Genomic DNA, 111015 nt, shown 5'->3' on the forward strand with positions numbered 1-111015 from the left:
CCGCCCGAACGCCCCCCCCCGCCGCCTGATCGCGCCCCGAGCCCCCCGGCGGGCGCCGCCCGCCCCCCCCCCCCCCCCCCCCCGGGACGGTGCGCCCCTGACGGGGCGCGGTCGGGTCAGGACGGGCCGTGGCCCGAGGCGGAGGAGCCGCCGTGCTGCCCGGAGGACTGCTGACCGGGGTCGGTGGCCGGCGACGGGGTGTACGGCCGGCCGTGACCCGGCTGCCCGGGCTGCCCCGGCTGGCCCCACGGCTGCGCCGGCCGGCCGTCGTAGGGGGCGGGCTGGCCGTACGGGCCCGGGGCGCCGTACTGACCGGGGGCGGCGGGCGGGCCCGGGGTGCCGCCCTGGCCGACGCCGAAGTCCGGCGCCTGCTGGTTGGCCCACTGCGCGGCGCCGGCGAAGGCGCCGGGCAGCGCCGGCTTGGTGCGCATCTCCGGCAGCAGCCGCAGGAACGCGAACACCGCCACCGCGACGGTGACCAGGAAGCCGAGCAGCGCGAAGACCGAGAAGCCGGCGTCGAAGGTCTGGATCCAGGCGATCAGGGTGAGCAGCGCGGCCAGCCCGGCCAGGCCCACGGTGATCCAGCTGCGCGGGAAGCCCAGGTCCAGCGGCACGACCGCCGGCAGCAGCGCCCACACGGCGGCCAGGAGCAGCAGCACGAAGCTGAAGGTCACCAGGCCACTGACCTCGAAGCCGGAGAAGCTGTAGCTGATCTCCGGGACGTCGAAGCCGGGGACGTCGAAGCCGAAGTCGTCGCTGCTGGAGAAGGTCGCCCACGGCAGCAGCGCGAGGACCAGGTAGACCAGCGCGCCGGCGGCGACGACGTAGTCGGCCGTCCTCAGGCGCTTGAGGTCGAAGCTCGGACCGGCCGGGCGCGGGGCCTGGCCGTACGGCGAGGGGGCGCCGGGTGGCGGCTGCTGGCCGTACGGCTGCCCGTAGGGCTGCGGCGCGCCGTGGGGCGGCTGCTGGCCGTAGGGCGGCTGCTGCCCGTACGGGGCCTGCTGGCCGTAGGAAGGCTGCCCCTGGGGAGCGCCGTAGGGGGGCGGCTGCCCGTACCCCGGCTGCTCGTACCCCGGCTGGCCGTACCCCGGCTGGCCGCCCGGTCCCGGCTGCCCGGGCATCCCGGGCTGCTGAGGCGGCTGACTGGACGTCATCGTTCGACTCTCCCTCGTCACATCGGTACGGCGTCGCGGATGCTCTCCCCCCCCGTCGACGGGCTGCAACCTCGCCACGCTCGCCCCTCACCACCAAGGGCGAGATCGTGACCGCCTCGCAGCCCGTCCCCGGGAAGCGGAACTGCCCCGGCTCCTGGGGGAGCCGGGGCAGTTCACGCGGGTGGCGCTCAGGCGCCGACGATCTCCCGCATGAGGCGGGCGGTCTCCGACGGCGTCTTGCCGACCTTGACCCCGGCGGCCTCGAGGGCCTCCTTCTTGGCCTGCGCGGTGCCGGCCGAGCCGGACACGATGGCGCCGGCGTGGCCCATCGTCTTGCCCTCGGGCGCGGTGAACCCGGCGACGTAGCCGACGACCGGCTTGGTCACGTTGGCCGCGATGAAGTCGGCCGCGCGCTCCTCGGCGTCGCCCCCGATCTCACCGATCATGACGATGGCCTCGGTCTCCGGGTCGTCCTGGAAGGCCTGCAGGCAGTCGATGTGCGTGGTGCCGATGACCGGGTCACCGCCGATGCCGACGCAGGTGGAGAAGCCGATGTCCCGGAGCTCGTACATCATCTGGTAGGTCAGCGTGCCGGACTTGCTGACCAGGCCGATCTTGCCCTGCTTGGTGATGTTGGCCGGGATGATGCCGGCGTTGGAGCGCCCGGGGCTGATCAGGCCGGGGCAGTTCGGGCCGATGATCCGGGTGGCGCCGCCCTGGGCGTGGGCCCAGAAGTAGGTCGAGTCGTGCACCGGGATGCCCTCGGTGATGACGACGGCGAGCCCGATCTGGGCGTCGACGGCCTCGATGACCGCGCCCTTGGCGCCGGCCGGCGGCACGAAGATGACGCTGACGTCGGCGCCGGTCTCCTTCATGGCCTCGGACACGCTGCCGAACACCGGCACGCTGGCGCCCTCGAAGTCGACGCGCTCGCCGGCCTTCTTCGGGTTCACGCCGCCGACGATCGCGGTGCCGGAGGCGAGCATGCGCTGGGTGTGCTTGCGCCCCTCCGAGCCGGTCATGCCCTGGACGATGACCTTGCTGTTCTCGTTGAGGAAGATCGACATCTCTTCAGGTCCTGTCGGGAGTGGGCGGTCAGGCGGCGGCGAGCTCGGCGGCCCGGCGCGCGGCGCCGTCCATCGTGTCCACCAGGGTCACCAGCGGGTGGTTCGCCTCGGCGAGGATGCGCCGGCCCTCCTCGACGTTGTTGCCGTCGAGCCGGACGACGAGCGGCTTGGTGGCCTCGTCGCCGAGGATGCCCAGCGCGTGCACGATGCCGTTGGCGACCGCGTCGCAGGCGGTGATGCCGCCGAAGACGTTGACGAAGACGCTCTTCACGGCCGGGTCGGACAGGATGATGTGCAGCCCGTTGGCCATCACCTCGGCCGAGGCGCCGCCGCCGATGTCGAGGAAGTTGGCCGGCTTGACCCCGCCGACCTCCTCGCCCGCGTAGGCGACGACGTCGAGGGTGCTCATGACGAGCCCGGCGCCGTTGCCGATGATCCCGACCTCGCCGTCGAGCTTGACGTAGTTGAGGTCCTTCTCCTTGGCCGCGGCCTCCAGCGGGTCGGCCGAGGCGGTGTCCTCGAGCTCGGCGTGCTGGGGGTGCCGGAAGGAGGCGTTCTCGTCGAGGGTGACCTTCGCGTCGAGCGCGAGGACGGTGCCGTCGGGCGCCTTGGCCAGGGGGTTGACCTCGACCAGGGTGGCGTCCTCCTGGGCGAAGGTCTCCCACAGCTGGACGGCGATGGCGATCACCTGGTCGCGCACCTCGGGGGCGAACCCGGCGGCGTCGACGATCTCGGCGGCCTTCTGCGCGTCGACGCCGGTCGTGGCGTCGACGGGGACGCGGGCGAGGGCCTCGGGCCGCTCGACGGCGAGCTGCTCGATCTCCATGCCGCCCTCGACGCTGGCCATGGCCAGGAAGGTGCGGTTGGCGCGGTCGAGCAGGTAGGAGAAGTAGTACTCCTCGGCGATGTCGCTGGCCTGGGCGACCATCACGCGGTGGGTGATGTGGCCCTTGATGTCCAGCCCGAGGATGTCCTGGGCCCGCGCCCTGGCCTCGTCGGCGTCGTTCGCCAGCTTGACGCCGCCGGCCTTGCCGCGGCCGCCGGTCTTGACCTGCGCCTTGACGACGACGGTCTGCCCGATCTCGCGGGCGATCGCCTCGGCCTGGTCGGGTGTCTCGGCCACGCCGCCGGGCAGCACGGGCACGCCGTGCGAGGCCAGCAGGTCACGCGCCTGGTACTCGAAGAGATCCACGAACAGGCACCGTAAACCTCGCCCGTCCCGGCCGCCGCACCGGCACCGGGCCCCGTGCGCGGGGTCACAGACCCCCGGAGAGCCGCCGCAACGCGGCCACGACGTCGTCCGGCGGGGTGCCGTCGGGGAAGCGGCGCACGCCGGCGGGCAGGTCGCCTCCGCCGTCCCCGTCGCCGTCCCCGAGGACGAAGGCGGTGACGTCGTCGACGCCGGCGGCGGACAGCCGGTCGAGCAGCTCGCCGAGCAGCCCCGGCGGCGCCCCGGCCACGCCGACGGCGTCGGCGTCCTCCTGCACGACGGTGGCGGCGAGCCGCCCGGCCGAGGTCACCTCGCCGGTCAGCACGACCTCGGCGCCGGTGTCGCGCAGCGCGCGGGCGAGGGCGACCGCGCGCGGGTCGTCCTGCCCCTGGGGCCCGGCGACGACGACGCGCAGCCGCTCGCCCGCCGTCACCGGGCGGTGGTGCGGCGCAGCCGCCAGGCGAGCACGGTGAGCAGCGCGTAGCCCAGGCCGGCGGCGAGCAGCCCGGCGCCGGGGACGGTCCACTCCAGCTCGTCGGAGGCGAGGGCGTCGCGCAGCCCGCCGAGCCCGGCGGCGAGCACGGTCACCGCGACGGCGAGGAAGCCGCCGACGGCGGCCAGCCGCGGCCGCAGCGAGGGCGCCAGCACCGAGGCGAGCAGGACGGCGCCGGCCAGCAGCAGCCCGCCGAGCAGCGCCAGCCCGGGCCGCTCGAGCAGCGCCTGCGGGCCCTGCTGCTCGACGACGACCTCCAGGCCGGTGGACGGGTCGTCGACCAGTCGGTCGGGGACGTCGGCGGCCGGCAGCGCCAGGCACAGCACGGTGAGGACGCCGAGCAGCACCGCCGCGCCGGCCAGCGCGCCGCGGGCGGGGTCCAGCGCGCCGCGGTCCTCCATGACCGTGCGGCTCCACGCGGTCGCGGCGCACCCGCCGGCCAGGACGGTCAGCGCGAGCCCGGCGACCTCCAGCCACCAGCCGGCCCCGGTCTGCACGGAGCTGGTGAGCACCCGCTCCCCGGCCAGCACCTCGACGCCGGGACGGACGGTGGAGGCGCTGCCGCGGTAGACCTCGATGAGCAGGGAGCCCAGCGCCAGCACGCCGCCGACGCCGGCGTAGGCCAGCCCGAAGCGCGGCACCCGGCCGGCGGCGAGCCCCGCGCCCACCGCGACGGCGGTCAGCGGGACGACGAGGCCGACCAGCGCGCCGCCGAGCCCGCCGGCCAGCGACAGCTCCCGGCCGCCGACGACGAGGTAGGTGGGGAACAGCGCGGCGACCCCGGCCAGGCCGGCGAGCACCAGCAGGACACCCGCGGCGCGGGCAGTGCCGGGCCGGTGGCCGACGACCAGCCCGTCGTCCGGGACGGGAGGGGCGGCCGGGGTGCGGGCCGGGCGCCGGTCCGCGGCCGGGCGGGCGCCGGTGCGCCGCGCCCCGGCGCCCGCGGACCCGGTGCGGCGGGCGGCACCCGCGGCCCCGGGCCGCCGGGCGCCGTCCCGGGTCCGGTCGTCGCGGGCAGCACTCTCACGGCCGGCCACGGGTCCCCCTTCGTCGAGATGTGTCGCGTTCCGGTCTCGATCTCGTCGAGATCTCCGCATCGCCTGTGTGACGGTCACCACACCAGGGCATTACCGTCGCGTGAACCGAGCACCACTGCGGTGCTCCGCCGCTGACGGGCCCGGGTCCCTGGACGCCGCCGGCGGCAGTCGAACGGGAAGGACGTCCATGCGCGCGACCGGCGACCCCGGGTGCCGTCCAGAGTGGCACACCGGAGAGCCCTCCCCGGGTACGCCACGGGACGCTCTGCGGGCGCTGGTCTCGCCCACCACCGTCGCCGGCGGGCTCACCGAACTGGCCTGGGTCGGGGCGCACGCCCTGCTCTACCCGCTCGGCGCGCGGACCGAGGCCCTGCTGCTGGACCCGCGCCGCCGCCCGGGCGTCCAGCCGGCCGCCGTCCGCGCGCTGTTCGCCGCCGACCCGCTCGCCGCCCGCGTCCCGGTGCTGCTGGTGCACGGGCTCATCGACAACCGGTCGATCTTCACCGTCATGCGCCGCCGACTGCGGCGGCGCGGGTTCACGCAGGTCTGCACCTGGAACTACAGCCCGCTGCTGGGCGACGTCGCCGAGGGCGCGCGCGACCTGGGGGAGCACGTCGAGCGGATCTGCGCCCGCACCGGCCACGACCGGGTGCACCTGGTGGGACACAGCCTCGGCGGCCTCATCGCCCGGCACTACGTGCAGCGCCAGGGCGGGGGCCGGCGGGTCGAGTCGCTGGTGACCCTCGGCACGCCGCACGGCGGCTCGGTGCTGGCCCACCTGCTGCCGACACCGATGGTGCGCCAGCTGCGGCCCGGGTCGCCGGTGCTCCAGGAGCTCGCCGAGCCGGCGCCGGACTGGTCGACCCCGATGACCGCCGTCTACAGCAACCTCGACCAGATCGTCGTCCCCACCGTCGCCGGCCGGTGCGACCACCCAGACCTGCGGGCGCGCAACGTCCTCGTCCGCGGCGTGGGGCACATGTCGCTGCCGTTCCACCGCGGCGTCGTCGACGAGGTGGCCGCGACGCTGGCCGGGCTGCGCCCGGCCGCCCCAGCGCCGCTCGCCGCCGCCGCCTGAGCGGCACCCCACCCCGGGTGGACATGGCGACACGCAGCGTCGCGTCCCACGGTCGGCCCTGACGGAACGTTACGGTCCGATCACGGCGCCGGTACCCACCGGCGGGCGCCTCGCAGGCGCCTCCACCGCCGTCGCTCCCCCGACGGACTGCCCCACGCAGGAGTCCCGGGAGCGTGGACGAAGGGTGTCCCGTGACCTCGCTCCTCGAGCCCGCGGCGACCGGCCGCCGGGCGACCGGGCCCGACGCGACCGGCCGCATCTCGTCCGGCCCGCTGGGGACCCCGGCCGTGCCGCCGGTCCCGCGGCCCGCGGTGCCGAGCACCGTCCTCCCCGCCCGGGTGATCGCCCCCGTCGCCGCCCCGGCCGAGGACGTCGCGGTCGAGGACGTCGAGGTCGAGGACGCCACCGAGGCCGCCTCCGGGGCGGCCGGCACCGAGCCCGCGGACACCGGGCCCGCCGCGCGGCGCACGGTCCGCCGCCCACCCGGCCGCCGCGGCCCGCTGTGGCTGGGCGCGCTCGTCGCCGGTGCGCTCGTCGCCGCCGTCCCCGCCCTCACCGGCGCCACCCCGGCCCCGGCCGCCTCGGTGAGCGCCGCCGACTACGGCCTCGGCGCCGCCGACATCGGCCTGACCGGGGACATGGAGGACGCCGGCGTCCGGCAGGGGATCACCCAGGCCGAGGCCGCCGTCCGGCTGTCCGAGCTGGCCGCCTCCCGCGCCGCCCGCGAGCCGCGGACCGTCGCGCCGACGACCGGCCGGATGACCACCTGCTTCTGCCAGCGCTGGGGCTCCATGCACTGGGGCATCGACCTGGCCAACTCCCTCGGCACGCCGATCCACTCGGTCACCGACGGGGTCGTGCTCCGCGCCGGCCGTGCCTCCGGGTACGGCAACGCCGTCTACATCCAGGACGCCGACGGCAACGTGCACATCTACGGGCACATGCGCTACTACGACGTCTCGGCCGGCGACATCGTGCACGCCGGTGACGAGATCGCGAAGATCGGCAACGAGGGCCAGTCCACCGGCCCGCACCTGCACTACGAGATCCACCGCGGCGGCATGACCGGCCGGCCGATCGACCCCGAGGAGTGGCTCGCCGACCACGGCGTCACCCTCTGACCCCGGCGCACCGCCCCTGGAGCGTTCCTCGTGCTCCCGGGGTGCTGCAGGACCCGGGGAGGTCGCAGCCGTCCCCAGGAGCGGACCTCCTGCTTACAGCTTGACCAGCGGGGCGTAGCGCAGGACGAGGCGCTTGGTGCCGCCGGAGCCGAAGTCGACCGTGGCCTGTGCCTTGTCGCCGGCGCCGTTGACCTCGACCACCGTGCCCAGGCCGAACGCGTCGTGGCTGACCCGGTCGCCGACCTCGACCGAGATCACCGGCCGGTTGCCGCGGCCGCCGCGCAGCCCGCCCGTCGACAGCCCGGTCGCCGCCACCCGCTGCTGCGCCGACGAGCCGGTGCTCGGCGCCGGCGTCGGGTCGGTGCGCGCCCAGTGCACGGTGTCCGAGGGCAGCTCGTCGAGGAACCGCGACGGCGGGTTGTAGGCCGGCTGCCCCCAGCTGGTGCGCACCGTGGCGCGGGAGAGGAACAGCCGCTGCCGGGCGCGGGTGATGCCGACGTAGGCCAGCCGCCGCTCCTCCTCCAGCTCCCGCGGGTCGCCGAGCGCCCGCAGGTGCGGGAACACGCCGTCCTCGAGGCCGGTGAGGAACACGACCGGGAACTCCAGGCCCTTGGCGGTGTGCAGCGTCATCAGCGTGACGACGCCGGCCTCGTCGCCGGAGACCGGGATCTGGTCGGCGTCGGCCACCAGCGAGACCTGCTCGAGGAAGTCGGTGACGGTGCCGCCGGGGTTGGCCGCCTCGAACTCGGCGGCCACCGAGATGAGCTCGTTGAGGTTGTCGACGCGGCCCTCGTCCTGCGGGTCGGTGCTGGCCTCGAGCTCGGCCAGGTAGCCGGTGCGGTCGAGGATGCTCTCCAGCAGCGCGGCCGGGCCCGAGCCGGTCTCGACCAGCTGCTCGAACTCCTCGAGCAGCGCGACGAACTCCTGGATCGCCTTGAGCGACCGCGGCGCCAGCGTGGTGATCTCCGGGCAGCGGCGCAGCGCCGACGGGAACGCGATCCGCTCGCGGTCGGCGAACTGCTCGATGCAGGACTCGGCCTTGTCGCCGATGCCGCGCTTGGGCGTGTTGATCACCCGGCGGAGGCTGACGACGTCGGCCGGGTTGGCGACCACCCGCAGGTAGGCCAGCGCGTCGCGGACCTCCTTGCGCTCGTAGAAGCGCACCCCGCCGACGACCTTGTAGGGCATGCCGACGCGGATGAACACCTCCTCGAACACACGGGAGGCGTTGTTGGTCCGGTAGAAGACGGCGATGTCCGCGGGCCGGACCGTGCCGGCGTCGACCAGCGCGTCGATCTGCTCGGCGACCCAGGCGGCCTCGTCGTGCTCGTTCTCGGCGACGTAGCCCTCGATCAGCTCGCCGTCGCCGGCGTCGGTCCACAGGTTCTTGGGACGGCGGCCGGTGTTCTTCGCGATGACGGTGTTGGCCGCCTTGAGGATCCGCTGCGTGGAGCGGTAGTTCTGCTCGAGCAGGATCGTCGTCGCGTCCGGGTAGTCGCGCTCGAACTCGTCGATGTTGCGGATCGTGGCGCCGCGGAAGGCGTAGATCGACTGGTCGGCGTCGCCGACGACGCACAGCTCGGCCGGCGGCACCGGCCCCTCGCCGGTGCCGACCAGCTCGCGGACCAGCACGTACTGCGCGTGGTTGGTGTCCTGGTACTCGTCGACCAGCACGTGCCGGAACCGGCGCCGGTAGTGCTCGGCGACGTCGGGGAAGGCCTGCAGCAGGTTGACCGTCGTCATGATCAGGTCGTCGAAGTCCATGGCGTGCGCCTCGCGGAGCCGCCGCTGGTAGAGCGTGTAGGCCTCCTTGAGCACCTTCTCCGGTGCCGTCTGGGGGCTGAACGCCTCCTCGTCGACCAGTTCGTTCTTCAGGTTCGAGACCTGGGCGGCGAGGCTGCGGCCGGGGTAGCGCTTGGCGTCGAGGTCGAGGTCGCGGGCGACCATCGTCATCAGGCGCACCGAGTCGCCCTGGTCGTAGATCGTGAACGACGACTTCAGGCCGAGCTTCGCCGACTCGGCGCGCAGGATCCGCACGCACATCGAGTGGAACGTGGACACCCACATCGCCCGGGCGCGGGGCCCGACCAGCTGCGCGACGCGCTCCTTCATCTCGCCGGCGGCCTTGTTGGTGAAGGTGATCGCGAGGACCTCGCCCGGCTGCACCCCGCGGGCGCCGAGCAGGTAGGCGACGCGGTGGGTGAGCACCCGGGTCTTGCCCGACCCGGCACCGGCCACGATGAGCAGCGGGCCGCCCTCGTGGACGACGGCCTGACGCTGGGGACCGTTGAGTCCGGCCAGCATGCGGTCCAGTTCCCGGCCGGCCGAGCCGGGAGCGGAACGCTGGAGCGCGGCGGTTCCGGGGAGGGCCTGCTGCACGCTGCTCATAGCCACACCACTGTAGTTCGGACCGGCGACGGACCCGCCCGCGCCGGACCGCCCCTCGTGGCCGCCGGGCGTGCTGTGGCACACTCGGCGACGTGCTGCTCGCCACCGTCAGCTTTTACTACGGGCACCGGGTTCCGGTGTCCGTCGCCGCCGGCTGAGCAGCCGCCGCAACGAACGCCCCGGGCCCGAGGAGCCCGGGGCGTTTCTCGTTCCCCGGGGTCCGACGGCCCCTCCCCGCCCCGGAGGAACCCGATGACCGCCACCCTGCCGCCCACCGACGCCGACACCCGCATCACCGAGCTGCGCGGCGAGATCGACGCCTGCGACGCCGAGCTGATCGCGCTGGTGCAGCGCCGGCTCGCCGTCTCGCAGCAGATCGGCGAGCTGCGCCGCTCCACCGGCGGCACCCGGCTCTCGCTGTCCCGGGAGCAGCAGGTGATCGACCGCTTCCGCACCGCGCTCGGTCCCGACGGCGCCGCGCTCGGGATGCTGCTGCTGCGCCAGGGCCGCGGCCACCTGTAGCCGGGGGCCCCTCGAGCCCCGTGCGAGGGGCCGCCGTGTCACGTCCCGGGCGGCTGCGTCGTCTCCATGGACACCCCACCGGAGAGGACGCCGCCGTGACCGAGACCCGCACCGCCCGCATCCCGCTCGACCCGCCGCGCACGCTGTTCACCCGCGTCGTCGACCGGTACTCGCGCCGCACCTACGGCGCGACGCTCGACCCCGCCGCCGCGATGGCCCACCACCCGCGGCTGCTGTTCACCGAGCTCCGCCACGAGCAGTCCCTCGCGAGGTGGGACCGGCTCGACCCGACGCTCAAGTCGCTCGCCGTCATGTCGGCGGCGGTGACCGTCGGCTGCTCGTGGTGCGTCGACTTCGGCTGGTGGATCGGGACCGCGCACGAGGGGGTGGACCCGGCGAAGCTGCGCGCCGTCCCTGCCTGGCGGGACAGCGACGTGCTCACCGACCTCGAGAAGCGGGTCGTGGAGTACGCCGAGGCGATGAGCACCATGCCCCCGGGCGTCACCGACGAGATGGTGGCCGCGCTGCGGCGCGATCTCGACGACGCCGCCCTGGTCGAGCTGACCATGATGGTCGCCGTGGAGAACAGCCGGTCGCGCGTCAACAGCGCCCTCGGCCTGACCAGCCAGGGCTTCCGGGACCGCTGCGAGCTCCCGGCCCCCGCGTGACCGGCCCGCTGCCGGCGTTCGACGCGCACCGGCGGCTGCTGTTCACCGTCGCCTACCAGATGCTGGGCAGCGTCGCCGACGCCGAGGACGTCGTCCAGGACGCCTGGCTGCGCTGGTCGGCCGCCGACCGCGACGACGTCGCCGACCCGCGCGCCTACCTGGTCCGGGTCACCACCCGGCTGGCGCTGGACCGGCTGGACTCCGCCCGGGCGCGCCGGGAGACCTACGTCGGCCCGTGGCTGCCCGAGCCGCTGCTCACCGACGCGACCGCGGACCCGGCCGACGAGGCGGTGCTCGGGGAGGAGGTGTCGCTGGCGCTCCTCGTCGTCCTGGAGAGCCTGTCCCCCGCCGAGCGGGCGGTGTTCGTCCTGCGCGAGGTGTTCGGGCTGCCCGCCGCGGAGGTGGCCGCCGTCCTCGGCCGCTCGGAGGCCGCGGTCCGGCAGATCGGGCACCGCGCGCGGGAGCACGTGGCCGCCCGCCGTCCGCGGTTCGACGCCGACCGGGCGACCCACCGCGAGGTCACCGAGCGGTTCCTCGCCGCGTGCGCCGGCGGCGACGTCGACGCGCTGCTGGCCGCGCTGGCCCCGGACGCGGTGCTGCTGACCGACGCCGGCGGCCGGGCCAAGGCGGCGCTGCGGCCGATCACCGGCGCGGACAAGGTCGCCCGCTTCCTCGCCGCCGTCATCCCCGGAGGGGTCTCGCAGCCGGGGCTGCGGATGGTGCTGACCGAGGTCAACGGCCGGCCCGGGGTGGCGGCTTGGACCGACGGGGAGCCCCTCGTCGCCGTGTCGCTGGTCGTCACCGACGGGCTGGTCCAGCAGGTCCTCGTGGTGCTCAACCCGGACAAGCTGGCGGGCCTGCGGGTGGGCGCGCCCCCTGCATAGGCTCGCGCGGTGACCGCCGTCCCGCCCCGGAAGCCCGCCGAGCACGTCGAGCGCGTCCTGTGCGTGCTCGCCCACCCCGACGACGTCGACTTCGGCAGCGCGGGCACCGTGGCGACCTGGACCGCGGCCGGCACCGAGGTCGTCTACTGCATCGTCACCGACGGCGACGCGGGCGGGTTCGACGAGACCCCGCGCGACCGGATGGGCCTGCTGCGGCGGGAGGAGCAGCGCGCCGCGGCCGCCGCCGTCGGCGTCACCGACGTGCGCTTCCTCGGCTACCCGGACGGCCGGCTGGAGCTGACCCTCGACCTGCGCCGGGACATCAGCCGGGTGATCCGGCAGGTGCGCCCGCAGCGGGTGCTCACCAGCTCCCCGGAGCGCTGGTACGAGCGGGTCGGCGCCAGCCACCCCGACCACATGACCGTCGGCGAGTCGACGCTGCGCGCCGTCTACCCCGACGCCCGCAACCCGTTCGCCTTCCCGGAGCTGCTGGCCGACGAGGGCCTGGAGGCGTGGACGGTGGAGGAGGTGTGGCTGGGCGCCAGCCCGCGCGCCGACCACGCCGTCGACGTGACCGACGTCGTCGAGCTCAAGTTCGCCGCGCTGAAGAGCCACGTGACGCAGGTCAGCCACCTCGACGACCTGGAGTCCTTCGTCACGGGGTGGATGGCGCAGACCGCCCGCCGCTTCGGCCTGCCCGACGGCCGGCTGGCCGAGGCCTTCCACGTCGTCCACACCGCCTGACCGCGGCGGACGTGACGACGGGGCCGACCCGCGAGGGTCGGCCCCGTCATCCGGGTGTCAGGCGTCGTGGCGGTGCCCCAGTCCGCCGCCGCCCTCCTCGGCGAACGTGCCCTCGGGTCCGGCCGGGGCCGGCAGCACGAGGGGGCGACCCGGGACCTTCTTGCCCGGCACGCCGTTCACGGACTCCGTGGAGTAGGCGAACGTCAGCATCGCGAAGGCGATGAGATCGCTGTTCACGTCCAGTGCGTGCAGCTCGAGGTTCTCGATGGTGTCGCAGGCCTCGTGGTAGCACGGGTCGAACTGCTCACCCGCGGTGCCGCCCCAGATCGCCTCCTGCTCCTCCGTCTTGATCTCCTCCGCGCCCGTGAACAGACCGCTCGACGGGATGCCGGCGAGGATGAACGCCTCGTAGTCGCTCCGGCCGGAGAACTCGGTGTCGTCGTACGGCTCCCCGATGAGGGTGTAGTACGACTCGTACACGTCCTCGATGGCCTCCGAGCCGGGAGGAACGGTCACCGGCGCCTCGAACGTCGACTGGTCGGCGTCGTACACCATGAAGATGTAGTTCGGCGAGCCGACCATGTCGTAGTTCATGTACAGCGCGATCCGGTCCCGCTCCGCCTGGGACAGCCCCTCGACGTAGTCGGCCGAGCCGACCAGGCCCTGCTCCTCGGCCGCCCACCACGCGAAGCGCAGCGTGTTCTCCGGGTTGAGGTCGGCCATGAGCAGCGCCGTCTCCAGCAGCGCGGCCGAGCCGGAGCCGTTGTCGTTGATGCCCGGGCCCTCGATGACGCTGTCGAGGTGCGCGCCGGCCATGACGACGTTGTCGGGGTTCTTGCCCGGCAGCTCGGCGATCACGTTGTAGTCGGTGCGGGTCTCGGCGGGCAGCACGGTGACGTGCGCGGTCGAGCCCGGCTGGGCCAGCGCGACGCCGTCGGCGAAGCTGGCGCCGACGACGGGGATGCCGTGCGTCACCGGCCCGGGCGCCCCGGGGATCGGTTCGTCCACGCTCGTGGCGTCGGCGACGACGAGTCCCTCGCGGTCCGGCGTGTTGCCCTGGTTGAAGATGATGACCGCCTCGGCCCCGGCCTGCTCCGCGTAGTAGGCCTTGGTCCCGAAGAAGCACGTGCCGCGCTGGACGAGCGCGATGTCGGCGGGCCCAGAGAAGTCGAGCCCGGCGAAGTCCGCGGCCTCGCAACCACTGGTGCTGGCCCGGTCCCCCGTGAGGTTGATGTCGACCGGGATGACCTGGCCGGTCACCTCCCCGGAGCCGCTGCCCGTGAAGACGCCGGTCTCGTACTCGGCCTCGACAGGGGTGAGCTGTTCCAACTCGGCGGGGAAGTTGAACGTGATCTCGACCGGGTCGAGCGTGACCTCGTACCCGGCGTCCCGCAGGAGACCGGCCACGTACTCGACGCTGCCCGCGTAGCCCGTGGTGCCGGCTGCCCGGGTACCGGGGTACACGGGGTCGTCGCTCTTGTCGGCGATGTCCTGGAGCTCCTGCAGGTGGTCCATGACGCCGTCGAGCGTCACGCACTCGAGGAGCTTGTCGTAGGTGTTGTTGCTGCGGTTGTCGCACGCAGCACCACCGCCACCGCCCGGTGCCGCGACCGCGGTGGTCGCGGGCAGCGCGAGCGCCACCAGCAACCCGCCGGCGCCCGCCGCGACGACCCTCGTCCGTCGACCTGCCATCCCGTCTCCCCTCGTCGGGCCCGCCGGGCGTCAGCGACCGACGGACACGTCCCGGTTCCTGATCCGGTGAGGATGGCCTCGGGGAGTCGGGAGGTACAGGGGTCGCCGGCGACCACCGCGGGCGCGCGTCCGTGCCGGCAGCGGCGCCGACGAGCCTGGGAAACGGCTGAGAGCCTGCTGAGAGGCCCGGTTCCGGGACGACGCGGTCGGTGGAACTCAGGACACGCCCGACCTGGGGGTATCACCCCCCGTGATCTCGAGGGGACGGACAGCTGCCTCAGAGCAGGCGGTTGGTGGCCGCCCAGCGGGTCAGCTCGTTGCGGTTGGACAGCTGCAGCTTGCGCAGCACGTTGGACGCGTGGGACTCCACCGTCTTCACCGAGATGAACAGCCGCGAGCCGATCTCCCGGTAGGTGTAGCCGCGCGCCAGCAGCTGCATGACCTCGCGCTCGCGGGCGCTGAGCAGGTCCAGCCCGGGGTCGGTCGCCGGGTCCTCGGCGGGTGCCGCCGACGGGGCGCTTGCGGCGAAGGCGTCGAGGACGAACCCGGCCAGACGGGGGCTGAACACGACGTCGCCCTCGGCCACCCGCTGCACCGCCGACACCAGGTCCGGCCCGGAGATGGTCTTGGTGACGTAGCCGCGGGCGCCGGCGCGGATGACCGCGATGACGTCCTCGGCGGCGTCGGAGACCGACAGCGCCAGCCAGCGCACGTCGGGCAGCTCGGCGCGCAGCGTCTCGAGCACGGTGCGGCCCCCGCCGCCGGGCATGTGGACGTCGAGCAGCACGACGTCGGGGACGGTGGCCCGGATGCCGGCGACGGCGGAGTCGACGTCGGCCGCCTCGCCGACCACGGTGACGGCGCCGCCGAGCTCGGCGCGCACGCCGGCGCGGACCATGGCGTGGTCGTCGACGACGAAGACGCGGGGGACGCTCACGCGGCCGCCTCGCGGGGCAGCACGAGCTCGACCTCGGTGCCCTCGCCCGGCGCCGAGCGCACCGTCGCCGTCCCGCCCAGGCGGGTGAGCCGGCCGGACACCGAGTCGCGCAGCCCGCGACGGTCGGACGGGACGGCGGACGGGTCGAACCCGGCGCCGCGGTCGCGGACGAACACCGACACCGACTGGGCGCCCACCTCGGTGTAGAGGTCCGCGGAGGTCACGCCGGCGTGCTTGGCGGCGTTGAGCAGCGCCTCGCGGGTGGCCGCGCCCAGCGCCGCGAGCGCGTCGTCGACCGGGGCGTCGCCGACGACCACCGGGTCCACGGTGAGCGCGTGGTCGCCCTCCACCTCGGCGACCATCTCCGTGACCAGCGCGGCCCAGGTGCCGCCGCCGACGGACGACGCCGGCTCGTACAGCCAGCTGCGCAGCTCGCGCTCCTGGCTGCGGGCCAGCCGGGCGACCGCCTGCTGGTCACCGGAGTTCCGCTGGATCAGCGCGAGGGTCTGCAGCACCGAGTCGTGCAGGTGCGCGGCGACCGCGGCCCGCTCCTCCGAGCGGATGCGGGCGGTGCGCTCGGTCTCGCGAGAGTCCAGCAGCCGCCGCCAGAACGGCGCGGTGGCCAGCACGACGCCGACCATGATGACCAGGGTGGCGACGAAGCCGTTGCGCGCCGCGGCCAGCTGTCCCGTCGTCGCGAGCAGCAGGACCAGGCCGATCGCGGCGAGCGCCGCGCCGCCGGCGAGCACCCAGCGGACGCCGGGCCGGGTCAGCGTGAGGTCGGTGTCCAGCTGCCGCCAGATGACGGCGAGCCCGCCGCCGACCAGCAGCAGCGGGGCGATGAGGTCGTTGTTCCCCCAGGTCGCGAGGTTGGTGACCAGCACCAGCGCGCCGAGGCCGAAGAAGGCCAGGCCCACGGTCTGCCGCCGGCTGGGCCGGGCCGCCGTGTCGGGGGCGACCTCGCCCAGCGGCACGAAGAACCACAGCAGCGCGTAGGCGATGACGCCGATGCCGGTCACCGCCAGCGCGACGAACGCGGCGCGGACGACCAGCGGGTCGGTGCGCAGGTGCGCCGCCGTCCCCGCCGCGACGCCGGCGAGCATCCGGCCCTGCCGCGGGCGCACCAGCGGCGGCCGGGTCTCGGCCGGGCGGGTCGCCACGGCGGTGGCGCCCGCGGGAGCCGGCGGCGTCTCCGGGGGCTGGGGGGTCTCGGTGGGCACGTCGACGGGGCCGGCCGGCGGGGCGCCGGCCGGCAGCCCGCCCGTGCTGGGCGCCGTCCTCGTCACGGCACCGATCGTCGCACCGCGCGCCCCTCCCCCGGTACCGGGAGACCCCCGGACGGGCAGGACCAGGGTCGGATGGGGGCCTTCCCCGATGTCGCGGCGGGCGCCCGCTCGGCACGCTCTGTGCCATGACCGCCGCCTCCCCTCCTCCCGCCCCACCCTTCGACCCCCCGCCCGCACCACGCCCCACGCTCCGGCGCAGCCGCACCGACAAGGTGCTCGGCGGCGTTGCGGGCGGCCTCGCTGAGTACAGCGGCGTCGACGCGCTGCTGTGGCGGGTCGGCTTCGTCGCCCTGACCCTCGCCGGCGGCACCGGCGTCCTCGTCTACGGGCTGCTCTGGCTGCTCATGCCGCGCGGCCCGCGCCGGGCCGTCGACGGCGCGCCCGCCGAGCCGCCGGCGCCCCGCTCCCCGGTCGCCGGGATGACGATCGCGGGGCTGCTCATCGTCGTCGGCCTGATGGTCCTGGTGACCCGCTACACCGACCTCGACCTCGGCCCCCGCGGGTTCCTCGCCGGCGCGCTGCTCGTCGTCGGCCTGGGGCTGGTCGTCTCGGCGCTGACCCGCGGCCGCACGCCGCGCGGCGGGCTGATCGCGCTGGGCTCGGTGCTCACCCTGGCGCTGCTGTTCACCTCGTCCGTCCCCACCTGGGACGCCGACGACCGCTTCGGGCCCGGCGGCGGCGTGGGTGACCGCGACTACCAACCGACGACCGTCGAGGACGTGCGTCCCGTCTACCGGCTGGGCGCCGGCGACATGGACGTCGACCTCTCCCGGATCGACGTCGACGACATCGACGAGCCGGTCGAGGTGCGCATCGAGCACGGCGTCGGCGACCTCGACGTCACCGTCCCCGACGACGCCGACGTGCGCGTCGACGTCGAGAACGGCATCGGCAACGCCGAGCTGTTCGACCAGGACGGCGAGGACGGCTACTTCCGCGCACCGGGCGGCGACAGCCGGCCCGAGTTCGTCCTGACCATCGACCACGGGGTCGGCGACCTGGAGGTGTCCCGTGCCTGACTACAGCGAGTTCCCCACCACCCCCACCGGCTGGCAGGAGCGCGCGCTGGCCGCCGACTGGCAGCACACCAGCGCCCTCCCCGTCGAGGCCCCCGCCCCGAAGCGGCGGGTGGACCTGGTCGCGCTGGTCCCGGGCGTCGCGTTCGTCGTCCTGGCGCTGGTCTTCCTCGCCGGGGTGACCGTGCCGCTGGACTTCCTCGCCGACGGCGGGCTGCTGTGGCTGCTGCTGGTCGGCGTGGGTGTCGCGCTGATGGTGAGCGAGCTGCGGAGGGCGCGCCGCAGGCGCGGCTGACGACACGGGGGTGGTCGTGACGGAGGGCCCGGAGCCGATCGGCTCCGGGCGCCGGCCCCCCCCCCGCCGGCCCCCCCCCCGGGGGGGCGCCCGGCCCGCCCCCCCCCCCCCCCCCCCCGCCCCCCCCCTCCGTCGTGCCGGGCGGGGGCTGGGTCAGGTCCAGGTCACCCGGGCCGACGCCGCCCCGGCCCTCTCGAAGTACTCGACCCGGACCTGGTGCGTGCCGGCGGTCAGCGAGACCGTGGCCGAGCCCGTCCCGCCGCTCGCCCAGCGGTCGACCCGCAGGACGCCGTCGACGTACACCCGGATCCCGTCGTCACCGGTGGCGGTGAAGGTGTGCGCACCGGCGGTGAAGGTGAAGGAGCCGGTCCAGCGCGCGGAGAAGTTGTTCTGCCCCGCTCCGGGTGGCCCGCCGGTCCCCCAGCTGCGGTTGAGGGGCGCCGCCTCGCAGCCGGTCGACACGGGGGCGCCGGACAGGTTCCGGTTGGAGAAGTACTCGGCCCGGTACTGCTCCGCCGGGCACGCGGCCCGGTAGGTCGCCGTGTAGGTGGTGGCCGCCCCCACGGTGACCTGGTGGGTCTGCGCACCGCCGTCGGACCAGGCGCTGAACTCCTGGGTCACCCCGCCCGACGTCTGCGGGGACGGGGCCGACAGGCTCGTGGTCGCCCCCACGATGAGCGTCGAGGTGAACGGGGTGGCCGCCGTCCGGGAGCCCAGCGTGGCCTGCAGGCCGGTGGGCTGGGTGGCCACCGTGACCTGCGCCGTCCGCGGCTGCAGGTCCCGCGTCACCGTGGCGGTGCGCCCCGCCGCGTCGCGAGCGGTCAGGCGCAGTTGCAGGTGGGCGGGGTACTCGTGGTCCGGCGCGGCGATGGAGGCGCCGCTGACCCCCGTCCAGGTCTGCAGTGGGTGGTCGTGGCAGGCGTCGGGACAGTGCTTGAGGACCATCTCCCAGCCGAGCGCGCCGGCCGGGAGGGGCTGACCGGCAGCGTCGGTCGCCGAGCCCGAGAAGGAGATCGTCTCGCCGACCTGCCACGTCGTCCCCGCGGCGGGGGTGGTGATCTGCGGGACGGGGTCGCCGGTCACCGGACCGGCGGCCCAGTCCAGCTTCGCGACGGCGGCACCGCCGGTCTCGAACCACTCCACCTGCACCTGGTGGGAACCGGCGGTCAACTGCCTGCTCGCGGTGAAGGTGGTGGCCGCCTGGTCCCGCCACTCGTCGATCACCACCGCCCCGTCGACCGACACCCGGATCCCGTCGTCGCTGACGGCGGTGAAGGTGGTGTCCCCGGCGGTGAAGTCGAAGGTGCCGGTCCAACGGGCGGAGAAGTTGTCCGGCCCGACGCCCGCCGGGGCGCCCGCCCCCCAGTCGTGCGACAGGGGCGGCGCCTCGCAGGCGGTGACCGCGGGCGTGCCGGTCAGCGTCTTGTTCGGGAAGTACTCCGCGAGGTACTGGCCCTGCGGGCACGTGGTCGGCCCGCTGCTGCCGTAGGTGATCCGCCGGATGGTCCCGCCGTTGAGGTCCGCGTAGACCAGCTCGCCCTGGGGCGACAGCTCGAGGTCCACCGGGCCGGCGGCGTCCGTGACGAAGGGGCGCACCTTCAGCCGGTCCGGCAGCCCGTCGGTGCCCTTGGTCATCACCCAGATGCAGTTGCGTGAGTAGTCGGAGAAGAACAGCGCGCCGTCGAACTCGGCCGGGTACGGGCCGCCCGAGTAGAACTGGAAGGAGATGCCCGAGGTCGACGAGCCGCGGGTCACGTTGCAGTTGTCGTTGGCGCTGATCGGCTGGCCGTGCCGGTATGGGAAGTAGGGCGCCGTGACGGCCGCGGCGCCCTGTGCGTACAGGTCCTCGCACACCTTCAGGTCCAGCCCGTCGTAGGCGGCCTGCCGGTCGTTGCCCTCGTAGCAGGGCCAGCCGAAGTTGCTGACGCCGCCGGTCGGTGCCGCGAGGCGGTCGATCTCCTCGAAGGTCCCCCACCCGACGTCGCCGATCCACAGCTCGTCGGTGCCGGGGCGCTGCGTCATGCGGAAGGGGTTGCGCAGGCCGTACGCCACGATCCGCCGGGCGTTCGCGTCGGCCGAGGAGGCGTTGGGGTTGTCCGGCAGCGCGGCACCGCTGTCCGGGGAGACGCGGATGACGGTGCCGTCGAGGGAGACCGGGTCCCCGGCCGTGCGCAGGTCCTGCGAGCGCAGCGCACCGCCCTGCGCCGTCGGCGGGGTCATGGCGCCGCCGACGCCGCCCGGCGGGTCACCGCAGGGGTTGACCGGGCTGCCGTCCTGGCCGTAGTCGGCGAAGTCGAAGCTGGCGCCGTCGCCGGCGGAGGCGTACAGCGCGCCGTCCCGGCCGAAGACCAGATCGCCGGTGCTGTGGCTGGGGTACTGCTGGCACCAGTCGTGCACCAGGTCCTGCTTGGTCGTCGTCGTGCCGGTGAGCGTCAGCTTGACCAGCTTGCCGCTGACCACGCAGCCGTCACTGGTGGCGCCGGGCGGGTTGGGGCAGGGGTCGCTGTCGGCGCCGGCCGTCCCCCAGCGAGGAGCAGTGCCGCCGACCGGCCCGTCGAAGGTGTACAGGGCGTAGAGGTACGGCCGGGCCGGGAAGCCGGGGTCGACCGCCAGGCCGAGGAGCCCGCGGTCCCAGAAGTTGTGCACCTCGGTGCGCAGGTCGGCGACCTGGGTGGCCGTCGTGTCGCCGAGCCCGTCGTACATCTGGATCGTGCCGCGCTTCTCGGCGACGAAGACCCGGCCGTCCGGCGCGAACCGCACCGCCGTCGGGTTGACCAGACCGCTGAAGGCGGTGGTGTCAGTGAAGCCGGCCTGTGGCGCCGCGGCGGCCGGCGCGGTCGACGTCACGACGACCGCGAGACAGGCCGACACGACGAGCAGGAGCGCGGCGGCCCCCACTGCGGCGGCGTGGACGGTGCGTCGCAGGTACCCAGCCGAGCCGGCCATGACCACTCCCCGTGTCCGCCCGGCCTGCCGTGGCCGAGGGGGCCGGACGCTAGGCTCGCCCGGCCGATGGGCAGAGTGACGGTGTCACGGGGCCGGATGGGTGAGACACGTCATCCAGCGCGGCGTGACGGACGGTGACCCTGCTCAGTGGGACGCGGGAGCGTCACTCCCACTCGATCGTGCCCGGGGGCTTGCTCGTGACGTCGAGGACGACGCGGTTGACCTCGGGCACCTCGTTGGTGATGCGGGTGGAGATCCGGGCGAGCACGTCGTAGGGCAGCCGGGTCCAGTCGGCGGTCATGGCGTCCTCGCTGGACACCGGGCGCAGCACCACGGGGTGGCCGTAGGTGCGCCCGTCGCCCTGGACGCCGACCGAGCGGACGTCGGCCAGCAGGACCACCGGGCACTGCCAGATCTCGGAGTCGAGCTTCGCCGCGCTGAGCTCCTCGCGGGCGATCGCGTCGGCCCGCCGGAGCACGTCGAGCCGCTCGCGGGTGACCTCCCCGACGATGCGGATGCCCAGCCCCGGCCCGGGGAACGGCTGGCGCTGCACGAGCCGGTCGGGCAGGCCGAGCTGCCGGCCCACCTCGCGCACCTCGTCCTTGAACAGCGTGCGCAGCGGCTCGACGAGGGTGAACTGCAGGTCCTCGGGCAGCCCTCCGACGTTGTGGTGGCTCTTGATGTTGGCCGTGCCGGTGCCGCCGCCGGACTCGACGACGTCGGGGTACAGCGTCCCCTGCACCAGGAAGTCGACGGTCTCGCCGTGCGCCTGGGCGTCGGCGACGACGTCGGTGGCCGCCTGCTCGAACACCCGGATGAACTCGCGGCCGATGGTCTTCCGCTTCTCCTCCGGGTCGCTGACCCCGGCCAGGGCGGACAGGAACTGCCCGCTCGCGTCGACCACCCGCAGGTCGGCCCCGGTGACCTCGGCGAAGTCGCGCTCGATCTGCTCGGTCTCGCCCTGCCGCATGAGCCCGTGGTCGACGTACACGCAGGTGAGCCGGTCCCCGATGGCCCGCTGCACGAGCGCGGCGGCCACCGCGGAGTCGACGCCGCCCGACAGCGCGCACAGCGCCCGCCGGTCGCCGATCCGCTCCCGGATCCGCTCGACCTGCTCGTCGACGACGTTGCGCATCGTCCAGGTGGGCTCGAGGCCGGCGATGTCGAACAGGAAGTGCTCGAGCACCGTCTGGCCGTGCGCGGTGTGCCGCACCTCGGGGTGGAACTGCACCCCGGCCAGCCGCCGGTCGACGTCCTCGAACGCCGCGACCGGCGCGCCGGTGGAGGTGGCGGTGACGGTGAACCCGGGCGGCGGGACGCTGACGGCGTCGCCGTGGCTCATCCACACCGACTGCTCCACCGGCAGGTCGCCGAACAGCCGGCCCTGCGTGGTGACCGTCAGCGGGGTGCCGCCGTACTCGCGGTCGCCGGTGTGCGCGACCGTGCCCCCGAGCGTCTGGGCCATCGCCTGGAAGCCGTAGCAGATGCCGAAGGCGGGCACGCCGCCCTCGAACAGCGCCGGGTCGACCTGCGGCGCGCCGTCGGCGTAGACGCTGGAGGGACCGCCGGAGAGCACGATGGCCGCCGGCTTCCGCGCCAGGACCTCCTCCGCGGGCACGGAGGACGGGACGATCTCGGAGTAGACGCCGGCCTCGCGGATGCGCCGGGCGATGAGCTGGGCGTACTGCGCGCCGAAGTCGACGACCAGGACGGTGGGGAAGTCCATCAGTCGGGTCGACCGCCGATCACCAGGTCCACGCGCTGGAACTCCTTGAGGTCGCGGTAACCGGTCTTGGCCATCGTGCGGCGCAGTGCGCCGAACAGGTTGGTGCGACCGTCGGCGGTCTCGGCCGGCCCGAGCAGCAGCTGCTCCAGCGAGCCGGCCGCCGGGACCGGCGCCGAGGTGCCGCCGCGGGGCAGCCGCGGGTGGGCGGCCACCGAGTCCCACCAGACCCCGCCGCCGGGGGCCTCCCGCGCCGCGCGCAGCGGCTCGCCGACCTGCACGGCGTCGGCGCCGCAGGCCAGCGCCCGCGCGATCGCGCCGCTGGTCTCGATCCGGCCGTTGGCGATGACGTGCACGTACCGGCCGCCGGTCTCGTCGAGGTAGTCGCGGCGGGCGGCCGCGGCGTCGGCGATCGCGCTGGCCAGCGGCACCCGGATGCCCATCACGGCGTCGCCGGTGGAGAAGCTGTCCGCGCCGACGCCGACGATCACCCCGGCCGCGCCGGTGCGCATGAGGTGCAGCGCCGTCGTGTAGTTCGCCGCGCCGCCGACGATCACCGGGACGTCGAGGTCGGCGATGAACGACTTGAGGTTGAGCGCCGCGCCCTGGGTGGTCACGTGCTCGGCGGAGACGATCGTGCCCTGGATGACCAGCAGGTCGACCCCGGCGGCGAGCACCGCGGGCGCGAGCTGCTCGGTGTGCTGCGGCGAGACGCGCACCGCCGTCGTCACCCCGGCATCGCGCATCTCCTTGATCCGGGCGGTGATCAGGTCCGGCTTGACCGGCTCGGCGTAGACCTGCTGCAGGAGCGACACCGGCGGGGGCGCCTCGGCGGCGGCGTCGCGCAGCTGCCGGTAGACCGGCAGCGGGTCGTCGTAGCGGGTCCACAGGCCCTCGGCGTTGAGCACGCCGAGGCCGCCGGCCCGGCCGACGGCGATCGCCGTCGCCGGGCTGACGACGGCGTCGCTGGGGCTGGTGACCAGCGGGATGTCGAACCGGAAGGCGTCGATCTGCCAGGCCGTGGAGACGTCGTCGACGTCGCGGGTGCGGCGGGACGGGACGATCGAGACCTCGTCCAGGTCGTAGCCGCGGCGGGCGAAGCGGTTGAGGCCGATCTCGACGGTGTCGCGGGCGGGCATCGTCACCGCCCCCGGTAGTTCGGCGCCTCGACGGTCATCTGGATGTCGTGGGGGTGGCTCTCCACGAGACCGGCCGAGGTGATGCGGGTCAGCTGCCCGCGGTCCTGCAGGTCGGCGACGGTGCCCGCGCCGGCGTAGCCCATCGACGCGCGCAGGCCGCCGACGAGCTGGTGGGCCACGGTCGCCAGCAGGCCGCGGTAGGGCACCTGGCCCTCGATGCCCTCGGGGACGAGCTTGTCGTCGGAGAGGACGTCGTCGGCGAAGTAGCGGTCGCGGCTGTAGGACTGGTTGCCGCGCTTCTGCATGGCGCCGAGCGACCCCATGCCGCGGTAGGTCTTGAACTGCTTGCCGTTCATGAACACCAGCTCGCCCGGGGCCTCCTCGACCCCGGCGAACAGCCCGCCGATCATGACGGTGTCGGCGCCGGCGACCAGCGCCTTGGCGATGTCGCCGGAGTACTGCAGGCCGCCGTCGGCGATGACCGGGACGCCGGCCGGCTTGCAGGCCAGGCTCGCCTCGTAGATGGCGGTGATCTGCGGGACGCCGACGCCGGCGACCACGCGGGTGGTGCAGATCGAGCCCGGGCCGACGCCGACCTTGACCGCGTCCGCGCCGGCGTCGACCAGCGCCTGGGCGCCGCCGCGGGTGGCGACGTTCCCGCCGACCACCTGCACGCCGCCGTCGCCGCCGAAGTCCTTCCGGACCCGGGCGACCATGTCGAGGACGGCGCGCTGGTGGCCGTGCGCGGTGTCGACGACGACCACGTCGACCCCGGCGTCGACCAGCAGACCGACCCGCTCGTAGGCGTCCTCGCCCACGCCCACCGCCGCGGCGACGACGAGCCGGCCGTCGGCGTCCTTGGTGGCGTTCGGGTACTGGTCGCGCTTGACGAAGTCCTTGACGGTGATCAGCCCGCGCAGCCGGCCGGACCCGTCGACGATCGGCAGCTTCTCGATCTTGTGCTGGGACAACAGCCGCAGCGCGGTGTCGGGGTCGACGCCGACCGGGGCGGTGACCAGCGGCATCTTGGTCATGACGTCGCGCACGAGCCGGTTCTGGTCGGTCTCGAAGCGCATGTCGCGGTTGGTGACGATGCCGACGAGCACGCCCTCGTCGTCGACGACGGGCGCGCCGGAGATGCGGTAGCGGGCCGACAGGGCGTCGACCTCGGCGAGGGTGTTGTCCGGCGAGCAGGTGACCGGGTTGGTGACCATGCCGGCCTCGGAGCGCTTGACCAGGTCGACCTGGCCGGCCTGCTCCTCGGCGGCGAGGTTGCGGTGCAGCACGCCGACGCCGCCGACCCGCGCCATGGCGATCGCCATGCGGGCCTCGGTGACGGTGTCCATGGCGCTGGAGACCAGCGGCACGGCCAGCCGGATGCCCCGGGTGAGGCGGCTGCTGGTGTCGACCTCGGCGGGGACGACGTCGGACTCACCGGGGATGAGCAGGACGTCGTCGTAGGTCAGGCCGAGCGGGGCGAACTTCGCCGGCAGCTCGGCGCGGTGCCCGTCAGGTGCGTGGTCGTCGGGCTGCATGGTGCCGCCACCCTCTCCGTCGGCTCATGCCCCCGGCCGGGCGCGCGGGAACCCCTCCGATCGTAGGCCGGGCGCCGCGGCGCCCGGGACGCCGCCGGGTGCACGGCGTGGGAACCGTGGGCGCGGGCGGCTACCGTGGTTCCCCGGACGGGCGAGCCCGCGCGTCCGGGCCGGGACGCCCGCGCCGCCAGCACGAGGGAGGAGGCACCCGTGAGTCCCTTCGACGACGCCCCGGGGCCCGACTTCGACTCGCCGTCGGACCCGCCACCGCTGTCGATGGAGGAACGAGCCGGCGTCCTCGACGACCTGGCCGAGCTCGAGGTGTTCCGCACCCTGCTCGAGCCGACGGGGATCAAGGGCATCGTCGTCGACTGCCCGGACTGCGACGAGGAGCACCACGTCGACTGGGCGCTGATGCAGGCCAACCTGCGCCAGCTGCTCGAGGAGGGGCAGACCGGCCGGCACGAGCCGCCGTTCGACCCCGACCCCGACGACTACGTCAGCTGGGACTACGCCAGCGGCTACGCCGACGGGGTGGCCGCGATGGCCGAGCGCGAGGAGCCCGGCTCCGGCCGCACCGGCCGCCACGCCCGCGACGACTGAACGGGAACGCGCCGAGGGCCCCTCCGACGATCGGAGGGGCCCTCGGCGTGCGTCGGTCGGGTCAGGACATCATGCCGCGGCGGAAGCCGGTGGCCACGGCCTCGGCGCGGTCCTTCGCGCCGAGCTTGCGGAACAGCCGGCGGGCGTGGGTCTTGATGGTGTCCTCGGACAGGTAGAGCTCCCGGCCGATCTGGGCGTTGCTCTTGCCCTGGCTCATCCCGGTGAGCACCTGCATCTCGCGCATCGACAGCGTGACCGCGGGCGCGGCCTCGCGGACGGGGGTGCTCACCACCCGCGGGCCGGCGCCGTTGAGCGGCGTCGCCCAGGCGGGCACCGGGGCGCCGACGGAGTTCAGCGGCACCGGGGCGGGCGCCGGCTGCGGCGGGCGGCCGTCGGCGCGCAGGCCCACGCGGGACAGGCCGAGGCCCATCTCCAGGGCGCTGGCGTCCCAGCGGAGGTAGCCGCGGGCCCCGACGGCGACCGCGGCGCGCACCGTCTCGGCGTCGTCGGGCGCGCCGAGCACGAGCACCGGGACGGTGGGGTGGGTGCGGATGACCTGGGTGGCGACGGTGAGGCCGGTGTCCACCGCGCGCTGCGTGCCGACCAGCAGCACGTCGGGCTGGCGGGTGGCCAGGCGCTGGACGAGGGCGGCGGCGTCCCCGACGACCTCGACCCGGCCCACGAAGGGCAGGGCCACCAGGCGGGCGGCGACGTCGTCGCGGACACGGCGGCGCTCGTCGTACACCCACACGGTCGTGGCCCCGTGGCCCGGACCGCGCATCCTGTCGTCGATCACGTGGTTCTCCTCGTCTCCCCCGGCCGTGGAGGGCACCCGGGTCCCCACGACCCGGAACGGCTACGGCCTGGAACGACCATGACCGGCGGTGACGAGGCGCAACACCCGTGATCACCCTGCGGGGGGAGACGCGGACCGGGAAAATGTCCGATCCCCCTGTGTTTGACCGCGGGACCCCTCGGGCACCGGCTCCCGTGCGACCGGACCGCCCCCTCCGGCTCGCACCGAGCCGAGGAGGACCGACATGGCCGACATCCGCCGTCTCCCGACGCCCGTTGCCGAGGTGTGGGACTGGCAGCTGCACGGCGCGTGCCGTGGTGAGAGCACCGCGCTGTTCTTCCACCCCGACGGCGAGCGCGGTCCCGCGCGGGCCCGTCGCCAGGCCGCGGCCAAGGCCGTGTGCGCGAAGTGCCCCGTCGTCGAGGCCTGCCTGAAGCACGCCCTGAGCGTCCGTGAGCCCTACGGCGTCTGGGGCGGCATGAGCGAGGAGGAGCGGGCCCGGCTGATCGCCGCGGAGCCCGCCGCCGTCGCCGCCGGGGTCTAGAGGAAGACCCCCACCTCCCCACGACTCGCAGGCTCGCGGCGGGACCCGACAGGGCCGCACCCGGCACTCGCGAACGAGAGGGCCGGTCCAGCACCCGCTGGACCGGCCCTCTCGTCGTCTGCGCTCAGCCCGTGCGCTCGGCGGCCATCAGCTCGTCGTGCACCCAGGTGCTCCCCCGGTCGTGCGACGTCTCCGCCGACCAGGTGAACGAGTCCGGGCGGACGTCGGTGAACCGCCAGCGCAGCCACGGGTCCTCCTCGTCGCTGAGCAGGACCACCCCGCCGTCCTCCGTGGGCCGGCCCACGAAGCGCCGGACGCGCCCGTTGACGGGTTCCATCCAGATCGAGCGCCAGGTGCCCGGCGCGTGCGGGTCGGGGAAGCGGACCGTCGTCCCGTGGAACGCCCGCGGCGGGACGCCGGCGCCGGACTCTCCCCGGCCGGGGACGATCCACACGTCCTGCACCGCACGGCCGCCGAGCACGCGCCCGACGTGCAGCTCGCCGACCGCCGTCGACCAGGTGCCGTCCGGCTCGAGGCCCCGCCAGCGCAGCCGCCAGGCGCCCTCCAGCCGCCCGAAGAGCCCCAGGTCGTCGGGTCCCTCCGGCGAGGGGTCGTGCAGGGCGTCCGGGAGCATCGGGTCCTCCTCCGCCGGTCGGTCGCGGGCACGACGGTGCCGCGCCGGCCCGCCGCACGTCCAGGGGGCGGACAGCGAGAGGGCCGGTCCAGCGTCTGCTGGACCGGCCCTCTCGTCGTGCGGTGGCCGTCCTGGCTCACCGCCGCGCGTCCTGGCTCACCGTCGGCGGTGGACCAGGACGCAGCACGATCAGCCCGGCTGATCGTGCGCGGCGGCGCCGTTCAGTGGCTGTGGCCGTGGCCGTGCGAGTGGCCGTGGGTGTGGTGCCCGGCCCCCGCGTGCTCGTCCTCCTCCGGCGCCTCGACGACGGCGGAGTCGGTGGTGAGCACCATCGCGGCGATCGACGCGGCGTTGCCCAGCGCGGCCTTGGTGACCTTGACCGGGTCGATGACGCCCTGGGCGGCCAGGTCGCCGTACTCGCCGGTGGCGGCGTTGAAGCCCTGGCCCACGCCGAGGTCGCGGACCTTGCTCACCACGACGCGGCCCTCGAAGCCGGCGTTGTCGGCGATGCGGGCCAGCGGGGCCTCCAGCGCGCGCCGCACGGCGCGGGCGCCGGTCAGCTCGTCGCCGGTGAGGTCCAGCGCGTCGATCGCGGCGGCGGCGTGCACGAGCGCCGAGCCACCGCCGGGGACGACGCCCTCCTCGACCGCGGCCTTGGTGGCGGCGATGGCGTCCTCGATGCGGTGCTTGCGCTCCTTGAGCTCGACCTCGGTGGCCGCGCCGACCCGGATGACGCCGATGCCGCCGGCCAGCTTGGCCAGCCGCTCCTGCAGCTTCTCGCGGTCCCAGTCGGAGTCGGTGGCCTCGATCTCGCGGCGGATCTGGGCGACCCGGTCGGAGATCGCGCCGGCCGTGCCGCCGCCGTCGACGATCGTCGTCGTGTCCTTGCTGACGGTCACGCGGCGGGCGGTGCCGAGCACCTCGAGGCCGACCTGGTCGAGCTTGAGACCGACGTCCTCGCTGACCACCTGGCCGCCGGTGACGACGGCGAGGTCGGTCATGAACGCCTTGCGGCGGTCGCCGAAGTAGGGCGACTTGACCGCGACGACCTTGATCGTCTTGCGGATGGAGTTGACGACGAGGGTGGACAGCGCCTCACCCTCGACGTCCTCGGCGACGATCAGCAGCGGGCGGGCGCCGTTGCCGAGGACCTTCTCCAGCAGCGGCAGCAGGTCGGCCAGCGCGCCGACCTTGCCCTGGACCAGCAGCACGAGGACGTCGTCGAGGACGGCCTCCATCGCCTCCTGGTCGGTGACGAAGTAGGGCGAGAGGTAGCCCTTGTCGAACTGCACGCCCTCGGTGACGTCGAGGTCGGTGGAGAGGGTGTTGCTCTCCTCGACGGTGATGACGCCGTCCTTGCCGACCTTCTCCATCGCCTCGCCGATCAGGCGGCCGACCTCGGCGTCCTGCGCCGAGATGGTCGCGACGCCGGCGATGGCGTCCTGCTCCTCGACCGGGGTGGCGACCTCGTCGAGGGCGGCCGACACGGCGTCGACGGCGGCGCGCATGCCGCGGCCGAGGCCCATCGGGTTGGCGCCGGCGGCGACGTTGCGCATGCCCTCCTTGACCAGGGCCTGCGCCAGCACGGTCGCGGTGGTGGTGCCGTCACCGGCGACGTCGTTGGTCTTGGTCGCGACGTTCTTGGCCAGCTGGGCGCCGAGGTTCTCGTACGGGTCCTCGAGCTCGACCTCGCGGGCGATGGTGACGCCGTCGTTGGTGATGGTCGGGGCGCCGAACTTCTTGTCGAGGACGACGTTGCGCCCGCGCGGGCCGAGGGTCACCTTGACGGCGTCGGCGAGCTTGTCCACGCCGCGCTCGAGCGCGCGGCGGGCGTCCTCGTTGAACTTGATGATCTTGGCCATGGGGCCCTTCCGATCAGGGTTGCTACGGGGTGAGACGGCGACCGCCCCGGGACCCGGTCATACGGGTCGCCGGGGCGGTCGCTTCAGGCTGAGCGGGGAGGTGTCGTCACTTCTCCACGACGGCGAGCAGGTCGCGGGCGGAGAGCACCAGGTACTCCTCGCCGGCGTACTTGACCTCGGTGCCGCCGTACTTCGAGTAGATGACGACGTCGCCGACGTTGACGTCGAGCGGGACGCGGTTGCCGTTGTCGTCGATGCGGCCGGGGCCCACGGCGATGACCGTGCCCTCCTGCGGCTTCTCCTTGGCGGTGTCCGGGATGACCAGGCCGGAGGCGGTGGTGGTCTCGGCCTCGTTGGCCTGGACGACGACGCGGTCCTCGAGCGGCTTGATGTTGACCTTGGTAGCGGTCGTCACGAGGTGACGCCCCCTTCGGGATCGGACGGCGGGTGGTCTCTCATGCTGTGGCACGGGGGCCGGGCCTGCCGTCGCGGGGGTCAGGCGCCTGCCCGTGTCGATTGGCACTCTACCCATGAGAGTGCCAGCCCCTCAACCGGGTCGCCGGGTCGGGCGACGCCGCCCTGCGGGAGGCTGGACGCCGTGCCCGACGACGCCGGCCCGGTCGCCCTCCTGCGCACTCCGGAGGGGACCGCGGCGACCGCGCGGGCGGCGGCGCTGCTGGCCGAGGGCGCCGACGTGCTCGCCGGCGTGGCCCGGCTGCGCGCCGAGGTCGGCCCGGAGCTGGCCGGCCCGGCGTGGGAGCTGGCCCGGCTGCGGGCGCGGGCGCGGCCGGTGTTCGGCGCCGACGCCGACCGGCTGTTCCTCACCGCCGACACCCTCGAGCAGGCCGGCCGTCCCGAGCTGGCCGCCCGCCGCGCCGACCGGCTGCTCGCCGACGGCACCGACTCCGCCGCCGACCTCGGCTGCGCGGCCGGGACCGACACGGTCGCGCTGGCCCGGGCCGGCGCGCGGGTGCTCGCCGTCGACCGCGACCCGGTGGCCCGGGAGCTCACCGCCGCCAACGCCGCCGCGCTCGGGGTGGACGACGACGTGTGGGTGGTCGCCGGCGACGTCGTCGAGCTGGTGGACGCCGCCCGCGGCGGGGAGGTGGCCGGGTGCGGGGCCGCCGTCCTGGACCCCGCCCGGCGGGCCGGCGGGCGGCGGCAGCTGGACCCCGACCGCTGGTCACCGCCCTGGTCGACGGTGGCCGCGCTGCTCGACCGGGTGCCGCGCTCGGTGGTCAAGGTGGCGCCCGGCCTCGACCACGACCGGGTGCCCGACGGCGTCGAGGCCGAGTGGGTCTCGGTGCGCGGGTCGGTCGTCGAGGCGCTGCTGTGGGGCCGCGGGGTGTCGGCGGTGTGGCGGCGGGCGGCCGTCGTCCGCGACGGCGTCGTCCACGAGCTGACCGCGGACGCCGACCCGGGGCCCGCCGACGCCGGCCCGGTGCGCGGGTGGCTGCACGAGCCCGACCCCGCCGTGATCCGCTCGGGGCTGGTGTCCCTGGCGGCCGCGGAGCTCGGCGCCACGCTGGTCGACCCGACGATCGCCTACCTGACCTCCGACGCCCCGGCCGGCTCCCCCTGGGTCACCTCGTACCGGGTCGACGAGGTGCTGCCGTTCTCCCTCAAGCGGCTGCGCGCGCTGCTGCGGGCGCGCGGCGTCGGCCGGGTGGTGGTGAAGAAGCGCGGGTCGGCGATCGAGCCGGAGACCCTCGCCCGGCAGCTCCGCGGCCCCGGCGCCGGCAGCGCGACCGTCGTCGTCACCCGGGTGGCGGGCGCGCCCACGGCCCTCGTGTGCGACCTCATCAACCTGGGTTGACGAACGGCACCGTATCAACCTAGGTTGATGGCATGGCGGTCGAACCGGTCTCCGTGCCCGGGCCCGAGGACCCCGAGGCGGCCCTGGCCGCCGTCGTCGCCCTGCGCCGGCTGGCGAGCCGGCTGGAGGTCGAGGCGGTGGTCGAGGCGGTCGGCCGGGGCTGGACGTGGGCCCAGGTCGGCGAGGCGCTCGGCATCAGCGCGCAGGCCGCCCACAAGAGGTTCGCCCCCGAGGTCCGCGCGCGGCGCGGGCACCGACCACGAGGAGAGACCTGATGGGGATCGTCACGGCACTGCGGGACCTGCGGACGGTGAGGGCGCTGCTCACCGGCGCGGAGGCCGAGGCACGCGGCGGCGGGGAGGCGACGCCCGGCCCCGAGCACCTCCTGCTCGCGGCCACCGCGCTCCCCGACGGCACGGCCGCCGCCGCGCTCGCCCGGGTCGGGACCGACGCCGACCGCCTGCGCGCGGCCGTCGAGGCCGCGCACGCCGCGGCGCTCGCGTCGGTCGGGGTCGGCGCCGGGACCGGGGAGCCGGCGCTGCGCGGGCCCGCCACCGGCCCGATGCGCTCGACCCCGCAGGCGCAGCAGGTCTTCCGGGCGGCGGTCGCGGCGGCGAAGGCGGCGCGCTCCCCGCTGCGCGGCGCGCACGTCGTCGCCGCGGTGTGCGACCTCGAGCGCGGCACCGTCGTCCGCGCGCTGGCCGACCTCGGCGTCGACCGCGCCCGGCTGCGCGACGCGGCCCGCGCCGTCAGCTGACGGTGCCGGAGATGGCCAGTTCTGCCGCCTAGCGGCTGACGACGTCGATCGGCAGCGAGCTGTCGGCGCCCAGCTCCGGCGCCGACGGCTCGACGCCGGCGGCGACCAGGCGCGAGCCGAGCGCGGCGACCATCGCGCCGTTGTCGGTGCACAGCCGCGGGCTGGGCACCCGCAGCACGATCCCGGCCGCGGCGCAGCGCTCCTGGGCCAGCGCCCGCAGCCGCGAGTTGGCCGCCACTCCCCCGCCGAGCACCAGGTGGTCGACGCCGTGCTCGCGGCAGGCCCGCACCGCCTTGGCGGTCAGCACGTCGGCGACCGCCTCCTGGAACGACGCCGCGACGTCGGCCACCGGCACCGGCTCCCCCGCCGCCCGCCGGGCCTCGACCCACCGCGCGACGGCGGTCTTGAGCCCGGAGAAGCTGAAGTCGTAGGGCGCGTCGCGGGGGCCGGTGAGCCCGCGCGGGAAGTCGATCGCCGCCGGGTCGCCCTCGCGGGCCGCCTTGTCGATCGGCGGGCCGCCGGGGAAGGGCAGGCCCAGCACGCGGGCGACCTTGTCGAAGGCCTCGCCGGCGGCGTCGTCGATCGTGCGGCCCAGCGACCGCACCTCCTGGGCGAGGTCGGGCACCAGCAGCAGCGAGCTGTGCCCGCCGGAGACCAGCAGCGCCAGGGACGGCTCGGCGAGGCGGCCGTGCTGCAGCTCGTCGACGGCGACGTGCGCGGCCAGGTGGTTGACCCCGTACAGCGGCTTGTCCAGCGCGAGCGCGTACGCCTTGGCGGCGGCCAGCCCGACCAGCAGGGCGCCGGTGAGCCCGGGCCCGGCGGTGACGGCGACGGCGTCGACGTCGGACGCGGACACCCCGGCCTCGGCCAGCGCGCGGTGCACGGTCGGGACCATCGCCTCCAGGTGCGCCCGCGAGGCGATCTCGGGCACCACGCCGCCGAAGCGCTCGTGCTCGGCCATCGAGGTGGCCAGCGCGTCGGCGAGCAGCGTGTGCCCGCGGACGACGCCGACGCCGGTCTCGTCGCAGGAGGTCTCGAACCCGATGACCAGCGGCTCGTCAGCCACGGAGCCTCTCCCTCTTCATCACGACCGCGTCGGTGTTGCTCGGCTGGTAGTAGCCGCGCCGCCGGCCGATCTCGGTGAACCCGCGCCGCCGGTAGAGGCCCTGCGCGAGCTCGTTGTCGGCCCGCACCTCGAGCAGCACGACCGGGCTGCGCCGGTCGGCCTCGGTGAGCAGCGCGTCGAGCAGCCGCGCCCCGATCCCCTCGCCCTGCCGGTCCCGCGCGACGCCGATGGTCGCCACGTGCGCCTCGTCGTCGTAGGCGATGAGCCCGGCGTACCCGACCACGGCGCCGTCGTCCTCGGCGACCAGGTAGTGGCGGGTGTCGGTGCGGGCGAGCTCGTCGCGGTACATCGCGCGGGTCCAGGTGTCCGGCGCGAAGAGCTCCTCCTCCAGCGCGAGGACCGCGTCGAGGTCGGCCAGCCGCATCGGCCGCAGCCGCGGCGTCACGCGGTCGTCACCGGCTTGAACGACGTCGGCGGGACGGCGTCGGGCCGGCGGAGGTACAGCGGCACCAGCGGCCCGGCGGACGACGGGTCGTCGAGCAGGGACGCCGCCGCGCGCAGCAGCCCGGCGGTGGTCACCTCCGCGGGGTCGACCGGCGCGCCCAGCCGGTCGGCGAACCGCGGGTCGCCGACCAGCGGGCCGGGGAACCCGGCCTCCTCGGGCCGGACGACGCCGGGCCCGTCCACGCGCGCGCCGCCGTCGTCGTAGGCGGCCCAGTAGACCTCCTTGCGGCGGGCGTCGGTGACCACGGTGCGGCGCCCGGAGCCGACCGCGTCCAGCGAGCAGACCCCGACCGCGGGGACGCCGCGCGCGTCGGCGAGCGCCGCGGCGGTGACGACGCCGACCCGCAGGCCGGTGAAGGGCCCGGGGCCGAGGCCCGTCACGACGGCGTCGACGTCGGCGAGGGTCAGCCCGGCCGCGGCCAGCGCCTCGCGGACGGCGGGGACGAGCAGCTCGGCGTGCCGGTTGCCCGAGGGCACCGCCCGCTCGGCGAGCACCTCGACGGCCCCGGCGGTGCGGCGGGCGACCCCGGCGACGAGGGTGGGGGTCGCGGTGTCGAGGGCGAGGACGAGCACGACTCGCCAGGTTAGTCCGGCCGGTCGCCGTCGAGCCGGGCCTCCCAGCCGGGGCCGTGCGGGACGAGCACGGCGGTGCGGACGTCGTCGTCGCGGCGGTCGAGCCGGACCTCGAGGTGCTCGTCGGCCAGCCGCTCGACCAGCCCGGCGCCCCACTCGACCACGGTCACCGACTCCTCGGTGGAGGCGTCGAGGTCGAGGTCGTCGACGTCGGCCACGCTGCCGAGCCGGTAGGCGTCGACGTGCACCAGCGGCAGCCGCCCGCCGCGGTGCACGCGGGCGATGACGAACGTGGGCGAGGTGACCGGCTCGGTCACCCCGAGCGCGGCGCCGAGGCCCTGGGTGAGCGCGGTCTTGCCCGCCCCCAGCGGCCCGGTGAGGACGACGAGGTCGCCCGGCCGCACCACGGCGGCGAGCTCCGCGCCCAGCGCCCGGGTGTCCTCGGGGGTGGGCAGCTCGTGCTCGCGCCTCACCGGGCCAGGCTCCGCGCTACCGAGGTGAGGTCCTCCAGCAGCCCGGCCCGCGGCGCCCCCGCCGGACCGAACCGGATCGCCGCCGACGGGTGGTAGGTCGCCCACACCGCCCGGCCCCCGACGTCGTGCGGGCGGCCGCGGGCCTCGGCGAGCACCGTCCGCGGCCCGAGGAACCACTTCGCCGACGACAGCCCGAGGGCCACGACGACGGGCGGGTCGAGCAGCTCCAGCTGGCGGCGCAGCCAGCCGCTGCAGCGGGCCACCTCGGGTGACTTCGGCGTCCGGTTGCCCGGCGGCCGGCACTTCACGATGTTGAGCACCGCCGCCTCGGCGCGGTCCAGCCCGGCCTCGGCGAGCAGCAGGTCCAGCAGCTGCCCCGACTTCCCGACGAAGGGCCGGCCGGTCTCGTCCTCGTTCGCCCCGGGCGCCTCCCCGACCAGCGCGAACCGGGCCCGGCCGCGCACCGGCGGGTCACCGACGACGACGTGCTGCCGGGTGGTGGCCAGCTCGGGGCAGGCGACGCAGGGGGTGGCGGCCGCGGCCAGCTCGGACCAGTCGGCGGCCGCCGCGGCGGTGCGCGCGACCTCCTCGGCCGCGGCGTCGAACCGGGGCGGACGGGGGGCGGCCACGCGCCGACCCTACGGGGGCCGCGGCGGCCGGGCCTCCGGGCTTCCCTCCGCGGCCCGGGAGGCCCACCCTGTGCTCGGGACCCCGCGCCGGGAGGAGCCGCCATGACGCCGCAGCCGGACGTGTACGACGTCGCCTGCCTCGCCGGCGGGACGCAGCGGGTGGTCGACACCGCCCTGGTGGCCCTGGTGGTCACCGGCCGGGTCCGCGCGGTCGCCCCGGGCGAGCTGCAGGTGGTCTCCCCTCGGCGCCGCCACCCGGTCGAGGCCGCGGTCCTCGACGCCGTCGGGGCGCGGGGCCGCCGCTCGGTCGAGACCGTGCGCTGGCGGGCGCTCGGCGACGAGCGGGTGGCCGAGGTCGTGCGGCGGCTGCGCCACGAGGGGCTGCTCGGCCGGCTGCTCGGCCCGACCGCCGCGGGCCGGCGGCTGCTGCGGGACGCGCGGGCCGGCGACGCCGACCCGGTGCGCCGGGCGGCGCTGGACGGCGCGCAGCGGCTCTCCGACCCGGCGCTGCGGGCGGCGGTGGTGGAGCCGCCGCGCCGTCCGGTCGTGCCCGGCGCCGGGACGCCGTGGGAGCTGACCTTCGCCGACGGCTGCGAGGTCGCCCACCGCACCCGCGACGAGCTGATGGGCCGCCTGTACGACGCCCGCGGCTGAGGGTCAGTCCCGGACGGGCGTCCCGGCGGCGACGCGGCGCAGCAGGCCGGACAGGGCCCGGGTGACCTCCTCGGGCCGCTCCAGCGGGACCAGGTGCCCGGCGTCCGGCACGACGACGTACTCGACCATCGGGCCCTCGCCGCCGAGCAAGTCCACGAGGGTGTCGCTGTGCGCCCGCGGGATCATCCTGTCCGCGTCACCGGTGAGCACCAGCGTCGGCACGCCGCGCAGCGGCTCGAGCGCGCCCGTCTCGTCGAGGCCGGCCAGCGCCGGGTAGAACTCCGCGATCACGTCGACCGGGGTGCCGCCGATCATCGCGTCCACGTAGCGGCCCAGCCGCGGGTCGACGTCGGTGGAGGAGAACGACAGCGACCAGGTGGCCGCGGAGACGACGTCGGCGGCCAGCCGGCGGGTGCGCTCGGCGAACACCGGCCGCCGGCGCATCGTCCAGGCCGCGACCGGCAGCACCGCGGCGCGCACGCGGGTGAGGAACTCGGGCAGGCCGAAGTCCAGCTCGGCCAGGTTGCCGCTGGACGTCGACACCAGGGCCGCGCCGACGACCTTGGTGCCGAACAGCTCCGGGCGCAGGTCGGCCAGGCCCATGACGGTCATGCCGCCCATGGAGTGCCCGACGAGCACGACCGGGCCCTCGGGCACCCGGGTCTCGATGACGGTGGCGAGGTCGTGGGCGAGCTGCTCGATCGTCGAGTTCTCGGCCGGGCCGCGGCTGGAGCCCCCGTGGCCGCGCTGGTCGTAGAACACCAGCCGGGCCGCGGGACGGTGCCCGTTGGCGGTGGCCAGCTGCGCGCCCAGCGACCGCCGCTGGAACGTCCACGACGCCATCGACAGCGTGTAGCCGTGCACGAAGACGACGGTCAGCGGCGCGTCGAGCGGGCCGACCTCCTCCACCGCCAGCAGCACGCCGTCGTCGGCCTGGACCAGGGCGGTGCGGTCGGCCCGGCGGGAGGCCGGGCCGAGCGGGTCGTCCTCGCGCAGCTCGGCGGCCGTGGCGCCCTCGGGCAGCGCCCCGGCGGGGCTCAGCCGCTCGGCGTGCACCCGCCGGGTGGCGATCCGGGCGACGGCCACGCCGACGGCGGTGGTCGCCGCCGCCAGGCCGACGACGGCCCCGGCGACCCCGGCGGCCGGGTGGCGCTCCAGCGCCCCGGCGACACCGGACCGCGCCGGGGCGGCCGCGCGCCGCACCGGTCTCCTGCTGCGTGCCATCAGACCGCCCCCGCGGACCCGACGTGCCGGCGGGTGAACCGCCCGCCGACCCGGGTGACCAGCTCGTAGTGGATGGTGTCGACCGCGTCGGCCCACTGCTGCGCGGTGGGCTCGCCCCGGTCGCCGGGACCCCAGAGGACCACCTCGTCGCCCGGCGCCACGGCGGCGTCGCCGACGTCGAGCACGAACTGGTCCATGCACACCCGCCCGGCGATGGTGCGCTGGGCGCCGCCGGCGAGCACCGGCGCCCGGTTGCCCGCCGCCCGCGGCACCCCGTCGGCGTACCCCACGGGCACGAGCGCGAGCGTGGTCTCGGTCACCGGCGAGTAGGTGTGGCCGTAGGAGACGCCGACGCCCGCGGGCACCCGCTTGGTCAGCGCCACCCGCGCGCGCACGGTCATGGCCGGCCGCAGGCCGTGCACCGCCGGGTCGCCGCCGAGCGGGTCCAGGCCGTAGAGGGCGATGCCGGGGCGGACCATGTCGTACCAGGTCTCCGGCAGCGCCACGGTGGCCGCGGAGTTGGCCAGGTGCCGCCGCCCGTCCAGGCCGGCGCCGCGGGCGAGGTCCACGGCCTCGTCGAACACCCGCACCTGGGCGCCGATCGTCGGGTGGGTCGGCGCGTCGGCGTAGGCCATGTGGCTCCACAGGCCGACCACCTCGACCTCGCCGTCGGCCTGCGCGCGGGCGGCCGCGGCGACCAGGCCCGGCCAGTCCGCCATCGTGGCGCCCTCGCGGGACAGGCCGGTGTCGGCGAACAGGTGCAGCCGCGCGGTCCGGCCGGTGGCGCGGGCGGCGGCGACCACCTCGGCCAGCCCCCACTCGGCGTTCACCGACACCTCGACGTCGGCCTGCAGCGCCGGGGCGAAGTCGGTGCCGGGGGTGTGCAGCCAGGCCAGCAGCGGGGCGGTCACCCCCGCGGCGCGCAGCGCCAGCGCCTCCTCCAGGACGGCGACGCCGAGCGCGTCGGCACCGCCGGCCAGCACCGCCCGGGCCGCGGGCACCAGCCCGTGCCCGTAGCCGTCGGCCTTGACCACCGCCATGAGCGGCCGGCCGACCCGTTCGCGCAGCACGGCGGTGTTCGCCGCGATCGCGTCGAGATCGACGACCACCTCGGCCCGGGGTTCGCTCACACCCCCGAGTCTCGCAGGCCGGTGCTCCGCACCCGGCCCACCGTCTCGGAGAGCCGCCGCACCAGGTCGCCGGCGACCACCGGGCCGGTCTCCGCGGCGACCTGACCGGCGCGGCCGTGCAGGTGCGCGGCCGCCGCCGCGGTCTCCGCGGCCGGGGTGCCGGTGGCCAGCAGGGCGCCGAGGATCCCCGACAGCACGTCCCCGGTGCCCGCGGTGGCCATCTCCGGGGTGCCGGTGCCGTTGACGAACGCGGTCCCGTCCCGGTCCGCGACGACGGTGGCGCTGCCCTTGAGCAGCACGACCGCGCCGAGGTCCGCGGCCAGCCGGCGGGCGCTGCCGACCCGGTCGGCGCCGACCGCGACGCCGAAGCGCTCGAACTCGCGGTCGTGCGGGGTGAGCACGGTGGGGGCGGTCCGGCGGCGGACCAGGTCCGGCTCGCGGGCGGCCATCGTCAGCGCGTCGGCGTCGACCACCACCGGCAGGTCGGTGGCCAGCACCTCGGCCAGCACGCTGCGGGCGTCGTCGTCGGTGCCCATGCCGGGACCGACCACCCAGGCCTGCACCTGCCCGGCGTCGCCGGGGCGGCCCGCGGTGACGATCGCCTCGGGCCACGCGGCGCGCACGCCCTCGGCCGCCGTGCCCGCGTAGCGGACCAGCCCCGGCCGGGTGCGCAGCGCCGCCCCGGTGCACAGCACCCCGGCGCCGGGGTAGGTGGCCGAGCCGGCCACGATCCCGACGACGCCGCGGGAGTACTTGTCGTCGACGTCGCCGGGCGGCTGCAGGTGCGCGGCGACGTCGGCGTCGGTGAGCTGGTGCGCCCGCGCGGGGGCCAGGTGCGGGCCCAGGCCGATGTCGACCAGGTGCACCGTGCCGGCGTGCCCGCGGCCCTCGCCGACGACGAGGCCGGGCTTCACCGCGCCGAAGGTGACCGTGTGGACGGCGGAGAACGCGGCGCCCTCGACCGCGCCGGTGTCGGCGTCCACGCCGCTCGGGACGTCGACGGCGACGGGGATGCCCGGGCCGGTGGCGGCGCGCTCGGCCAGCCGGGCGGCGTCCGGGCGCAGCCCGCCGCGGCCGCCGATGCCGACGATGCCGTCGAGGACGAGGTCGGCGCGGTCCAGCCCGTCGGGCCCGTCCGGGCCGGTGACCCGCCCGCCGGCGCGGCGCAGCGCCGCCAGCCCGGCGGGGTGGGCGCGGTCCGGGGCGAGCAGGACGGCGGTCACCCGGGCGCCGCGGGCGGCCAGCTGCGCGCCGGCGAACAGCGCGTCGCCGCCGTTGTTGCCGCCGCCGGCCAGGACGGTGACCCGGGCGCCGTGCGCCCGGCCGAGCAGCCGCAGGCAGACGGTGGCCAGGCCGGTCGCCGCGCGCTGCATGAGCGCGCCCTCGCGGGTGCGGGCCAGCAGCACGTCCTCGGCGGCGCGGACCTCCGCGACGGTGGACAGCCCGATCACGCGGGGCCCCCCTCGGCGACGACCACGGCCGACGCGATGCCGCCGTCGTGGCTGAGCGAGAGGTGCCAGCTGCCGATGCCGAGGTCCGCGGCCCGCTTCGCGACCGTGCCCCGCACCTCCAGGTGCGGGCGGCCGCGCTCGCCGACCATGACCTCGACGTCGTGCCAGTGCAGCGAGCCGGGCGCGCCGAGGGCCTTGGCGACCGCCTCCTTGGCGGCGAACCGCGCGGCCAGCGACTCCGCGGTGCGGGGGCTCCCCGACGGCGTCGTCTGCTCGTCCGCGGTGAACAGCCGGTCCCGCAGCCCGGGGGTGCGCTCCAGCGACTCGGCGAAACGGGTCACGGGGACCACGTCGATCCCGACCCCGACGATCACCGGGCCAGTCTGCCGTGCGCCCGCCGGACGCGCCGTCCTGGCTCACCGTCACGCGTCCTGGCTCACCGCCGACGGCGAGCCAGGACGCAGCACGATCAGCTCACCTGATCGTGCACGAGCTCACTCGACGGTGACGCTCTTGGCCAGGTTGCGGGGCTGGTCGACGTCGAAGCCGCGGGTGTCGGCGATCTCGCAGGCGAGGATCTGCAGCGGCACGGTGGTCACCACGGGGGCGAGCAGGGTGGGGGTGCGCGGCACCCGGATGAGGTGGTCGGCGTAGGGGACGACGTCCTCGTCGCCCTCCTCGGCGATGACGATGGTGCGCGCCCCGCGGGCCCGGATCTCCTGGATGTTGGAGACGACCTTGCCGTGCAGCAGGCTGCGCCCGCGCGGCGACGGCGCGATGACCACCACGGGGGTGCCCTCGTCGATGACCGCGATCGGGCCGTGCTTGAGCTCGCCGGCGGCGAAGCCCTCGGCGTGGATGTAGGCCAGCTCCTTGAGCTTGAGCGCACCCTCCAGCGCCACCGGGAAGCCGACGTGCCGGCCGAGGAACAGGACCGTGTCCGAGTCGGCCAGCGACCGGCCCAGCTCCCGCACCGGCTCCATCTGGGTCAGCACCCGCTCGACCGCCTCGGGCAGCCGCTGCAGCTGCTGGACGATCGACCCGACCTCGTCGGCGTACTTGATGCCGCGCACCTGCGCGAGGAACAGCCCGACCAGGTAGCAGGCGACGATCTGCGCCAGGAACGCCTTGGTCGAGGCGACGGCGATCTCCGGGCCGGCGTGGGTGTAGAGCACGGCGTCGGACTCGCGCGGGATCGTCGAGCCGTTGACGTTGCAGATGGCCAGCACCCGGGCCTTCTGCTCCTTGGCGTGCCGCAGCGCCATGAGGGTGTCCATCGTCTCGCCGGACTGGCTGATGACGACGACCAGCGTGGAGCGGTCGAGCACCGGGTCGCGGTAGCGGAACTCGCTGGCCACCTCCACCTCGACCGGGATGCGGGTCCAGTGCTCGATGGCGTACTTGGCGATCAGCCCGGCGTGGTAGCTGGTGCCGCAGGAGACGACGAAGACCTTGTCGACGTCGCGCAGCTCCTGGTCGGACAGCCGCACCTCGTCGAGGACCAGCTCGCCGTCGTCGCCGAGGCGCCCGCGCAGGGTGTCGGCGACCGCCTGCGGCTGCTCGGCGATCTCCTTGAGCATGAACCAGTCGTGACCGCCCTTCTCGGCGGCCGCGGCGTCCCAGTCGACGGTGTAGGCGGCGGGCTCGGCGGGCGCGCCCTCGAAGTCGGTGACGGTCAGGCCGCGGGTGCGGTCGATCTCGACGACCTGGTCCTGGCCGAGCTCGCGGGCCTCGCGGGTGTGCGCGATGAACGCCGCGACGTCGGAGCCGAGGAAGTACTCGCCGTCGCCGACGCCGACCACCAGCGGGCTGTTGCGGCGGGAGGCGACCAGCGTGTCGGGCTCGTCGGCGTGCGCGGCGACGAGGGTGAAGGCGCCCTCCAGCCGGCGGCTCACCGCGCGCATCGCCTCGGCGAACCGCCCCGGGCCCTCCGGCAGCTCGGAGTAGGCCGCCGCCAGCAGGTGCGCCACGACCTCGGTGTCGGTCTCCGAGCGCATCTCCACGCCGGCGGCCTCGCACTCGGCGCGCAGGTGGGCGAAGTTCTCGATGATCCCGTTGTGGATGACGGCGACCCGCCCGTCGGCCGACAGGTGCGGGTGGGCGTTGCGGTCGGTCGGGCCGCCGTGCGTCGCCCAGCGGGTGTGCCCGATGCCGATGGTCGACTCGGGCAGCGGGGTGTCGGCCAGGACCTTCTCCAGGTTGGCCAGCTTCCCCGCCTTCTTGGCCGACGCCAGCTCTCCGGAGCCGTCGCCGTCCACCCGGACGGCGACGCCCGCGGAGTCGTACCCGCGGTACTCGAGCCGGCGCAGGCCCTCGAGGACGACGTCCAGGGCGTTCTTGGGGCCGACGTAACCCACGATGCCGCACATGTGCATCGAGGCTACCGGGCAAGGGGACCGATCCGTCCCGCTGCGGTGTGAGACGCGGAGCCCGTCCCACCCGCCCCACCGGGCCGGTCAGGACCGGGGGGACACCGGGCGTGGGCGCGGCGCGCCGTCGACGGCCACGTCGAAGCGCTCGTCGAAGACGCACAGCAGTCCCCGGAGCTGCGCCGCGTCGGGCAGCGGGTCGCGGTAGCTCCACACCGCGTCCGGGACCAGCCCGTCGCCGGTCCGCACCGACCAGGAGCCGGCCTCGCCCCTGTAGGCGCCCCAGGGGCGCGTCCCGCTGGGCACCAGGTCGGCGACCGTCCTCGGCCGGTGGGCGCCGTGCTCGTCCCGGGACGCCGCCCCGGTCCAGCCCGGGCGGTCAGTCGACGGCGGCGACGACCGCGGCGAGCCGGGAGGCGATCCCGTCGGCGAGCTCCTGGGTGGGCGCCTCGACCATCACGCGCACGAGCTGCTCGGTGCCCGAGGGCCGCAGCAGCACCCGGCCGTCGTCGCCGAGCTCGGCCTCGACGGCGTTGACCGCGCTGCCCACGGCCTCGCTCTCCACGACCCGGATGCGGTCGCGGACCGGGACGTTGACCAGGGTCTGCGGGAGCCGGCGCACCACCGAGGCGAGGTCGGCGAGCGAGCTGCCGGTGGCGGCCATGCGGGACAGCAGCGACAGCCCGGTGAGCAGGCCGTCGCCGGTGGTGGCGTGGTCGAGGAAGACCAGGTGGCCGCTCTGCTCCCCGCCGAGGCTGAGCCCCTGCTCCCGCAGCGCCTCGAGGACGTAGCGGTCGCCGACGGCGGTGGTGTGCACCGCGATGCCGGCCTCGCGCATCGTGTGGTGGAAGCCGAGGTTGCTCATCACCGTGGCGACGACGGTGTCCCGGGCGAGCTCGCCGCGCTCCTTGAGCGCCAGCGCGCACACGGCGAGGATCGCGTCGCCGTCGACCACCCGGCCGTCGGCGGTGACCGCGAGGCAGCGGTCGGCGTCGCCGTCGTGCGCGATGCCGAGGTCGGCGCCGGTCTCACGGACGGCGTCGGTCAGCGGGCCCAGGTGGGTGGAGCCGATGCCGTCGTTGATGTTCCAGCCGTCGGGCTCGCCGCCGATGACGGTGACCTCGGCGCCGGCGCGGCGGTAGACGTCGGGGGCGACGGTCGCGGCCGAGCCGTGCGCGCAGTCGACGACCAGGCGCAGGCCGGACACCGACCCGGGGAGCGTCGACAGCAGGTGCTTGGCGTAGTCCTCGCCGGCGCCGGGCAGGTCGCGGACCCGGCCGATGCCGGCGCCGGTCGGGCGGTGGCCGTCGGTGCTGCGGCGGGAGGTGGCGATGGCCTGCTCGATCGCCGCCTCGACCGCGTCGGGCAGCTTGTGGCCGCCGCGGCTGAACAGCTTGATGCCGTTGTCGGGCATCGGGTTGTGGCTGGCCGAGATCATGACGCCGAGGTCGGCGCCGGTCTCGGCGGTGAGGAAGGCGACGGCCGGGGTGGGCAGCACGCCGACGCGCAGCACCTCGGCGCCGGCGCTCGCGAGGCCCGCCACCACGGCGGCCTCGAGCATCTCCCCGCTGGCGCGGGGGTCACGCCCGACGACCGCGACGGGACGCGAGGTCCCGTCGCGGTCGGCGAGCACGCTGGCGGCGGCACGCGCCACCGAGAGGGCCAACTCCGGCGTGAGGTCGGCGTTGGCCCGACCCCGGACGCCGTCGGTCCCGAAGAGGCGACCCACGGCGGTGCCGGTCAGCGCTTCGAGTACTGAGGCGCCTTGCGGGCCTTCTTGAGCCCGTACTTCTTGCGCTCCTTGACCCGCGCGTCGCGGGTGAGGAAGCCGGCCTTCTTGAGGGCCGGGCGGTCCTCGGCCTCGACCTCGATCAGGGCGCGGGCGATCGCCAGGCGCAGCGCGCCGGCCTGGCCGGTGACGCCGCCGCCCTTGAGGATGCCGACGACGTCGTACTGCTCGGCCTTCTCGAGGGTCACGAACGGCTCGCGGATGAGCTGCTGGTGGACCTTGTTCGGGAAGTACTGCTCGAGGCTGCGGCCGTTGAGGCGGAACTGGCCGGTGCCGGGCACGAGCCGCACGCGGACGATGGCCTCCTTGCGCCGGCCGACGGTCTGGACCGGGCGCCCCTCGGCGTCGGTCACGGTGAGGGGGGAGGTCACTGGGCCACCTGCTTGATCTCGAACGTCTGGGGCTGCTGGGCGGCGTGCGGGTGCTCGGGGCCCGCGTACACCTTCAGCTTCTTGATCATCTGCCGGCCGAGGCTGTTGTGCGGCAGCATGCCCTTCACCGCGCGCTCGACGACGCGGTCGGGGTGGGTGCGCAGCTGGTCGCCGACGTTGATGGCGCGCAGACCGCCCGGGTAGCCGGAGTGCCGGTAGGCGGTCTTCTGGTCGCGCTTGGAGCCGGTGAGGGCGATCTTGTTCGCGTTCACGACGACGACGAAGTCACCGACGTCGACGTGGGGGGCGAACTGGGGCTTGTGCTTGCCGCGCAGCAGGGTCGCGACCTGGCTGGCGAGTCGACCGAGCACCACGTCGGTGGCGTCGATGACGTGCCAGGCGCGGGTGACCTCGCCGGGCTTGGGTGAGTACGTGCGCACGGCGCTCGTGTCCTCCGTCGTCGTCGGGGTGGCTGGTGGGATCGCCTCACCGAGGACGGGAGACGCCGGCGGCGCGCGCGCACCAGCCGGCGGCCGCGCACCAGCCGACGACGATACCAGCCGGGTTCAGCCGGCGATGAGGTCGCGCTGGGCGGGCAGCAGCCGGTCCATCGCGCCGACGTCGTCGGCGGCGGCCAGGCCGAGGACGTCGACGCTGGCCAGGTGGCTGCCGTAGCCGACGTAGCAGCGCTGGTAGTAGCTCTCCCCCGCCTGGAACCAGAAGCAGGGGGCGTCGGGGATCGAGGGCAGCGTGAACCGGGTGCCGCCGAGCTCGGCGCCCTCGAGCTCGGCGAACGTCGTGTAGACGGCGTTGGTCTCCGCCGACGTCGGGAAGGCGTACAGCGCCACCGCGTAGCTGAGCTCGTCCTCGTCGGACTGCTTGGCGTAGAAGCCGCGGAACCCGTTGGCCGACAGCAGGTCGCGCTCCCGGGCCGGGTCGATCGCCAGCCGCAGGTAGCCCTCGAGGTCGTAGGGGCCGGAGAAGTCGGTGAGGTCGCCGGGCGGGTCGAGGGTCAGCGACTGCAGGCCGACCGGGTCGGTGGGCAGCGTGGGCACCTGCGCCTGCGGCGTGGGCGTGAAGCCCTGCAGCAGCCCGACCTGGTCGGTCATCAGCCGGCCGACGTCGTCGAGGCCCTGGCCGGGGCCGGTGCTGTGGTACGCGTAGGCGAGCATCCGGCCGACCGGCACGAACGCCTGGACGACGTCCTCCCCGCCGCCCTCCTGCAGCAGCACCTCGCCGTCGACGCCGGGGATCTCGGCCTCCTGGTAGCCGCCGGCCTGGTCGGCGGCGAGCTCCGCGGCCGCCCGCCGCGCGGACTCGGGGTCGGACAGCTCGGCGACCACGGTCAGGGTGCCGGCGCCGCCGGCGGGGTCGCTGTTGCACTGGCCCCACGCGGTGACGAAGCCCCAGCGGTCGAGGATCGGGCCCGCGGTCCCGGTGCCGAAGTAGGCGGCGTCGAGGGCGCCGGAGTCGCTCCACGGCCCGGACGGGAAGCAGGTGTCCGTCCGCGCCGGGAAGGTGGTCTGCACCAGCGAGGTCACCGAGGCGATGCGGTGGGCCTCGAGCAGGGTGCCGACGGTGGGCTCGGGGGCGGGCGTGACGTCGACGGGCGGCCCGGACGGCGTCGTCGTCGCCGGGGGCTCGCTCGTCGTCGGCGCGGCAGCGGCCGGCGGGGTCGCCGTCCCGCTCACCGTGGTCGTGCACCCGGCCAGCAGCACCGCCGCGGCCACCGCGGCGCCCGCAGCGCCCCGCCGTCCCCGTGTCCCCGTCACGGGCCGGGAGCCTAGGGGCCGACGTCCTCGCAGGTCACGCACCCGGGGACGCGGGAGGGGCCGGGCGCACCGTGCACCCGGCCCCTCCGTCGTGCCGTCCGGTCAGCGGGCGGCGGTCACCGCGGCGAGCGCGTCGACCCCACGCGCGAAGGCAGGCGTCCCGGATCGGGTCCGTGCAGGTGGGGCGGTCAGGCGACCCGGTGCAGCAGCCCGGTCTCGACGTCGTAGACGGTGCCGCAGATCTCCTTGGACAGGAGGAACGGGCTCTCCTGCAGCAGCCGGATCGACTCGCGGACGTCCTCGTCGGCGTCGGTGAACGTGCGCGCGGGCCACGGCGGCCGGACCCCGGTGGCCTGCTCGACCAGGTCGGCGAACGAGGCGTCGTCGGTCTTCTGCAGGCCGCAGTCGGTGTGGTGCACCAGCACGATCTCGCGGGTGCCGAGCACGTGCTGGGAGATGGTCAGCGAGCGGATGGTGTCCTCGGTGACCACGCCGCCGGCGTTGCGGATCACGTGCGCGTCGCCCACGGCCAGGCCGAGCAGCGGGAACAGCGGCATCCGCGAGTCCATGCAGGCGACGACGGCGACCTTGCGCGCCGGGGCCACCGGCAGCCCGCCCTGGAAGTCGCGGGCCCACTCCTCGTTGGCGGCCAGCATCCGCTCGTACTCGGCCACGCGGGCACTCCTCTCGTGTGGTGAGGCAGGGAAGTCCTCCGCACGTCTCGGGCGCGCGGACGTGGGGACAGCTTCCTATGCCGCCACCACGCGCTCGCGGGCGACCTGGCCGGCGAGCGCCGCCGGGGAGAGGTCCGGGCGGCCGCCGAGCCGCCGGACGGTGAGCGTGGCCGCCGCCGAGGCGGTCCGGGCGGCCTCGGCCGGGCCGGCGCCGCCGAGCAGCGCGGCGACCAGCCCGGCGACCCAGGCGTCCCCGCCGCCGGTCGGGTCGACGGGGTCGGGATCGGACAGCGGCACGCGGACCACCCCGTCGGCCGGCCAGTCCGCGCCGCCCGTGGCCCGCGACCCGCCGGCGCGCCAGGCGACCACCTCGCCGTCGGCACCCGCGGACAGCACCACCAGCCGCGGGCCGGCCGCCCGGAGCTCGAGCGCGGCCTCCCGGACGGCGTCGACGCCGTCGAGGTCCCGGCCGACCAGCAGCGCGGCCTCCTCCGCGTCGGCGCGCAGCACGGCGGCGCGGGCGAGCAGCGCGTCCCGGGTGGCGTCGTCCGCGGGGGCGCCGTCGGCGACGACGAGGGCGTCCGGGCGGGCCAGGTCCAGCGCCGCGCGCACCGCCTCCCCCGGCTGCTGCAGCTGCAGCGACAGCGCCTGGCACCCGGCCACCAGGTCGGCGGCCGCGGCGACGTCGTCGGCGGCGAGCAGCACGCCGTCCGGGACGTCCTCGAGCAGCCGGCGCGCGCCCCCGCGCCCCACCACGTCGACCAGCAGCGCGGAGGGGACGCCCGGCCGCCGGCACACGCCGGACACCTCCACGCCGTCGGCCCGCGCCTGCGCGAGCAGCGGGTCGCCGTCGTCCCCCACCACGGCGACCAGCGCCACCGGGACGCCCAGCTGGGCCAGTGCCACCGCTTGGTTGGCGCCCTTGCCGCCGAGCACCTCGACCCGGCGGAGCACCTCCGCCGAGCCGCCCGCGGACGGCAGCCGCCCGACCTGCAGCACCAGGTCCCGCCCCGCCTGCCCGAGCACCACGACGTCGGTCACCCGGCCCACGCTGCCCGCGGCGCCGGGCACCCGCCAGCCGGGCCGGGGCCCATCCGCCAGGATGACCGGGTGCGCACGGTCGAGGAACACCAGGCGGTGGTCGCCGCCCTGCTCGCCCCGCTCGGCGAGGAGGAGGTGCCGCTGGCCGCGGCGCACGGCCGGGTGCTGGCCCGCGACGTCGTCGCGGAGGTGCCGCTGCCCGGCTTCGACAACTCGGCGATGGACGGCTATGCCGCCCGGTCCGCCGAGCTCGGCGCGCTGCCCGCCCGGCTGCCGGTGGCCGACGACGTCCCGGCCGGCCGCACCGACGTCGTCCCCCTCGCCCCGGGCACCGTGCAGCGGATCATGACGGGCGCGCTGCTGCCGCCGGGCGCCGACGTCGTGGTCCCCGTGGAGCTGACCGACGCCGCGACCGACGCCGTCGAGATCCGCGACGCGCCCGCGGCCGGCACCCACCTGCGCCGCGCCGGGGAGGACATCACCGCGGGCACCGTCGCGCTGGAGGCCGGCAGCCCGCTGGGCGCCGCGCAGCTCGGCCTGGCCGCCGCGGTGGGCGCCCGGACGCTGTGGGTGCGCCGCCGCCCGCGGGTGCTGGTGCTGTCCACCGGCAGCGAGCTGGTCGAGCCGGGCGAGCCGCTGCTGCCCGGGCAGGTGTACGAGTCGAACTCGCTGCTGCTGTGCGCCGCGGTCGAGGACGCCGGCGGCACCGCGCGGCGGCTGCACTTCGTGCCCGACGACGTCGGCCAGTTCCTCGCCACCGTGCGCGCCGAGCTGGCCGACGCGGACCTGCTGGTCACCAGCGGCGGCGTGAGCGCCGGCGCCTACGAGGTGGTCAAGGACGCGTTCGGCGCGCTCGGCACGGTCGAGTTCGTCAAGGTCGCGATGCAGCCGGGCGGCCCGCAGGGCGCGGGCACCGTCGACGGCGTCCCCGTGGTCACGCTGCCGGGCAACCCGGTGAGCTCGTTCGTGTCCTTCGAGGTGTTCGTCCGCCCGGCGCTGCGCCGGGCGCTCGGGCACGCCGCGCCCGGCCGGCTGCGCGCGCCCGCGGTGCTCACCGCGCCGCTGCGCTCCCCCGCCGGACGCCGCCAGTTCCTCCGCGGCCGCTACGACGCCGGCCGCGTCTCCCAGGTCGGCGGGCCCGGCTCGCACCTGGTCGCCCACCTGGCCCGGGCCAACTGCCTGGTCGTCGTGCCCGAGGACGTCACCGAGCTGCCCGCGGGCGCCGAGGTCGACGTCGTCCTGATCGAGGGAGCGCTGCAGTGACCGACCGCCTCACCCACGTCGACGAGCGGGGCGCCGCCCGGATGGTCGACGTCTCGGCCAAGCCGGTGACCGCCCGCGAGGCCACCGCCGCCGGGCGGGTGCTGATCAGCCCCGAGGTGGTGGCGCTGCTGCGCGGCGAGGGCGTGCCCAAGGGCGACGCCGTGGCCGTCGCGCGGATCGCCGGCATCGCCGGGGCCAAGCGGACGCCGGACCTCGTGCCGCTGTGCCACCCGATCGCGCTGCACGGCGTCACCGTCGACGTCGAGGTCGCCGACGACGCCGTGGAGATCACCGCCACCGCCCGCACCGCCGACCGCACCGGCGTCGAGATGGAGGCGCTGACCTCGGTCGCCGTCGCCGGACTGACGGTGATCGACATGGTCAAGGCCGTGGACCCGCGGGCCTCGATCACCGACGTGCGGCTGCTGGCCAAGTCCGGCGGCAAGAGCGGCGAGTGGCGGCGGTGAGCGAGCTCCCCGTGGGCGCCCGCGCCGTCGTCGTCACCGCGTCCAACCGCGCCTCGGCCGGGGTCTACGAGGACCGCAGCGGGCAGGCACTGGCCGAGGGGCTGCGCTCGCTCGGGTTCGCCGTCGAGGGCCCGCACGTGCGGCCCGACGACGTCGAGGCGCTGGCCGCGGTGATCCGCGAGGCGGTCGCGTCCGGCGCCGACGTCGTCCTCACCACCGGCGGCACCGGCCTGTCCCCCACCGACGTCACGCCCGAGGCCACCCGCGCGGTGGTCGAGCGCGACGCGCCGGGCATCGCCGATGCCGTCCGCCGCGCCGGGGAGGCACAGGTGCCCACGTCGGTGCTCTCCCGCGGCGTGGCCGGCACCGCGGGGCGCACCCTGGTGGTCAACCTGCCCGGCTCCACCGGCGGGGTGCGCGACGGGCTCGCCGTCCTCGGGCCGCTCCTCCCCCACGCGGTGTCCCAGCTGCGGGGCGGCGACCACTGAGGCGCGTCCCGGTGTTCCTCGACGGCGAGGACATCGAGTGCTGCCTCGCGGTGCCCTCGGTCGGGGAGGCCGTGCGGTGGTCGCTGATCTGGTCCGACGAACCGGACCACCCCGCCGCGGTCGACGTGCCGTGGACCGGGACGGAGCTCCGGCTCGGCGACGAGGAGAGCCGGCACATCGGTGTGGCGTCGGGGTTCGTGCTGACCGCGGGCCGGGTCTCGGCGTGGTGGCGGGGCGCCGGCGGACGGGCGCTGCCGCTGCGCGGCGTCCTGTCCGTCGGTGTCCACGGCTTCGTGCCGGAGGCCGTCCCCCCGACGCGCGGCCGGGCCGGGGAGGTGTCCCTCGTCATCGGGACCGACCGGGAGACCGGGCGGGGCCACTGGGAGGCGGTCCCCGACGCGACGGCCACCTGGCCGATCGCCGAGGGCGGTGGGTGGGACGACCGGGAGGAGTTCGCCGCGCTGGCCGGCCCGCTGCCCGCGGGGCACGAGCGCAGCCCGCGAGGTGTGCTCGTCGTCGTCGACGTGACCCGCTGACCTAGTCCTCGAGGACGATGCGCTCCTGGCGGCTGTAGACGTTGCACCCGTCGCCGCGGAGGAAGCCCACCAGCGTGATGCCGACGTCGGCGGCCAGCTCCACCGCCAGCGACGACGGCGCCGACACCGCGGCCAGCACCGGGATGCCGGCCATCGCCGCCTTCTGCGTCAGCTCGAAGCTGGCCCGGCCGCTGACCATGAGCACGTGCCCGGCCAGCGGCATCCGGCCTGCGCGCAGCGCGTCGCCGACGACCTTGTCCACCGCGTTGTGCCGGCCGACGTCCTCGCGCAGCGCCACCAGCTCGCCGTCGGCGGTGAACAGCCCCGCCGCGTGCAGGCCGCCGGTCTTGGTGAACACCTCCTGCGCCGCCCGCAGCCGGTCGGGCAGCGCCAGCAGCGTGGCCAGCTCCAGCCGGGTGCCGTCGCCGGCGACGTCGTACCGCGTGCGGGTGCGGATCGCGTCGATGCTCGCCTTGCCGCAGACGCCGCACGAGCTCGAGGTGAGGAAGTTGCGGTCCAGCGCGGTGTCCGGCGGCTCGACGCCGGGCGCCAGGTCGACGTCGACGACGTTGTAGGTGTTGCGGCCCTCGGCGTCCACCGAGTCGCAGTAGCGCAGCCCGGCGACGTCCTCGACGCCGCCGATGACGCCCTCGGTGGCCAGGAAGCCGTGCACCAGGTCGAAGTCGGCGCCGGGCGTGCGCATGGTGACCGCCAGCGGCGACCCGGCCAGCCGGATCTCCAGGGGCTCCTCGGCGGCCACCGTGTCGGGCCGGGTGGTGCGCACGGGGCCCCGGATGCGCAGCACGGGGGTGCGGCTGGTGACTCGTCCCACGAACGGGGACGGTACCCACGCGCGGCCCCTACGGTCGGACCGTGACCGCGCCGGACCCGCTCCCGCCCTACGCGGCGGTGGTCCTGGCCGGCGGCCGCGCGGCCCGGCTGGGCGGGCAGGCCAAGCCGCAGCTCGAGGTCGGCGGCCGGACGATGCTCGCGGCCGTCCTCGCCGCGGTCCCCGACGCCGCGCCGCGGGTCGTCGTCGGGCCGCCGCAGCCGGTCCCCGACGGCGTCCGCGTCGTCCGGGAGCGGCCGCCCGGCGGCGGGCCGGTCGCGGCGATGCGCGCGGGGCTCGCCGCCGTCGACACCCCGGTGGTCGCCGTCCTCGCCGGTGACCTGCCGTTCGTGACCCCCGCGCTGGTCCGCGACCTGCGGGCGCGGCTGACCGCCGACGGCGTCCTGGTCGTCGACGACGCCGGCCGCGACCAGTACCTGCTCGGCGTCTGGCGCACCGCGGCCCTCGGGGCGGCCGTGGCCGATGCGGACGGCCCGGTGCCGGTCCGCCGGGTGGTCGGGCGGCTGACGGTCACCCGGTGGTCCCCGCCCCGCGAGCCGGGCACCCCGCCACCGTGGACCGACTGCGACACCCCCGCCGATCTCGCCCGGGCCCGCAGGGACGCCGGCGGGTGACCGCCCCGGCCGCCGGGTGGTAGGACGGCGGCATGCGCGTCGTCATCGCCGGTGCCCACGGTCAGGTCGCCCGCCGCCTCGGCCGGCTGCTCGCCGGGCGTGGGGACACCGTCCTCGGCATCGTCCGCAACCCCGACCACGCCGCCGACCTCGAGGCCGACGGTGTCACGCCCGCGGTGCTCGACCTGGAGTCCGCCTCGGTCGACGACGTCGCGGAGGTCGTCCGCGGCGCCGACGCCGTCGTGTTCGCCGCAGGCGCCGGGCCGGGCAGCGGCGCGGAGCGCAAGCACACCGTCGACCACGGCGCCGCGGTCCTGCTGGCCGACGCCGCCGAGCGCGCCGGCGTCCGCCCCTACCTGCTGGTGTCCTCGATGGGCGTCGAGCAGGCCCGCCAGGGGACGCCGAGGGGCATGGACCCGGTGTTCGCCGTCTACCTGCAGGCCAAGTTGCGCGCCGAGGACGTCATCCTGCCGCGCACCGCGCTGGACACCGTCATCGTCCGGCCCGGGCGGCTCACCGACGAGCCCGGCACCGGCCGGGTCACCCTCGCCCACGGCGTGGAGTACGGCGAGGTCCCCCGCGACGACGTCGCCGCGGTCCTGCTGGCCTTCCTCGACTCGGGCAAGACGAACGAGGTCGTGGAGCTGGTGTCCGGCGACACCCCCGTCGCCGACGCCGTGGCCGCACTGCCGTGATCGTCGAGTTCCGGCTCCTCGGCGCCCTCCAGGGCGTCCCCGAGCGTGCGAGGGGACGCAGAAGAGGGTCCTTCCACTAGTCCCGGCGGGCGCGGGTGACCAGCGCGCGGGCGGCGAGGTCGGCGTCGTCCGGGTAGTCGACCCGCACCAGCGTCAGCCCTCCGGGCGGGGCGACGACGACCTCGCCCGCCCGCTCCCGGCGGTCGAGCAGGCCGGCGGGCCACTCCGGCGCCCGGCGCCCCTCCCCGACCGCGACCAGCGAGCCGACGAGGCTCCGCACCATCGAGTGGCAGAAGGCGTCCGCGGAGGCCCGGACGGTCACCAGGTCGCCGTCGCGGGCCACGGCCAGCTCCAGCAGCGTGCGGACGGTCGTGGCGCCCTCCCGGCGGCGGCAGAAGGCGGCGAAGTCGTGCTCGCCGGTCATCAGGCGGGCGGCGGCGTCCATCGCGGCGGCGTCGAGCCGGCGGGGCCAGCCCACGGTGTCCGCCCGGCGCAGCGGCGGCGGTCCGGCGTCGCTGTCGGTGAGCCGGTAGACGTAGTGCCGCGCCAGCGCGCCGAAGCGGGCGTCGAAGCCCGGCGGCGCCTCGGCGACGGCGGGCACCGCCACGTCCGGCGGCAGCAGCCCGCGCAGCCGGCGGACCAGGCGCTCGCGCTGCTCCTCCCAGGCGGCGCGCGGGACGTCGGCGTGCGCGACCTGGCCGGTGGCGTGCACGCCGGCGTCGGTGCGGCCGGCCACGGTGAGCTCGACCGGCGCGCGCAGCACGGTGGCCAGCGCGGACTCCAGCTCGCCCTGCACGGTGCGCCGGCCGGGCTGGCGGGCCCACCCGGAGAAGTCGGTCCCGTCGTAGGCGACGGACAGCCGGAGACGGACGAGCCCGCCCCCGGGATCGGGAACGGGCTCGTCGCGGTGGTGCTCGGTGTTCAGCAGCGGGTCACTTCGGGTCGGGCGCGGACTCGCCGCCGGGGGCGTGGGTGCCCGCGGTCGCGGCGTCCCCGATCTCGGCGGCCTCGATCTCGGCGGCCGCCGCGGCGGCCACGTCCGGGGACAGCGCCGGGTCCTCGACCACGGCCAGGTTCTCGGCCTTGGGCTCGGGGGTGACGTCGCCGTCGTCCTGGCGCTCGCCGTCCGGGTTGTAGAGGTCGGTCACGACCTCCTGCGCCTCGGCGTCGACCTCACCGGAGGTCACGGCCGGCGAGGTGTCGCCACCGGGACCGGTGGTCTCGCCTTCGAAGGTCGCGCCCTGGTCGCCGCCGCCGGCGGAGACCCCGGCCGCGCCGGCGTCGCCGCCCTGGCCCGGCTGCTCGGTCACTTGGAGCCGTCCGCGTCCTCGGCCGCGTCCTCGGCCGGGGCCTCGGCGTCGGCGGCCACGGCGGTGTCGTCGGCGTCGGTGGCCTCGGCCTCGGTCGCGTCGGCGTCCGTGGTCTCGGCGGTCTCGTCGGCCGCGGTGGTGTCCTCGTCGGCCGCGGCGGTCTCGACGGCGTCCGCGGTGACCTCACCGGAGGCGGCGGCCGCGCCGGCGCCGGCGGCGAAGCGGGTGCCGCGGGCGCGCTCGGCCTCACCGACGGCCTGCTGGGCCACGGTCAGCGCCTCGACGAGCTCGATGACGGCCATGGGGGCGTTGTCGCCCTTGCGCGGGCCGACCTTGGTGATGCGGGTGTAGCCGCCGGGCCGGTTCTCGAAGCGCGGGCCGATCTCGGCGAACAGGTGGTGGACGACGTCCTTGTCCCGGATGACCGTCATCACCTGGCGGCGCGCGTGCAGGTCACCGCGCTTGGCGAAGGTGACCAGCTTCTCGGCGAACGGGCGCAGCCGCTTCGCCTTCGCCTCGGTGGTGGTGATCCGCCCGTGCTCGAACAGCGACGTGGCCAGGTTCGCCAGCATCAGCCGCTCGTGGGAGGCGGACCCGCCGAGACGGGGGCCCTTGGTGGGGGTGGGCATGTCGGTCCTTCCTCAGGCGGCCGGGCGGGCGTGTGCCGGCTGCATCCAGGTGGTGCTGTCGTCGCTGTGTCAGTGTGGCGGACCCGCCTCAGCCGGGCCCACGCGGTCCGGCCGGGCGGCGGTCGTCCCGCCGCCCGGCCGGTGCAGCGTCAGAGCTGCTCGGTCTCCTGGTAGGAGCCCTCGTCGTACTGGACCTGCCCGTACTCGGTGCCGTACTCGCCGTGGCCCTGGTAGGCGTCGGTCTCGTAGCCCTCGTCGTAGCTCTCGACCGACGTCGGGATGAACCCGGGCGGGCTGTCCTTGAGCGCCAGGCCCATGGCCGCCAGCTTCATCTTGACCTCGTCGATCGACTTGGCCCCGAAGTTGCGGATGTCGAGCAGGTCGGCCTCGGAGCGGGTGACCAGCTCGCCGACGGTGTGCACGCCCTCGCGCTTGAGGCAGTTGTAGGACCGGACGGTGAGGTCCATGTCCTCGATCGGCATCGAGAAGTTCGCGATGTCGGCGGCCTCGGCCGGGCTGGGCCCGACCTCGATGCCCTCGGCGTCGACGTTCAGCTCGCGCAGCAGGCCGAACAGCTCGACCAGCGTGGAGCCGGCGGAGGCGATGGCGTCCCGCGGGGCGATCGAGGGCTTGGTCTCGACGTCGACCACGAGGCGGTCGAAGTCGGTGCGCTGCTCGACGCGGGTGGCCTCGACGGCGTAGGTGACCTTGAGGACCGGCGAGTAGATCGAGTCGACCGGGATGCGGCCGATCTCCTGGCCGGGCTGCTTGTTCTGCGGCGCCGGGACGTAGCCGCGGCCCCGCTCGACGACCAGCTCGATCTCGAGGCGGCCCTTGCCGTTGAGGGTGGCGATGTGCAGGTCGGGGTTGTGCACCTCGACACCGGCCGGGGGCGCGATGTCGGCGGCGGTGACCTCACCCGGGCCCTGCTTGCGCAGGTACATGGTCACCGGCTCGTCGGAGTCGGAGCTGACGACCAGGCCCTTGAGGTTGAGGATGATCTCGGTGACGTCCTCCTTGACCCCGGGCACGGTGGTGAACTCGTGCAGGGTGCCCTCGATCCGGATGCTGGTGACGGCAGCGCCGGGGATCGAGGACAGGAGGGTGCGGCGCAGCGAGTTGCCGAGGGTGTAGCCGAAGCCGGGCTCGAGCGGCTCGATGACGAACCGCGAGCGCTGCTCGGTGAGGGTCTCCTCGGTCAGCGTCGGACGCTGTGCGATGAGCATCGTGTGTTCTCCCTTGGGTCCTCCGGCGCCCGCCATATGACGCCGTGAGGGGGTGGTGCGGGCCCCGGCGGACATCGGTCCGCCCGCCGGGGCCGGGTGGTGCTGTGGTGCTGCGAGCCCTTACTTGGAGTAGAGCTCGACGATCAGCTGCTCCTGCACCGGGGTGTCGATCACCTGGCGGGCCGGGACGCTGTGCACGACGGCGCGCAGCTGGCCGCTGATGACCTCCAGCCACGGCGGCACGGGGCGCTCGCCGGCGCGGGCCTGGGCGATCTCGAAGGGCACCATCCGCCGCGACTTCTCGGCGACCTCGATGATGTCGTTCGCGCTGACCCGGTAGGACGGGATGTCGACCTTGCGGCCGTTCACCCGGATGTGGCCGTGCTTGACCAGCTGGCGGGCCATGTCGCGGCTCTCGCCCCAGCCGGCCCGGTACACGACGTTGTCCAGGCGGGACTCGAGGATCTGCAGCAGGACCTCACCGGTCTTGCCGGTCTTGCGGTTGGCCTCCTCGTAGTAGCCGCGGAACTGCTTCTCGAGGACGCCGTAGATGCGGCGGGCCTTCTGCTTCTCGCGCAGCTGCAGGAGGTACTCGCTGTCCTTGCTGCGGCCCCGGCCGTGCTCGCCCGGCGGGTAGGGCCGGATCTCGATCGGGCACTTCGGGGACTCGCACTTGCTGCCCTTGAGGAACAGCTTCATCTTCTCGCGCCGGCAGAGGCGGCAGTCGGCTCCGGCGTAACGGGCCACGTCAGGTACTCCTCGTTCTTCTCGTCAGTGGCCGGTCAGACCCGGCGGCGCTTCTTCGGGCGGCAGCCGTTGTGCGGCTGCGGCGTCACGTCCTGGATCTGCCCCACCTCGAGGCCGGTGGCCTGCAGCGAGCGGATCGCGGTCTCGCGGCCCGAGCCCGGGCCCTTCACGAAGACGTCGACCTTGCGCATGCCGTGCTCCTGGGCCTTGCGCGCGGCGTTCTCGGCGGCCATCTGGGCGGCGAACGGCGTCGACTTGCGCGAGCCCTTGAAGCCGACGTGGCCGGCGGAGGCCCAGCTGATCACGTTGCCGGTCGGGTCGGTGATCGACACGATCGTGTTGTTGAACGTGCTCTTGATGTGCGCGGCGCCGTGGGCGACGTTCTTCTTCTCCTTGCGGCGGACCTTCTTGGCACCAGCCGCGGCGCGAGCCCTGGGAGGCATGTCTCTCCGGTTTCCTTCTGAGCGTTCAGTGGCCAGGTGAGCACGAGGGGCGCACCGTCGCTCCCGCCCTCACGGGTCGTGCGACAGCGCGCCTCACGGCTTACTTCTTGCCGGCCTTCTTCTTGCCGGCGATGGTCTTGCGCGGGCCCTTGCTGGAGCGCGCGTTGGTGCGGGTGCGCTGACCGTGCACGGGCAGGCCACGACGGTGGCGCAGGCCCTGGTAGCAGCCGATCTCCACCTTGCGGCGGATGTCGGCGGCCACCTCGCGGCGGAGGTCACCCTCGACGCGGAAGTGCTCGTCGATGTAGTCGCGCAGCTTGAGCAGGTCCTCGTCGGAGAGGTCCTTGGCCCGCAGGTCGGGGCTCACGCCGGTCGCCGCGAGGGTCTCCTTGGCGTGGGTCTTGCCGATCCCGTAGATGTAGGTGAGCGCGATCTCCATCCGCTTCTCGCGGGGCAGGTCGACGCCGGCCAGTCGTGCCATGTCTCAGGTACTCCCTCAGCCCTGCCGCTGCTTGTGGCGGGCGTTGTCGCAGATGACCATGACCCGGCCGTGCCGGCGGATCACCTTGCACTTGTCGCAGATCTTCTTCACCGACGGCTGGACCTTCACCGGTGCCGCCCCTCATTCCTGTCGATCGATGGCCGCCCACGCGGCACCCGGAGGTGCCCCGCGCCGGCGGCGGTCACTTGTAGCGGTAGACGATGCGACCGCGGGTCAGGTCGTAGGGCGAGAGCTCCACGACGACGCGGTCCTCGGGCAGGATGCGGATGTAGTGCTGGCGCATCTTGCCGCTGATGTGGGCGAGCACCCGGTGCCCGTTCTGCAACTCGACCCGGAACATCGCGTTGGGCAGCGGCTCGACGACGCGACCCTCGACCTCGATGGCCCCGTCCTTCTTCGCCATGCCCGACACGGCCTCCCTGACTCGGTGGTGCTGGTTGGTGTGGTGCTGGAGTCGCATGCGACCGCGCCGGATGCCGGCCGGGTCGTACGCGGTGGTTGCAGACCAGGTGGTGCAGGCGCTCCCGCGAGGGCGTCCCGGGTCGTGCGGCCACAGCACGACGACAGGACGGCGCGAACGCCGTCGTTCACTGTACCCCGCCGCAGCGGGGGGCTCCAACCCGGCCTCCGTCACAACGGAACGCCCCGGGTGGCCCCTCGCAGGGTCCCACCACGGGCTCGCGAGTGGTGGGGGCGAGGGGGTCCTCGCTCAGGTGCGCGGGGTGATCCCGAAGGGGGCCAGGCCCGCGACGCCGCCGTCCTCCGCCGTCAGGACCCAGGGCCCCTCGGGGGTGATGGCGACGGTGTGCTCGAAGTGGGCGGCCCGGGAGCCGTCCTTGGTCACCACGGTCCAGCCGTCCTCGAGCTCGGCGGTCGCCGGGTCGCCCACGGTCACCATGGGCTCGATGGCCAGCGCCAGGCCGGGGACCAGCCGCGGGCCGCGGCCGGGCCGGCCGTAGTTGAGGACGTGCGGGTCCTGGTGCATCTCGGTCCCGATGCCGTGCCCGCCGTAGTGGTCGACGATCCCGTAGGGGTGCGCCTCGGCGGTGATGGCCTGCTCGACCGCGGAGCTGATGTCGGTCAGCCGGCCACCGGCCACCGCCCTCGCCAGGCCGGCCCACATGGACCGTTCGGTGACGGCGATGAGCGCGGCGTCCTCGGCCGACGGTGGCCCGACGGTCACGGTGACCGCCGAGTCGCCGTGCCAGCCGTCCAGGATCGCGCCGCAGTCGATGGAGATGTTGTCCCCCTCGGCGAGGGCGCGCTCCGGGTTCGGGATGCCGTGCACGACCTCGTCGTTGATCGACGCGCAGATGCTGCCGGTGAAGCCGTGGTAGCCGAGGAACGACGGGATCGCCCCGGAGGACCGGATGACGTCCTCGGCGATCGCGTCCAGCTCCCCGGTGGTCACGCCGGGGCGGACCGCCGCGCGGACCGCGGCGATCGCCTCGGCGACGACGAGGCCGGCACCGCGCATGAGCTCGATCTCGTGCGGTGTCTTGATCTGGATCATGCGTCCACTCCACTTCGCCAGCAGCGGGAGGCGGGTCAGGATCCCGGCCGACATCGGCGGCGCCGTTCCCTCAGCTGTCGCTCGGCTGCCCGGACTGCACGGGCCGGCCCAGGGCGGTCATCACCCGGGCGGTGACCTCCTCGATGGTGCCGATCGCGTCGATGCGCGACAGCAGCCCCTCGCCCTCGTAGAACCCGGACAGCGGGGCGGTCTGTTCCCGGTAGACCCGGAGGCGGTGCCGCACGGTCTCGGGCCGGTCGTCGTCGCGCTGCACCCACTCGCCGTCGACGAGCATACGGCGGCCGGAGAGCCGGCGGACCAGCTCCTCCTCCTCGACGACCAGCTCGACGACGCGGTCCAGCCCGTGCCCCAGCTCCTCGAGGGAGCCGCGCAGCTGCTCGGCCTGGGCGATCGTGCGGGGGAAGCCGTCGAGCAGGAAGCCGGCCTTGGCGTCGGGCTCGGCGAGCCGGTCCCTGACCATCGCGACGGTGATCTCGTCGGGGACGAGGTCACCGGCGTCCATGAAGACCTTGGCCTTGCGACCGAGCTCGGTCTGACCGCTCACGTTGGCGCGGAAGATGTCGCCCGTGGAGATGGCGGGCACCCCGAGCTGGCCGGCGATGATCTGGGCCTGGGTCCCCTTGCCGGCTCCCGGCGGGCCCAGCAGCACGATGCGCACTACTTCAGGAACCCTTCGTAGTTGCGCTGGTTGAGCTGCGTCTCGATCTGCTTCACGGTCTCCAAGCCCACTCCCACCATGATCAGCACTGCGGTCCCGCCGAACGGGAAGTTCTGGTTCGCCCCCTGCTGCGTGATCGACAGGAAGAAGTTCGGCAGCACCGCGACGATCCCGAGGTAGATCGACCCGGGCAGGGTGATCCGGGACAGCACGTACTGCAGGTACTCCGCCGTCGGCCGACCCGGGCGGATGCCGGGGATGAAGCCGCCGTAGCGCTTCATGTCGTCGGCCCGCTCCTCCGGGTTGAAGGTGATCGACACGTAGAAGTACGTGAAGAACACGATCAGGCCGAAGTACAGCGCGACGTGCACCGGGCTGCTCTGGTCGATGACGTAGTTCTCGAAGAACTGCCGGACCGGGCCGGTCTCGTCACCCTGGAGCTGGGTGATCAGCTGCGGGAGGTAGAGCAGCGACGAGGCGAAGATGACCGGGATGACGCCGGCCTGGTTCACCTTGAGCGGGAGGTAGGTGGAGGTGCCGCCGTACATGCGGCGGCCGACCATGCGCTTGGCGTACTGGACCGGGATCCGTCTCTGCGCCTGCTCGACGTAGACGACGGCCCCGATGATCAGCAGGGCGAAGGCGCAGACGACGGCGAAGACGACGCCGCCGCGGGTCTGCAGGATCGAGCCGCCCTCGGCGGGGATGCGGGCCGCGATCGAGGTGAAGATCAGCACGGACATGCCGTTGCCGATCCCCTTCTCGGTGAGCAGCTCGCCGAGCCACATGATCACCGCGGTGCCGGCGGTCAGGGCGACCACGAGCACGACCGTCGTCCAGATGCTGTCCGACGGGATGATGTCCTGCTGGCAGCCGGGGAACAGCTGGCCGCTGCGGGCCAGGGCGATGATGCCGGTGCTCTGCAGGACCGCCAGGGCGATCGTCAGGTAGCGGGTGTACTGGGTCAGCTTCTGCTGGCCCGACTGCCCTTCCTTCTTCAGCTGCTCGAACCGCGGGATCACCACGACCAGCAGCTGCACGATGATGCTGGCGGTGATGTACGGCATGATCCCCAGCGCGAAGATCGACAGCCGGAGCAGCGCCCCGCCGGAGAACAGGTTCACCAGCGAGTAGACGTCGCGCTGGCTGCCCGCCTGCGCCTGCTCGAGACAGCTGTTGATCGCCTCGACGGAGACCCCCGGGCCGGGCACCGAGGCGCCCAGCCGGTACACGGCGATGATCGCCAGGGAGAACAGCAACTTGCGCCGGAGGTCTGGCGTCCGGAACGCCGCGGCGAACGCCTGCAGCACGTGCCCTCCCCTGCTCGGTCGGATGAGGTTAGCAACGACGGGGGTCGCGCCGGTCACAGCCTCCCTCACCGGTGGCACACCGGCGGGCGGGGCGGTCGGCTCCCCGGGGCCCGGGCGCGGGTGCGCACGGGCCGGACAGCAGACGACCCCCGGGGCGATGGGGCACCCGGGGGTCGTCGGCGGTCAGATGCGGGTGGTGCTGCCCCCGGCCGCGGCGATCTTCTCGGCGGCGGAGGCCGAGAAGGCGTGCGCGTGCACGGTGACCTGGACGCCGCCCAGGTCACCGGTGCCGAGGACCTTCACCGGCTGGCCACGGCGGACCGCGCCGGCGTCGGCGAGCGTGTCGGGGTCGACGTGCCCGCCCTGCGGGAACAGGGACGCGATCCGGTCGAGGTTGACGACCTGGAAGACGACCTTGTTCCGGTTCTTGAAGCCGGACATCTTGGGCAGCCGCATGTGCAGCGGCGTCTGGCCGCCCTCGAAGCGCGCGGACGTGTTGCCGCGCGCCCCGGTGCCCTTGGTGCCGCGACCGGCGGTCTTGCCCTTGGAGCCCTCACCCCGGCCGACGCGCGTCTTGGGGGTGTGGGCGCCCGGGGCCGGACGCAGGTGGTGGACCTTGAGAGTCATGACGAGTCCCTGCTCAGATCTCTTCGACGGCGACGAGGTGCGTCACCGTGGCGACCATCCCGCGGATCTCGGGACGGTCCTCCTGCACGACCGTGTCGTTGATCCGCTTGAGGCCCAGGGACCGCAGCGTCTGCCGCTGGTTGGGCTTCGTGCCGATCGCCGACCGGACCTGGGTCACCTTCAGCTGCGCCATGTCAGACCCCCTGGCCCGCACGCGCCCGCAGCATGGCGGCCGGGGCGACGTCCTCGAGGGGCAGCCCGCGGCGGGCGGCGATCTCCTCGGGGCGGACGAGCTCCTTCAGCGCCTGCATGGTGGCGTGCACGATGTTGATCGGGTTCGACGAGCCGAGGCTCTTCGAGAGCACGTCGTGGATGCCGGCGCACTCGAGGACGGCGCGCACCGGGCCACCGGCGATGACACCGGTACCGGGGCTGGCCGGCTTGAGCAGCACGACACCGGCAGCGGCCTCACCCTGCACCGGGTGCGGGATGGTGCTGGCGATGCGCGGCACCTTGTAGAAGTGCTTCTTGGCCTCCTCGACGCCCTTGGCGATCGCCGCGGGCACCTCCTTGGCCTTGCCGTAGCCGACGCCCACGGTGCCGTCACCGTCGCCGACGATCACCAGGGCGGTGAAGCTGAAGCGCCGACCGCCCTTGACGACCTTCGACACGCGGTTGATGGCCACCACGCGCTCGATGTAGTTGCTCTTCTCGGCAGGCGCGCCGCCGGGCCCCCGCCCGCCGTCACGACGGTCGCGGCGGTCGTTGCCGCCGCCGGCGCCGCCGCCGCGTCGCTGTGGTCCTGGCATCAGACGTCCCTCTCGATCTGCTGGTTGGCGGTGCTGCTCATCAGAAGTCCAGCCCGCCCTCACGCGCGCCGTCGGCCAGCGCGGCGATGCGGCCCTGGTAGCGGTTGCCCCCGCGGTCGAACACGACCTTGGTGATGCCGGCGGCCTGGGCGCGCTCGGCGACCAGGGCGCCCACCCGGCGGGCCAGGGCGGACTTGTCGCCCTCGGCGCCGCGCAGGCCGGCGTCGAGCGTCGAGGCGCTCACCAGCGTACGGCCGGCGGTGTCGTCCACGACCTGCACGTGGATGTGCCGCGTGCTGCGGTTGACCACCATGCGCGGGCGCTCCGGCGTGCCGGAGACCCGCTTGCGGAGCCGGTTGTGGCGGCGCAGCCGCGAGACGCGGCGCGCGGTGCTGATGTCGGTGCCGACGGGCGTGTGCACCCGAGCGGCCTTCTCGGTCTGTGCCATCACTTACCCGTCTTCCCGACCTTGCGCTTGACGACCTCGCCCTGGTAGCGGACGCCCTTGCCCTTGTACGGGTCGGGCTTGCGGAGGCCGCGGATGTTGGCGGCCACCTGGCCGACCTGCTGCTTGTCGATGCCGGTCACCCGCAGGCGGGTGGGCGACTCGACGGTGAAGGTGATGCCCTCAGGGGCACGCACCGGCACCGGGTGGCTGTAGCCGAGCGCGAACTCCAGGTCCGAGCCGCGGGCCTGGACGCGGTAGCCGACGCCGACGATCTCGAGGGTCTTGGTGTAGCCCTCGGTGACGCCGGTGATCATGTTGGCGATCAGGGTGCGGGACAGGCCGTGCAGCGCCCGGCTCTCGCGCTCGTCGTTGGGCCGCTGGACGCTCAGCGTGCCGTCCTCGCCCCGGGCGACCGTGATGGGCGCCGCGACGGTGTGGGACAGGGTGCCCTTGGGGCCCTTCACGCTGACCGTCTGGCCGTCGATGGTGACGTCCACGCCACCGGGCACGGGAACCGGCAGTCGTCCGATCCGTGACATCTCGCTCGCTCCTCTTACCAGACGTAGGCGAGGACTTCCCCGCCCACGCCCTTCTTGGTCGCCTGCCGGTCGGTCAGCAGCCCGGTCGAGGTGGAGATGATGGCCACCCCGAGGCCGCCCAGGACCTTCGGCAGGGCGTTCGACTTCGCGTAGACCCGCAGGCCCGGCTTGGACACCCGGCGCACCCCGGCGATGCTGCGCTCGCGGTTGGGGCCGAACTTCAGGTCGATCACCAGCTCCTTGCGGGTGGCGCCGTCCTTCTCGACGTCCTCCACGCGCCAGCCGGCGATGTAGCCCTCCTGCTGGAGGATCTCGGCGATGTGCGTCTTGAGCTTCGACGACGGCATGCGCGTCGAGTCGTGGTAGGCCGTGTTCGCGTTGCGCAACCGCGTGAGCATGTCCGCGATCGGGTCGGTCATCGTCATGGGTGTCGTGCCTCTCTCGCCGCGGTTCCTCACGCGTCCCTCGCGTGGGCCTCTCGGCGACCGGTGGTGCTGGGGACCCGCCCCGCGCGGTCAGCGCGCGGGGCGGGGACTGCGGACTACCAGCTGGACTTGCTCACACCCGGCAGCTCGCCGGCGTGCGCCATCTCCCGCAGGCAGATCCGGCACAGGCCGAACTTGCGGAAGACCGAGTGCGGACGACCGCACCGCTGGCAGCGGGTGTAGCCGCGGACCGCGAACTTGGGCTTGCGGGCCGCCTTGTTGATCAGCGCCTTCTTGGCCATCTGTCTGTCTCCTCGGCCCGGCTCAGCGGATGGTGGTGACGACGGGCTGGCCGGCGAACGGGAAGCCCAGGAGGCGGAGCAGCTCGCGACCCTCCTCGTCGTTCGTGGCGGTGGTGACGAGCGTGATGTCCATGCCGCGCGGACGGTCGATCTTGTCGACGTCGATCTCGCGGAACATCGACTGCTCGGTCAGCCCGAACGTGTAGTTGCCGTGCCCGTCGAACTGCTTGGCGTTCAGGCCGCGGAAGTCGCGGATGCGGGGCAGGGCCAGCGCCAGGAGCCGGTCGAGGAACTCCCACATGCGGTCCCCGCGGAGGGTGACCTTGGCGCCGATCGGCATGCCCTCGCGCAGCTTGAACTGGGCGATGGACTTGCGGGCCCGGACGACGGCCGGACGCTGGCCGGTGATGGCGGTGAGGTCGCGGACCGCGCCGTCCATCAGCTTGGCGTCGCGGGTCGCCTCGCCGACGCCCATGTTGACGACGATCTTCGTCAGCCGCGGGATCTGCATGACGTTCTCGAAGCCGAACTCCTCCTGGAGGGCCGGCACGATCGACTCGCGGTAGTGCGCCAGCAGGCGCGGGAGCTCACGGGTGGGTGCAGTCATCGTCAGAGGTCCTTACCGGTCCGCCGCGACACCCGGATGTTGCGGCCTTCCTCGTCCTGGCGGTAACCGACCCGGGTCGGCGTCCCCTCGGAGTCGATCACCATCACGTTGCTGACGTGGATGGGAGCCTCCTGGGTGACGATGCCGCCCTGCTGCGCGCCCCGCTGGTTCGAGCTGATGCGGGTGTGCTTCTTGACGCGGCCGACGCCCTCGACGAGGACCTTCTGCAGCTTGGGGTAGGCGGCGATCACGCGACCCTTGGCGCCCTTGTCCTTGCCGGACAGGACCACCACGGTGTCGCCCTTCTTCACCTTCATGCTCGGCGTCTTGGCCGGCGTGGTCTTCTTGGCAGCCATGGTCAGAGCACCTCCGGGGCGAGCGAGATGATCCGCATGAAGCGCTTGTCGCGCAGCTCGCGGCCGACGGGACCGAAGATGCGCGTACCGCGCGGGTCGCCGCTGTCGCGGATGATGACCGCGGCGTTCTCGTCGAAGCGGATGTAGGAGCCGTCGGGACGACGACGCTCCTTCCGCGTGCGGACGACGACGGCCTTGACGACGTCGCCGCGCTTGACGCCGGCACCGGGCAGCGCGTCCTTGACGGTCGCCACGATGACGTCGCCGATGCCGGCGTAGCGCCGCCCGGAACCGCCGAGCACCCGGATGCAGAGGATCTCCTTCGCACCGGTGTTGTCGGCGACCCGGAGCCGCGACTCCTGCTGGATCACGTCCTACTCCCAATCTCAGTGGTGACAGCCGGGCCGGAACGGTGAACCGGCTGTCCGGTACCCACGCGCGGACGCACCGGCGACTGATGCCGCCGGTGCGTCCGACACGGGTACCGGGATGTGGCGCTCACCCGGAGGGGCGCCAGTCGTCCAGGGTACCCGGTCCCGCGACCCGCCCCGCAGGGCGTGGGTCACAGGGCCCGCGGACCCCCGACGGGTGTTACTTGGCCTTCTCGAGGACCTCGACCAGCCGCCACCGCTTGGTGGCCGACAGCGGCCGGGTCTCCATGATCTGCACGCGGTCGCCGATGCCGGCGACCCCCTGCTCGTCGTGGGCCTTCAGCTTGCTGGTGCGACGGAGGACCTTGCCGTAGAGGCCGTGCTTCACGCGGTCCTCGACCTCGACGACGATGGTCTTGTCCATCTTGTCGCTGACCACGAGGCCCTCGCGGACCTTGCGGTAGCCGCGGCCGGCCAGGCCGGGGCCGCTGGCGACAGCGGTGTTCTCGGGCTCGCTCATGCCACACCCTCGTTCGGGGCGACCGAGAGACCCAGCTCGCGCTCGCGCATGATCGTGTAGATCCGGGCGATGTCGCGGCGGACGGTCTGCAGTCGCCGGTTGTTGTCCAGCTGGCCGGTGGCCACCTGGAAGCGCAGGTTGAACAACTCTTCCTTGTGCTCACGCAGCCGCGTGGCGAGCTCCTCGGCCGAGAGCTCGCGCAGCTCCGGGGCGGTCAGACCGGCGGCCATCACACCTCTCCTTCACGCGTGATGAAGCGAGCCTTCATGGGCAGCTTGTGGATGGCGCGGCGCATGGCCTCGCGGGCCACCGACTCCGGGACACCCGACAGCTCGAACATGACGCGGCCCGGCTTGACGTTGGCGACCCACCACTCCGGGGAGCCCTTGCCGGAACCCATGCGGGTCTCGGCCGGCTTCTTGGTGAGCGGGCGGTCCGGGTAGATCGTGATCCAGACCTTGCCGCCACGGCGGATGTGCCGGGTCATGGCGATACGGGCGGACTCGATCTGCCGGTTGGTCACGTACGCCGGCTCGAGGGCCTGGATGGCGTACTCACCGAAGTTGATCGCCGTGCCGCCCTTGGCCCGGCCGGAGCGGTCCGGGTGGTGCTGCTTGCGGTGCTTGACGCGCCGGGGGATCAGCACGTGTCAGCCCTCCGTGTTCTCGGTCGCGGTCGTCTCGGCCGCGGCGGTCGCCTCGGGGCCGGCGGCCTCGGCGACGGTCTGCTCGGGCGCGACCTCACCCGAGGTCACGGCCACGGTGCTGTCGGCGGCGGTCTCCGGACCGGTCGACGTCTCGGCGGCGGCGCGGCCGGCCTCGGTGCCACCGGCGGTGGTGCCGCTGGAGCCCGACCGGCGGGGGCGCTGCGGGCGCTCCCGGCGCTGCTGCCGGGCGGCGAGGGCCTCGAGGGCCTCGCGCTCGGCACGCGAGCCGCTGACGTCGCCCTTGTAGATCCACACCTTCACGCCGATGCGGCCGAAGGTGGTGCGGGCCTCGTACAGGCCGTAGTCGATGTTCGCCCGGAGGGTGTGCAGCGGCACGCGACCCTCGCGGTAGAACTCCGACCGGCTCATCTCGGTGCCGCCCAGGCGCCCGGAGCACTGCACCCGGATGCCCTTGACCTGCGGGCTGCGCTGGGCCGACTGCATGGCCTTGCGCATGGCGCGGCGGAAGCTGACGCGGCTGGACAGCTGCTCGGCCACGGCCTGGGCCACGAGCTGGGCGTCGGCCTCGGGGTTCTTGACCTCGAGGATGTTCAGCTGCACCTGCTTGCCGGTGAGCTTCTCCAGCTCGCCGCGGATGCGGTCGGCCTCGGCGCCGCGGCGGCCGATGACGATGCCCGGCCGGGCGGTGTGGATGTCGACCCGGACCCGGTCACGGGTGCGCTCGATCTCCACCTTCGAGATGCCGGCGCGCTCCATGCCCTTGGTCATGAGCTTGCGGATGGCCACGTCTTCCTTGACGTAGTCCTTGTACAGCTTGTCGGCGTACCACCGGGACTTGTAGTCGGTGGTGATGCCGAGGCGGAACCCGTGCGGGTTGACCTTCTGACCCACTAGCGGGTCCCTCCCCTCGTGTTGGAGCGCTGCTGCGTGCCCTGCTGCTGCGTCGCCGGGCCGGACTGGCCGGTGCGGCGACGGGCGGTGCGGGACTTGCCGGCGAGCTCGGCGCTGGAGCCGACCTCGCTCACCTCGACGGTGATGTGGCTGGTCCGCTTGTTGATGCGGTAGGCGCGGCCCTGGGCGCGCGGCCGGATCCGCTTCATGGTCGGGCCCTCGTCGACGTAGGCGGCGCTGACGACCAGCGCGGCCGGGTCCAGCCGCAGGTTGTGCTCGGCGTTGGCGACGGCGCTGGCGACGACCTTGGCCACCGGCTCGCTGGCCGACTGCGGGGCGAACCGCAGGAGGGCCAGGGCCTCGTCGGTGGGCAGGTAGCGGATGAGGTCCACCACCCGGCGTGCCTTCATGGGGGTGACGCGGACGCCGCGGGCGACGGCCCGGGCGACCTGCGTCTCCTCTCCCAGCTGGGAAGTCATCTCAAGTCTCTCTCTCGGGACCGGGCTCAGCCGCGCCGCGACCGGCGGTCGTCCTTGACGTGACCGCGGAAGGTCCGGGTCGGAGCGAACTCGCCGAGCTTGTGCCCGACCATCGCCTCGGTCACGAAGACCGGGACGTGCTTGCGACCGTCGTGCACGGCGATGGTGTGGCCGAGCATGTCCGGGATGATCGTCGAGCGGCGGGACCAGGTCCGGATGACCGTCTTGGTGCCCTTCTCGTTCTGCACGTCCACCTTCTTGAGCAGGTGGTCGTCGACGAACGGGCCCTTCTTCAGGCTGCGTGGCATGTCTGTCGGACTCCTCTACCCGCTCAGCGCTTCTTGTTGGTGCGCCGGCGGCGCACGATCAGGGCGTCACTGGCCTTGCGCTTGCGCGTGCGGCCCTCCGGCTTGCCCTTCGGGTTCACCGGGTGACGACCACCGGAGGTCTTGCCCTCACCACCACCGTGCGGGTGGTCCACCGGGTTCATGGCGACACCGCGGACGGTCGGGCGCTTGCCCTTCCACCGCATGCGGCCGGCCTTGCCCCAGTTGATGTTCGACTGCTCGGCGTTGCCCACCTCGCCGACGGTGGCGCGGCAGCGCACGTCGACGTTGCGGATCTCGCCCGAGGGCATGCGCAGCTGGGCGAAGCGGCCCTCGCGGGCGACCAGCTGGACGCTGGTGCCGGCGGAGCGGGCGATCTTCGCGCCGCCGCCGGGCCGCAGCTCGATCGCGTGCACGACCGTGCCGACCGGGATGTTGCGCAGCGGCAGGTTGTTGCCCGGCTTGATGTCGGCCGCCGGGCCGCACTCCACCGTGTCGCCCTGCTTCAGGCGGGCCGGCGCGATGATGTAGCGCTTCTCGCCGTCGGCGAAGTGCAGCAACGCGATGCGCGACGTGCGGTTCGGGTCGTACTCGATGTGCGCGACCTTCGCCGGCACGCCGTCCTTGTCCGCCCGACGGAAGTCGATGACGCGGTAGGCGCGCTTGTGACCGCCGCCCTGGTGGCGAGCGGTGACCTTCCCGTGGACGTTGCGCCCGCCGCGACCGTGCAGCGGCCGGACCAGCGACTTCTCGGGGTGGTCGCGGGTGACCTCGGCGAAGTCGGCGACGCTGGAGCCGCGGCGGCCCGGCGTCGTCGGCTTGTACTTGCGGATAGCCATTGCTGACTCAGTCCTCTATCTCTGGTCCGGCAGTCCCGGGCTCAGGCGCCCGGGCCCCCGAAGATCTCGATCCGGTCGCCGGGCGCCAGCGAGACGATGGCCCGCTTGGTGTCCTTGCGCTTGCCGAGCTTGTTGCCCCGGCTGCGCTTGCGCTTGCCCTGGCGGTTGATGGTGTTCACGCCGAGGACCTTCACGTTGAAGACCTGCTCGACCGCGATCTTGATCTGCGTCTTGTTGGCCTCGGGCAGCACCACGAACGTGTACTGGTTGTCGTCCAGCAGCCCGTAGCTCTTCTCCGAGATGACCGGCGACAGCAGGACGTCCCGGGGGTCGCGGACGCTCACGCCTTCTCCTCGGTGGTGTCGGTGGCCTCGTTCTGCTCGAGGTCCAGGTCGGTCGTGCCCTCAGCCGGCTGGATGGACGGGATGGCGCCGGGGATGTCCGGCGTCGTCAGGTCCGGCTTGGTCAGCGAGGTGCTGCCGTTGCCGCCGTGCGGGCCGGCGACGAACTCGGCGAGCGCGGTCTCCGTGAAGACCACCTCGTCGCTGACCAGGACGTCGTAGGTGTTGAGCTGGCCGGCCTCGATCAGGTGCACGCGCGGCTCGTTGCGCAGGCTCACCCAGTTGAGGACGTCGTCGCGGTCGAGGACCACGAGCACCCGCTTGGCCGAGGTGACGGCGTCGAGGGTGGCGATGGCCGCCTTGGTCTTCGGGGCGTCCCCGTCGACGAAGGTGGTGACGACGTGCACGCGGCCGTCGCGCGCCCGGTCGGAGAGGGCACCGCGCAGCGCGGCGGCCTTCATCTTCTTGGGCGTGCGCTGCGAGTAGTCGCGCGGCTGGGGGCCGTGCACCGTGCCACCGCCGGTGAACTGCGGCGCGCGGATCGAGCCCTGACGGGCGCGGCCGGTGCCCTTCTGGCGGTAGGGCTTGACGCCACCGCCGCTGACGGCGCCGCGCGTCTTCGTCGCGTGCGTGCCCTGGCGGGCCGCGGCCAGCTGGGCGACGACGACCTGGTGCATGAGCGCGACGTTCGCGTTCGCGTCGAACAGGTCACCGGGCAGCGTGACGCTGCCCGAGGTCTCCCCCGCCGGCGTGCGGACGTCGACCTGGCGGTCGGCGCGCGCGGCCTCGGTCGCGGTCGACTGGGTCACTGGTTGTCACTCCCCACGGGACCGCCCTTGACGGCCGAGCGGACGAGCAGGAGCCCGCCCTTCGGGCCGGGGACGGCGCCCTTGATCAGGATGAGGCCGCGCTCGGTGTCGACCTTGTGGACGACGAGCGAGAGGGTCGTGGTCTTCACCGCGCCCATGCGCCCGGCCATCTTCAGGCCCTTGAACACGCGGCCGGGGGTGGAGGCGCCGCCGATCGAGCCGGGCGACCGGTGCTTGCGCTGGGTGCCGTGCGCCGCGCCGAGGCCCTTGAAGCCGTGGCGCTTCATGACACCGGCGGTGCCCTTGCCCTTGCTGGTGCCGATGACGTCGACCTTGGCCACGCCGTCGAAGACCTCGGCGGTCAGCTCCTGGCCGACCGTGTACTGGCCGGCGTCCTCGGTGCGGAGCTCGACCAGGTGGCGGCGCGGCGTCACGCCGGCCTTGGCGAAGTGGCCACCCTCGGGCTTGTTCACCTTGCGGGGGTCGATCTCGCCGAAGCCGAGCTGGACGGCCGAGTAGCCGTCGACCTCGGGGGTGCGCACCTGCGTCACCACGTTCGGGCCCGCCTTGACGACGGTCACCGGCACGATGCGGTTGTTCTCGTCGAAGACCTGGGTCATCCCCAGCTTCTCGCCGAGGAGCCCGCGGAACGTACTCGCCATGACTGGACTCGGTCCCTTACTGGATGTTCACGTCGACCGAGGCCGGCAGGTCGATGCGCATGAGCGCGTCGACCGTCTTCGGCGTCGGGTCGAGGATGTCGATGAGCCGCTTGTGCGTGCGCATCTCGAAGTGCTCGCGCGAGTCCTTGTACTTGTGCGGCGAGCGGATGACGCAGTACACGTTCTTCTCCGTCGGCAGCGGCACCGGGCCGACGACGCGCGCACCGGTCTTGGTCACCGTGTCGACGATGCGCCGCGCCGAGGCGTCGATCGCCTCGTGGTCGTAGGCCTTCAGCCTGATGCGGATCTTCTGTCCCGCCATCGCTGTCTCTCGCTCCTGCCGATCGCTGTTCTGCTTGCTGGGGAACGCCGGGTGCGTCCGGAACTCATCCGGTGCGGCCCCAGCGGGGAGGGTGGCGGTGCACACACGCAGCTCGTCCACCCGGGGACGGGCGGCGGCGCAGGGGTGCGCCGCCGCCCGTCGGGGGTGTTACTTGATGATCTTGGTGACGCGACCGGCGCCGACGGTGCGGCCACCCTCACGGATGGCGAACCGCAGGCCCTCCTCCATGGCGATCGGCTGGATCAGCTCGACCGTCATCTCGGTGTTGTCGCCCGGCATGACCATCTCGGTGCCGGCCGGCAGGGTCACGACGCCGGTGACGTCGGTCGTCCGGAAGTAGAACTGCGGACGGTAGTTGTTGAAGAACGGCGTGTGACGGCCACCCTCGTCCTTCGAGAGGATGTAGACCGAACCCTCGAAGTTGGTGTGCGGGGTGATCGAGCCGGGCTTCACGACGACCTGGCCGCGCTCCACGTCCTCGCGCTTGATGCCGCGCAGCAGCAGACCGACGTTGTCGCCGGCCTGGCCCTGGTCGAGCAGCTTGCGGAACATCTCGACGCCGGTGACGGTGGTCTTGGTCGACGACGGACGGATGCCGACGATCTCGACCTCCTCCGACACCTTGACGATGCCGCGCTCCACGCGACCGGTGACGACGGTGCCGCGACCGGTGATGGTGAAGACGTCCTCGACCGGCATGAGGAAGGGCTTGTCGACCTCACGCTGCGGCTCGGGGATCGCCGTGTCGACGGCGTCCATGAGCTCCATGAGCTTGTTGCCCCACTCGGCGTCGCCCTCGAGGGCCTTCAGCGCCGAGACGCGGACCACGGGGACGTCGTCGCCCGGGAACTCGTACTCGGAGAGCAGCTCGCGGACCTCCAGCTCGACGAGCTCGAGGATCTCCTCGTCGTCGACCATGTCGGCCTTGTTCAGCGCCACGACGATGTAGGGGACGCCGACCTGGCGGGCCAGGAGGACGTGCTCCTTGGTCTGCGGCATCGGGCCGTCGGTCGCGGCGACCACCAGGATGGCGCCGTCCATCTGCGCCGCACCGGTGATCATGTTCTTGATGTAGTCGGCGTGCCCGGGGCAGTCGACGTGCGCGTAGTGACGGTTCTCCGTCTGGTACTCGACGTGGGCGATCGAGATCGTGATGCCGCGGGCCTTCTCCTCGGGCGCCTTGTCGATCTGGTCGAAGGCCGACGCCTCGTTGAGGTCCGGGTACTTGTCGTGCAGCACCTTGGTGATCGCCGCGGTCAGCGTGGTCTTGCCGTGGTCGATGTGCCCGATGGTGCCGATGTTGACGTGCGGCTTGGTCCGCTCGAACTTGGCCTTGGCCACTGGGTTCCTCTCCTCGTGGTCTCGCGTAGTGCGCGAACTCTGGGGTGGGCTTGCTGGGGGTGCCGGGCGGGGACGTGCCCCGCCCGGCGGGTCACTCGCCGGTGGCCTTGGCGATGATCTCCTTGGCCACGTTCTGCGGGACCTCGGCGTACGAGTCGAACACCATGGTGTAGCTCGCCCGCCCCTGGGTGCGGCTGCGCAGGTCGCCCACGTAGCCGAACATCTCCGAGAGCGGGACCAGGGCCCGGACGACGCGGGCGCCGGAGCGCTCCTCCATCGCCTGGATCATCCCGCGCCGGGAGTTCAGGTCGCCGATGACGTCACCCATGTAGTCCTCGGGCGTGACGACCTCGACGGCCATCATCGGCTCGAGCAGGGCCGGGCTGGCCTTGCGGGCGGCCTCCTTGAAGACCATCGAGCCGGCGATCTTGAAGGCCATCTCCGAGGAGTCGACCTCGTGGTACTGGCCGTCGACGAGGGTCGCCTTGACCCCGACCATCGGGTAGCCGGCGAGGATGCCGTACTGCATGGCGTCCTGCATGCCCTGGTCGACCGAGGGGATGTACTCCTTCGGGATGCGACCACCGGTGACGGCGTTGACGAACTCGTAGGTCGGGCCGTCGCCGCTGACCTCGAGCGGCTCGATGCTGACCTGCACCTTGGCGAACTGGCCGGACCCACCCGTCTGCTTCTTGTGGGTGTAGTCGACCTTCTCGATCGCCTTGCGGATGGTCTCGCGGTAGGCGACCTGCGGCTTGCCGACGTTGGCCTCGACGCGGAACTCGCGCCGCATGCGGTCGACCAGGATCTCCAGGTGGAGCTCGCCCATGCCGGAGATGACCGTCTGGCCGGTCTCCTCGTCGAGGCGGACCTGGAAGGTCGGGTCCTCCTCGGCCAGCTTCTGGATGGCCGTGCCGAGCTTCTCCTGGTCGCCCTTGGTCTTCGGCTCGATGGCGACCGAGATGACCGGGGCCGGGAAGGTCATCGACTCGAGGATCACCGGGTTCTGCGGGTCGCAGAGGGTGTCACCCGTGGTCGTCTGCTTCAGGCCGACGACGGCGACGATCTGGCCGGCGCCCACGCCCTCGCGCTCCTCGCGCTTGTTGGCGTGCATCTGGTAGATCTTGCCGATCCGCTCCTTGCGGTCCTTGGTGCTGTTGAGCACCGGGGACCCGGAGTTGAGCCGGCCCGAGTAGACCCGGACGTAGGTCAGCTTGCCGAGGTGCTGGTCGGTCTGGATCTTGAAGGCCAGCGCCGAGAACGGCTCGTCCTCGTCGGCGTGCCGCAGGACCTCGGTCTCGCCGTCGAGGGCGGTGCCCACGATGGCCTCGATGTCCAGCGGGCTGGGCAGGTAGTCGACGACGGCGTCGAGCAGGGGCTGCACGCCCTTGTTCTTGAACGCCGTGCCGGTGAGCACCGGGTTGATCTGCGCGGCGATGGTCGCCTTGCGGATGGCGGCCTTGAGCTGGTCGACGGGGATGTCCTCGCCGCCCAGGTAGGCCTCCATGATCGCGTCGTCGGTCTCGGCGATCGTCTCGAGCAGCTTGTCGCGGTACTCGGCCGCCTGGTCGGCGAGCTCGGCGGGGATCTCCTCGATGGCGTAGTCCTCGCCCATCTTGGTCTCACCGCGCCAGGTGAGCGCGCGCATCTGCACCAGGTCGACGACGCCGATGAAGTCGGCCTCGGCACCGATGGGCAGCTGCAGCACGGCCGGGTTGGCGCCGAGCCGCTCGACCATCATGTCGACGCAGCGGAAGAAGTTCGCGCCGGTCCGGTCGAGCTTGTTGACGAAGCACATGCGCGGGACGCCGTACTTCTCCGCCTGCCGCCAGACCTGCTCGGTCTGCGGCTCCACGCCGGCGACACCGTCGTAGACGGCCACGGCACCGTCGAGCACGCGCAGGGACCGCTCCACCTCGACGGTGAAGTCGACGTGCCCCGGGGTGTCGATGATGTTGATGTCGTGGTCGTTCCAGGAGCACTTCGTCGCGGCGGACGTGATGGTGATGCCGCGCTCCTGCTCCTGCTCCATCCAGTCCATCGTGGCCGCGCCGTCGTGGACCTCACCGATCTTGTAGTTGATACCGGTGTAGAAGAGGATGCGCTCGGTCGTCGTGGTCTTGCCCGCGTCGATGTGCGCCATGATCCCGATGTTGCGGGTCCTGGCGAGCTGGGCCTTGGTGTCGGCCATTCCTCACTCCTCTTTGTCTCTGGTCCGCGTGCGGGGTCCGGGGGGTGGCCCGGCGTTCCCGCCGGCGGGTGCTGGTGGACGGGGTGTCACCAGCGGGGGTGCGACTACCAGCGGTAGTGCGCGAAGGCCTTGTTCGACTCGGCCATCTTGTGGGTGTCCTCGCGGCGCTTGACCGCGGCACCGAGGCCGTTGCTGGCGTCGAGCAGCTCGTTCATGAGGCGCTCGGTCATCGTCTTCTCGCGGCGCGCCCGGCTGTACTGGATCAGCCAGCGCAGGCCGAGGGTGGTGCTGCGGGAGGCGCGGACCTCGACCGGGACCTGGTAGGTCGCGCCACCGACGCGGCGGCTGCGGACCTCGAGGGCCGGCTTGACGTTGTCCAGCGCGCGCTTGAGCGTGACCACCGGGTCGGTGTCGGTCTTGGCGCGGCAGCCCTCGAGGGCGCCGTAGACGATCGACTCGGCGACCGAGCGCTTGCCGTCGACGAGGACCTTGTTCACCAGCTGGGTGACCAGCGGCGACTGGTAGACCGGGTCGTTGACCAGCGGACGGCGCGGCGCGGGGCCCTTGCGCGGCATGTCAGCTCTTCTCCTTCTTCGCGCCGTACCGGCTGCGAGCCTGCTTGCGGTTGCGGACACCCTGGGTGTCGAGCGAGCCGCGGATGATCTTGTAACGCACACCCGGGAGGTCCTTCACGCGGCCGCCGCGCACGAGCACCATCGAGTGCTCCTGCAGGTTGTGGCCGACGCCCGGGATGTAGGCGGTCACCTCGATGCCACTGGTGAGGCGGACGCGAGCGACCTTGCGGAGCGCCGAGTTCGGCTTCTTCGGCGTCGTGGTGTACACGCGGGTGCACACGCCTCGACGCTGAGGGGAGCCCTTCAACGCCGGGGTCTTGGTCTTCTCGACCTTGTCCTCGCGGCCCTTGCGGACCAGCTGGTTGATCGTGGGCATGGGTGGCCTGGATCTCCTACCTGCGCTGGGTCGTGCTGTGGACGGTGCTGCTGTCGTGTCGCCGGTGCCGGTCCTGCCGGGGTCGTCCGCCCTGGTCGCGAGCCACTCACCGGTCCCCGCGGTCGGGCGTGTCGCCTTCCCCAGGACCGGCCGGCGGTCGTACCGGACAGGTCGCCCCCCGCGACTCGGCGCCGCCACCTCCGGACACCGTCCTCCGTGGACGGCCCACCGGGGCGGACCCGCGGCCTGGAGGCGGACCTCCGGACACCCAGGCGCACCGCGAACGGGAGCAGGCCCAGGGCACCCTGGGCACGGCTGACCACGATACCCGCGTGCTGGGAGGCGGTCAAAGCCGGGTCCCGGGAGCCGAGCGGGCAGGGTCTGCCTGCCACCCGGGCCCGTTCGACGGGGACAACGACGCGGGCCCACCGGCCATTCCCGGCGGCCGCGGGGACCGTGCCGCACGGCCCCGGGGGGAGGCCGCACCATACCGCGGCCGGGCCGGCGCGCCAGGGGACGACGCGTGCCGGCACTCCCCCCGGTGGGCGCGCGACTGTCAGCCCCTCCCCCTACCGTCGGTCCCAACGAGACCACTCACCGCTACGGAGGTCCTGGTGCTGATCGACACGGCGCGCGAGCTCAAGGCGCGGCTGTCCGCCCGCCTGGCCGAGGGCTTCCCCCCGGTCCGGGCCAGCGACCTCGGCGGCCGCGTGTGGACGCGGCCGGCCATCGGGCTGGCTCCCGTCGCCCCCGGGCGGGTGCACCTCGCGATCCGCGTGGCGGCCGAAGCCGACGCCCGGGTGCTGCTCACGGACCTCGACGACGTGGTGCGCGCGGAGATCGACGTCCGGGTGACCGGGCCGATAGTGCCGCTGTCCTCCCCCACCCCGGCCGAGCTCCAGCAGCGCACCCGCCCGCTGCACCCCGGGCTGTCGGTGGCCCACCCCGCCGTCACGGCCGGGACGCTGGGCGGCTTCGTCCGGGTGGACGGCCGGCTGGCGATCCTGTCCAACAACCACGTCCTCGCCGCCAGCGACGCCGGCGCGGTCGGCGACGCGGTGCTGCAGCCCGGACCGGCCGACGGCGGCGTCCCGGCCGACCGGGTGGCCACGCTGACCGCCTTCGAGCGCTTCACCGGGGGCCGCAACAGGGTCGACGCCGCCGTCGCCGTCCTGGACGCCGGCGTCGAGGCCGAGCCCGGCCGGGTCCCCGGCGGCCCGCTGGCCGGCACCGTGGCCGACGGGGAGGAGGTGGAACCGGACGAGGAGGTCGAGAAGGTGGGTCGCACCACGGGGCACACCCGCGGGCGGGTCACCGCCGTCGAGGTCGACGGGGTCGCCGTCCAGTACGACGACGGCGTGCACGTCTTCGACGACCAGATCGAGATCGAGGGCCTGTCGGGACCCTTCTCCGCCGGCGGGGACAGCGGGTCGGTCATCTGGCGCAGCGCGGACCGCGTGCCGCTGGGCCTGCTGTTCGCCGGCAGCGACCAGGGCGGCAGCAACGGCGCCGGGCTGACCTTCGCCAACCCCCTGTCGACGGTGCTGGCCACCCTGGGGGCGGAGTGGGTCGCCTCCTGACCTCCTCCTGAGGCCCTCCCCCAGGTCAGGGGGATGTCGCTCCGGGCGGGAACGAGGCACCATGGGGTGGTGACCGAGCCCGCACGGCCGTCCGGGACCTCCCTCGTCCCGGGCACCCGGCGCGCGGGCGTCAGCGAGGAGACCTCGTGACCGACCGTGCCGCCGCCCGCGCCGCCAAGGGCGTTCTCGCTGACCAGCTCTCCGCGCAGCCGGGGGTGGTCGGCATCGGCCTGGCCCGGCGGGACAGCGGCTACGTCGTCAAGGTCGACGTCGCCGACGCCGACGCGGCCGGCCTGGTCCCCCGCGACGTGGACGGCGTCCGGGTCGTCACCGAGGTCGTCGGGGTGATCCGCCCGCTGCGCAGCCGCACCGCCTGAGCCTCGGGCCCGCCCGCGCGCACCCGCTACGGTCGCCGGAGGCGCCGACGCGGGCGCCGCCGACCAGAGGAGTGCAGGTGCGCATCGGCATCCAGGCCAGTTACGCGGGGGGATTCCAGGAGACGGCGGCGGAGATCGTCGACCTCGAGGCCGCCGGGCTCGACCTCGCGATGTGCGCGGAGGTCTACACCTTCGACGCCGTCAGCCAGCTCGGGTACCTGGCGGCCGTCACGCAGCGGGTCGAGCTGATGAGCGCGATCCTGCCCATCTACAGCCGGACGCCGGCCCTGACGGCCATGACCGCCGCCGGGCTGGACTTCGTCTCCGGCGGGCGGTTCACCCTGGGCCTGGGCGCCTCCGGCCCGCAGGTGATCGAGGGCTGGCACGGCGTCCCCTACGACGCCCCGCTGCAGCGCACCCGCGAGGTCGTGGAGATCTGCCGGCAGGTGTGGCGCCGCGAGCGGCTCGTGCACGAGGGGCCGAAGTACACGGTGCCGCTGCCGGCCGAGCAGGGCACCGGCCTGGGCAAGCCGCTCAAGCTGATCAACACCCCGGTGCGCGAGCGCATCCCGGTGATGCTCGCCGCGCTCGGCCCCAAGAACGTGGAGCTCGCCGCCGAGATCGCCGAGGTGTGGGAGCCGATCTGGTTCATGCCCGAGCGCGCCGACGACGTCTGGGGCGACTCGCTGCGGGCCGGGAAGGCGAAGCGGGACGCCGCGCTCGGGGACCTGCAGGTGATCTGCGGCGTCCCGGTGGCGATCGGCGAGGACGTCGACCACCTGCACGACCTGGTGCGGCCGCAGCTGGCCCTCTACGTCGGCGGCATGGGCGCCCGGGGGAAGAACTTCTACAACGACCTCGCGCGGCGCTACGGCTACGAGGAGGCCGCCACCACCGTCCAGGACCTCTACCTGGACGGGAAGAAGGACGAGGCGGCCGCGGCGCTGCCCGAGGAGTTCGTCCGCAAGGTGTCGCTCATCGGGCCGGAGTCCTACGTGGCCGAGCGGGTGGCCGCCTACGCGGAGGCCGGCGTCACCACCATCGCGCTGCAGCCCCTCGACGACAGCCGCGAGGGCCGGCTGCGGACGGTGGAGACCATGCGGAAGCTGGCCGACCGCTAGTCCGGCGTTGCGTCACGTGACGCCGACGTCGTCCTGGCTCAGCCCCGCGCGTCCTGGCTCGCCGTCGGCGGTGAGCCAGGACGCCGCACGATCAGGTCACCTGATCGTGCCTCGTGAACGGAGAAGGGCCCCCAGGTCGATGACCTGGGGGCCCTTCTCACGTGCTACCGGGGATCAGCCCCGCCAGTCGTACTCCTCGAGGCGCACGGCCTCACCGGAGCCCGACCCGAAGACGTCCGGGCTGTAGTACTGCCCGTCGTCGTACCCGGCCATCGTGTAGACGGCGGCGCGGGCCTCCTCGGTCGGCTCGACCGTGATGTTCCGGTAGCGGCTGATGCCCGTACCCGCCGGGATCAGCTTGCCGATGATCACGTTCTCCTTCAGGCCGAGGAGCGAGTCGCTCTTGCCCTGGATGGCGGCGTCGGTGAGCACCTTGGTCGTCTCCTGGAAGGAGGCGGCCGACAGCCACGACTCGGTCGCGAGCGAGGCCTTGGTGATGCCCATGAGCACCGGACGGGCCGAGGCCGGCTCGCCGCCCTCGGCGACGACGCGGCGGTTCTCGGTCTCGAACAGCGTCCGCTCGACCAGCGCACCGGGGAGGAACTCCGTGGCGCCCGAGTCGATGATGGTCACCCGCTTCAGCATCTGGCGGATGATCACCTCGATGTGCTTGTCGTGGATCGACACGCCCTGGCTGCGGTAGACCTCCTGGACCTCGCGGACCAGGTGCAGCTGCACCTCGCGCGGGCCCATGATCCGCAGCACCTCGTGCGGGTCCACCGCACCCTCGGTGAGCTGCTCGCCGACCTCGACGTGGGCGCCGTCCTCGACCCGCAGCCGCGACCGGCGCGACAGCTTGTCGTAGACGACCTCGTCGGAGCCGTCGTCCGGGGTGATCGTGAGCTTGCGGAACTGCTCGCCGTCCTCGATCCGGACGGAGCCGGCCAGCTCGGCGATCGGGGCCTTGCCCTTGGGGACGCGGGCCTCGAAGAGCTCCACGACACGCGGCAGACCGTGGGTGATGTCCTCACCCGCGACACCACCGGTGTGGAAGGTGCGCATCGTCAGCTGGGTGCCGGGCTCACCGATCGACTGGGCGGCGATGATGCCGACCGCCTCGCCGACGTCGACGAGCTTGCCGGTGGCCAGCGACCGGCCGTAGCAGGTCGCGCAGGTGCCCAGCAGGGACTCGCAGGTCAGGACGCAGCGGACCTTGACCTCGGCGACGCCAGCGTCGACCAGCTGGCCGATCAGCACGTCACCCAAGTCCTGGCCGGCCTGCGCGATCAGCGTGCCGTCCTCGGCCACCACGTCGGCGGCCAGGGAGCGGGCGTAGACACTGGTCTCGACGTGCGCGTCCCGGGTCAGGACACCGTCGACGACGGTCGCGATCGGCATGACCACGCCGCGCTCGGTGCCGCAGTCCTCCTCGCGGATGATGACGTCCTGCGAGACGTCGACCAGCCGGCGGGTGAGGTACCCGGAGTCCGCGGTCCGCAGCGCGGTGTCGGCCAGACCCTTGCGCGCGCCGTGCGTGGAGATGAAGTACTCCAGCACGGACAGACCCTCCCGGAAGTTGGCCTTGATCGGCCGCGGGATGATCTCGCCCTTCGGGTTGGCCACCAGGCCGCGCATGCCGGCGATCTGGCTGATCTGCATCATGTTGCCTCGGGCGCCCGAGTTGACCATGACCCAGACCGGGTTGGTGGTCGGGAAGTTGTCCACCATCGCCTGCGAGACCTCGGCCCGCGCGCGGGTCCAGATCTCGATCAGCTCGCCACGGCGCTCGGCGTCGGTGATGACACCGCGCTCGTACTGCCGCTCGATGCCGCGCGCCTCGGCCTCGTGCCGGTCGAGGATCTCCTGCTTGGCCGGCGGGGTGACGACGTCGTCGATGGCGATCGTGACGCCCGAGCGGGTGGCCCAGCGGAAGCCGGCCGACTTGAGGGCGTCCAGCGTCGCCGCGACCTGCACCTTGGGGTAGCGCTCGGCGAGGTCGTTGACGATCGCCCCGAGCTCCTTCTTCGGCACCTGGTAGTTGACGAAGCGGTAGTCCTCGGGCAGGGCCTCGTTGAACAGCACCCGGCCGAGGCTGGTCTCGACCAGCGCCGGGGCACCCGGGGTCCAGTCCTCGGGCTGGGTCCAGGCCTCGTTGACCTTGCCGTTGTCGACGCCGAACACCTCGTCGAGGCGGATCAGCGCGCGCTCCTGCAGGGCCAGGGCGCCCTTGTCGAACGCCATGATCGCCTCGGCCGTCGACCCGAAGGCCGCCGGACGGCCACCGTCGGCCTGGTGCCGGCTCGGCACCAGGGTGGTCAGGTGGTACAGGCCCAGCACCATGTCCTGGGTCGGCGCGGTGATCGGGCGACCGTCGGCCGGGCTCAGGATGTTGTTGCTGGACAGCATGAGGATGCGGGCCTCGGCCTGCGCCTCCGCCGACAGCGGCAGGTGGACCGCCATCTGGTCGCCGTCGAAGTCGGCGTTGAAGGCGGTGCAGACCAGCGGGTGGATCTGGATGGCCTTGCCCTCGACCAGCTGCGGCTCGAAGGCCTGGATGCCCAGGCGGTGCAGCGTCGGCGCCCGGTTCAGCAGCACCGGGTGCTCGGTGATGACCTCCTCAAGCACGTCCCAGACGACGGGACGGGCGCGCTCGACCATGCGCTTGGCGGACTTGATGTTCTGCGCGTGGTTGAGGTCGACCAGCCGCTTCATGACGAAGGGCTTGAACAGCTCCAGCGCCATCTGCTTGGGCAGGCCGCACTGGTGCAGCTTGAGCTGCGGGCCGACGACGATGACCGATCGGCCGGAGTAGTCGACGCGCTTGCCGAGCAGGTTCTGCCGGAACCGGCCCTGCTTGCCCTTGAGCAGGTCGGACAGCGACTTGAGCGGGCGGTTGCCCGGGCCGGTGACCGGACGGCCGCGGCGGCCGTTGTCGAACAGCGCGTCCACGGACTCCTGGAGCATCCGCTTCTCGTTGTTCACGATGATCTCGGGCGCGCCGAGGTCGAGCAGCCGCTTGAGCCGGTTGTTCCGGTTGATGACCCGGCGGTACAGGTCGTTCATGTCGCTGGTGGCGAAGCGGCCACCGTCGAGCTGCACCATCGGGCGCAGGTCCGGCGGGATGACCGGGACGCAGTCCAGCACCATGCCCATGGGCGAGTTGCGGGTCTGCTGGAACGCCGCGACGACCTTGAGCCGCTTGAGGGCCCGCAGCTTGCGCTGGCCCTTGCCGCTGCGGATGGTCTCGCGCAGCGAGGCGGCCTCGGCGTCGAGGTCGAAGTCGGCCAGCAGCTTCTGCAGGGCCGCGGCACCCATGCCGCCCTCGAAGTACTCGCCGAACCGGTCGCGCAGCTCGCGGTACAGGCCCTCGTCGGCGATGAGCTGCTTGACCTCGAGCTTGCGGAAGGTGTCGAGCACCTCCTCGAGGCGGTCGATCTCCCGCTGGGCACGGTCGCGCAGCTGGCGCATCTCGCGCTCGCCGCCCTCGCGCACCTTGCGGCGGACGTCGGACTTGGCGCCCTCCGCCTCGAGCTCGGCCAGGTCGGCCTCGAGCTTCTGCTGGCGGGCCTCGACGTCGGCGTCGCGCCGGCTCTCGAGGTTGTGCTTCTCCGCGCTGATCTCGGCCTCGATGGTCGGGAGGTCGCGGTGGCGCGCCTCGTCGTCGACCGAGGTGATCAGGTAGGCGGCGAAGTAGATGATCTTCTCGAGGTCCTTGGGCGCCAGGTCGAGCAGGTAGCCCAGGCGCGAGGGGACGCCCTTGAAGAACCAGATGTGGGTGACCGGCGCGGCCAGCTCGATGTGGCCCATCCGCTCGCGGCGGACCTTCGCCCGGGTCACCTCGACGCCGCAGCGCTCACAGATGATGCCCTTGAAGCGGACGCGCTTGTACTTGCCGCAGTAGCACTCCCAGTCCCGCGTGGGACCGAAGATCTTCTCGCAGAAGAGACCGTCCTTCTCCGGGCGCAGCGTCCGGTAGTTGATGGTCTCGGGCTTCTTCACCTCACCGTGCGACCACTGGCGGATGTCGTCGCCGGTGGCCAGACCGATGCGGAGCTCGTCGAAGAAGTTGACGTCGAGCACTGAGTGGACCCCTTTCCCGGGGCTCGTTACTGCACTTCTAGTCGTTGGCTGGGGACGCCGGCCGGCCCGTCACGCGGAGGGCCGGCCGGCGGCCGATCACACGTCCTCGACGCTGGAGGGCTCGCGGCGGGACAGGTCGATGCCCAGCTCCTCCGCGGCCCGGAACACCTCGTCGTCGGTGTCGCGCAGCTCGATCGCCTGCCCGTCGCCGGAGAGGACCTCGACGTTGAGGCAGAGCGACTGCAGCTCCTTGAGCAACACCTTGAACGACTCGGGGATGCCCGGCTCGGGGATGTTCTCGCCCTTGACGATGGCCTCGTAGACCTTGACGCGGCCCAGGATGTCGTCGGACTTGATGGTCAGCAGCTCCTGCAGCGCGTAGGCCGCGCCGTAGGCCTGCATCGCCCAGCACTCCATCTCACCGAAGCGCTGGCCACCGAACTGCGCCTTACCACCCAGCGGCTGCTGCGTGATCATCGAGTAGGGGCCGGTCGACCGCGCGTGGATCTTGTCGTCGACCAGGTGCAGCAGCTTCAGGATGTAGACGTAGCCCACCGAGATCGCCTCGGGGAACGGCTCGCCGGAGCGGCCGTCGAACAGCCGCGCCTTGCCGGTCTCCTGCACCATCCGGTTGCCGTCGCGGTTGGGGATCGTCGAGCCGAGCAGGCCGATGATCTCCTCCTCGCGGGCGCCGTCGAACACCGGCGTCGCGGTCCGGGTGCCCGGCTCCGCCTGGCGCGCCTGCTCGGGCAGGTTGACCGCCCACTCCGGCGTGCCCTCGACCTGCCAGCCGGACTTGGCGATCCACCCGAGGTGGGTCTCCAGGACCTGGCCGACGTTCATCCGGCCCGGGACGCCGAGCGGGTTGAGGACGATGTCCACCGGGGTGCCGTCCTCGAGGAACGGCATGTCCTCCTGCGGCAGGATCTTCGCGATGACGCCCTTGTTGCCGTGGCGCCCGGCGAGCTTGTCGCCGTCGGAGATCTTGCGCATCTGGGCGACGTAGACCCGGATCAGCTCGTTGACGCCGGCGGGCAGCTCGTCGCCGTCCTCGCGGGAGAACACGCGGACGCCGATGACCTTGCCGGACTCGCCGTGCTTGACCTTCAGCGACGTGTCGCGGACCTCGCGGGCCTTCTCACCGAAGATCGCCCGCAGCAGCCGCTCCTCGGGGGTCAGCTCGGTCTCGCCCTTGGGCGTGACCTTGCCGACGAGGATGTCGCCGGGGACGACCTCGGCACCGATGCGGATGATGCCGCGCTCGTCGAGGTCGGCGAGGACCTCCTCGGAGACGTTCGGGATGTCCCGGGTGATCTCCTCGGCGCCGAGCTTGGTGTCGCGGGCGTCGACCTCGAACTCCTCGATGTGGATCGAGGACAGGACGTCGTCCTGCACGAGGCGCTGCGACAGGATGATCGCGTCCTCGTAGTTGTGGCCCTCCCACGGCATGAAGGCGACGAGCAGGTTCTTGCCCAGCGCCATCTCGCCCTGGTCGGTGCACGGCCCGTCGGCGATGACCTGGCCGACCTCGACCCGCTGGCCCTCGTCGACGACGGGGGTCTGGTTGATCGAGGTGCCCTGGTTCGAGCGGCGGAACTTCAGCAGCCGGTAGGTCTGCCGGGTGCCGTCGTCGGCCATGACGGTGACGTAGTCGGCGGTCGAGTCCTCGACGACGCCGGCCTTCTCCGCCACGACGACGTCGCCGGCGTCGACGGCGGCCCGCAGCTCCATGCCGGTGCCGACCAGCGGCGCCTCGCTGCGCAGCAGCGGGACGGCCTGACGCTGCATGTTCGCGCCCATGAGCGCGCGGTTGGCGTCGTCGTGCTCGAGGAACGGGATCATCGCCGTCGCGACCGAGGTCATCTGCCGCGGCGAGACGTCCATGTAGTCGACCTGCTCGGGCGACAGGTAGTCGACCTCACCGCCCTTGGTGCGGACCAGGACGCGCTCCTCGGCGAACCGGCCCTGGGCGTCCAGCGGCGAGTTGGCCTGGGCGACGACGAAGCGGTCCTCCTCGTCGGCGGTCAGGTAGTCGATGTGGTCGGTGACCACGCCGTTCTCGACCCGGCGGTACGGGGTCTCGATGAAGCCGAAGGCGTTGACCCGGCCATAGGCCGACAGCGAGCCGATCAGGCCGATGTTCGGGCCTTCCGGGGTCTCGATCGGGCACATCCGGCCGTAGTGGCTCGGGTGCACGTCGCGGACCTCCATGCCGGCCCGCTCACGGGACAGACCACCCGGGCCCAGCGCCGACAGGCGGCGCTTGTGGGTCAGGCCCGCGAGCGGGTTGGTCTGGTCCATGAACTGCGACAGCTGGCTGGTGCCGAAGAACTCCTTGATGGAGGCGACGACCGGCCGGATGTTGATCAGGGTCTGCGGCGTGATCGCCTCGACGTCCTGGGTGGTCATCCGCTCGCGGACCACGCGCTCCATGCGGGAGAGGCCGACCCGGATCTGGTTCTGGATCAGCTCGCCGACGGTGCGCAGTCGGCGGTTGCCGAAGTGGTCGATGTCGTCGACCCCGTGGTCGGGCTCGCCGGCGTGCAGTCGCACGACGTACTCGATGGTGGCGACGATGTCGTCCTCGGTCAGCGTCAGGGTGCCCTGCGGGACCTCGACGCCGAGCTTCTTGTTCACCTTGTAGCGGCCGACCTTCGCCAGGTCGTAGCGCTTCGGGTTGAAGAAGAGGTTCTCCAGCAGCGCCTGGGCGCTCTCCCGCGTCGGCGGCTCGCCCGGCCGCAGCTTGCGGTAGATGTCCAGCAGCGCCTCGTCCTGCCCGGCGATGTGGTCCTTCTCCAGGGTGGCGAGGATGGTCGGCGACCACTGGAAGTGCTCGCGGATGCGGTCCTCGGTCCAGCCCAGCGCCTTGAGCAGCACGGTGACCGGCTGACGGCGCTTGCGGTCGATGCGCACGCCCACGGTGTCGCGCTTGTCGACGTCGAACTCCAGCCACGCACCACGGCTGGGGATCACCTTGGCGCTGAAGACGTCCTTGTCGGAGGTCTTGTCCAGGGTCTTGTCGAAGTAGACGCCGGGGCTGCGCACGAGCTGCGAGACGACCACGCGCTCGGTCCCGTTGATGACGAACGTGCCCTTGTTCGTCATGATCGGGAAGTCGCCCATGAACACCGTCTGGCTCTTGATCTCGCCGGTGGTGTTGTTCATGAACTCGGCGGTGACGAACAGCGGCGCCGCGTAGGTCATGTCCTTGTCCTTGCACTCCTCGAGGGACGCCTTGACGTCCTCGAAGCGCGGGTTGGAGAAGGACAGCGACATCGAACCGCTGAAGTCCTCGATCGGGGAGATCTCCTCGAGGATCTCGGCCAGGCCGCCGACGGCGGTCGCCTGCTCCTCGGGCGAGAGGGTGGCGCGCCACTCGGGGCTGCCGACCAGCCAGTCGAAGGACGCGGTCTGCAGGGCGAGCAGATCCGGCACCTCGAGGGGCTCGGAGATCTTCGCGAAGGAGACCCGGAGCGGAGCGCCGGGGATCTTCTGCTGGTCGGCCTCTCCGGTGCGGGGGCCGGCCTGGGGAGTCTGGTTCTGCTGGCCGAAGCCGCCGGACTCGGTCGTGCTGGGGGAGATGCTGGTGGGGCGAGAGCCTGCCAAGATGCGTCCTTCCAAGGACCTCACGACGTGCGGGCGGTGGGTGCGGGTTCGTCCTGGGTCGTCGTCGGTGATGGCGGGGCTGTCCGCGGCGTCCGGCCCGCTCGGGGAACGGGTGTCGCCCAGGTGCCGGGAGGGGATCCCGGGCAGCCCAGGTGACCCGTCTCGGCGGGCAGGCAGTCAGGGGGCAGCGCAACAGAGAACCCTACCCCTGCTCGCGCACGCTGTCCACGTCGGGGGTGGGGTGACGCTGACCCCACTCCCGGGAAGGACGGCGTCCGGCAGACCGGGCGGCGTTCCGCGCGGCCATGATGCCAGCCCGGGGGCCCCGCTGTCTCCGCCACGCCGCGGGGAACGCCGCCCGGCCCGGCCCGCGGCCCCCGGATCAGCTGGTCGTGAGCAGGGTCAGGTCGCTGATCTTCCAGTCGCCGTCGACCTGCGCGAGCTGCACCTGGACGGTCTGGGTGCACGACTGGGCGCCCTCCGGGGTGACCGTGCACTCGGAGCCCTCGGGGGCGGGCTGGGTCCCGCTGTTGACCGACTCGACGACGTACTGGCCGAACACGACGACGGTCGCGCTGTCCTGGTCGTCGGAGACCTGCTGCAGGCCGACGTCGAGCACCTCGTACCGCGTGGTGGCCGACACCTGCTCGTAGGTGTCGACGATCCCGCCCTGGGACAGGTCCTGCTCGTACTGGTCGCGCAGGTCGCCGGTCAGGACGTCGAGCTTGCGCTGCACGCTGCCCTCGGAGTCCCGGTAGTCGTAGGCGTAGAGGGCCTCCACGTCCTCGCGCGCCGCGGCGAACACCGACGGCGAGACGGACGCGGGGTCCAGCCGCTGCCAGGCGAGGAGGCCGACCAGGCCGGCGGCGAGCACGCACAGCACCGCGAGGACCGCCACCACCGGCAGCCGGCGACGAGGTCGCGGCGACGGCCCGGCGACGGTCCGGGCGGGGCGCCCGGCGCGGGGGCGGCGGGCACCGTGCCGGGCGGGCGCGTCCTCGTCGGCGGTCCCGGCGCCGCCGGTCCCGTCCGGAGCGGGCGCCGGCGCCTCGGCCAGCGAGACGGCCGCGGTGTCGCCGCCCAGCGGGCCGGGACGGGCCCGGCGCCGGGCGGTGGTCGCCGCGGTGGCCGCCTCCGCGGCCGGCGTCACCGCCGCGGGGGCCTCGGTGACCGGGGCCTCCGCCCCGGGTGCCACGGTGACGGTGGCCTCCGGTGCCGCCTGGGCGCGGGGCTCCTCCCGGTCCCGGCGGCTGCCGGCCACCCGGGGACGCGGGGACGGGCGGGGCCGGTCCGCGCGCGGGCGCGGCGTGGGGCGGGGGCGCTCCCCCGGGGTCTCGCTCACACCGGTCACCTCCCCGAGATCCCGGACAGCAGCCAGCGGCCGTCCTCGCGCACGAGCTCCACCTGGATGCGGTAGCGCAGCACCTGGGCCTGCGGGCCGGCCGTGCTCCGCTGCGTCGACTGGAGGACCAGCAGCACGGTGCCCGAGTCCTCGTCGGCGCTGACCACGCCCGCGCCGACGACCTCGGTCTGCACGACCGCCTGGGCGTCCACCAGCTCCTGCCGCCGGTCCTGCAGCTGGGCCAGGGACTCGTCGCGCAGGTCGCCGGTGGCCACGCGGCGGACCTGCTCGATGTCGTCGTCGATGGTGACCGCGTCGAAGGACGTCAGGTCGACGATCCCCGAGCGGGCCGCCTGCAGCACCTGCACGTAGCTGTCGGTGCGCACCGGCGACTCGTCCTCGCGGGTCAGCCACAGCCACCCGGCCGCGGCGAGCAGCAGCACGAGCAGCACCGCGAGCACGGGCACCAGCGGGACCGACGGCCGGCGGCGGGCGCGCGGCGCGGCGTCGTCGCCGGAGGGGTCGGCGTCGCCGCCGGAGGGGTCGACGTCGTCGCCGGCCACCGGCTCCTGGGGAGCGGCGTGGCGGGCCCGCCGCCGGCCGCGGCGGCCGGCCGGCGCGTCCTCGGTGGCGGAGGGATCGGCGGTGGTCTCGTCGGGGGCCGTCCCGGTGTCCTGCCCGGCGCGCGTCACCGCGTCCTCCTCTCGGTCCGTGCCGTCTCGAGTGCTCTGGGTGAAGAGCATGACGTACTCAGCCCGCCGTCCGTGCGAAGGGGAGGGCACCGAGCAGGCCGCCGAGGACGTCGTCGGCCACCGACGCCACCGGCGCGCCGGCACCGCCCTGCCCCTGCGGGCCGGGCGAGCCGACGCCGCCGTCGCGGCCGATGTTCTGCTCGCCGCGGATGTTCGAGCCCGACTCGTCGACGCCGTCGCCCGGCGTCGGGTCGGCGCCGTTCACCACGTCGCAGCCGACGGAGTCGACGTCCAGCCCGGCCACCGACGCGGGGGTGGACAGCTGCCCGGTGGAGACGTAGCCGCTGGTGCAGGCCCGCGGGTCGTCGCTGTTGAGCACGAGCCCGAAGTGCGCCCGCATCGTGCCGCCGTCGTCGCGGACGACGCTGAACCCGCCGCTGACGGCGTCGGGGTAGGTGACGAGCATCTGCTCGACCCCGTCCAGGCGCGGGATGGTCACGCCGTTGAGGACGTCGAGGTGGCGCACCAGGGAGCCCAGGCCCGGCCCCGCGTCGTCCACCAGGTCCTGCAGCGCCGCCCCCGCGTCGGGCGCGTTGACCACCAGGCCGCGCAGGTCGGGGTCGATGTCGACCAGCGTGTCGCTGACCGCGCGCAGGTCGGCGGCCCACTGCTCGATCGCCGAGCGGCTCTCGGCCTGCGTCTGCAGCACGGTCCGCCCGTCGGTGATCAGCTGCAGCGTCTGCGGCAGCGACTCCTCGGCGCGGGCCAGCAGCAGGTCACCGTTGTCGATGAGCCGGGTCAGGTCGTCGCCGGCGCCGGCGAAGGCGCGGCCGAGCTCGTCGACGACGACGCGCAGGTCCTCGGGGTCGATCGAGGTGACCAGCTGGTCGACGTTGAGCAGCAGCTGCTCGACCGGGATCGGGATGGCCGTGCGCGACTGCGGGATGACCGCGCCGTCGACCAGGTACGGCCCGTCGGCGGTGGCCGGGCGCAGGTCGACGTACTGCTCGCCGACGGCGCTGCGGGTGGCCACGACGGCGTCGGTGTCGGCGGGGATCGGGTCGGCGTCGGGGTCGATGGTCAGCGTGACCCGGACGCCGTCGTCGGTGAGCTGCATGTCGCTGACCCGGCCGACGGCGACGCCGCGGTAGGTGACCTCGGCGTTGACGAAGATGCCGCCGGAGTCGGCGAAGTCGGCGGCGACGTCGTAGCCGCTGCCGAGCAGCACCCGGTCGAGGCCGACGTAGTTGAAGCCGACGTAGGAGATGCCCAGTAGCGCGACCGCGGTGAACGCGAGCAGCTGCAGCTTGACCTTGCGGGTGATCACGGGGTGCCTCCCGTCGGGATGCCGGGCAGCCCGGGCAGGCCGGCCGGCGCGCCGCCGGTGCCGCCGCCGAGGACGGTGCCGGCCAGCCCGCCCAGCCCGGGGGCGAGCGACTGCGCCGGCGATGACGCGCCGCTGCCGCCGGCGTTGGCCGGCGGGGTGCCGGCGCTGCCGCAGGTGTCGCCGGCCAGGTCCTGCGGGTCGAGGGTCTCCAGGCCGCCGGTGACCGGGTCGACGACGTAGCGGCACAGCAGCTCGCGCAGGTCGAGGTTCAGGCTGGCGGTCATGTTGGTGAACAGGCCGTAGCCGCCGGTCCGCGCGTCGGGCCGGTACTGCAGCGCCGACAGCGAGCTGGCCGGGAACGGGTAGGTGAGCAGCAGGTCCAGCGACTCGGCGAGGTCGGGCCCCGCGGCGGCCAGCTGGGTGAGGATCGGCTGCAGCAGCTGCAGGTCGGCCACGGTGTCCGCACCGGCCTGGTCGATCACCCGGGTGCCGACGTCGCCGAGGCGGGCGAGGCTGTCGAGCATCGAGACGAGCAGGTCGCGCTGCTCGGTGACGACGTCGAGGCCCGGCCCGATGGTGTCCAGCGCCGTCTCGATGGTCTCCGTGCGGGCGGCGAGGGACTCGGCCAGCGCGTTCACGCTGTCCAGCGCCCGGCCGATCTCGTCGCGCTGCTGGTCGAGGCCGGCGATGAACGTGTCGAGCTGGGTGAGGGTGGCGCGGACGGCGTCCTCGCGGCCCTCGAGCGCGTCGCCCAGCTCCCGGCTGATCGTCTGCAGTTGCGCCAGCCCGCCGCCGTTGAGCACCAGCGACAGCGCGCCGAGGAGCTCCTCCACCTCGACGTTGCGGTTGGTGCGGTCCAGGCCGATGAGCGCGCCGTCGGTGAGCCGGCCGGTGGGCGTCTCGGTGCCCGGGGCGGCCAGCTCCACGTACTTCTCCCCCAGCAGCGAGGACTGCTGGATCATGGCGACCGCGTTGGCGGGCAGGTCGACGTCGCCGTTGATCTCGACGGTGACCAGGGCGGTCCAGTCCTCCCCCAGCGACACGTCCTCCACCCGGCCGACCGGGACGTCGGCGACGCGGACGCCGGCCTGCGGGACGAGGTCCAGCACGTCGAGGAACTGGATCTGCACCGTGTAGGGGTCGTCGCCGACGTCGGCGCCGCCGGGCAGGTCGAGGGAGTAGGCGCCGCGGAAGCCGCACCCGGACAGCAGCAGCACCCCGGCGCCCAGCGCGGCGGCCCGCCGGCCGAGCCCGGTCACTGCTGCGCCCCCGGCACCAGCGGCAGGCCGACCAGCGGGGTGCCGCCGGCCTGCGGGGCGGTGCTGCGGCCGAACAGCGTGCCGAGCAGCTCCTGCAGGTCGGGCACGCCGTTGCCGTTGAGGTCGTCGAGCTGCCCGTCGTTGCCGGGGTCGCCGGAGAGCAGCCGCAGGCAGATCTGCTCGGTCGGCGGCAGCTGGAGGAACGCGGTCAGGTCGGTGAGGCTCACGCTGCCCACCTGCAGCCGGCCGGCCTGGGCCAGCAGCTGGCAGACGGTGACCTCCGGGTTGGCCGCCGCCAGCGAGTTGTCGCGGGTGTCGAGCGTGCCGTAGTCGGGGTTGTAGGCGTGCGCGACGTTGCCCAGCGCCGCGGGGGCGACGTCGAGCACCTCGGCCAGCGCCTGCCGCTGCTGGACCAGGGTGAGGGTGACGTCGGCCAGCCGGTCGACGTTCGTCGTCAGCAGGGCGGTGTTGGTCTGCACGAACGTGGCGATCTCCCCCAGCGCCTGGGACAGCAGCTGCACCGCGGCGGCGAGGTCCTCCCGCTCGCCTTCGAGCTGGGCGGCGACGGCGGCCATGTTGTCGTTGAACTGGCCCACCTGGGTGTCGATCGTGGCCAGCGCCGAGGTGAACGCCTGCAGGTTCTCCACCGAGCCGAACAGGTCGTCGCGGTTCTCCGACAGCGTCTGCACCGCGGTGGAGAACCCGGTCAGGGTCCGGTTGAGCGCGTCGCCGTTGCCCTCGAGGTTGTCCGCGCCGGTGGCCAGCAGGTCCTGCAGGGCGCCGTCGGCGTTGGCGCCGGTGGGGCCGAGGGCGGCGGAGAGCTCGTCGAGCGCGCCGTAGACCGCGTCCAGCTCGACCGGCGTGGCCGTGCGCGACAGGTCCAGCTCGGCGCCGTCCTCCAGGGTCGGGCCGCCGTCGTAGACCGGCGAGAACTGCACGTACCGGTCGCTGACCAGCGACGGCGCGAGGATGACCGCGTCGGCGTCGGCCGGGATGTCGTACTCGTCGTCGACGAGCATGTCGACGCGCACCCGGTCGCCCATCGGGACGACGTCGGTGATCTCGCCGACGTCGATGCCGAGGACCCGCACGTCACCGCCGGGGTACACGCCCACGGCCTGGCCGAAGTACGCGGTGACCCGGATCTGGCCGGCCGGCCGCAGGACCGTCCAGCCGAGGGCGGCCACCAGGACGACCGCGGCCGCCAGCGCCACGCCGCGCTGCAGGGTGCCGGTCACTGCCCCTCCTCGCAGGAGACGAGACCCCCGGGCACCTGGGCGGCGCCCCCGCAGAGCACCGACCCGACGGCGCCGGGCAGCAGGTTCTCCACGAAGCTGTCGAACCAGCGGCCGTTGCCCAGGGTGTTGGTGAAGACCCGGACGAAGGGCGCCAGGTTGGCGACGGTCTCCCCGAGGGCCTGGCGGTTGCGCGACAGGATGTCGGTGACGGCCGCCAGCTGCTGCAGCGCCGGGGTGAGGGCCTCGCGGTTGTCCGCGACCAGCCCGGTCAGCTGCTGGGCCAGCGTCTGGGTGTTGGTGAGGATCGAGTCGATGAGCGCCCGGCGCTCCTGCACCTCGGTGAGCAGGGTGTTGGAGTCCAGGATCAGCTGGGTGAACTCGCCGTTGCGGTCGGCCAGGACCTGGGTCACGTCCCGGGTGGCCGACAGCAGCTCGCGCAGCTGGGCGTCCCGCGAGGCGATGGTGTCCGACAGCCGGGCCAGCCCGTCCAGGGAGGTCCGCACCTCGTCGGGGGTGTCGGCGAAGGTCTCCGACAGCACCTGGAAGGAGGTGGCCAGCTGGGCGGTGTCGATGTCGTCGACGGTGGTGGACAGGTCCGCGAAGGCCTCGACGACGTCGTAGGGCGAGGCGGTCCGCTGCAGCGGGATGCGCTGCTCGGGGTCCAGCGGCGTCGCGCCGCGCGGGACCAGCGCCAGGTACTTCGCGCCGAGCACCGTCTCGATCCTGATGGCCGCCTCGGACCGGTCCCCGACGAACGCGTCGCGGACGCGGAACTCGACGGTGACCGCGCCGTCCTCCAGCGCCAGGCTCTCGACCTGACCGACCTTGACGCCGGCGACGCGCACCGGGTCGTCGGGCCGGAGGCCCGCGGCCTCGGAGAACTGGGCGCGGTAGACGGTGCCGCCACCGATGAGCGGCAGCGACTGGGCGTTGAAGGCGAGCAGCACCAGCAGCGCGATCAGCGAGAGGCTGACCGCCCCGATGACGACCGGGTTGCGGTCGCGGAACGGCTTGGCCGGACGGCGGGCCATCAGCACCCCCTCCCGCCGGAGGACAGCCCGCCCGCGGGGATGGTGCTCGGCTCGTCGGCGCCGGGCAGGGTGACCGTGCCGGACGCCCCGCACATGTAGAAGTTGAACCAGCTGCCGTTGACGGCGGTCCGCGTGATCAGGTCGATCTTGGTCGGGGCGAGCTGCAGGAAGTCCTCCAGGACGTCGCCGGTGTCGGCGAGGTTGCCGGCCAGGTCGCCGAGGCCCTCGATGTCCGCGGCCAGCGGGGCGCGGGCGTCCTCGAGCAGCCCGGCGGTGCTGACCGCCAGGCCGTCGATGGTCTGCAGCGAGTCGAAGATCGCGTCGCGGTCCTCGCTCAGCCCGGAGACGAACTGCTGCAGCGAGACGACCAGCGACGACAGCTGCTCGTCCCGGGCGGCGACCGTCCCCATCACCGAGGTCAGGTTGTCGATGACGCTGCCGATGACGGCGTCCTTGTCCGCCAGGGACGAGGTCAGCGAGCCGACGTGGCCGAGCAGGCTCTCCACCGTGCCGCCCTCGCCCTGGAACACCTGGATGATCTCGAAGGACAGCCGGTTGACGTCCTGCGGCGAGAGGGCCTGGAACAGGGGCTGGAACCCGCCGAACAGCGTGGTGAGGTCCAGCGCCGGCGTCGTCTGGGCCAGCGGGATGGTGTCGCCCTCCTCGAGGGTGCGCCCGGCCGACCCCTCCCCCTCGGTCAGCGCGACGTAGCGCTGGCCGACGAGGTTGCGGTAGCGGATGGTCGCCAGCACCGAGGTGGGCAGCGGGACGTCGGCGTCGACCGCGACGGTCACCTCGGCCACCGGCCGCTCGGTCCGGTCGGACAGGCCGATGGCGGTCACCTGGCCCACCCGGACGCCGGCGATGCGCACCTCGTCGCCCTCCACCAGGCCGGCGACGTCGGAGAACTGCGCCCGGTACTCCAGCGGCTCGCCGTAGCCGGCGTTGGTGATGGTGCTGACCAGGACGTAGCTGGCGAGCACGGTGACCAGCGCGAAGACGGCCAGCTTGGTCAACGGCGCGGCGAGCCCCCTCATCGCAGCGCCACCTGGGTCCCGCGCAGCAGCGGCGCCATCGTGGAGGCGGCCAGGTCGGAGACCTCGCCGGGGTCCACGCCGGTCTGGTAGCCGAGGATGCTGCGCACGAAGTCCAGCTCCGCCGTCGACCCGGCCAGCTGCCCCGGCACGGAGTTCCCGAAGGCGGACAGGTCGGTGGTCACGTTGCCGTCGGGCTCGCCGGCGCCGGCGGGGACGTCCTCGGGCCCGCGGCCGCCCAGGCAGTTGGGGTTGCCGCTGTACGGGTTGTCCACCGAGTCGACGCCGTCCACCGGCGGCACCGGGCAGTAGTACTCGCCCCGGTCGGCGGCCGCGATGATCGCGTCGATGTCGCCCAGGCCCTGGCAGTCGGGCCCGGACCGGTCGAGGTAGGCCGGCTGGTCGCCGGGCTGGTACGGGTTGCGCGGCGGCAGCGTCACGGTGATGTCCAGGTTCAGCGCGGGGTCGCCGTCGCCGCCGAAGGCCTCGGTGATCATCGGCTTGAAGCGGGCCAGGCCGTCGAGCAGGCAGGGGTACTCCGGCGAGTACTCGGCGAACAGGCCGAGCACCGGCCGCGAGGTGGCGGCCAGCGAGATGAGGCTGCGCTCGTTGGTCTCCAGGAAGCCGGCGGCGGTCGCCGACGAGGCGCCCACGACGGTGAACGTGCGCCGCAGCTGCTCGGACTGGTCGACCAGCGTCCGCGACGTCACCGCCAGGTCGTCCAGCACCGCGAGCAGGTCGTCGGCGGCGGAGGTGTAGGTGTCGGCGACGTCGGCCAGGCCGCTGATGTCGGCCTGCAGCTCGGGCAGCACGGTGTTCAGCTCGCCGACGTAGCCGCCGATCGCGGCGAGGTTCTCCCCCAGCCGGTCGCCGCGGCCGCGCAGGGCCGAGGCCACCGCGCCGAGGGTGTAGCTGAGGTCCTGCGGCTGCACCGCCCGCAGCAGCGGCAGCAGGTCGTCGATGACCCGCTGCAGCTCGACGGCGTTCTCGGTGCGGTCCTGGCCGATCTCGTCACCGTCGGCCAGCCGCTCCGCCGAGGGCCGCTCGGGCACGACGAGGGACACGTAGCGCTCGCCGAACAGCGTCTTGGGCAGCAGCCGGGCGGTGACGTCGGCGGGGATCCGGTCCAGGAACTCCGGCCGGATGGCCAGCTCGATCGTCGCGCCCTCGGCGCCGGCGTCGACCGAGCGCACCTCGCCGACGATCACCCCGCGCACCTTGACGTCGGAGGTCTCCTGCAGCTGGTTGCCCACGGTGTCGGCGTGCAGCACCACGCGCGCGGTGTCGGTGAACGCCTTGGTGTAGAGCGCCACGGTCAGCGCCAGCAGCATCACCAGGACGACGAGGAACGCCACGCCCTGCAGCCGACGGCGCACCACCGCGCCCCTGCCCCCGCTCATCGCCCGCTCACCCCGCGATCCGGACCGTCGTCGTCGAACCCCAGATGGCCAGCGACAGGAACAGGTCGATGACCATGACCGCCACGATCGAGAAGCGCACCGCCCGGCCCACGGCGAGGCCGACCCCGGCCGGGCCGCCGCTGGCCCGGTAGCCGTAGTAGCAGTGGCTCAGGATGATCACGACGGCGAAGACGAGCACCTTGACGAACGACCACAGCACGTCCTGCGGCGGCAGGAAGAGGTTGAAGTAGTGGTCGTAGGTGCCGGCCGACTGCGCGTACGCCTCGGTGGTGATGGTCCGGGTGGCGAAGTAGCTGCTCAGCAGGCCGATGACGTAGAGCGGGATGACCGCGACGAACCCGGCGACGATGCGGGTGGTCACCAGGAACGGCAGCGAGGGCACGCCCATGACCTCGAGGGCGTCGATCTCCTCGTTGATCCGCATGGCGCCGATCTGGGCGGTGAAGCCGCAGCCGACGGTGGCCGACAGCGCCAGGCCGGCGACCAGCGGGGCGATCTCCCGGGTGTTGAAGTACGCCGAGAGGAAGCCGGTGAACGCCGAGGTGCCGAGCTGGTCCAGCGCCGCGTAGCCCTGCAGCCCGACCTCGGTGCCGGTGAAGAACGACAGGAACGCGATGACGCCGACCGTGCCGCCGATGACCGCCAGCGCGCCGGTGCCGAAGGTGACCTCGGCGAGCAGCCGGAACGTCTCCCGCTTGTAGCGGCGCAGCGTGCGCGGCGTCCAGCCCAGCGCGCGGCCGTAGAAGGACAGCTGGTCGCCGAGGTCCTCGAGGGTGTCCATCGGGCGGCCGTAGACGCGGCGGACCAGCCGGCGGGCGCCGACGCGGACCCGGTCGACCGGGGAGAGCAGTGCCATCGGGTCACTGCCCCTTCGGCGGGACGAGCTGGAAGTAGATCGCCGTCATCACGAAGTTCACGGCGAACAGCAGCAGGAAGGTGATGACCACCGACTGGTTCACCGCGTCGCCGACGCCCTTGGGCCCGCCGCCGGCGCGCAGGCCCTTGTAGGAGGCGACGATCCCGGCGATCAGCCCGAACACGAGGGCCTTGATCTCCCCGGACCAGAAGTCCTCGACCTGCGCGAGCGCGCCGAACGACGCCAGGTAGGCGCCCGGGGTGCCGCCCTGCAGGACGACGTTGAAGAAGTAGCCGCCGGCCACGCCGACGACGCTGACCAGGCCGTTGAGCAGGGTGGCGACGACCATCGCGGCCAGCACGCGCGGGACGACGAGGCGCTGGATCGGGTTGATCCCGAGCACCTCCATGGCGTCGATCTCGTCGCGGATCTTGCGGGCGCCGAGGTCGGCGCAGATGGCCGAGCCGCCGGCGCCGGCGATGAGCAGCGCGGTGACGATCGGGCTGGCCTCGCGCAGCACGGCCAGCACCGACGCCGAGCCGGTGAACGACTGGGCGCCGAGCTGGCGGGTCAGCGAGCCCAGCTGCAGGGCGATGACCGCGCCGAAGGGGATCGCGACCAGCGCCGTCGGCAGGATGGTGACGCTGGCGACGAACCAGGTCTGCTGCACGAACTCGCGCAGCTGGAAGGGCCGCCTGGGCAGCGCGCGGAAGGTGTCGAGCGCGAAGGCGAACAGCGTGCCGCTGGCCCGCAGCGGCCGGACCGGGGAGAGCTTCCCGTCGAGCAGGCCCGGCGCCTCCGGCTTCCCGGTGGCCGTCACCGGCCGTCCCGCGGGCCGGGCAGGGCGCCGCCGGCCGCCGTCGCGCCGACGACCTGCGAGGTGTCCCAGTGCCGCCCGGTGGCGTCCGTCGTCGGCGAGAACACGCCGGCGTCGACCTGGGCGAGCAGGTCCTCGGGCAGGGAGGCGCGGATCGCCGTGGCGGTGGCCGGGTCGAACTGGTGCAGCATGCGAGCCACGCGCTCCTGCCGGCGGCGCTGGGCGCGCCGCTCGGGCAGGCCCGGGGAGGGGTCCAGCTGCGGCGGGACGGCGTCGCCGCCGACGGCGCCCTTGGGCCCGACGCCGTTGTGCCGGTCGCCGCCGCGGGCCTGCAGGGCGGCCATCTCGGCCTCGACCTGCGCGACGTCCTTCTCCTCGCTCATGCCGATCGGGCCCTCGCGGCGGCCGTTGAGGAACTGCTGGACCACCGGCTCCTGCGAGGTGAGCAGCTGCTCCCGCGGGCCGAACATCGCCAGGTGCTTGCGGTAGAGCAGGCCGAGGTTGTCGGGCACGGTGCGGGCGGTGCCGATGTCGTGCGTGACGATGAGGAAGGTGGCGTCGATCTGCGCGTTGAGGTCGACGATCAGCTGGTTGAGGTAGGCGACGCGGACCGGGTCCAGACCCGAGTCCGGCTCGTCGAACAGGATGATCTCGGGGTCGAGCACCAGCGCGCGGGCGAGGCCGGCGCGCTTGCGCATGCCGCCGGAGATCTCGCCGGGCAGCTTCCCCTCGGCGCCCTGCAGGCCGACCATGTCCATCTTCTCGAGGACGATGCGGCGGACCTCGGACTCGCTCTTCCTCGTGTGCTCGCGCAGCGGGAAGGCGATGTTGTCGAAGAGGTTCATCGAGCCGAACAGCGCGCCGTCCTGGAACAGGACGCCGAACAGCTTGCGGACCTCGTAGAGCCTGGCCTCGCCGCACCGGACGATGTCGGTGTCGGTGATGACGATCGAGCCGCGCTCGGGCTTGAGCAGCCCGACCAGCGACTTGAGGAACACCGACTTGCCGGTGCCCGAGGGGCCCAGCAGCACGGAGATCTCCCCCGGCGGCAGCGTGAGGGTGACGTCGCTCCAGATGTTCTGGCTGCCGAAGGACTTGGTCAGCCCCTCGACCTGGACCGCGACGCCCACCGTCGACCTCCTCGCCCCTGTCCGGGGCCCGCGCGCGGCGGGAGCCCCGGGACCGCGTCCCGTCGCGGGCCCCGTGTGCCGGGACACCGCCTCCTCGTACTCACGGGTAACGAGGACCGGAGGGGGAGGTTACGTGGGTCACTCGTCCGACGTGACACGGGTCGCTGTCACACCACCCCACCGAGGGGGCGGACGCGACAGGGGCCGCCCTCCCGGAGGAGAGCGGCCCCTGTGGCGTGCTGGGTGGTGCAGGTCCCCGGCTCAGGCCGGGGACGGCGTCACTTGATGGTGACGGTGGCGCCGGCGCCCTCGAGAGCGGCCTTGGCCTTCTCGGCGGCGTCCTTGGCGACCTTCTCCAGGACCGGCTTCGGCGCGCCGTCGACCAGGTCCTTGGCCTCCTTGAGGCCGAGCGAGGTCAGGCCGCGCACCTCCTTGATGACCTGGATCTTCTTGTCGCCGGCGGCCTCGAGGATGACGTCGAACTCGTCCTGCTCCTCGGCGGCGGGGGCACCGCCGTCACCGGCACCACCGGCGGCCGGGGCGGCCGCGACGGCGACGGGGGCAGCCGCGGTGACCTCGAAGGTCTCCTCGAACTGCTTCACGAAGTCGGACAGCTCGAGCAGCGTCATCTCCTTGAACGCGTCGAGCAGCTCCGCGGTGGACAGCTTGGCCATGATCTCTCCTTCTGGGGTCAGTCGGTGCTGGCCGCGGTGTCCGCGGCGTCAGCGGAGTCGGTGGTGGTGTCGGCAGCAGCGGTGTCGGCAGCAGCGGTGTCGGCGGCAGCGGAGTCGCCCTCGGCGGGCTTCTTCTCCTGCAGCGCGGCGGCCAGGCGGGCGACCTGGGACAGCGGGGCCTGGAACAGCCCGGCGGCCTTGGTGAGGTTGCCCTTCATCGCGCCGGCCAGCTTGGCCAGCAGCACCTCGCGCGGCTCGACGTCGGCGAGAGCGGTGACCTCGGCGGGGCCGACGGTGCGGCCCTCGACGACGCCGCCCTTGACGACGAGCAGCGGGTTGGCGCGCGCGAAGTCGCGGATGGCCTTGGCGGCCTCGACGACGTCGCCCTCGATGAAGGCGATCGCGGTCGGGCCGTTGAGCAGCGGGGCCAGGTCGGTGTGGCCGACCGAGTCCGCCGCCCGCTTCGTCAGGGTGTTCTTGACGACGGCGTAGCTGCTGCCCGCACCGAGGGAACGCCGCAGCTGGGTCAGCTGCGACACGGTCAGCCCGCGGTACTCGGTGAGCACGGCCGCGCTGGACTTCTGGAACCGCTCGGTGATCTCGTCGATCACAGCGGCCTTCGCCTGCGTGGGCATGGGCCTCCTCTCGTCGGACGGGTGACCACCCGTGCGTCGTACGAGAGCGGGCGATCGGGGCCCGGAGACGAGGAACGCCCCGGCGCAGGGCGCACGGGGCGAGGGACGCGGGCACGGGGCGCCGCGGCGATCGAACCGTCCTCCTGCGCGGGCCGCCCGGGGATCCGGGACCTTCGATCGCACGCGGGCGTGCGACGACCAGCGGTCGTGGGGGGAACGCCGACCAGCATACGCGACGTCGGGCCGGAGGCGGCGGCCGGTGCCCGGAACGCCAGGAGGCCCCGCCGCGCGGGGTGCGCGGCGGGGCCTCCGGGTCGCTCTCAGCAGGAGCTCACGCGGTGGGCTCGTCCACCGTCAGGTTGCGGGTGCGGTTCGGGTCGACCGGGATGCCCGGGCCCATCGTGGTGGAGATGGTGACCTTCTTGAGGTACCGGCCCTTGGCCGCGGCCGGCTTGGCGCGCAGCACCTCGTCGAGGGCGGCGGCGTAGTTCTCGACGAGCTTGGTCTCGTCGAAGGAGGTCTTGCCGATCACCAGGTGCAGGTTGGCCTGCTTGTCGACGCGGAAGTTGATCTTCCCGCCCTTGATGTCCGCGACGGCCTTGGTGACGTCGGGGGTCACGGTGCCCGTCTTCGGGTTGGGCATCAGGCCGCGGGGGCCGAGGATGCGGGCGATTCGGCCGACCTTGGCCATCTGGTCGGGCGTGGCGATCGCGGCGTCGAAGTCCAGGAAGCCCTCCTGGATGCGCGCGATCAGGTCGTCCGAGCCGACGACGTCGGCACCGGCGGCCTCGGCCTCGGCGGCCTTGTCGCCGGTCGCGAAGACGATGACGCGGGCGGTCTTGCCGGTGCCGTGGGGCAGGTTGACCGTGCCGCGGACCATCTGGTCGGCCTTGCGCGGGTCGACGCCCAGCCGCATGGCCACCTCGACGGTGGCGTCGTAGGTGGTCGGCGAGGTCTCCTTCGCCAGCCCCGCCGCCTGCAGCGGGCTGTACAGGGCCTCGCGGTCGACCTTGGCGGCCGCCTCGAGGTACTTCTTGCCGTGCTTCGCCATGGTGGTTCCTCTCCCCCGCCGCGGGTGCGGGGATCTCGTGGTGTGCGGGCCTGGCGCAGGCCCTCCCACAGGTGCGCGGGGCTCGGACGAGCCCCGGGTGGTGCAACGCCGCCGGTTCCCGGCGGCTTCCGTCAGCCGGTGACGGTGATGCCCATCGACCGGGCGGTGCCGGCGATGATCCGCTCGGCCTCGTCCAGCGAGTTGGCGTTGAGGTCGGGCATCTTGGTCTGCGCGATCTCGCGGACCTGGTCGCGGGTGACCGTGGCGACCTTGGTCTTGTGCGGCTCGCCCGAGCCCTTCTCGACACCCGCGGCCTTGAGCAGCATGCGGGCGGCCGGCGGGGTCTTGGTGACGAAGGTGAACGAGCGGTCCTCGTACACCGAGATCTCGACCGGGACCACGTTGCCGCGCTGCGACTCCGTGGCGGCGTTGTACGCCTTGCAGAACTCCATGATGTTGACGCCGTGCTGGCCGAGCGCCGGACCCACGGGCGGCGCGGGGGTGGCCGCACCGGCGTTGATCTGGAGCTTGATGACCGCGGTCAACCGCTTCCTGGGGGGCATGACTTCCTTCTCGTGTGACTCAGGCTCGAACGGCCGGGGTGGTGCTCGGGCGCACTCAGATCTTGGCGACCTGGGTGAACGACAGCTCGACCGGCGTCTCCCGGCCGAAGATGGAGACCAGCACCTGCAGCTTCTGCTGCTCGGCGTTGATCTCGTTGATGGTCGCCGGGAGGGTGGCGAACGGGCCGTCCATGACGGTCACCGACTCGCCGATCTCGAAGTCGACGACGGCGGTCGGCGCGGACGCCGCCGCGGGCGAGGCCGCCTCGGCCGCCTTGGCCGCCTGCGGCGGGGCGTCGGGCACCAGCAGGTTGACGACCTCGTCGATGCTCAGCGGCGAGGGCCGCGAGGTGGCACCGACGAAGCCGGTGACGCCGGGGGTGTTGCGGACCGCGCCCCAGGACTCGTCGTTGAGGTCCATCCGGACGAGCAGGTAGCCGGGCAGCTTCTTCCGGTTGACCTGGGTGCGCTTGCCGTTCTTGATCTCGGTGACCTCCTCGGTGGGCACCTCGATCTGGAAGATGTAGTCCTCCATGTCCAGCGACTGGATGCGGGACTCGAGGTTGGTCTTCACCTTGTTCTCGTAGCCCGCGTAGGAGTGGATGACGTACCAGTCGCCGAACTGGGTCCGCAGGGTCCGCTTGAGCGTCTCGCGCGGGTCCTCGTCCGCGGCCTCCGCCTCGGCCAGGGCCTCGGTCACGACCGGGTCGTGGTCGGGGGCCGGCGCGGCCAGCGGGTCGCCGACCAGACTGTCGCGGCCGCCGCCCTCGACCGCGGGGGTCACGTCGGAGACACCGGTGGCGGTGTCCTGGTCGGCGGTGTCGACCGAGCCCTCGGCGGAGCCGGCCTCGTCCGCGCCGGTCTCGAGGTCGACGCTGCCGCGGACGTCCATCCGCTGGTCGTCGAGGTCGATGGCCTCGACGTCGCTGTCGGTGTCGAAGGGCTCGCGGGGGTCGGTCACGGGGTCTCTTCCTTGTCGGGTGCGGTCAGGCGCAGGGGGCGGTCAGCCGAAGACGGCGAGCACGCCCTGCGCGAAGAGGACGTCGAGGCCCGCGACGAGCGCCACCATGAACGCCACGAAGAGGATGACGACGGTCGTGTAGGTGATCAGCTCCCGGCGGCCGGGCCAGATGACCTTGCGGAGCTCGGCGACGACCTCGCGCAGGAACCGGCGCAGGTTGCGCTTCTGCCGGACCTCCTCGGCCCGCGCCCGCTGCGCGGCGGCCCGGGACCGGGTGCCGGAGCCCTCGGCGGCGCGACCGGCGGGACGGCTGCCGGCGGCCTCCTCGCGGGCGGGGCGCCGGGTGCGCGGGGCGGCCGGCTCGTCGTCCTCGTCGTCGCCGGCGGTGATCCGGCCGCCGCGGCGGCGGGCCGGGGCGCTGACGACCTTGTCCTCGTCGGCCTCGGCCTCGGCGGCGACCTCGTCCTCGGCGGCCTCCAGCTCGGCGGCGTCCTCGACGCCCGGGGCCTCGCGGTCGAGCTGCTCGTCGGACAGCTCGGCGTCGGAGGCGGTGCGGGGGTCCTCCCCGCGGCCCGGCTTCTCGCTCACTGCGCCTCGCTCGCGTCGTGGTTGGTGGCCGCTGCTGTCGGGCCGTCTGGTGTGGTGCTCACCGGCCGGCGACCGCGTCCGGGGAGCCGGTGCGCGGTCGTGCCGGGTCGTGCTGCCCGCCGGCACGGGCCGGCGGCACGGGCAGGGGTGACAGGACTTGAACCTGCAGCCTGCGGTTTTGGAGACCGCTGCTCTGCCAATTGAGCTACACCCCTTGGCGCCCGGGGCTGGTGACCCCGGGCTGCCCCGGGACGGTCGGGCCTCGCCCTCGGCACGCCGGTCCCGGGAGGATCCGGGGCACGCCGGTGGCGGGGTCGAACGCCCCAGGGTTGCCAGTGTACGGGACCGCGGGACCGGTCCGTGACCGCGCTCCGGAGGACCTCCCGCGCGGGGTCACCGGGGCGGTGCCGTCGGCGGTGGTCACGCGGGCCGTGCCCCGGAGGACCGGGAACTGACGGGCCCCGGCGGCGTGGCGCCTGACACGATGGACCCATGACCGCCGTCTCCCCGTCGGAGTCCGCCCTCTCCCCCGCCGAGCGCCGCGTCTCGCGGCGCATCGGGTCCATCGCCGAGTCCGCCACGCTCGCGGTGGACGCGAAGGCCAAGGCCCTCAAGGCGGCGGGCAAGCCGGTCATCGGCTTCGGCGCCGGTGAGCCGGACTTCCCGACGCCGGACTACGTCGTCGAGGCGGCCATCGCCGCGGCCCGGCAGCCGGCGATGCACCGCTACACCCCCGCCGGCGGCCTGCCCGCGCTCAAGGAGGCGATCGTCGCGAAGACGGCGCGCGACTCGAGCCTGACCGTCACGCCGGCGCAGGTGCTGGTGACCAACGGCGGCAAGCAGGCCGTGTACGAGGCGTTCGCCACGATGCTCGACCCCGGCGACGAGGTCCTCGTGCCCGCGCCCTACTGGACCACCTACCCGGAGGCGATCCGGCTGGCCGGCGGCGTGCCGGTGCCCGTGGTCGCCGACGAGGACAGCGGCTACCTCGTCTCGGTCGAGCAGCTCGAGGCCGCGCGCACCGAGCGCACCAAGGTGCTGCTGTTCGTCTCGCCGTCCAACCCGACCGGCGCGGTCTACCCGCCCGACCAGGTCGAGGCCATCGGCCGCTGGGCCCTGGAGGCCGGGCTGTGGGTGCTCACCGACGAGATCTACGAGCACCTGACCTACGGCGGGGTCACCGCGCCGTCGATGCCGGTCGTCGTCCCCGAGCTCGCCGACCGCTGCGTCGTCGTCAACGGGGTGGCCAAGACCTACGCGATGACCGGCTGGCGGGTCGGCTGGATCGTCGGCCCCGCCGACGTCGTCAAGGCCGCGACCAACCTGCAGTCGCACGCCACCTCGAACGTCGCCAACGTGTCCCAGGCGGCGGCGGTGGCCGCGCTGACCGGCGACCTGTCGGCGGTGGACGCGATGCGGACGGCGTTCGACCGGCGCCGGAAGACCATCGTGTCGATGCTGCGGGAGATCCCCGGCATCACCTGCCCCGAGCCGCAGGGCGCCTTCTACGTCTACCCGTCGGTGAAGGGCCTGCTGGGCCGGCCGATCAACGGCCGCACCGCGTCGAGCAGCGCGGAGTTCGCCGAGATCGTGCTGGAGGAGGCCGAGGTGGCCGTCGTCCCCGGGGAGGCCTTCGGCACGCCGGGCTACGTGCGGATGTCCTACGCGCTCGGCGACGACGACCTGGCCGAGGGCGTCGGCCGGCTGCAGCGCCTCCTGGGGTGAGGACCCCCTGCCCCCCACCGTGCGCAGGCTCGCGGCGGGCCCCTGCGGGGGGCCGTGATCACACCGGAAGGTCGTCGACTAGTCCGGGAGGTCGTCCTCGTCGAGGGCGCCGGCCGCCACCAGCACCTCGGTGGCGGCCGGGAGGTCGGCCAGCGCCTGCGCCAGGTCGGCGGGCGTGGCGATCGTCCACGCGTTGACCTGCACGTAGCAGCGCAGCGCCGCGTCGAACTCCGCGGCACCGGCGGCCTGCCGGGCGGCCAGCAGCGCGGCGCCGCCCTTGCCGTAGACGACGTCGAAGTAGCTGCCGGTGTCGGAGAACTCGTCCATCGCCGCGCCGACGTCGCCCGGTGCGGCCAGCGTCGCGTCGAGCCGCTCCTGCGGCACGTCGCCGTCGCTCTCGGCGTAGGTCGCGAAGGCCTCGTCGAGCCACGGGTCGCGGAACTGCGAGTCGCCGACCATCCCGTAGAACCACATGTGCGCGACCTCGTGCTCGAGCACGACCCGGCTGGCGCCGGCGAGCAGGATCGAGCTCGGGTACTCGATGCCGCCGCCCGCGTCGGGCAGCAGCGGCACGGTGAGGGTGTCGTACGGGAAGGGGCCGAACCGGTCGGCGAGGGCGGTCACGTCGTCGCTGGTCCAGTCGGCGAGCTCGCCCGGGCCGGTGCGCGAGTCCGGCAGCACCCCGGTGGTGATCTCGACGCCGTTCGGCGAGGTGAGCGTGGCGGTCCGGAAGTCCCCGGCGGCGACGCTGACGTCGCGGGCGACCGGCTCGTTCGCGGTCCAGGTGCGCCGGCCGTCCTCGGGCCCGGAGGGCTCGTCCTGGTCGCCGGTCATGAGGACGACGAGGTCCTCGGGCGCCGAGACGCTGATCGTGGTGTCGGCGACCGGGCTGGTGGCGGTCTCGCCGAGGATTCCGACGAACGGGTCGCGCGCCCACCCGACGCCGGGTTCCCAGGCCAGCAGGGGGAAGCCGCTGGCCCACCAGGACACGTCCTCGGCCGTGCCCAGCCGCTCGAAGCCGCTGCCGCCGAGGGAGACGGTGAAGTCCAGCTCCACCTCGGTGGACTCGCCGGCCTCCAGCTCGCCGTCGAGCTGGAGCACGTAGAGCCCGCCCGGGCCCTCGGCGCCGGCGTCCTCGTAGCCGGCCTGGTCGACGTCGGCGCCGCGGACGTCGTCGACGGTGATCCGGTTGCCGAGCTCGGCCGCGCCGGGGCTGTTGGGCACCAGCCGGAACACCATCTCGTCGGTGGCGCGGTCCGGGGTGAAGACGACGTTCTCGGTGCCGGTGACGGTGCGCCCGTCGTCGGAGAGCCGGAACTCCAGGTCGACGACGGGGCGGTCGGGATCGGGCTCGGCGCGCTCGGCCGGGCAGCTCGGGGCGTCGTCCCCGCCCTCGGACGACGCGGGCGACGACGGCGCCGCCGACGCGGACTCCTCCGCGGCGAGCGTCTCGGTGAAGGAGGTGCCGCAGCCGGCCAGCAGGAGCAGCGCCGCGGCCGCGGCCGGCAGGGCCCGCCGGGGGGTCATGCCAGCGCGACGGTGGCGCGGGCGAGGGACAGCACCTTCTCGCCGCCGCTGGTGACCGTGAGGTCCACGCGCACCCGGCCGCCGTCGAGGACGGCGCCCACCCGGCCACGGACGGTGACCTCGGCGCCGGCGTCGTCGTCGGGCACGACCACCGGGCGGCCGAAGCGGACCTGGTACTCGACGACGGCGCCCGGGTCGCCGGCCCAGTCGGTCACCGCGCGGGCGGCCAGGCCCATCGTGAGCATCCCGTGCGCGATGACGCCGGGCAGGCCGACGCCGGTGGCGACCCGGTCGCTCCAGTGGATCGGGTTCAGGTCGCCGGAGGCGCCCGCGTAGCGGACCAGGTCCGCGCGGGTGACCCGGTGCGTCTGCTCGGGCAGCTCGGTGCCGACGGCGACGTCGGCGGCCCGCAGCCGGGCGCTCACGCCGTCCCCCGGGCCACGAGCATCGAGGTGGCGGTGCAGACGGCCTCGCCGTCCTCGGTGGCGACGTCGACGCGGGTGGTGAGCAGGTCGTTGCCGGCCACGCTGCGCACCGCCTCGATCGTCGTGGTGCTCACCAGCCGGTCGCCGGCGCGGATCGGCCGGTGGTGGGTGAACCGCTGCTCGCCGTGCACGACCCGGCTGTAGTCGAGGGCCACGTCGGGATCGTCCAGCACGACGTCGGCCGCGCCCAGGGTGACCACGATGGCGAAGGTGGGCGGCGCGACGACGTCCGGGTGCCCGAGCGCGCGGGCGGCGTCGGCGTCGGCGTGCACCGGGTCGGTCGCGCCGACGGCGGCGGCGAACTCGGCGATCTTCGCGCGGCCGACCTCGTAGACGGCGGAGGGCGGGTAGCTGCGCCCGACCAGTCCTGCGTCCAGCGCCACTCCCGCCCTCCCTCGCTCCTCGCGGACCGGCGTCAGCGGGTCTCGCGGTGGACCGTGTGCTTCTTGTCCCGCGGGCAGTACTTCTTCAGCTCGAGCCGGTCGGGGTCGTTCCGCCGGTTCTTGCGGGTGATGTAGTTGCGGCTCTTGCACTCCTGGCAGGCCAGGGTGATCTTCGGACGGACGTCGGTGGCTGCCACGGGGCACTCCTCGCCTTGTGCGGACCGGCCCGGAGGCCGGGGACCGTGGCGGCGGGTGCCGACACGGCGACGGACCCCGGGGTACGGGGTCCGTCTGGGGTAGCGGTGACCGGATTTGAACCGGTGACACAGCGATTATGAGCCGCTTGCTCTGCCAGGCTGAGCTACACCGCCGGGAAGACCGCGCGGCCCGGTCTCGCGACAGGACCGGTGGGTCGGAGCCCCTTTACGGAATCGAACCGTAGACCTTCTCCTTACCATGGAGACGCTCTGCCGACTGAGCTAAAGGGGCGTGCTCACTGAGCCGGAGGGAACTCTACCCCACCGTCTCCGGCGGTCTCGCACCCCCTCCGGGGTGTGCCAGACGACTGTAACAGTCAGGCGCGGACGAACAGACGGCGGTGCTGGGCGCCGGGCGCGGCGGACCGCACGCCGGTGCGCGCGAGCAGCCACTTCTCCAGCACCTCGTCGGCCAGCGGCCGGCTGACCAGGAAGCCCTGGAGCTTGTCGCAGCCCATCTCGGTGAGCAGCTTGCGGGTCAGCTCGTCCTCGACGCCCTCGGCGACCACGCGCAGGCCCAGGTTGTGGGCGAGCTCGATGATCGAGCGGGCGATGAACGACTCGCCCTGGCTGGTGGACATCCCCAGCACGAAGGACTTGTCGATCTTGACCTCGTCGATCGGCAGCTGCCGCAGCTGGGACAGCGACGAGTAGCCGGTCCCGAAGTCGTCCATCGACAGCCGCAGGCCCAGGGCGTGCAGGTCGGTGAGGACGGTGCCCGAGCGCACCGAGTCGTCGACGACGCTGCCCTCGGTCAGCTCGAGGATCAGCAGCTCCCCCGGGACGCCGTGGCGGCGCAGCGCCCGCTGCACCCGCTCGACCAGGTCCGGCTCGGCCAGGCAGCGGGCGGAGAGGTTCACCGCGACCGACAGCGCGATGTCCTGGTCCAGCCACCGCCGGCAGCGGGCCAGCGCGAGGTCCAGCACGTGGTCGGTGAGCGGGCCGATGCGGCCGATCTGCTCGGCGAGGTGGATGAAGTCGTCCGGCGGGATCGCGCCGAAGCGCGGGTGCGCCCAGCGGACGAGGGTCTCCACCGAGACGATGTCGGAGGTCCGGGCGTCGATGATCGGCTGGAAGACGACGCTGATCTGCCCGTCGGCCATGGCCTGCTCGAGCTCGGTGCCCAGCTGCAGGCGGCGCAGGCTCTGCTGGTCCAGCACCTGGTGGTAGCTGGCGACGCCGCCGTTCTCGGAGGCGGCCGCCAGCAGCGCGACGTCGGCCCGCTGCATGAGCGTGCCGGAGTCCGTGCCGTGGACCGGTGCGGCCGCGACGCCGACGGTCAGCGTGACCTCCAGGTCCAGGCCGGCGACCCGCGCCCGGGTCGAGGTGGCCTCGCGCAGCCGCCGGGCGGCCCGCTCGGTCGCCGGCAGGGACAGGCCGGGCAGGAGGACGGCGAACTGCTCGCCCTCCATCCGCGTGACGAGCGCGTCCGGCGGCGCGTGCTCGCGCAGCAGGCCCGCGGTGACCAGCAGCAGCTCGTCGGCCGCGGCGTGGCCGAGGGTGTCGACGATCTCGGTGTGGTTGTCCAGGGCGGCGAGGACCAGGCCGGCCCGCGCCCCGACCGGGTCGGCGCCGAGCATCTGGTCGATCTCGGCGGCCAGCCGCTGCCGGTTGGGCAGCCCGGTGAGCCGGTCGTGGTCGGCGTCGTAGCGGATCTGGGTGAGCAGCTGCTGCTGGCGGATCGCCGCGTTGACGTGGGTCAGCATCGAGTCCAGGGCGGAGCGGTCGCTGCCGGAGAAGGACACGACGTCGCTGCGCCGGTCGCACACCTCCAGGTAGCCGGGCTCGCCGGCCGCCGTGGCCACGGGGGCGCCGAGGACCTCCTGGGCGCCGCGGCGGGCCAGTGCGGCGGACTCGGCGGGCGTCGCCCGGCCGGCGGTCACCAGGACCGGCTCGGACGACCCGGGCGTCAGCACCCGCTGGCGCAGGACGTCCTCGGGGTCGGCCGGCCCGTCGTACCAGGTGACGCCGCCGTCGCCGGCCACGACCAGCCGCGGCGGCTCGTCGAGGTAGGGCGGCAGCCACAGCGCGACCTTGTCCGCGTTGAGCAGCTCCTTGACCGCGACGGCGATCTCGAGCGGCCCGTCCTGGTCGGGCGACACGGACTCGATCCGCCGGGCGAAGTCGTAGATCTGCTCCAGCCCCTGCCCCGCCCGGGAGACCTGGGCGAACCGCCGGAACAACAGGATGACCGCCACCGCCGCGGGGGCGATGAGGAAGGCCGCCCAGCCGGTCCGGGCGTTGAGGAGTGTGGCCACCAGCCCGACGGAGACGGCGAAGGGGGCGACGACCCCGATCGGGAGCAGCAGTTCCTTCCACAGCCGCAACGTGGGGTTGCCGCCGCTGAGTCGGATGGCCGCCACGACGAGCGGAGCACCCACGAGGTCGGCGACCAGGACGGCGACCAGGAGACTCACCCAGCTGAGCGGGTCCTCCAGCGTCCCGAACGGCAGCACCTGCAGCACGGTGACGGCCGCAGCCACCTCGATGACGGCGACCGCGAGGTTGTAGACCATCTTCGCCCAGGCATAGCGCTGGTAGGCCATGCTCGCGCCGAGCCCCACAACACGGGCCACCGCCGCCCAGATGCCGCCGAACTCGACCAGCGCGATCGTCAGGGCGAGCTCGCTCACCGACCACGCCACCGTCTGGCGCCGGAACTCCACGTGCAGGGAGACCATGTCGGTGGCGAAGAAGGCCGCCACGACGACGAGGAAGGGCACCAGCCGGAACTCGGCCGGCGCGGCAGGGAAGACCAGCAGGCCGGCAACCGTCGCGAGCAGGACGCCGGCGGCGGCGATCACGCCCAGGGGCAGCAGCGCGCCGACACGACGGGGCGTGGCACGCGCGCGACTCGCCAAGGTGATCCGGATCTGTGAGGAGGGAGGAGGCGGCGCTGAGGCTAACAGCGCAGGCCGTCCTCCAGAACCGATCCGACCCCAAGGAGGGAGGGGCGGTCGCCCCACCCGTGACCCCGCCCCGCTCGGGACGGGGTCAGCCGCGGATCAGGCCCACTTGGCTCCGCGAGCCCACTTCGCACCCCGGGCCCACTTGGCGCCCCGCGCCCACTTGGCCCCGCGAGCCCACTTCGCACCACGCTCGTTCATGACGCCTCCTCAGGCATGGAAAAGACAGCTGGCAACTGCGGCTGTCACCCAGGCGCGGGGGCAGAGCGTCGTTCGAGTACGGACCGCGCCCGGAACCTTCGTTTCCCTCACTCGGGCGAGGCAAGCACAGAGCATCACGAACGGGTGACGGCCCGTAGTGTCACTACGGACGGTGGTTGTTGATCAGCAGTTGGTCACCGGCACGGGTGACAGGTGGTGCCCGTGTGATCGACCGGGTCTGTGGACGGCGGTCCGCCGGGGCCGCGCCGCACCTACGCTGCCCGCCGTGCGGGGAGGCAGGCGACCGGGCGGCAGCGAGGCGGAGCGCGGCTCCGCGATGCCCTTCGTCCTCGTCTGCTGGCTGG

The 111015-nt window shown here is 73.8% G+C and carries 120 protein-coding genes, 3 tRNA genes and 1 pseudogene (1 of these 124 only partly in view); 25 read left to right on the forward strand and 99 right to left on the reverse strand.

The annotated features are described in order from the left end of the window. Positions 1-116: 116 nt before the first annotated feature. The 5 genes from ACI79B_RS18135 to ACI79B_RS18155 all read right to left on the reverse strand — a co-directional run bounded on the left by ACI79B_RS18135 (position 117) and on the right by ACI79B_RS18155 (position 4961). A complete protein-coding gene (locus ACI79B_RS18135; protein WP_456930219.1) occupies positions 117-1154 on the reverse strand; it encodes a hypothetical protein in 1038 nt (345 codons plus the stop codon). A gap of 188 nt (positions 1155-1342) precedes the next feature. Then, positions 1343-2221 carry a succinate--CoA ligase subunit alpha gene (sucD, locus tag ACI79B_RS18140; RefSeq protein ID WP_456930220.1) on the reverse strand — a complete coding sequence of 293 codons (879 nt, stop codon included), beginning with the start codon at positions 2219-2221 and terminating at the stop codon, positions 1343-1345. Positions 2222-2249: 28 nt separating this feature from the next. Next, positions 2250-3413, reverse strand: a complete 1164-nt coding sequence (gene sucC / locus ACI79B_RS18145) for an ADP-forming succinate--CoA ligase subunit beta (protein WP_456930221.1) — start codon at positions 3411-3413, stop codon at positions 2250-2252. Positions 3414-3477: 64 nt separating this feature from the next. After that, positions 3478-3864, reverse strand: a complete 387-nt coding sequence (locus tag ACI79B_RS18150) for a cobalamin B12-binding domain-containing protein (RefSeq protein ID WP_456930222.1) — start codon at positions 3862-3864, stop codon at positions 3478-3480. Further along, on the reverse strand, positions 3861-4961 hold the full coding sequence (locus ACI79B_RS18155) for a hypothetical protein (protein ID WP_456930223.1): 1101 nt from the start codon (positions 4959-4961) through the stop codon (positions 3861-3863). The genes ACI79B_RS18150 and ACI79B_RS18155 overlap by 4 nt, the downstream gene beginning before the upstream one ends. A gap of 187 nt (positions 4962-5148) precedes the next feature. Here ACI79B_RS18155 and ACI79B_RS18160 point away from each other — a divergent pair, with 187 nt between their 5' ends. Together ACI79B_RS18160 and ACI79B_RS18165 are read left to right on the forward strand one after the other, a co-directional pair. After that, positions 5149-6039 carry a lipase family alpha/beta hydrolase gene (locus tag ACI79B_RS18160; protein ID WP_456930224.1) on the forward strand — a complete coding sequence of 297 codons (891 nt, stop codon included), beginning with the start codon at positions 5149-5151 and terminating at the stop codon, positions 6037-6039. A 191-nt stretch (positions 6040-6230) separates the two neighbouring features. After that, complete coding sequence (locus tag ACI79B_RS18165) at positions 6231-7160, forward strand: M23 family metallopeptidase (protein WP_456930225.1); 930 nt, start codon at positions 6231-6233, stop codon at positions 7158-7160. 93 nt (positions 7161-7253) lie between these two features. Here the strand turns inward: ACI79B_RS18165 and pcrA are convergent, their stop codons facing one another. Continuing rightward, positions 7254-9548 carry a DNA helicase PcrA gene (gene pcrA / locus ACI79B_RS18170; RefSeq protein WP_456930226.1) on the reverse strand — a complete coding sequence of 765 codons (2295 nt, stop codon included), beginning with the start codon at positions 9546-9548 and terminating at the stop codon, positions 7254-7256. Positions 9549-9800: 252 nt separating this feature from the next. On the opposite strand from pcrA, the gene ACI79B_RS18175 reads away from it, so the two are divergent. The 4 genes from ACI79B_RS18175 (at position 9801) to ACI79B_RS18190 (ending at position 12366) form a co-directional block, all read left to right on the forward strand. Continuing rightward, positions 9801-10070, forward strand: coding sequence for a chorismate mutase (locus ACI79B_RS18175; protein WP_456930227.1), 270 nt, complete (start codon positions 9801-9803; stop codon positions 10068-10070). A gap of 95 nt (positions 10071-10165) precedes the next feature. Next, on the forward strand, positions 10166-10738 hold the full coding sequence (locus tag ACI79B_RS18180; protein ID WP_456930228.1) for a carboxymuconolactone decarboxylase family protein: 573 nt from the start codon (positions 10166-10168) through the stop codon (positions 10736-10738). Beyond that, a complete protein-coding gene (locus ACI79B_RS18185) occupies positions 10735-11622 on the forward strand; it encodes an RNA polymerase sigma-70 factor (RefSeq protein ID WP_456930229.1) in 888 nt (295 codons plus the stop codon). The genes ACI79B_RS18180 and ACI79B_RS18185 overlap by 4 nt, the downstream gene beginning before the upstream one ends. Before the next feature lie 9 nt (positions 11623-11631). Beyond that, complete coding sequence (locus ACI79B_RS18190; protein ID WP_456930230.1) at positions 11632-12366, forward strand: PIG-L deacetylase family protein; 735 nt, start codon at positions 11632-11634, stop codon at positions 12364-12366. A gap of 57 nt (positions 12367-12423) precedes the next feature. Here the strand turns inward: ACI79B_RS18190 and ACI79B_RS18195 are convergent, their stop codons facing one another. The 3 genes from ACI79B_RS18195 to ACI79B_RS18205 all read right to left on the reverse strand — a co-directional run bounded on the left by ACI79B_RS18195 (position 12424) and on the right by ACI79B_RS18205 (position 16281). Beyond that, positions 12424-14058, reverse strand: coding sequence for a M28 family metallopeptidase (locus ACI79B_RS18195; RefSeq protein WP_456930231.1), 1635 nt, complete (start codon positions 14056-14058; stop codon positions 12424-12426). Between the two features lie 277 nt (positions 14059-14335). Beyond that, on the reverse strand, positions 14336-14995 hold the full coding sequence (locus tag ACI79B_RS18200) for a response regulator (RefSeq protein ID WP_456930232.1): 660 nt from the start codon (positions 14993-14995) through the stop codon (positions 14336-14338). After that, a complete protein-coding gene (locus ACI79B_RS18205) occupies positions 14992-16281 on the reverse strand; it encodes an ATP-binding protein (RefSeq protein ID WP_456930233.1) in 1290 nt (429 codons plus the stop codon). Before ACI79B_RS18205 ends, ACI79B_RS18200 begins: the two co-directional genes overlap by 4 nt. 125 nt (positions 16282-16406) lie before the next feature. Here ACI79B_RS18205 and ACI79B_RS18210 point away from each other — a divergent pair, with 125 nt between their 5' ends. Further along, positions 16407-17300 (forward strand): PspC domain-containing protein, encoded by an 894-nt coding sequence (locus ACI79B_RS18210; RefSeq protein ID WP_456930234.1) that lies wholly within the window; start codon positions 16407-16409, stop codon positions 17298-17300. Continuing rightward, positions 17293-17592, forward strand: a complete 300-nt coding sequence (locus ACI79B_RS18215) for a hypothetical protein (protein WP_456930235.1) — start codon at positions 17293-17295, stop codon at positions 17590-17592. Before ACI79B_RS18210 ends, ACI79B_RS18215 begins: the two co-directional genes overlap by 8 nt. Before the next feature lie 153 nt (positions 17593-17745). On the opposite strand, the gene ACI79B_RS18220 is transcribed toward ACI79B_RS18215, so the two are convergent. The 4 genes from ACI79B_RS18220 to guaB form a co-directional block, all read right to left on the reverse strand. Further along, the gene (locus ACI79B_RS18220; RefSeq protein WP_456929454.1) at positions 17746-20538 is read right to left on the reverse strand and encodes a PA14 domain-containing protein; all 2793 of its coding nucleotides are present in this window, start codon (positions 20536-20538) and stop codon (positions 17746-17748) included. Positions 20539-20701: 163 nt separating this feature from the next. Beyond that, positions 20702-22264, reverse strand: a complete 1563-nt coding sequence (guaA, locus tag ACI79B_RS18225; RefSeq protein WP_456929455.1) for a glutamine-hydrolyzing GMP synthase — start codon at positions 22262-22264, stop codon at positions 20702-20704. Beyond that, positions 22264-23400, reverse strand: coding sequence for a GuaB3 family IMP dehydrogenase-related protein (locus ACI79B_RS18230; RefSeq protein WP_456929456.1), 1137 nt, complete (start codon positions 23398-23400; stop codon positions 22264-22266). Before ACI79B_RS18230 ends, guaA begins: the two co-directional genes overlap by 1 nt. 2 nt (positions 23401-23402) lie before the next feature. Beyond that, positions 23403-24935 carry an IMP dehydrogenase gene (guaB, locus tag ACI79B_RS18235; protein ID WP_456929457.1) on the reverse strand — a complete coding sequence of 511 codons (1533 nt, stop codon included), beginning with the start codon at positions 24933-24935 and terminating at the stop codon, positions 23403-23405. A 210-nt stretch (positions 24936-25145) separates the two neighbouring features. On the opposite strand from guaB, the gene ACI79B_RS18240 reads away from it, so the two are divergent. Next, complete coding sequence (locus ACI79B_RS18240) at positions 25146-25538, forward strand: DUF5319 family protein (protein WP_456929458.1); 393 nt, start codon at positions 25146-25148, stop codon at positions 25536-25538. Between the two features lie 61 nt (positions 25539-25599). On the opposite strand, the gene ACI79B_RS18245 is transcribed toward ACI79B_RS18240, so the two are convergent. After that, entirely contained in the window at positions 25600-26334 is a 735-nt protein-coding gene (locus ACI79B_RS18245; protein ID WP_456901378.1) for a response regulator transcription factor, read from the reverse strand. A gap of 244 nt (positions 26335-26578) precedes the next feature. Here ACI79B_RS18245 and ACI79B_RS18250 point away from each other — a divergent pair, with 244 nt between their 5' ends. Next, on the forward strand, positions 26579-26878 hold the full coding sequence (locus ACI79B_RS18250; RefSeq protein ID WP_387987654.1) for a WhiB family transcriptional regulator: 300 nt from the start codon (positions 26579-26581) through the stop codon (positions 26876-26878). 124 nt (positions 26879-27002) lie between these two features. Here ACI79B_RS18250 and ACI79B_RS18255 read toward each other — a convergent pair whose 3' ends face one another. The 3 genes from ACI79B_RS18255 to groES all read right to left on the reverse strand — a co-directional run bounded on the left by ACI79B_RS18255 (position 27003) and on the right by groES (position 29789). Next, positions 27003-27512 (reverse strand): hypothetical protein, encoded by a 510-nt coding sequence (locus ACI79B_RS18255; RefSeq protein ID WP_456929459.1) that lies wholly within the window; start codon positions 27510-27512, stop codon positions 27003-27005. Positions 27513-27733: 221 nt separating this feature from the next. Further along, on the reverse strand, positions 27734-29374 hold the full coding sequence (groL, locus tag ACI79B_RS18260) for a chaperonin GroEL (protein WP_456929460.1): 1641 nt from the start codon (positions 29372-29374) through the stop codon (positions 27734-27736). 106 nt (positions 29375-29480) lie between these two features. Then, positions 29481-29789: a co-chaperone GroES gene (gene groES / locus ACI79B_RS18265; protein ID WP_110005357.1), complete on the reverse strand. Its 309-nt coding sequence runs from the start codon at positions 29787-29789 to the stop codon at positions 29481-29483. 183 nt (positions 29790-29972) lie between these two features. Between groES and ACI79B_RS18270 the strand changes: the two genes are divergently transcribed. Genes ACI79B_RS18270 through ACI79B_RS18280 form a run of 3 tightly spaced genes read left to right on the forward strand, consistent with a single transcriptional unit; the run spans position 29973 to position 31947 of the window. Further along, entirely contained in the window at positions 29973-31190 is a 1218-nt protein-coding gene (locus ACI79B_RS18270) for a class I SAM-dependent methyltransferase (protein ID WP_456929461.1), read from the forward strand. 32 nt (positions 31191-31222) lie between these two features. After that, positions 31223-31465 (forward strand): RNA polymerase subunit sigma-70, encoded by a 243-nt coding sequence (locus tag ACI79B_RS18275; RefSeq protein WP_456929462.1) that lies wholly within the window; start codon positions 31223-31225, stop codon positions 31463-31465. Next, positions 31465-31947 carry a Clp protease N-terminal domain-containing protein gene (locus tag ACI79B_RS18280; protein ID WP_456929463.1) on the forward strand — a complete coding sequence of 161 codons (483 nt, stop codon included), beginning with the start codon at positions 31465-31467 and terminating at the stop codon, positions 31945-31947. The genes ACI79B_RS18275 and ACI79B_RS18280 overlap by 1 nt, the downstream gene beginning before the upstream one ends. A 28-nt stretch (positions 31948-31975) precedes the next feature. Here the strand turns inward: ACI79B_RS18280 and tsaD are convergent, their stop codons facing one another. The 5 genes from tsaD to ACI79B_RS18305 are packed head-to-tail and all read right to left on the reverse strand — an operon-like array spanning position 31976 to position 35192. Further along, positions 31976-33013, reverse strand: coding sequence for a tRNA (adenosine(37)-N6)-threonylcarbamoyltransferase complex transferase subunit TsaD (gene tsaD / locus ACI79B_RS18285; RefSeq protein WP_456929464.1), 1038 nt, complete (start codon positions 33011-33013; stop codon positions 31976-31978). Next, positions 33006-33458, reverse strand: a complete 453-nt coding sequence (gene rimI / locus ACI79B_RS18290) for a ribosomal protein S18-alanine N-acetyltransferase (RefSeq protein ID WP_456929465.1) — start codon at positions 33456-33458, stop codon at positions 33006-33008. Before rimI ends, tsaD begins: the two co-directional genes overlap by 8 nt. Then, positions 33455-34090 carry a tRNA (adenosine(37)-N6)-threonylcarbamoyltransferase complex dimerization subunit type 1 TsaB gene (tsaB, locus tag ACI79B_RS18295; protein ID WP_456929466.1) on the reverse strand — a complete coding sequence of 212 codons (636 nt, stop codon included), beginning with the start codon at positions 34088-34090 and terminating at the stop codon, positions 33455-33457. The genes rimI and tsaB overlap by 4 nt, the downstream gene beginning before the upstream one ends. A gap of 11 nt (positions 34091-34101) precedes the next feature. Continuing rightward, positions 34102-34563 carry a tRNA (adenosine(37)-N6)-threonylcarbamoyltransferase complex ATPase subunit type 1 TsaE gene (gene tsaE / locus ACI79B_RS18300; RefSeq protein WP_456929467.1) on the reverse strand — a complete coding sequence of 154 codons (462 nt, stop codon included), beginning with the start codon at positions 34561-34563 and terminating at the stop codon, positions 34102-34104. Then, positions 34560-35192 (reverse strand): uracil-DNA glycosylase, encoded by a 633-nt coding sequence (locus ACI79B_RS18305; RefSeq protein WP_456929468.1) that lies wholly within the window; start codon positions 35190-35192, stop codon positions 34560-34562. Before ACI79B_RS18305 ends, tsaE begins: the two co-directional genes overlap by 4 nt. 93 nt (positions 35193-35285) lie before the next feature. Here ACI79B_RS18305 and ACI79B_RS18310 point away from each other — a divergent pair. Further along, a pseudogene (locus ACI79B_RS18310) lies at positions 35286-35846 on the forward strand (TIGR04222 domain-containing membrane protein); the annotation flags it as partial. A 3-nt stretch (positions 35847-35849) separates the two neighbouring features. On the opposite strand, the gene ACI79B_RS18315 reads toward ACI79B_RS18310, so the two are convergent. The 12 genes from ACI79B_RS18315 to ACI79B_RS18370 all read right to left on the reverse strand — a co-directional run bounded on the left by ACI79B_RS18315 (position 35850) and on the right by ACI79B_RS18370 (position 47667). Then, positions 35850-37049, reverse strand: coding sequence for an alpha/beta fold hydrolase (locus ACI79B_RS18315; protein WP_456929469.1), 1200 nt, complete (start codon positions 37047-37049; stop codon positions 35850-35852). A gap of 20 nt (positions 37050-37069) precedes the next feature. Beyond that, positions 37070-38200 carry an alanine racemase gene (gene alr / locus ACI79B_RS18320; RefSeq protein ID WP_456929470.1) on the reverse strand — a complete coding sequence of 377 codons (1131 nt, stop codon included), beginning with the start codon at positions 38198-38200 and terminating at the stop codon, positions 37070-37072. Next, entirely contained in the window at positions 38197-39651 is a 1455-nt protein-coding gene (locus tag ACI79B_RS18325; RefSeq protein ID WP_456929471.1) for an NAD(P)H-hydrate dehydratase, read from the reverse strand. The genes alr and ACI79B_RS18325 overlap by 4 nt, the downstream gene beginning before the upstream one ends. Continuing rightward, positions 39648-40025, reverse strand: a complete 378-nt coding sequence (locus ACI79B_RS18330; RefSeq protein WP_456929472.1) for a holo-ACP synthase — start codon at positions 40023-40025, stop codon at positions 39648-39650. Before ACI79B_RS18330 ends, ACI79B_RS18325 begins: the two co-directional genes overlap by 4 nt. 120 nt (positions 40026-40145) lie before the next feature. Continuing rightward, complete coding sequence (gene glmS, locus ACI79B_RS18335) at positions 40146-42020, reverse strand: glutamine--fructose-6-phosphate transaminase (isomerizing) (RefSeq protein ID WP_457000235.1); 1875 nt, start codon at positions 42018-42020, stop codon at positions 40146-40148. Positions 42021-42107: 87 nt separating this feature from the next. Beyond that, complete coding sequence (locus ACI79B_RS18340) at positions 42108-42326, reverse strand: DUF427 domain-containing protein (RefSeq protein WP_456929474.1); 219 nt, start codon at positions 42324-42326, stop codon at positions 42108-42110. Positions 42327-42399: 73 nt separating this feature from the next. After that, positions 42400-43749 (reverse strand): phosphoglucosamine mutase, encoded by a 1350-nt coding sequence (glmM, locus tag ACI79B_RS18345; protein ID WP_456929475.1) that lies wholly within the window; start codon positions 43747-43749, stop codon positions 42400-42402. 11 nt (positions 43750-43760) lie between these two features. Next, the gene (gene rpsI, locus ACI79B_RS18350) at positions 43761-44180 is read right to left on the reverse strand and encodes a 30S ribosomal protein S9 (protein ID WP_456929476.1); all 420 of its coding nucleotides are present in this window, start codon (positions 44178-44180) and stop codon (positions 43761-43763) included. After that, the gene (gene rplM, locus ACI79B_RS18355) at positions 44177-44620 is read right to left on the reverse strand and encodes a 50S ribosomal protein L13 (RefSeq protein WP_387987693.1); all 444 of its coding nucleotides are present in this window, start codon (positions 44618-44620) and stop codon (positions 44177-44179) included. The genes rpsI and rplM overlap by 4 nt, the downstream gene beginning before the upstream one ends. Positions 44621-44746: 126 nt before the next feature. Further along, positions 44747-45952, reverse strand: a complete 1206-nt coding sequence (locus tag ACI79B_RS18360) for a DUF7373 family lipoprotein (protein WP_456929477.1) — start codon at positions 45950-45952, stop codon at positions 44747-44749. A 188-nt stretch (positions 45953-46140) separates the two neighbouring features. Then, positions 46141-46626: a beta-class carbonic anhydrase gene (locus ACI79B_RS18365; RefSeq protein WP_456929478.1), complete on the reverse strand. Its 486-nt coding sequence runs from the start codon at positions 46624-46626 to the stop codon at positions 46141-46143. A gap of 75 nt (positions 46627-46701) precedes the next feature. Continuing rightward, positions 46702-47667 carry a PfkB family carbohydrate kinase gene (locus ACI79B_RS18370; protein WP_456929479.1) on the reverse strand — a complete coding sequence of 322 codons (966 nt, stop codon included), beginning with the start codon at positions 47665-47667 and terminating at the stop codon, positions 46702-46704. 69 nt (positions 47668-47736) lie between these two features. Between ACI79B_RS18370 and moeA the strand changes: the two genes are divergently transcribed. From moeA to ACI79B_RS18390, 4 genes are read left to right on the forward strand one after another with little or no spacing between them, the layout of a single operon-like run. Next, positions 47737-48930, forward strand: a complete 1194-nt coding sequence (moeA, locus tag ACI79B_RS18375) for a molybdopterin molybdotransferase MoeA (RefSeq protein ID WP_456929480.1) — start codon at positions 47737-47739, stop codon at positions 48928-48930. Further along, positions 48927-49397: a cyclic pyranopterin monophosphate synthase MoaC gene (gene moaC, locus ACI79B_RS18380; RefSeq protein WP_456929481.1), complete on the forward strand. Its 471-nt coding sequence runs from the start codon at positions 48927-48929 to the stop codon at positions 49395-49397. The genes moeA and moaC overlap by 4 nt, the downstream gene beginning before the upstream one ends. Further along, entirely contained in the window at positions 49394-49885 is a 492-nt protein-coding gene (locus tag ACI79B_RS18385) for a MogA/MoaB family molybdenum cofactor biosynthesis protein (RefSeq protein WP_456929482.1), read from the forward strand. Before moaC ends, ACI79B_RS18385 begins: the two co-directional genes overlap by 4 nt. Before the next feature lie 11 nt (positions 49886-49896). Continuing rightward, the gene (locus ACI79B_RS18390; protein WP_456929483.1) at positions 49897-50421 is read left to right on the forward strand and encodes a hypothetical protein; all 525 of its coding nucleotides are present in this window, start codon (positions 49897-49899) and stop codon (positions 50419-50421) included. Between the two features lies 1 nt (position 50422). Here ACI79B_RS18390 and fdhD read toward each other — a convergent pair whose 3' ends face one another. After that, on the reverse strand, positions 50423-51253 hold the full coding sequence (gene fdhD / locus ACI79B_RS18395; protein ID WP_456929484.1) for a formate dehydrogenase accessory sulfurtransferase FdhD: 831 nt from the start codon (positions 51251-51253) through the stop codon (positions 50423-50425). Between the two features lie 41 nt (positions 51254-51294). Here fdhD and mobA point away from each other — a divergent pair, with 41 nt between their 5' ends. Continuing rightward, a complete protein-coding gene (mobA, locus tag ACI79B_RS18400) occupies positions 51295-51885 on the forward strand; it encodes a molybdenum cofactor guanylyltransferase (protein ID WP_456929485.1) in 591 nt (196 codons plus the stop codon). A gap of 32 nt (positions 51886-51917) precedes the next feature. Then, complete coding sequence (locus ACI79B_RS18405) at positions 51918-52580, forward strand: NAD(P)H-binding protein (protein ID WP_456929486.1); 663 nt, start codon at positions 51918-51920, stop codon at positions 52578-52580. 76 nt (positions 52581-52656) lie between these two features. Here ACI79B_RS18405 and truA read toward each other — a convergent pair whose 3' ends face one another. From truA to rpsL, 37 genes are all read right to left on the reverse strand, one after another. Continuing rightward, complete coding sequence (truA, locus tag ACI79B_RS18410; RefSeq protein WP_456929538.1) at positions 52657-53508, reverse strand: tRNA pseudouridine(38-40) synthase TruA; 852 nt, start codon at positions 53506-53508, stop codon at positions 52657-52659. Between the two features lie 4 nt (positions 53509-53512). After that, positions 53513-53890 (reverse strand): hypothetical protein, encoded by a 378-nt coding sequence (locus ACI79B_RS18415; RefSeq protein ID WP_456929487.1) that lies wholly within the window; start codon positions 53888-53890, stop codon positions 53513-53515. Beyond that, on the reverse strand, positions 53887-54519 hold the full coding sequence (gene rplQ, locus ACI79B_RS18420) for a 50S ribosomal protein L17 (protein ID WP_456929488.1): 633 nt from the start codon (positions 54517-54519) through the stop codon (positions 53887-53889). The genes ACI79B_RS18415 and rplQ overlap by 4 nt, the downstream gene beginning before the upstream one ends. Positions 54520-54668: 149 nt before the next feature. Next, positions 54669-55745: a DNA-directed RNA polymerase subunit alpha gene (locus ACI79B_RS18425; protein WP_456929489.1), complete on the reverse strand. Its 1077-nt coding sequence runs from the start codon at positions 55743-55745 to the stop codon at positions 54669-54671. A gap of 120 nt (positions 55746-55865) precedes the next feature. Further along, positions 55866-56492 carry a 30S ribosomal protein S4 gene (gene rpsD / locus ACI79B_RS18430; protein ID WP_456929490.1) on the reverse strand — a complete coding sequence of 209 codons (627 nt, stop codon included), beginning with the start codon at positions 56490-56492 and terminating at the stop codon, positions 55866-55868. Between the two features lie 35 nt (positions 56493-56527). Beyond that, positions 56528-56935 (reverse strand): 30S ribosomal protein S11, encoded by a 408-nt coding sequence (rpsK, locus tag ACI79B_RS18435; RefSeq protein WP_012950456.1) that lies wholly within the window; start codon positions 56933-56935, stop codon positions 56528-56530. A gap of 100 nt (positions 56936-57035) precedes the next feature. Further along, on the reverse strand, positions 57036-57416 hold the full coding sequence (gene rpsM, locus ACI79B_RS18440; RefSeq protein WP_456548794.1) for a 30S ribosomal protein S13: 381 nt from the start codon (positions 57414-57416) through the stop codon (positions 57036-57038). 15 nt (positions 57417-57431) lie between these two features. Next, complete coding sequence (gene rpmJ, locus ACI79B_RS18445) at positions 57432-57545, reverse strand: 50S ribosomal protein L36 (protein WP_012950458.1); 114 nt, start codon at positions 57543-57545, stop codon at positions 57432-57434. Positions 57546-57618: 73 nt separating this feature from the next. Further along, on the reverse strand, positions 57619-57840 hold the full coding sequence (gene infA, locus ACI79B_RS18450; protein WP_012950459.1) for a translation initiation factor IF-1: 222 nt from the start codon (positions 57838-57840) through the stop codon (positions 57619-57621). A gap of 306 nt (positions 57841-58146) precedes the next feature. Next, the gene (gene map / locus ACI79B_RS18455; RefSeq protein WP_456929491.1) at positions 58147-58950 is read right to left on the reverse strand and encodes a type I methionyl aminopeptidase; all 804 of its coding nucleotides are present in this window, start codon (positions 58948-58950) and stop codon (positions 58147-58149) included. 70 nt (positions 58951-59020) lie between these two features. Continuing rightward, positions 59021-59629, reverse strand: a complete 609-nt coding sequence (locus ACI79B_RS18460) for an adenylate kinase (RefSeq protein ID WP_456929492.1) — start codon at positions 59627-59629, stop codon at positions 59021-59023. Further along, entirely contained in the window at positions 59629-60939 is a 1311-nt protein-coding gene (secY, locus tag ACI79B_RS18465) for a preprotein translocase subunit SecY (RefSeq protein ID WP_456929493.1), read from the reverse strand. The genes ACI79B_RS18460 and secY overlap by 1 nt, the downstream gene beginning before the upstream one ends. Positions 60940-61122: 183 nt before the next feature. Further along, the gene (gene rplO, locus ACI79B_RS18470; RefSeq protein ID WP_456929494.1) at positions 61123-61566 is read right to left on the reverse strand and encodes a 50S ribosomal protein L15; all 444 of its coding nucleotides are present in this window, start codon (positions 61564-61566) and stop codon (positions 61123-61125) included. A 13-nt stretch (positions 61567-61579) separates the two neighbouring features. Next, positions 61580-61759 carry a 50S ribosomal protein L30 gene (gene rpmD, locus ACI79B_RS18475; protein ID WP_387987725.1) on the reverse strand — a complete coding sequence of 60 codons (180 nt, stop codon included), beginning with the start codon at positions 61757-61759 and terminating at the stop codon, positions 61580-61582. Between the two features lies 1 nt (position 61760). Continuing rightward, the gene (gene rpsE, locus ACI79B_RS18480; RefSeq protein WP_387987727.1) at positions 61761-62375 is read right to left on the reverse strand and encodes a 30S ribosomal protein S5; all 615 of its coding nucleotides are present in this window, start codon (positions 62373-62375) and stop codon (positions 61761-61763) included. A gap of 40 nt (positions 62376-62415) precedes the next feature. Beyond that, positions 62416-62823: a 50S ribosomal protein L18 gene (rplR, locus tag ACI79B_RS18485; protein WP_456929495.1), complete on the reverse strand. Its 408-nt coding sequence runs from the start codon at positions 62821-62823 to the stop codon at positions 62416-62418. Further along, a complete protein-coding gene (gene rplF / locus ACI79B_RS18490; RefSeq protein WP_456929496.1) occupies positions 62823-63362 on the reverse strand; it encodes a 50S ribosomal protein L6 in 540 nt (179 codons plus the stop codon). The genes rplR and rplF overlap by 1 nt, the downstream gene beginning before the upstream one ends. A 14-nt stretch (positions 63363-63376) precedes the next feature. Continuing rightward, positions 63377-63781, reverse strand: coding sequence for a 30S ribosomal protein S8 (rpsH, locus tag ACI79B_RS18495; RefSeq protein ID WP_456901390.1), 405 nt, complete (start codon positions 63779-63781; stop codon positions 63377-63379). 122 nt (positions 63782-63903) lie between these two features. Beyond that, positions 63904-64089, reverse strand: coding sequence for a type Z 30S ribosomal protein S14 (locus ACI79B_RS18500; RefSeq protein WP_012950469.1), 186 nt, complete (start codon positions 64087-64089; stop codon positions 63904-63906). A 22-nt stretch (positions 64090-64111) separates the two neighbouring features. Beyond that, on the reverse strand, positions 64112-64696 hold the full coding sequence (gene rplE, locus ACI79B_RS18505; protein ID WP_387987736.1) for a 50S ribosomal protein L5: 585 nt from the start codon (positions 64694-64696) through the stop codon (positions 64112-64114). Positions 64697-64698: 2 nt separating this feature from the next. Then, entirely contained in the window at positions 64699-65052 is a 354-nt protein-coding gene (gene rplX, locus ACI79B_RS18510; RefSeq protein ID WP_456929497.1) for a 50S ribosomal protein L24, read from the reverse strand. Positions 65053-65054: 2 nt separating this feature from the next. Next, positions 65055-65423 (reverse strand): 50S ribosomal protein L14, encoded by a 369-nt coding sequence (gene rplN, locus ACI79B_RS18515; protein ID WP_387987738.1) that lies wholly within the window; start codon positions 65421-65423, stop codon positions 65055-65057. Positions 65424-65643: 220 nt separating this feature from the next. Then, positions 65644-65943 carry a 30S ribosomal protein S17 gene (gene rpsQ, locus ACI79B_RS18520; protein ID WP_369202793.1) on the reverse strand — a complete coding sequence of 100 codons (300 nt, stop codon included), beginning with the start codon at positions 65941-65943 and terminating at the stop codon, positions 65644-65646. Further along, positions 65940-66173: a 50S ribosomal protein L29 gene (gene rpmC / locus ACI79B_RS18525; RefSeq protein ID WP_387987741.1), complete on the reverse strand. Its 234-nt coding sequence runs from the start codon at positions 66171-66173 to the stop codon at positions 65940-65942. Before rpmC ends, rpsQ begins: the two co-directional genes overlap by 4 nt. After that, positions 66173-66589 carry a 50S ribosomal protein L16 gene (gene rplP / locus ACI79B_RS18530; RefSeq protein WP_387987743.1) on the reverse strand — a complete coding sequence of 139 codons (417 nt, stop codon included), beginning with the start codon at positions 66587-66589 and terminating at the stop codon, positions 66173-66175. Before rplP ends, rpmC begins: the two co-directional genes overlap by 1 nt. 3 nt (positions 66590-66592) lie before the next feature. Next, positions 66593-67501 carry a 30S ribosomal protein S3 gene (gene rpsC / locus ACI79B_RS18535; protein WP_456929498.1) on the reverse strand — a complete coding sequence of 303 codons (909 nt, stop codon included), beginning with the start codon at positions 67499-67501 and terminating at the stop codon, positions 66593-66595. After that, positions 67501-67980 (reverse strand): 50S ribosomal protein L22, encoded by a 480-nt coding sequence (gene rplV, locus ACI79B_RS18540; RefSeq protein WP_456929499.1) that lies wholly within the window; start codon positions 67978-67980, stop codon positions 67501-67503. The genes rpsC and rplV overlap by 1 nt, the downstream gene beginning before the upstream one ends. Positions 67981-68006: 26 nt before the next feature. Next, entirely contained in the window at positions 68007-68288 is a 282-nt protein-coding gene (gene rpsS / locus ACI79B_RS18545; RefSeq protein WP_073421347.1) for a 30S ribosomal protein S19, read from the reverse strand. Between the two features lie 23 nt (positions 68289-68311). Further along, complete coding sequence (rplB, locus tag ACI79B_RS18550) at positions 68312-69145, reverse strand: 50S ribosomal protein L2 (protein ID WP_073421345.1); 834 nt, start codon at positions 69143-69145, stop codon at positions 68312-68314. A gap of 41 nt (positions 69146-69186) precedes the next feature. Continuing rightward, a complete protein-coding gene (rplW, locus tag ACI79B_RS18555; RefSeq protein ID WP_456929500.1) occupies positions 69187-69489 on the reverse strand; it encodes a 50S ribosomal protein L23 in 303 nt (100 codons plus the stop codon). After that, positions 69486-70295 (reverse strand): 50S ribosomal protein L4, encoded by an 810-nt coding sequence (gene rplD, locus ACI79B_RS18560; protein ID WP_456929501.1) that lies wholly within the window; start codon positions 70293-70295, stop codon positions 69486-69488. The genes rplW and rplD overlap by 4 nt, the downstream gene beginning before the upstream one ends. Beyond that, a complete protein-coding gene (gene rplC / locus ACI79B_RS18565; protein WP_456929502.1) occupies positions 70292-70957 on the reverse strand; it encodes a 50S ribosomal protein L3 in 666 nt (221 codons plus the stop codon). The genes rplD and rplC overlap by 4 nt, the downstream gene beginning before the upstream one ends. Positions 70958-70973: 16 nt before the next feature. Then, positions 70974-71279 (reverse strand): 30S ribosomal protein S10, encoded by a 306-nt coding sequence (rpsJ, locus tag ACI79B_RS18570; protein ID WP_014742859.1) that lies wholly within the window; start codon positions 71277-71279, stop codon positions 70974-70976. 168 nt (positions 71280-71447) lie between these two features. Beyond that, positions 71448-72641: an elongation factor Tu gene (gene tuf / locus ACI79B_RS18575; protein ID WP_456929503.1), complete on the reverse strand. Its 1194-nt coding sequence runs from the start codon at positions 72639-72641 to the stop codon at positions 71448-71450. A 91-nt stretch (positions 72642-72732) separates the two neighbouring features. Then, on the reverse strand, positions 72733-74832 hold the full coding sequence (fusA, locus tag ACI79B_RS18580; protein WP_456929504.1) for an elongation factor G: 2100 nt from the start codon (positions 74830-74832) through the stop codon (positions 72733-72735). Positions 74833-74936: 104 nt separating this feature from the next. Then, positions 74937-75407: a 30S ribosomal protein S7 gene (gene rpsG, locus ACI79B_RS18585; RefSeq protein ID WP_075013303.1), complete on the reverse strand. Its 471-nt coding sequence runs from the start codon at positions 75405-75407 to the stop codon at positions 74937-74939. 1 nt (position 75408) lies between these two features. Next, positions 75409-75783 carry a 30S ribosomal protein S12 gene (gene rpsL, locus ACI79B_RS18590; RefSeq protein WP_012950487.1) on the reverse strand — a complete coding sequence of 125 codons (375 nt, stop codon included), beginning with the start codon at positions 75781-75783 and terminating at the stop codon, positions 75409-75411. Between the two features lie 614 nt (positions 75784-76397). Here rpsL and ACI79B_RS18595 point away from each other — a divergent pair. The 3 genes from ACI79B_RS18595 (at position 76398) to ACI79B_RS18605 (ending at position 78861) form a co-directional block, all read left to right on the forward strand. Next, complete coding sequence (locus ACI79B_RS18595) at positions 76398-77363, forward strand: hypothetical protein (protein WP_456929505.1); 966 nt, start codon at positions 76398-76400, stop codon at positions 77361-77363. A 146-nt stretch (positions 77364-77509) separates the two neighbouring features. Continuing rightward, positions 77510-77740: a hypothetical protein gene (locus tag ACI79B_RS18600; RefSeq protein WP_387987762.1), complete on the forward strand. Its 231-nt coding sequence runs from the start codon at positions 77510-77512 to the stop codon at positions 77738-77740. 77 nt (positions 77741-77817) lie between these two features. Next, a complete protein-coding gene (locus ACI79B_RS18605; protein WP_456929506.1) occupies positions 77818-78861 on the forward strand; it encodes an LLM class F420-dependent oxidoreductase in 1044 nt (347 codons plus the stop codon). 174 nt (positions 78862-79035) lie between these two features. Here the strand turns inward: ACI79B_RS18605 and ACI79B_RS18610 are convergent, their stop codons facing one another. From ACI79B_RS18610 to ACI79B_RS18705, 20 genes are all read right to left on the reverse strand, one after another. Further along, complete coding sequence (locus ACI79B_RS18610) at positions 79036-82941, reverse strand: DNA-directed RNA polymerase subunit beta' (RefSeq protein ID WP_456929507.1); 3906 nt, start codon at positions 82939-82941, stop codon at positions 79036-79038. 96 nt (positions 82942-83037) lie between these two features. Next, on the reverse strand, positions 83038-86547 hold the full coding sequence (gene rpoB, locus ACI79B_RS18615) for a DNA-directed RNA polymerase subunit beta (RefSeq protein WP_456929508.1): 3510 nt from the start codon (positions 86545-86547) through the stop codon (positions 83038-83040). 382 nt (positions 86548-86929) lie between these two features. Further along, the gene (locus ACI79B_RS18620) at positions 86930-87889 is read right to left on the reverse strand and encodes a hypothetical protein (RefSeq protein WP_457000236.1); all 960 of its coding nucleotides are present in this window, start codon (positions 87887-87889) and stop codon (positions 86930-86932) included. 5 nt (positions 87890-87894) lie between these two features. Next, a complete protein-coding gene (locus ACI79B_RS18625; RefSeq protein WP_456929510.1) occupies positions 87895-88581 on the reverse strand; it encodes a hypothetical protein in 687 nt (228 codons plus the stop codon). A gap of 58 nt (positions 88582-88639) precedes the next feature. Next, a complete protein-coding gene (locus tag ACI79B_RS18630) occupies positions 88640-89908 on the reverse strand; it encodes an MCE family protein (RefSeq protein ID WP_456929511.1) in 1269 nt (422 codons plus the stop codon). Further along, positions 89905-91167, reverse strand: coding sequence for an MCE family protein (locus ACI79B_RS18635; protein WP_456929512.1), 1263 nt, complete (start codon positions 91165-91167; stop codon positions 89905-89907). Before ACI79B_RS18635 ends, ACI79B_RS18630 begins: the two co-directional genes overlap by 4 nt. Next, a complete protein-coding gene (locus tag ACI79B_RS18640) occupies positions 91164-92405 on the reverse strand; it encodes an MCE family protein (protein ID WP_456929513.1) in 1242 nt (413 codons plus the stop codon). The genes ACI79B_RS18635 and ACI79B_RS18640 overlap by 4 nt, the downstream gene beginning before the upstream one ends. Continuing rightward, complete coding sequence (locus ACI79B_RS18645) at positions 92402-93436, reverse strand: MCE family protein (RefSeq protein ID WP_456929514.1); 1035 nt, start codon at positions 93434-93436, stop codon at positions 92402-92404. Before ACI79B_RS18645 ends, ACI79B_RS18640 begins: the two co-directional genes overlap by 4 nt. Continuing rightward, positions 93436-94473, reverse strand: coding sequence for an MCE family protein (locus tag ACI79B_RS18650; RefSeq protein WP_456929515.1), 1038 nt, complete (start codon positions 94471-94473; stop codon positions 93436-93438). The genes ACI79B_RS18645 and ACI79B_RS18650 overlap by 1 nt, the downstream gene beginning before the upstream one ends. Then, positions 94470-95870 carry an MCE family protein gene (locus ACI79B_RS18655; protein WP_456929516.1) on the reverse strand — a complete coding sequence of 467 codons (1401 nt, stop codon included), beginning with the start codon at positions 95868-95870 and terminating at the stop codon, positions 94470-94472. Before ACI79B_RS18655 ends, ACI79B_RS18650 begins: the two co-directional genes overlap by 4 nt. Before the next feature lie 7 nt (positions 95871-95877). Further along, positions 95878-96747, reverse strand: a complete 870-nt coding sequence (locus ACI79B_RS18660) for an MlaE family ABC transporter permease (RefSeq protein ID WP_456929517.1) — start codon at positions 96745-96747, stop codon at positions 95878-95880. A gap of 4 nt (positions 96748-96751) precedes the next feature. Beyond that, positions 96752-97567 (reverse strand): MlaE family ABC transporter permease, encoded by an 816-nt coding sequence (locus ACI79B_RS18665; RefSeq protein ID WP_456929518.1) that lies wholly within the window; start codon positions 97565-97567, stop codon positions 96752-96754. Next, on the reverse strand, positions 97564-98694 hold the full coding sequence (locus ACI79B_RS18670; RefSeq protein WP_456929519.1) for an ABC transporter ATP-binding protein: 1131 nt from the start codon (positions 98692-98694) through the stop codon (positions 97564-97566). Before ACI79B_RS18670 ends, ACI79B_RS18665 begins: the two co-directional genes overlap by 4 nt. Positions 98695-98972: 278 nt before the next feature. Then, complete coding sequence (rplL, locus tag ACI79B_RS18675; protein ID WP_456929520.1) at positions 98973-99368, reverse strand: 50S ribosomal protein L7/L12; 396 nt, start codon at positions 99366-99368, stop codon at positions 98973-98975. A gap of 17 nt (positions 99369-99385) precedes the next feature. After that, a complete protein-coding gene (gene rplJ / locus ACI79B_RS18680; RefSeq protein ID WP_456929521.1) occupies positions 99386-100003 on the reverse strand; it encodes a 50S ribosomal protein L10 in 618 nt (205 codons plus the stop codon). Between the two features lie 331 nt (positions 100004-100334). Continuing rightward, positions 100335-101054 (reverse strand): 50S ribosomal protein L1, encoded by a 720-nt coding sequence (rplA, locus tag ACI79B_RS18685; RefSeq protein WP_456929522.1) that lies wholly within the window; start codon positions 101052-101054, stop codon positions 100335-100337. 131 nt (positions 101055-101185) lie between these two features. Further along, complete coding sequence (gene rplK / locus ACI79B_RS18690; RefSeq protein ID WP_387987792.1) at positions 101186-101617, reverse strand: 50S ribosomal protein L11; 432 nt, start codon at positions 101615-101617, stop codon at positions 101186-101188. Between the two features lie 55 nt (positions 101618-101672). Then, a complete protein-coding gene (gene nusG / locus ACI79B_RS18695) occupies positions 101673-102578 on the reverse strand; it encodes a transcription termination/antitermination protein NusG (protein ID WP_456929523.1) in 906 nt (301 codons plus the stop codon). Between the two features lie 42 nt (positions 102579-102620). Continuing rightward, entirely contained in the window at positions 102621-103166 is a 546-nt protein-coding gene (gene secE, locus ACI79B_RS18700) for a preprotein translocase subunit SecE (protein ID WP_456929524.1), read from the reverse strand. A 142-nt stretch (positions 103167-103308) separates the two neighbouring features. After that, positions 103309-103381 (reverse strand) — tRNA-Trp (locus ACI79B_RS18705). 277 nt (positions 103382-103658) lie between these two features. Between ACI79B_RS18705 and ACI79B_RS18710 the strand changes: the two genes are divergently transcribed. After that, positions 103659-104891: a pyridoxal phosphate-dependent aminotransferase gene (locus ACI79B_RS18710; protein ID WP_456929525.1), complete on the forward strand. Its 1233-nt coding sequence runs from the start codon at positions 103659-103661 to the stop codon at positions 104889-104891. A 78-nt stretch (positions 104892-104969) separates the two neighbouring features. Here the strand turns inward: ACI79B_RS18710 and ACI79B_RS18715 are convergent, their stop codons facing one another. The 7 genes from ACI79B_RS18715 to ACI79B_RS18745 form a co-directional block, all read right to left on the reverse strand. Beyond that, positions 104970-106418: a M1 family aminopeptidase gene (locus ACI79B_RS18715; RefSeq protein ID WP_456929526.1), complete on the reverse strand. Its 1449-nt coding sequence runs from the start codon at positions 106416-106418 to the stop codon at positions 104970-104972. Further along, positions 106415-106843 (reverse strand): MaoC/PaaZ C-terminal domain-containing protein, encoded by a 429-nt coding sequence (locus ACI79B_RS18720; protein ID WP_456929527.1) that lies wholly within the window; start codon positions 106841-106843, stop codon positions 106415-106417. Before ACI79B_RS18720 ends, ACI79B_RS18715 begins: the two co-directional genes overlap by 4 nt. Continuing rightward, positions 106840-107286, reverse strand: coding sequence for an FAS1-like dehydratase domain-containing protein (locus ACI79B_RS18725; RefSeq protein ID WP_456929528.1), 447 nt, complete (start codon positions 107284-107286; stop codon positions 106840-106842). The genes ACI79B_RS18720 and ACI79B_RS18725 overlap by 4 nt, the downstream gene beginning before the upstream one ends. 32 nt (positions 107287-107318) lie before the next feature. Further along, positions 107319-107483: a 50S ribosomal protein L33 gene (rpmG, locus tag ACI79B_RS18730; protein WP_387987806.1), complete on the reverse strand. Its 165-nt coding sequence runs from the start codon at positions 107481-107483 to the stop codon at positions 107319-107321. A gap of 100 nt (positions 107484-107583) precedes the next feature. Then, a tRNA-Met gene (locus tag ACI79B_RS18735) sits at positions 107584-107657 on the reverse strand. A 45-nt stretch (positions 107658-107702) separates the two neighbouring features. Beyond that, positions 107703-107775 (reverse strand) — tRNA-Thr (locus ACI79B_RS18740). A gap of 85 nt (positions 107776-107860) precedes the next feature. Beyond that, entirely contained in the window at positions 107861-110404 is a 2544-nt protein-coding gene (locus ACI79B_RS18745) for a putative bifunctional diguanylate cyclase/phosphodiesterase (RefSeq protein WP_456929529.1), read from the reverse strand. A 532-nt stretch (positions 110405-110936) separates the two neighbouring features. On the opposite strand from ACI79B_RS18745, the gene ACI79B_RS18750 reads away from it, so the two are divergent. Continuing rightward, positions 110937-111015: the beginning of a pilus assembly protein TadG-related protein gene (locus ACI79B_RS18750; protein WP_456929530.1), read on the forward strand. It continues 365 nt past the right edge of the window; the window shows 79 of its 444 coding nt (coding positions 1-79); it begins with the start codon at positions 110937-110939; its stop codon lies beyond the right edge, outside the window.

The organism is Geodermatophilus sp. SYSU D00879 (assembly GCF_054050375.1).

Excerpts from the sequence above, each read along its gene's own strand:
- ACI79B_RS18135 (WP_456930219.1), bottom strand. The coding sequence starts at position 1,154 with ATGACGTCCAGTCAGCCGCCTCAGCAGCCCGGGATGCCCGGGCAGCCG.
- sucD (WP_456930220.1), bottom strand. The coding sequence starts at position 2,221 with ATGTCGATCTTCCTCAACGAGAACAGCAAGGTCATCGTCCAGGGCATG.
- ACI79B_RS18160 (WP_456930224.1), top strand. The coding sequence starts at position 5,149 with ATGCGCGCGACCGGCGACCCCGGGTGCCGTCCAGAGTGGCACACCGGA.
- pcrA (WP_456930226.1), bottom strand. The coding sequence starts at position 9,548 with ATGAGCAGCGTGCAGCAGGCCCTCCCCGGAACCGCCGCGCTCCAGCGT.
- ACI79B_RS18175 (WP_456930227.1), top strand. The coding sequence starts at position 9,801 with ATGACCGCCACCCTGCCGCCCACCGACGCCGACACCCGCATCACCGAG.
- ACI79B_RS18195 (WP_456930231.1), bottom strand. The coding sequence starts at position 14,058 with ATGGCAGGTCGACGGACGAGGGTCGTCGCGGCGGGCGCCGGCGGGTTG.
- ACI79B_RS18210 (WP_456930234.1), top strand. The coding sequence starts at position 16,407 with ATGACCGCCGCCTCCCCTCCTCCCGCCCCACCCTTCGACCCCCCGCCC.
- ACI79B_RS18220 (WP_456929454.1), bottom strand. The coding sequence starts at position 20,538 with ATGGCCGGCTCGGCTGGGTACCTGCGACGCACCGTCCACGCCGCCGCA.
- guaA (WP_456929455.1), bottom strand. The coding sequence starts at position 22,264 with ATGGACTTCCCCACCGTCCTGGTCGTCGACTTCGGCGCGCAGTACGCC.
- ACI79B_RS18230 (WP_456929456.1), bottom strand. The coding sequence starts at position 23,400 with ATGCCCGCCCGCGACACCGTCGAGATCGGCCTCAACCGCTTCGCCCGC.
- guaB (WP_456929457.1), bottom strand. The coding sequence starts at position 24,935 with ATGCAGCCCGACGACCACGCACCTGACGGGCACCGCGCCGAGCTGCCG.
- ACI79B_RS18250 (WP_387987654.1), top strand. The coding sequence starts at position 26,579 with ATGGCCGACATCCGCCGTCTCCCGACGCCCGTTGCCGAGGTGTGGGAC.
- ACI79B_RS18255 (WP_456929459.1), bottom strand. The coding sequence starts at position 27,512 with ATGCTCCCGGACGCCCTGCACGACCCCTCGCCGGAGGGACCCGACGAC.
- groL (WP_456929460.1), bottom strand. The coding sequence starts at position 29,374 with ATGGCCAAGATCATCAAGTTCAACGAGGACGCCCGCCGCGCGCTCGAG.
- ACI79B_RS18275 (WP_456929462.1), top strand. The coding sequence starts at position 31,223 with ATGGCGGTCGAACCGGTCTCCGTGCCCGGGCCCGAGGACCCCGAGGCG.
- ACI79B_RS18280 (WP_456929463.1), top strand. The coding sequence starts at position 31,465 with ATGGGGATCGTCACGGCACTGCGGGACCTGCGGACGGTGAGGGCGCTG.
- glmS (WP_457000235.1), bottom strand. The coding sequence starts at position 42,020 with ATGTGCGGCATCGTGGGTTACGTCGGCCCCAAGAACGCCCTGGACGTC.
- ACI79B_RS18405 (WP_456929486.1), top strand. The coding sequence starts at position 51,918 with ATGCGCGTCGTCATCGCCGGTGCCCACGGTCAGGTCGCCCGCCGCCTC.
- rplQ (WP_456929488.1), bottom strand. The coding sequence starts at position 54,519 with ATGCCCACCCCCACCAAGGGCCCCCGTCTCGGCGGGTCCGCCTCCCAC.
- ACI79B_RS18425 (WP_456929489.1), bottom strand. The coding sequence starts at position 55,745 with ATGCTCATCGCACAGCGTCCGACGCTGACCGAGGAGACCCTCACCGAG.
- rpsK (WP_012950456.1), bottom strand. The coding sequence starts at position 56,935 with ATGCCTCCCAGGGCTCGCGCCGCGGCTGGTGCCAAGAAGGTCCGCCGC.
- rpsM (WP_456548794.1), bottom strand. The coding sequence starts at position 57,416 with ATGGCACGACTGGCCGGCGTCGACCTGCCCCGCGAGAAGCGGATGGAG.
- infA (WP_012950459.1), bottom strand. The coding sequence starts at position 57,840 with ATGGCGAAGAAGGACGGGGCCATCGAGGTCGAGGGTCGCGTCGTCGAG.
- map (WP_456929491.1), bottom strand. The coding sequence starts at position 58,950 with ATGATCCAGATCAAGACACCGCACGAGATCGAGCTCATGCGCGGTGCC.
- rplO (WP_456929494.1), bottom strand. The coding sequence starts at position 61,566 with ATGACTCTCAAGGTCCACCACCTGCGTCCGGCCCCGGGCGCCCACACC.
- rpmD (WP_387987725.1), bottom strand. The coding sequence starts at position 61,759 with ATGGCGCAGCTGAAGGTGACCCAGGTCCGGTCGGCGATCGGCACGAAG.
- rpsE (WP_387987727.1), bottom strand. The coding sequence starts at position 62,375 with ATGCCAGGACCACAGCGACGCGGCGGCGGCGCCGGCGGCGGCAACGAC.
- rplR (WP_456929495.1), bottom strand. The coding sequence starts at position 62,823 with ATGGCACAGACCGAGAAGGCCGCTCGGGTGCACACGCCCGTCGGCACC.
- rplF (WP_456929496.1), bottom strand. The coding sequence starts at position 63,362 with ATGTCACGGATCGGACGACTGCCGGTTCCCGTGCCCGGTGGCGTGGAC.
- rpsH (WP_456901390.1), bottom strand. The coding sequence starts at position 63,781 with ATGACCGACCCGATCGCGGACATGCTCACGCGGTTGCGCAACGCGAAC.
- ACI79B_RS18500 (WP_012950469.1), bottom strand. The coding sequence starts at position 64,089 with ATGGCCAAGAAGGCGCTGATCAACAAGGCGGCCCGCAAGCCCAAGTTC.
- rplE (WP_387987736.1), bottom strand. The coding sequence starts at position 64,696 with ATGACTGCACCCACCCGTGAGCTCCCGCGCCTGCTGGCGCACTACCGC.
- rplX (WP_456929497.1), bottom strand. The coding sequence starts at position 65,052 with ATGGCTGCCAAGAAGACCACGCCGGCCAAGACGCCGAGCATGAAGGTG.
- rpsQ (WP_369202793.1), bottom strand. The coding sequence starts at position 65,943 with ATGAGCGAGCCCGAGAACACCGCTGTCGCCAGCGGCCCCGGCCTGGCC.
- rpmC (WP_387987741.1), bottom strand. The coding sequence starts at position 66,173 with ATGGCCGCCGGTCTGACCGCCCCGGAGCTGCGCGAGCTCTCGGCCGAG.
- rplV (WP_456929499.1), bottom strand. The coding sequence starts at position 67,980 with ATGACTTCCCAGCTGGGAGAGGAGACGCAGGTCGCCCGGGCCGTCGCC.
- rpsS (WP_073421347.1), bottom strand. The coding sequence starts at position 68,288 with ATGCCACGCAGCCTGAAGAAGGGCCCGTTCGTCGACGACCACCTGCTC.
- rplB (WP_073421345.1), bottom strand. The coding sequence starts at position 69,145 with ATGGCTATCCGCAAGTACAAGCCGACGACGCCGGGCCGCCGCGGCTCC.
- rplC (WP_456929502.1), bottom strand. The coding sequence starts at position 70,957 with ATGGCGAGTACGTTCCGCGGGCTCCTCGGCGAGAAGCTGGGGATGACC.
- rpsJ (WP_014742859.1), bottom strand. The coding sequence starts at position 71,279 with ATGGCGGGACAGAAGATCCGCATCAGGCTGAAGGCCTACGACCACGAG.
- fusA (WP_456929504.1), bottom strand. The coding sequence starts at position 74,832 with ATGGCCGACACCAAGGCCCAGCTCGCCAGGACCCGCAACATCGGGATC.
- rpsG (WP_075013303.1), bottom strand. The coding sequence starts at position 75,407 with ATGCCGCGCAAGGGCCCCGCGCCGCGCCGTCCGCTGGTCAACGACCCG.
- rpsL (WP_012950487.1), bottom strand. The coding sequence starts at position 75,783 with ATGCCCACGATCAACCAGCTGGTCCGCAAGGGCCGCGAGGACAAGGTC.
- ACI79B_RS18645 (WP_456929514.1), bottom strand. The coding sequence starts at position 93,436 with ATGGCCCGCCGTCCGGCCAAGCCGTTCCGCGACCGCAACCCGGTCGTC.
- ACI79B_RS18650 (WP_456929515.1), bottom strand. The coding sequence starts at position 94,473 with ATGAGGGGGCTCGCCGCGCCGTTGACCAAGCTGGCCGTCTTCGCGCTG.
- ACI79B_RS18655 (WP_456929516.1), bottom strand. The coding sequence starts at position 95,870 with ATGAGCGGGGGCAGGGGCGCGGTGGTGCGCCGTCGGCTGCAGGGCGTG.
- ACI79B_RS18660 (WP_456929517.1), bottom strand. The coding sequence starts at position 96,747 with ATGGCACTGCTCTCCCCGGTCGACCGGGTCCGCGTCGGCGCCCGCCGG.
- rplL (WP_456929520.1), bottom strand. The coding sequence starts at position 99,368 with ATGGCCAAGCTGTCCACCGCGGAGCTGCTCGACGCGTTCAAGGAGATG.
- rplJ (WP_456929521.1), bottom strand. The coding sequence starts at position 100,003 with ATGCCCACGCAGGCGAAGGCCGCTGTGATCGACGAGATCACCGAGCGG.
- rplA (WP_456929522.1), bottom strand. The coding sequence starts at position 101,054 with ATGGCGAAGCACGGCAAGAAGTACCTCGAGGCGGCCGCCAAGGTCGAC.
- rplK (WP_387987792.1), bottom strand. The coding sequence starts at position 101,617 with ATGCCCCCCAGGAAGCGGTTGACCGCGGTCATCAAGCTCCAGATCAAC.
- ACI79B_RS18710 (WP_456929525.1), top strand. The coding sequence starts at position 103,659 with ATGACCGCCGTCTCCCCGTCGGAGTCCGCCCTCTCCCCCGCCGAGCGC.
- ACI79B_RS18715 (WP_456929526.1), bottom strand. The coding sequence starts at position 106,418 with ATGACCCCCCGGCGGGCCCTGCCGGCCGCGGCCGCGGCGCTGCTCCTG.